Below are 113,157 nucleotides of genomic sequence, written 5' to 3'. Positions count from 1 at the left end.
AACGAGGCGGCGCGCATGCTGGCGCCCGGCGGGCGGCTGATGGTCATCGATCTGGCCCCGCACGGGCTTGAATATCTTCGCGACGAGCATGCCCATGTCCGTCTCGGTTTCTCGCATCAGTCGATGTCCGACTGGCTGCGCAAGGCGGGGCTCGATGTTGAGCAGGCCGTCGATCTTCATCCGGGTCAGCCGGGCGAGAAGGGCCTCACGGTCACGATCTGGCTCGCGCGCGATCCGCGGCGCCTTATGGCATCCGAAAGCGCCGGTACAGTATTGGCCGGGGAGGTTTGATTTATGACTTTGAACACTGGTAGCCGCCGCGATATCGGCATTTCCTTCGAGTTCTTCCCGCCGAAGTCGGAAGAGATGGAAGGACAGCTCTGGAAGGCCGTCAGCGAGCTGCAGGACTGGAACCCGGATTTCGTCTCGGTGACCTATGGCGCAGGCGGCACCACCAAGGCGCCGACGCTGACCGCGGTCACGCGCTTCCTCAACGAGACCCCGCTTGCCACGGCCTCGCATCTCACCTGCGTCGGCGCTACCAAGGAAGAGACGCATCAGGTCATCGACAATTTCCGCAAGGCGGGCGTCAAGCACTTCGTGGCGCTGCGCGGCGATGCGCCCGGCGGCGCCGGTGCGCCCTATCAGCCGCATCCGGGCGGCTATGCCAATGCCTCCGAGCTTGTCGCGGGTCTTCGCGAGATCGGCGATTTCGAGATCTCGGTTTCGGCCTATCCGGAGAAGCATCCCGAGAGCAAGGATGTCGCTGCCGATATCGACATGCTGAAGCGCAAGGCCGATAACGGCGCCAACCGGGCGCTGACGCAGTTCTTCTTCGATAACGACAATTTCGAGCGATACCTCGAGAAGGTGCGGGCGGCGGGCGTGAAGATGCCAATCGTGCCCGGCATCATGCCGATCCTCAACCTGACGCAGCTGAAGCGCTTTGCCGGCGCCTGCGGCACCGTCATCCCGGCTTTCCTCGACGAGCGTTTCGCCGGCCTCGACGACAAGCCGGAAGAGCGCGCCAAGGTGGCGGCCGATGTCGCGGCCGAACAGATCGAGGATCTCGTGCGCCGCGGGCTGCACGAATTCCATCTCTATACGATGAACCGCTCGCCGCTGGTTTCGGCGGTTCTCACCAATCTCGGCTTCCGACGGGGCGAGACCAAGGCCGAGGGCGCGGCCGCCTGATCACGGCACCAGATTTGACGGCAACAAAAAAGCGCATGTCAGGCGGGACATGCGCTTTTTTAGTTTGCTGAACTGTTCACTCAGGAGTCCGGTATTCCAGTCATAGGGTCCGGTTTGCCGCTCAGATGAAGAGCATAGACAAGACGAACGCGAACGCTGCACTGACCAACAGGACATTCAAGGATCGTGTGATACCCATGTCTGCCTCCTTTGCGTTAACGAGGGCATACTATGTCCGAAATGTGTCGGGTGAAAAGCGAATTCCATGTTGCGCCGCAGCAACAGCCAGTGGATAACTGCTGTGCGTATCAATCACGGCATTGAAATCGTTTGGAAAATTCAGACGAAAATTTCTTCACACATTTTAACGGCGCGTTAAAGTCGGCGATCCCGGCGTTAAGGCTTGCGTCCGGATGAAGGCTTTTGCCGAAGCCCCTGAAATCGCGCCATAAAAAGAAAATCGCGCCCGGCCTGATGGACGGACGCGATGGCATTGCTGCGTAACGGTTTGTCTGGGCGACTCAGAGGGCGCCGAGGAGGCCGGGGGTCGCCCAGCCGTCGGCCGGCATGCCCAGGCGCTGCTGTTCCTTCTGGATGGCGACGCGGGTGCCGGATCCCAGGATGCCGTCGATCTCGCCGACGTCATGGCCGAGCGACTGCAGCTTGGTCTGCAGCTGCTTCATCTGGTCGTTGACCAGGCCCTGTTCCGGCGTGCCCTTCTGGTAGGGCTGGGCGCCGGAGAGACGGGTCGCGAAATAGGCGGCCGAGGTCGTGTAGATGAACGACTTGTTCCACTCGAGATAGATCTTGAAGTTCGGATAGGCGATGAAAGCCGGTCCGAGGCGGCCCTGCGGCAGAACGAGGTCGCCTTCGAGCTCGCCGAAATTGGTGTTACCGTCACGTGGCTTGACGCCGAGCGCAAACCAGTCGCCGGCCTTCATGGTGCCGCCGAGGCCGGACTTTTCCCAGGGGAGGTTCTCGGGAACGGTGACTTCCTGCAGCCAGGGCTGGCCGCGCTCGAAGCCGAGATGCTGGATGAACTTCGCGGCCGTCAGGATCGCGTCCGGGCCGCTCTGCTTCAGGCGCACGTGGCCGTCGCCATCGCCGTCCATGCCGTAGGCGATGATGTCGCGCGGCAGCATCTGCACCTGGCCGATTTCGCCGGCCCATGCGCCGGTGTTGGTCGCCGGGTCGAGGTCGCCGTGCTGGACCATCTCGATGAGAGCGATCAGCTGCGGACGGAAGAGCTCGGGGCGGCGGCAATCATGCGAGAGCGTCACGAGGGCGTTGCGAGTGTTGAAATCGCCCTGGACGGCGCCGAAGTCGGTTTCCATCGCCCAGAAGGCGGTGATGACGCCGGCCGGCACGCCGTAATCCTGTTCGGCCTTGGCGAAGACATCGGCATATTGCTTCATCTTCTGGCGGCCGATATCGAGGCGGGCCTGGCTGACGGTGCGTTGGGAGAATTCGAGGAAGGTCTGCTTGAAGACGCCCTGGGCGCGGTCGCGGCTCAGAACCTTGGGGTCGATCACGGCACCGGCGAGCGCCTGGTCGGCGGCTTCGGCGGTGGCGCCAGCAGCGATCGCATCGGCCTTCACGCCTGCCAGGAACTGCGTGAGATCACCGTCGCAGGCGACAGCCGGGGTCTGCGGGGCGGCGGGTGCCGCCGGGGCAGGGGCGGCCTGCTGGGCGAAGACGGTGGTGGCAGACGTGACGGCAAACAGAAGAGCAAGTGCAGAGCGGCTTGCGAGCGAGCGGTGCATGGGTTCGTCCTTATATCCGAAATATGTCCGCCGCTTTCACAGATGAATGTGACGGAAGCAAGAAAGTTCGGTGGACGTTACTAAGAATTTCTATCCTTGGAAACCGCAGCGACCCAATTGTTCCAGTTCTTCTGGTTGCCGGCGAAGACATTGATATCCGTCGGACCCTGGATGCCCGGAATGACGCCCGTCGAGGTATATTGCCAGAAGGCCCAGCGGCGGTCGGCATAGGTTACTTCGGGGTGTTTTGCCGTCGAGCGCACCCAGAAATGGTAATCCTGGAAATAGCCCTGCAGATTGTCGCGGTGGAAATCGACCGAGGTGTAGATGATCGGGCGCTTGCCGTAATAGGCTTCCAGCCGGTCCATGAAACGCTGCATTTCGGCACGCACGGTGGCCGGATCAGGACGGAGCTTGCAGGTCTTCGATTCCGCGTTCCACTCCACGTCGATGACGGGCGGCAGGCGCATCGATTCCTTCGGCACATTCTGGATGAACCAGTCGGCCTGTTCGTCGGCTGACGAGCAGAAATAGTAGAAGTGATAGGGCGCGTGCGGAATGCCGACGGCGCGGGCGCGCTGCCAGTATTCGTTGAACTTGGGATCAACGCGGTCCTTGCCCTCGGTCGCCTTGATGAAGGCGAAGGCGACGCCGGACGACTTCACCGTCTGCCAGTCGATATCGCCCTGCCATTTGGAGATGTCGATACCGTGAATATCATTCTGATGCGGGGTCTTCGGGCCGAAATCCTGCGGATCGGTGTCCTGGAAGCGGGGCTTCTTGATCGAGGCTGTCTCGAGATAGTCGTAGCCCGTGGAGCTGCAACCGGCGAGCATCAAAGCCAGCGGCAAAACGCAAAACAAAAGTCCGCGCATGAATATCCCGTCATGTAACGAATGATCTACTTGCCCCACAGCATGACCTTCGAAGACGAATGCAGCCGAGGAATAATCCTCTTTTCACCATATCAACGTAAAAAATCGGTTAGTTTCAAGCGAATTATGCGCGCCTGGCGGTAATGACAGCGCGCCAGGCATAGCCGCCATAGAGCGTCTCGAAGGCCAATTCCGCGCCATTTTCATGGGCTTGGGCCTCAAGAACCTCACGCAGATTGGCGCGGGGCGTGACGTGGAATTTCGTCAGCCAGCCCTTGAGCAGGGCGCGGAACCAGCCGGGAAGACGCTCCTGCTGACCGAAATCGACGATATGCAGCTGGCCGCCCGGATTGAGCGCGGCAATGGACGCGTCGACGGCGCGCTCCCAATCGGGGATCATCGACAGTGCGTAGGAGATCAGGATGCGGTCGAAACCGGTGGCGCCGAATTCACGCGGCGTGAAGGCGGTGGCGTCGGCGACGCGGAAATCCGGAACCGCAGCCTTGGTGGCGAAGGTCTTGCGGGCGGACATCAGCATCTCCTGGGAGATGTCGAGGCCGTAGAGGCGGGCGTCGGGGAAGTGACGATGGGCGATCGCCAGATTACGGCCGGTGCCGCAGCCGACTTCGAGCAGCGTGCCGGCTTTGGGCACATCGAGGCTGCGGATCGTCTTGTCGCGGCCGAGCAGGTAATATTTGCGCGTCAGATCATAGATGTGACGCTGGTAGCGGTACATGCCGTCCATCAGGCCGGCATGTGCTTCGGATTGGGCATCCGGGAGCGTGCGGATCTCGGTCACGCCTTTTTCCCGTAGATGTGGAAGCCGCCGTAGATCGCCGAGCGGTCGAGAGCCGTCATGTCGCGCGACTTCTCTTCGAAGTAATCCCACTGCTCGCGGATGGCGGGCGAGAGGCGGCCTTCGATGATGCTCTTTTCGGCGGCGGTGCGGAAGATGACGCGGGCGCCGGGGCGGGCGGTGCGGCTGATCTCGGCCCAGAGGCTGTTCAGCTGCTCGTCGGTCATCCAGTCCTGCGCGTCGAGCAGGATATAGCGGTCGCGCGAGGCGGCCGGTTCCTTGGCGAGCAGTTCGGTGAAGTTGGCATGATGCACGGTGACGCGATCGACATTGGCGCGGATCACCTCGTAATGCTCCGGCTTCAGGTAGGTCGGCAGCGGGCCTTCGTCGCCAGCGGCGTAGCGGCGGCCGAAGGCCTGCCAGGCGAAGTAGTTGTCGCGCATCGGGAAGTGGCAGGCGAGCTTTTCGAGGCGGTGCTTCAGCACCGGCGCGATCGAGTTGTCGGCGGCGAGGCTGGCCAGCTCGTCATATTGCTGCGGCGGGATGCCGAGGCCGAAGAGCGAGCTTTTGCGGCCGGTGATCCAGCGCACGACCGGCTTTTCGAACAGCGGGGCGACCTTGTCGTCGAAGAACTGGCGCTGTTCGCGGATCGACTGGGTCTTGGTCATCTGCTTCAGGTCCACACCGTGCAGGCGGGCGAGCAGGTGGGCGGCGCCGATGAAGCGGCCGAGCAGGCCGGTTTCATAGATATTGCGGTCGAAGACCGTGACGCGGCGGCGGCCGAACTTGCGGCCGTTCCAGTAGCTGCGCGTCGCCTCGTCGAGAACCGGTGACAGATGCTGGTCGAAAGCGCGGCTGTTCGATGCTTCGTTCGGCATCGCCAGGAAGCGGACGAGATCGGCGTGACCCGGCAGGTTCTTGAAAGCGGCGAGCTTCAGGCGGTTCAGCGCGATGTGATGCGGGTTCAGATCGACGACGTCGATCGAGGCCGGTGCCTTGGAAAGGTAGGCCAGCATATTGCAGCCGCCGGAGCCGATCGTGACGATGCGATGATGCGGCTGCAGCTCCATGGCCTGCATGTCGAGATCGGGGTCTTCCCAGATCTGCGGATAGACGAGGCCGGAGAAAAGCAAGCCAAAAAGCCGCTCCGAGAAGCCCTCCTTGGAAAATGCCTTGTGGCGGAGAAGAGCATCCTTGAGTTTCCGGTTCTTGCGGAAGCCGGCATCCGGTGCAAATTCGGTCATCTGATTCCATCACCGTTTTTAGCGTTCAGGGCGTTTAACGCGGCGCTGCTACAGTTTGATGACGCGGGCTGTGGGCATCGTTTTCTGCGCCGATAGCGTGGGATGAAATGACGCTTGTGCGTTTCGGCTCTTTTTTGTGATTGCGTTTCCTGCTTCTCTCCACCGGTGGAGGAAGAAACATGCGTGTTGTGCTGCGTATCCTGAAGGCGCTGCTGGCGCTCGTCGTCATCGTGGTGATCGGCGGTGCCATCTGGCTCTATGTCCGGCCGCCGGAGTTGTTGCGGGTCGGCGACGGCTATGCGGCGAAGATCGTCTGCTCGAACGTCTTCATGGCGGGGCGCGATCCCGATGCGGTGCTCTATGGGGACGTGCAGGCACCCGGCAATCCGCTGCTGAGGCTCGTGCGTGTTTCGGTCAACCGGGAGGAGGGGAAGGTCTCGGCGCGCATCCTCGGCCTGTTTGCGCCCGGCCATGCGCTTTATCGCGGCGCTTTCGGCTGCACCAGCGTGCCCGATGGCGACTATCAGGCGGCCGCCAATGCCGCGCCGGAGGAGGATCTTGCCGTGCCGCCGCCGAGCGAGGAACTGTGGCCGGAGGGCGACCGTGTCGCCGCGTCCAACAATCCCAAGCTCGCCCCGCTGCTCGCAGACGCGGCACTCGCCGGGCCAGCGATGCGGGCGATCGTCGTGGTGCATAACGGCAAGATCGTCGCCGAGCGCTATGGAGACGGTTTCGATGCGCGCACGCCGCTGCTCGGATGGTCGATGACCAAGACCGTCAATGCCGCGCTGGTCGGACGGGTGATGCTGGCGGGCAAGCTGAATTTCGACGATGCGCATCTCTTTGACGCCTGGCGCGGCGATGGCCGCTCGGCGATCACGCTGGCCGATCTGCTCGGCATGGAGAGCGGCCTTGCCTTCAACGAGGATTACGGCGCCGTCGCCGATGTGACGCGCATGCTCTATCTCGATCCTGACATGGTGACGCTGCCGGTCAATGCGCCGCTGGTGGACAAGCCCGGCCAGACCTTCCGCTATTCGAGCGGCACCGCCGTCCTTCTCTCGCGCATCTGGATGGACCGGCTCGGCGATCCGCAGCGAGCCTTCGATTATCCGCGCGAGGCGCTGTTCGGGCCGCTCGGCATGCAGAGCGCCGTGCTGGAGGTCGATGCTCGCGGCACCTTCGCCGGAAGCTCCTATCTCTATGCCACCGCGCATGACTGGGCGCGCTTCGGGCAGTTCCTGATCCAGGATGGCGTGTGGAACGGTCAGCGCCTGCTGCCGGAGGGGTTTGTTGCGACGATGCGCACGCCGACGCAGTCGTCAGGCGGAAAATATACGCAGGGGCAGGCATGGCTTGCGGCACCAGGCGGCGATCTGAGCGCTGCTGCGGGGCTGCCGTCCGATACGTTCTGGCTGGAAGGACATGACGGGCAGAGCGTGGCGATCGTGCCGTCGGCCGGCCTCATCGTCGTGCGCCTAGGCCTGACACCGAGCCGGCTCGGCTACAAGCCGCAGGCGCTCGTCAAGCAGATCGTCGGGGCGCTGTCGTCGCCCTGAACGTCCGGTTCACGTTGTGAGGCTCAGTAGTTGCCCTGGGCAACGTCGTCCATGCCCTTGCGCTTGGCATCGTAATAATAGCCGCGCGCATAGAGGCGGACCGCATCGTCTTCCTTGCTGTCGGAGACGAGCCAGGCGCCGCGCAGATATTTTGCGGCATACTTGATGTTGGTCTCGGCATCGAGCAGGCCGGACGGCTCTCCGTCGTAACCCATCGATTTCGCCGTGTTGTACTTGATCTGCATCAGGCCGAAATAGCCGCGCTTGTTATAGGCGCGCGGATTATAGCGGCTTTCGCGATGGACGACGCGGTGAAGCAGGGACGCCGGCATCTCGTAGAGCTTGGCGTATTTCTCGATCAGCTTGTTGACGAAGCCCTTCTCTGCAGTCGGCGCATCGTCGGTATCGTTGTCGCTGAACATCGGCGGTGCCGTCGGCGGATCCATCGGACCGGATTCGTCGAAGGTGAAATCGGACATCGAGCGCGGCGCGCTGGTCTGGACGGCAAGCGCTGCAAGCGCGCCGTTCTGAGGCGTGGTCGCTGCGAAAGCGAGCTGGGTCGCGGGCGATGCCGGCGTGCCCGGACGCGGGGTCGGGACGACGGACTGGATCGCCGTCATCTCCGGCGTCAGCGGAATCTCGGTCGGCATGGCGGCCGAAGCGGTCTGCTGGAAGGCGGCATCGGCCGGTGAAACGGCGGTCGGCAGCACGGCGGTCTCGGCCGAAAGAGCCGGCGTCGTCTGCGGATTGGCGGCAGCAAATGCCATTGGGGTCTGCGGAGCGGAGCCGTCGGCAGCCGGAACGGCCGCCATCATCATCGCATCTTCACCCGGCTTCGGCGTCGGAACGACGGTCTGCACCGCGCTCAATTCGGCTTGGGAGGTGTACTCGACGGTCGAGCATCCGGTCATGATCCCGCAGAGCATCGTCGAAACGACCAGACTGCGTTTCAGGCCGGAAAATCCGTTCGCTACCATTCTGTCACTTTCGTGAATCGCGCCGCCCTGGCAGCGTTTAAAAAGTTACTGAGAAGCTAAGCACTGATTTTTCCCATTAACCTATTCGTATGGGCGTCGCAACCCGCTGAAAATTGCGATTGCTTTCAGGCCGCGATGCGGCGGTAGCCGGCGGTGACGGCGCCGGCCGCGATCAGCAGCGTGCCGCCCGTGCGGTTGACGGCGCGCTGGACGCTTGCCTTGCGGATGAGGCCGCGGGCGGCATGAGCGAGCAGGGCATAGCTCGAGGCGTTAATCGTGGCGAGCACCAGGAAGGTGAACTCCATGATCAGCATCTGTTCGAAGAAGGGGGCTGCCGGGTTCAGGAACTGCGGCACGAAGGCGACGAAGAAGACGATGCTCTTCGGGTTCAGCGCGGTGACGACATAGGCGTGGAGAAAGATCTTGAGCGACTTTTCTTCCGGCAGGTTGTCGTTATCGGCAACAGGGCCGGGGATGATCGGCGCCCGCCAGAGCTTGATTCCGAGCCAGATCAGATAGGCGCCGCCGACCCACTTCAAAACTGTGAACAATGTCGCGGAAGCCGCGAGCAGGGCGCCGAGGCCGAAGAGCGACGCGGTCATGGCGGTGAAATCGCCGAGCGCCACGCCCGATACGGTCGCCAGCGCCGTCTTGCGGCCATGGCCGAGCGCATAGGAGACGACGAGGAGAATCGTCGGTCCCGGAATGGCCAGCATGATGGCGGACGCAGCGGCAAAAGCGAGCCAGGCTTCGAGCGACATGGAATCTCCTCCTATTCCCTAAGAAACAAGCAAAGACACCATATCAACCCTGCGTCAATCATGCGGCGCGGTATTTTTGGCCAATCTGATCCATCAATTCGGCGAACCACTTGGCCGATGTATCGAAGGCCTTGCCGCCCTTGATGCGGGGGAATTCGATGGTGCGCAGCTTGCCGTTCTGATCCTCGTCGTGACCGGTGACGCCGGAGACCTTGTTGAGAGCGCTCTCGACGGCAAGGTCGGTCATGCTCTGGATCAGGCGCAGGTCTTCGGCGTTGGCGGGAGCCGAACGGGCGAAATAGCCGGACTTCTGGACCAGCGAACGCTCGGCATTCAGGAGGCTCGCAAACTGCTTCTGGAACCAGCCGCCGACATTGATCGTGTCGATCTTCACATGGCCGAAGGCGTCGCGCTTGATGGTTTCGCCGGCGGCTTCGCGCTCGGCGACGATGGCGTCCAGGCAGGCGCCTTCCGAGACGAAGACGGTGGCGTGGCCGGTGCGGTCCATGATCTCCTTGAGACGAGCCGCTTCGGCCTGCAGGTCGAAGGCGGTCTCCGGCAGGTAGACGGCATCGATGCTCTTCATGCCTGCGTTCATCAGCATGCCATCGACATATTCATTGTGGCGCGTGCGCTTCAGGTAGGCCTGGGCGGTCGCTGCCGTCAGCCAGCCGCAGTGGCGGCCCATGACTTCGTGGATGACGAGGGTGCGCGGCGCGGCGCTCTGTTCGTTGCTGACATTGTCGAAGAAATGCGCGCCGACTTCGGCTGCCGTCCAGGCGCCGAGCGACTGGCGGATCGGCACGACGTCGTTGTCGACGGTCTTCGGCAGGCCGACCACGGTCAGGTTATAGTTGTTGGCCGCGAGATAGGCGGCGAGATCGGCCGCCGTCGTATTGGTGTCGTCGCCGCCGATCGTGTGCAGGATGGTGACGCCGTCAGCGGCGAGACGCTCGGCTGCGACGCGCAGCGGGTTTTCGCCTTCCTTGACGAGGCCGCGCTTCACGCAGTCGGCGGCGTTCGTCAGCTTGACGCGGCTGTTGCCGATCGGCGAGCCGCCATAGCGGTGCAGTAGCGGCGCCTTTTCGCGCATGTCCCTGGTGATCTTGATGCTGTCGCCGAGCAGGACGCCCTGGTAGCCGGACTTGTAGGCGATCAGTTCGATATCGGGAGCGACGTCGCTATAGCGCTCGATGAGGCCGCCGACGGCTGAAGACAGACAGGGAGCGAGGCCTCCGGCGGTCAGCATTGCGACTTTCTGTTTGGCCATGTTTCCTCCTAGGCGACCTCATTGCCTGCGCGACAGCGCCCGGCTTAGCTAATGCATGCATGCGGCAGGGAAAGAGGCCTGTAAAGTAAAGAATTGACGAAAAATCGGTGCCCATGCCGAAGCCCGGCCGGAAGCGCCGATATAATCGGTTCAGGCGGTCATCGGGCGCGGCCAACAGCTGTGGAAACTGTCTCGCCGCAGACGGAAAATGCGGCGTCCCATCGGCAAACAATTACCGAATTGTGAAAAGTGTTTTCAACCTTACGACTAATCGCTGCCTTGCAAAGGCTACGATTATTTGGTCAAGGTGTTAGCAGATATTGCGATGCGGGAAACTTCGATGTCCTTCTGGGAAAAACTGCTCAACGCCATTGGCAATACCGCGGGCAATGTGCTCTCCGCGGTGGTCGAGGCCGTGCGCACGGTTTTCGAAGGCGATCCCGAGACCCGCCGCAAGGTAGCCTTCTCTGTCGCTGTCATCGCGCTCTCCGCCAAGATGGCGAAGGCAGACGGTATCGTCAGCGAGAAGGAGGTTCAGGCCTTCCGCGACATCTTCGAATTCCCGCAGGATCAGGCGAAGAATGTCGCCCGTCTCTACAATCTGGCGCGCCAGGACGTTGCCGGTTACGAGGCTTATGCCGAGAAGCTGTCGTCGCTCTGCGTGACCTGCGCTGCAAACTGCCCCGTTCTGGAAGACGTTCTCGACGGTCTCTTCCATATCGCCAAGGCCGATGGGCTGATCCATGAGAAGGAAATGAACTTCCTTCGCCATATCGCCGAGATCTTCAAGATGAGCGAGCAGCGCTTCGAACAGATCGCCGCCCGCCACGTTTCGATCGGCCGCGACCCCTACAAGGTTCTCGGCGTCTCCTCCGCAGACGATTTTCCGACGATCCGCCGCCGCTATCTGGCGCTGGTCAGCGAGAACCATCCGGACCGGCTGGTGTCGCGCGGCGTGCCGGAAGAGTTTCATGCGATCGCCAACGAGCGTATGGCTGCCCTCAACGACGCCTATGCGGCGATCGAGAAGGAACGCCGCGCAGCATGACCGCCTTTACGGCAGACTACCGCAAGGCCTCCGTGAAGCCGTCGCCGAACCATGGCGAGCGGGCAGGGGGGCGGAAGCCAGATATCATTCTTCTCCATTATACCGGGATGTCGACGCCTGAATCGGCGCTCGACTGGCTCTGTCGCGAGGAAAGCCAGGTCTCGTCGCACTATTTCGTGCATGAGAATGGCGAGGTCGTACAGATGGTGCCGGAGGCGCGCCGTGCGTGGCATGCGGGCAAGAGCAGCTGGCACGGCCAGGACGACGTCAATTCCGCGTCGATCGGCATCGAAATCGCCAATGCCGGCCATCCGGGCGGGTTGCCCGAATTCCCGAAAGAGCAGATTGCGGCAGTGATCGAACTGTGTCGGGATTGTGGCGAACGTTGGTCGATCCTGCCCGAAAGAGTGCTCGGACATTCCGATGTGGCACCGGTTCGCAAGGTCGATCCGGGCGAGAAATTCCCGTGGGGAGAACTGCATGAAGCGGGGGTCGGGCACTGGGTCGAACCGGCGCCGATCACCGGCGGACGGTTCTTCCAGCGGGGTGACCGCGGGCAGCCGATCAAGGCCTTGCAGTCGATGCTGTCGCTCTATGGTTACGGCACGGAAATCACGGGCGAATTCTCCGACAAGATGGCCGGTGAACTGGAGGCTTTCCAGCGCCATTTCCGCCCGGAGCGGGTGGATGGAATCGCCGACTTCTCGACGATCGATACGCTGCACCGGCTGCTCGGCGCGCTGCCGCGCTATTCGTAAGCTGCGATCCGTTACTTTCACCGGCGAATTTGCAGATTCACACTTGAATTGTGCAGTGCCACATCATTTCCCTATTATCTCCTCATTGCGATGGTCTAACCCGTGCCGCTGAACGGCGTCCGCGGCCTTTGTGAAGTGTAGCGGCCAGACGTCAACTGAAACGATAAGAATTGCTGCGGCATGCAGTCATTCCTTGGCTGCGTGTTACCGTGAGACGGCGAGGCGCGCAGTCCGGCAATTCTTTGGGTCGGAGTGTCAAGACTACATGAGAAATGCGATTATTGGTGCTGCGGCATGCGTTGGCGTGCTGCTGGCAGGGTATAACTGTGCCTTCGCGGGCGAAGCAGATAATAAGACTGACAAGACTGAGACGGTGCAATTCAAGACCGTCGATCGCGACAGCGGCTATGCAATGCCTGACTTTGCGACCAACAAGTATTCGGTTCTCATCGCGAAATACGCAAAGCAGTATGACGTACCGGTGGCACTCGCCTCGGCCGTCGTGCGCGTCGAAAGCAACTTCAATCCGAATGCGCGCGGCAGCGCCGGCGAAATCGGCCTGATGCAGATCAAGCCGGCAACGGCACGGATGATGGGCTACATGGGCAAGAAGAAGGGTCTCTTCGATCCGGAAACCAACATCAAGTACGGCATGAAGTATCTCTCCATGGCGCACGAGCTCGGCGGCGGCGAAACCTGCGGCACGATCCTCAAGTACAATGCCGGCCATGCCGCCAAGCGCATGAACCCGGTCTCCAAGGCCTATTGCGGCAAGGTTCTGGCGCTTCTCTGAGAGCGCCGCTAACCGGCTGATGCGGAATCCTTTTCCGCCCGCACTTCAGAAAATGATTCAACTTTCCGGCCGCAATGTCTGACGTCGCAGAAGCGAGGTGAGACATGGCCGGGTTGAAGACGGGCAGATGCCGGCGGCCATGACGGTTCGCCGCCTTGCCGCCCATCCCGCAGGCGGCTATCCCTATCCCCGGATTTCCGGAATCCTATTCCGGCAGGCAGGGAAGGCAGGCATGGCAGCGGATTTCAAATATATCGTCGTCGGCCGCGGCATGATGGGCGCGGCTGCCGCAAAATATCTCGCCATGCAGACGGATGGCGTCGCCGTCATCGGTCCGGACGAGCCGGCGAATCGCAGGGCCCATCAAGGCGTCTTCGCCAGCCACTATGACGAAGGCCGCATCACCCGCACGGTCGATCCCGACCGGGACTGGGCGCTGCTCGCCAATCGCTCCATCGCGCGCTATGCAGAGATCGCTGCCGAGAGCGGCATCGATTTCTACACCGAGGCAGGCTGCGTCGTCGTTGCTCCCGCCGGTTCCGATTATACCCGCGATACCAAGGACGCGGCGGATTCGCTCAATGTCGAGACGCGTATGCTCGATGGCGATGCCCTGAAGCAGGCCTTTCCCTATTTCGCGCTGCCGCAGGGTTGCGAGGGCGTCTTCCAGCGCGAGGATGCCGGCTATATCAGCCCGCGGCGGCTGGTGAGGGCGCAGTCCGCGATTGCCGGAAAGCGCGGTGCCACTGTCATCCGCGACTATGCGACGGCGATCCGCGACGAGGGCGGGATCGTTGCGGTCGAGACATCGGGCGGCAGGACCGTCACGGCGGAAAAGGTGCTGCTGGCTGCCGGTGGTTTCTCCATCAGCGAGAATCTCTTGGCCGAATCTGTTGATATGTCGGTTTATGGGCGGACGGTGGTGATGTTCGAGGTCAGCGAGGAGCAGGGGGCGGCTTTCGCCGGTATGCCGTCGCTCATTCTCGAAACCCGTGATATCGACATCTACCTGCTGCCGCCGATCCGTTATCCTGACGGAAAACTCTATCTGAAGATCGGTGGAGACCCTGACGATTACCAGCTGAAAACCGATGCCGAGCTCCGGGCCTGGTTTCGGACCGATGGCCGGCCGCGGGCGCGCGATCACCTGATGCTGATCACCCGGCGTCTGGTTCCGGATCTCAAGCCACTCTCGGTCTCGACGGCATCCTGCGTGGTGTCGAAGACTGCCAGCAAGCATCCGATGATCGGCTTCACCGCGTCGCCCGGTATCGCCGTGCTGACCGGTTGCGCCGGCACGTCGGCGAAGAGTTCGGACGAGATCGGGCGGCTGGGCGCCGAGCTGCTCATGACCGGCGAGATTGCGCCGCAGGGCTATGCGACGGATTTCAAACCGGCTTTCCGGTAACCCGCGCCGATATTTGCTGTGGCAATTGCCGGCGGGCTCCGCTAAGGGAGCGCTGCCAGTTGGCCGGGCAGCCGCGCTTTACAATGCCGAAAGGTGGTAGGGTGAGGAAAGTCCGGGCTCCACGGAAACACGGTGCCGGATAACGTCCGGCGAGGGCGACCTCAGGGAAAGTGCCACAGAAAGCAAACCGCCTGCGTCCGCGCAGGTAAGGGTGAAAGGGTGGGGTAAGAGCCCACCGCGTTTGCGGCAACGTAAACGGCACGGTAAACCCCACCGGGAGCAAGACCGAATAGGGATGACGCGGTTGGCGCAAGCCTTCCGGCTGGTTTCCAGGCCAGTCATCCGGGTGGGTTGCGAGAGGCAGCGTGCAAACGCTGTCCCAGAGGAATGGCTGCCACGTTCCGGGTCAAACCGGAGCCATACAGAACCCGGCTTACAGGCCAACTGGCGATTTCATTTTCTTCTATCATCATGCCTTCGGCGCGGTGGCGGCAGCCGCCGCCGTCGCGGCCGGTTTATGCTGAGAAATCAGGCGCTCAGCCTATATTTGCGGTTTCTTACGGACGTTTTCTCGGGTGCCGGAAAATGCCGATCCTAACCCTTTGTTAAACTTAACAGCTTATAAATTTTCGGTACTGCGCTCATCGCGAGAGGGGCGTTTCCCATTGACGCCCATATGGTCCCATGGTATCCCATAAGAGCACTGCACAAGGGCAATCATCTGCCCATCAATCGCAAAGCCAAGGCGCCTTCCATCCCGGAAGCGCCGGGCGGGCCTCGGTCCGTTCGGCTCGCGAAGCTGTGCTCTGTGTTGAGGGTTCCGGCGGCGGTTCTTCGCTTCGGGCTCTTTCGGAAACGGATGTTTCGTGTCATGAGCCGCTTCCTTTCAAGTGCGACCAACAGGATCGATTCCAAGGGCAGGGTTTCCGTGCCTGCGGCCTTTCGTTCCGTGCTGGCGCAGCGCAATATCCAGGAGCTCTATTGCTTCCAGGATTTTGTGTTTCCGGCGATCAGCGTCGGCGGCCCGGATCTTCTCGAAAGGTTCGAGCGGCAGATTGCTGCGGAGGATCCGTTTTCGCCGGTCGCGAACGAGATGTCGCTTCTCATTCATGGGGGCGGGGTCTTCATGAAGCTCGACGCCGAGGGGCGTTTGATGGTCACGGATTTCATTCGGGATTTCACGAGGATCTCGGACGAAGTGACTTTCGTCGGGCGGGCAGATCATTTTCAGCTGTGGCAGCCGCAGGCATTTCAGGCGGCCCAGATGCAGGCACGAGAGGGGCGCATGCTGGTGGGCAAGCGCTCCTGAACAAGCGAGGGCGCGGAATGGTGACGAATCCTGGCGGAGGTTCATCCGAAGCTGGTGGCGGACCGGTTCGTCACATTCCGGTTCTTCTCAACGAAGTGCTCGACGCGCTGCAGCCATCTTCCGGCAAGGTCGTTCTCGACGGCACATTTGGTGCAGGCGGCTATACGTCGGCGATTCTCGCCGCTGGTGCCGATGTCGTCGCGCTCGACCGCGATCCGACGGCCATCGCTGCCGGTCAGGCGCTGGTGGCTGAGCATTCCGGTCATCTCCAGCTCGTCCATTCGCAGTTTTCCAATCTCGCAGATCAAGCGCCTGCCAGCGGGCTCGATGGCGTCGTGCTCGATATCGGCGTGTCATCGATGCAGATAGACGAGGCGGATCGCGGCTTCTCGTTCTCGAAGAACGGTCCGCTCGACATGCGCATGTCGGCTGCCGGTGTCTCGGCTGCCGATGTGGTCAATCGCGCCAAGGTCGCCGAGCTGATCCGCATTTTCCATTTTCTCGGCGAGGAAGATCAGGCGCCGCGCATTGCGCATGCGATCGAGAAGCGCCGCGCCGAAAAGCCGTTCGAGACCACGCGCGATCTCGCCGGGCTGATCGAGCTCACGACACCGCGCAAGATGAAGGACAAGATCCATCCTGCGACCCAGGTGTTTCAGGCGCTGCGCATCTTCGTCAATGACGAGCTCGGCGAGCTGGCTCAGGCGCTGTTTGCCGCCGAGCGTGCGCTGAAGCCGGGCGGCCGTCTCGTCGTCGTCACCTTCCACTCGCTGGAAGACCGGATCGTCAAGAAATTCTTCTCCGACCGCGCCGGCAAGGCCTCGGGCTCGCGTCACCTTCCGGTGGCGCACGAGCGCGCCGCCACGTTCAATGCGGTCGGGAAGTCTATGGTTGCTGCCAGCAAGGCGGAAGCCGAAGCAAATCCACGGGCACGTTCCGCCAAGCTGCGCGCTGGGGAGCGCACATCGGCTCAGGCCGAAGCAGCGGACATGTCCATCTTCGGCCTGCCTAGCCTGGCCAGTCTTGGAAAACTTGGGGGTTGATGTGCTGAGAACGTTCGACTTCGTTTTGATCGGTGTCATGACGGCCGCGGCCGCCGTGACCTATACGATCAAGCATCGCGCCGAGCTGAAGCTCGAGGAGGTTCATCGCCTCGAGGCCGAGATCAAGCTCGAGAAGGACACGATCGAACTGCTGAAGGCCGATTGGGCTCTGCAGTCTCAGCCGAACCGGCTGGAGCGCCTCGTCAATACTTATAATGACGAGCTGAAGCTGCAGCCGACGGATTCGACGGCGCTGGTTCATGCCCGCGAACTGCCGATGCTGAAGTCGCAGGTTCCAGTTCCCGATATTACCGAGGCCAAGGCCGACCAGAAGCCGGGTGCGGCCAGCGTGGCGGCTGCCGCAAAGCCGGCTGCGGGCGCCAAGGTTGCCGCCAAGGTGACGCCGAAGCCTGTGCCGCGGGTCGAAGAGCCCGAGGACGACACGGACCAGATTGCAACCGGATCGGTGGAGTAGCCATGTCGTTTCTCTCTCGCATCATGGTGCTCAAGAGCCAGGCGCATTTCTCGTCCGGCGTCTACAATCGTTTCGGCGGCCCCTCCGGCAGTCTGCCGCTCGAAGGCTCACGCAAGAAGAAGGCCGGTCAGGCAAAGAGCCGCGTCGGCCTGCTGATCATCGGCTTCACGGCGCTTTACGGCGTCATCGGCGGCCGTCTCGTCGAATATGCGATGAAGGATCCCGAGGTCGTTTCCTCGATCCTGCCGCCCGACCGGCTGATGGCCTCGCGCCCTGATATTCTCGACCGCAACGGCGAAGTGCTGGCGACCGACATCCGCACGGTGTCGCTGTTTGCCGAGCCGAACAAGATCGTCGATGCCGACGAGGCGATCGAAAAGCTGGCGACCGTATTGCCGGATCTCGACGTCAAGGGCACCTATCGCAAGCTTTCGGTGAAGAGCTCGCATTTCGCCTGGCTGCGCCGTCAGCTGACGCCGAAGCAGCAGAGCCAGATCCTCGCGCTCGGCATTCCCGGCGTCGGCTTCCGGCCGGAAAAGCGCCGCTTCTACCCGGGTGGTCCGACCGCCTCGCATATCCTCGGCTACGTCAATATCGACAACCGCGGCGTCTCCGGCATGGAGAAATATATCGATGATCAGGGGCTGGCCGATCTCGCCTCCGTCGGCATGACCAGCGGTCAGCCGCTCGAGCCGGTGAAGCTGTCGATCGATATCCGCGTCCAGAACATCGTCCGCGACGTCGTCACCAGCGCCGTGACCAATTACGAAGCCAAGGGCGCCGGTGCCGTCGTGCTCGACATCCATACCGGCGAAGTGCTCGGCATGGCTTCGGCGCCGGATTTCGATCCCAACAATCCGGAAGAGGGCGCCAAGGAAGGCTGGCTGAACCGCATGTCGAACGGCACGTTCGAAATGGGCTCGACCTTCAAGACCTTCTCGACCGCCATGGCGCTCGACAGCGGCAAGGTCAGCATCAACGACAGCTTCGACGCCAGCCGCCCGATCCGCATCGGCGGCTTCACCATCAACGACTTCCACGGCCAGCGACGCTGGCTGACGGTTCCTGAAATCTTCGAATATTCGTCGAACATCGGTACCGCGAAGATGATCGATATCGTCGGTATGGAGATGCAGAAGGATTACCTGACGCGCTTCGGCCTGCTGACGAAGATGAAGACCGAGCTTCCTGAAGTGAAGATGCCGAGCCAGCCGAGGGTCTGGAAGAAGATCAACTCGATCACGATTTCCTTCGGCCACGGTGTTTCCACGACCCCGATGCAGACGGCGGTTGCCGGCGCTGCTCTCGTCAATGGCGGCAAGCTGATCGAGCCGACCTTCCTGCCGCGCACCCGCGAACAGGCGGACGAGACGGCCGAAGTCGTCGTCAAGAAGAGCACCAGCGACAGCATCCGCTATCTGTTCAAGCTGAACGGGCTGAAGGGTTCCGGCCGCAATGCCGACGTGCCGGGATTCAATGTGGGCGGCAAGACCGGGACGGCCGACAAGGTCGTCAACGGCCGCTACGCCCACAACCTCAACTTCAACGCCTTCCTGGCGGCCTTCCCGATCGACAATCCGCGCTATGTGGTACTGACTTTCTGCGACGAGCCGCATAACGGCGAGAAGGGCCAGAACATCGCCGCTTACACGGCTGCGCCGATGGTGAAGAACATTATCCGCCGCGCAGCCCCCATTCTTGGCGTCGAACCGCAATTCGGCGAAGACGGATCGGCCTTGTTGGTGTCTTATTGAGTCTGAATGAATACGGCGCCGATTCGCGTGGGGTGAGCGGCGCCAGAGAGAAAAGACATTGATGAAACTGCGGGACATTGCCGGAAGCGCATTTCCGGAAATCAAGGATCAACTCGACGGACCGGCAGGCGGGCTGGAAATCTCAGGCCTGACAGCCGACAGCCGTAAGGTCGAACGCGGCATGGCTTTCGTCGCCGTTGCCGGGACCAAGGCCGATGGCGCGGGCTTCATCGCCGACGCTGCCAGGAACGGCGCCGCAGTCGCGATCAGCTCGCAGCCGGTCGAAGCCTCCATCCCCGTTCTCGTCGTCAAGGATCCGCGCCGCTTCCTGTCGCTTGCGGCCGCCAATTTCTACGGCAAGCAGCCGGCAACGATGGTTGCGGTAACGGGCACGGCAGGCAAGACCTCGGTCGCCTCCTTCACCCGCCAGATTTATGCTCATGCCGGGCATCCGGCCGCGATGATCGGTACGACCGGCGTCGTTTCGCCGACCCGCAACGATTACGGCTCGCTGACGACGCCCGACCCGGTTTCGCTGCACAAGCTGCTTGCCGAACTCGCCGATGAGGGCGTGACGCATGCGGCGATGGAAGCCTCAAGCCACGGTCTCGACCAGAGCCGTCTCGATGGCGTCAAGCTGGCCGCTGCCGCATTCACCAATCTCGGCCGCGATCACATGGATTACCATCCGACGGTCGAGGACTACATGGCCGCCAAGATGCGGCTCTTCGATACGCTGCTGCCGAAGGGCTCGCCGGCGATCATCTTTGCCGACGACCCATGGTCGCCGCAGGCCATCGAAGCGGCCACCAAGGCCGGTCACGATGTCCGCACAGTCGGCCGCAAGGGCGATTACCTGACATTGAAGCGCGTCGAGCATTTCCGCCACAAGCAGGTGGCCGAAGTGCATGTCGGCGACGAGATCTTCGAGGTCGATATTCCGCTGGCCGGCGATTTCCAGATCGCCAATGCGCTGGTTGCCGCAGGGCTCGCCATGTCGACAGGCGTTCCGGCCAAGGCGGCGATGGCCGCGCTTGAAAAGCTGCAGGGTGCTTCCGGCCGCCTCGAGCTGGTCGGCCACACCCAGGATGGCGCGCTCGCTTACGTCGATTACGCTCACAAGCCGGATGCGCTTGAGAACGTCCTGAATTCCGTCCGCCCTTTCACCACCGGCCGTGTCGTCGTGGTCTTCGGCTGCGGCGGCGACCGCGACAAGGGCAAACGCCCGATCATGGGCGAGATCGCCTGCCGCCTGGCCGACGTGGTTATCGTCACCGACGACAATCCGCGCTCGGAAGATCCGGCGACGATCCGTGCCGAGATCATGGCGGCTGCGACCTGCGCCACCGAAATCGCCGACCGGTCGCTGGCGATCAGCAAGGCCGTCGCAATGCTGAAGTCGGGCGACACGCTGATTGTCGCCGGCAAGGGACATGAGGAAGGGCAGACCATCGGGAGTGTGACGCTGCCTTTCTCGGATCACGCCGAAGTGCGTGAGGCCTTGGAGGAGCTGAAACCTTGAACTGGCTTTGGACCACGGAAGACATGATCACCGCGATGGCGGGACGCCCCTTCGGCACGCTGCCGCAGGGGATTACCGGCATTTCCATCGACAGCCGCTCGATCGGGCCGGGCGAAGCCTTCTTCGCCATCAAGGGCGATCGCGTCGACGGCCACGACTATGCCTCGATGGCGATGGCCAACGGCGCGTCGCTGCTCGTCGTCAGTGAGGCGCGGCTTGCGGGTCTCGGCCGTCTGACCGTGCCGATGATCGTCGTCGATGACGTGCTGGATGCGCTTGGACGCCTGGCGACCGCCTCGCGCCAGCGCTCGCGGGCGCAGATCATTGCGGTGACCGGTTCGGTCGGCAAGACGACCACAAAGGAGATGCTGCGCCATGTGCTTTCGCCGTCGGGCAAGGTGCATGCGTCGGTCGCATCCTTCAACAATCACTGGGGTGTGCCGCTGACCCTGGCGCGCATGCCGCTCGATACGCATTACGGCGTCTTCGAGGTCGGCATGAATCATCCGGGCGAAATCCGTCCGCTGGTGCAGATGATCCGCCCGCATGTCGCAGTCATCACCACGATCGCGCCGGCCCATCTCGGTAACTTCAAGAGCATCAAGGAAATCGCTGCCGCCAAGGCCGAGATCTTCGAAGGCCTGACGCCCGGCGGTCATGTCGTTCTCAACCGCGACAACGATCAGTACAATTTCCTCGACCGGACCGCGCAGGCGCTCGGCATCACCAACATCCATTCCTTCGGCCAGCATGCCAAGGCGGAGTACCGTCTCGCTGAATTCAACGGTTCCGACGAAAGCTCGGCTCTGTGGCTGACGATCGACGGCGATACGCTTGAAGTGGCGATCGGCGCGCCCGGCCGCCATATCGCCGAGAATGCGCTTGCCGCACTCGGCGTCGTGACGCTCGTCGGTGCCGATCTCGACAAGGCGATCGATGCGCTGGCGACGCTGCAGCCCGAGAAGGGCAGGGGCAAACGCCACAAGCTGAGGCTCGGTGCAGGCACCTTGACCGTCATCGACGAGAGCTACAACGCCAACCCGGCCTCTATGCGCGCGGCGATCGCGCTGCTCGCCGCCGCCGTTCCGCAGGGCTACGGCCGCCGCATCGCCGTTCTCGGCGACATGCTGGAGATGGGCGAATTTGCCGAGCGCGTGCATTCCGATCTGGCCGGTCCGCTGCTTGCGGCCGGTATCGAACACGTCTGGCTCGCAGGCAAGGACATGCAGGCTCTGAGGGATTCGCTCCCCGACAGCGTTGCCGTCGAGTACCGCGAGACGACGGAAGAACTCAAAGATTTTATACTGAACTCGGTCGAGCCGGGCGATGTCTTGATGGTCAAATCGTCATTGGGGATTGGTTTCGGCAAGATCGTTGCCGCGCTCCTTGACAAGTTTGCGCCATTTGCGGACACGCAGCGCGAGATTTGACCGGGTAAACAAGGGGCCCTGAATGCTGATTTGGCTAGTCGAACTGTCGGAACATTTTAAATTTCTGAACCTGTTCAGATACATTACCTTCCGCACAGGCGCCTCTCTCTTCACTTCCGCACTGATCGTCTTCCTGTTCGGGCCGATGATCATCCGGTCGCTGCGCATCCGCCAGGGCAAGGGTCAGCCGATCCGCGCCGATGGTCCGCAGACGCATTTCAAGAAGGCCGGTACACCGACAATGGGCGGCCTGATGATCCTGGCCGGTATCGTCGGTTCGTCGCTGCTCTGGGCCGACCTCTCGAACGTCTATGTCGTGGCGACGCTGCTGGTGACGCTCGGCTTCGGTGCGATCGGCTTCTATGACGACTATCTCAAGGTGACGAAGCAGAGCGACAAGGGCTTTTCCGGCAAGGCCCGCCTCGGCATCGAGTTCATCATTGCCGGTATCGCCGTCTATTTCATGATGCGCACGTCGCTGGCCTCGGGTCCTGCGGGCTCGACCTTCGGCTCGTCGGTTGCCTTCCCGTTCTTCAAGGACTTCCTGATCAATCTTGGCATCATGTTCGTGGTCTTCGGCGGCTTCGTCATCGTCGCGGCCGGCAATGCCGTGAACCTGACTGATGGTCTCGACGGTCTGGCGATCGTTCCGGTGATGATCGCCGCGGCCTCCTTCGGCATTATCTCTTACCTCGCCGGTAACGCGGTGTTCGCGGGCTATCTGCAGATCAATTTCGTGCCCGGCACCGGCGAGCTCGCCGTCGTTCTCGGCGCCGTCATCGGCGCCGGTCTCGGCTTCCTCTGGTTCAATGCGCCGCCCGCCGCAATCTTCATGGGTGATACCGGTTCGCTAGCACTCGGCGGCACGATCGGCACGGTTGCTGTCGCCACCAAGCATGAGATCGTCATGGCGATCATCGGCGGCCTGTTCGTGATGGAGACGCTCTCGGTGATCATCCAGGTCGGCTTCTTCAAGATGACCGGCCGCCGCGTCTTCCTGATGGCGCCGATCCATCACCATTTCGAAAAGAAGGGCTGGACGGAAAGCCAGGTGGTCATCCGCTTCTGGATCGTCGCGGTCGGTCTGGCGATGCTCGGCCTCTCCACCCTTAAACTGCGGTGAGCGGGCGATGATTCCGGTCACGACACTTGCTGGTAAGAAGGTCGCGCTTTTCGGGCTCGGCGGTTCCGGCCTTGCCACGGCCCGGGCGCTGGTTGCCGGAGGCGCAGAGGTTACGGCCTGGGACGACAATCCTGATAGCGTCGCCAAGGCGGGCGCCGAAGGCATTGCGACCGCTGACCTTCACGGCATCGATTGGGCGGCGCAGTCGCTCTTCGTGCTGTCTCCGGGTGTGCCGCTGACCCATCCGAAGCCGCATTGGACCGTCGATCTGGCGCGTGCCGCTGGTGTCGATATCGTCGGCGACGTCGAGCTCTTCGTTCGCGAGCGTCGCGCCCATGCGCCGGACAGCCCGTTCATCGCCATCACCGGCACCAACGGCAAGTCGACCACGACGGCGCTGATCGCCCATATCGTGAAATCATCAGGCAGGGATACGCAGCTCGGCGGCAATATTGGCACCGCCGTCCTGACGCTCGATCCGCCGAAGGCGCAGCGCTTCTATGTGGTCGAGTGCTCGTCCTACCAGATCGATCTGGCGCCGACGCTCAATCCGTCTGCGGGCATCCTTCTCAACCTGACGCCCGATCACCTCGATCGTCACGGCACGATGCAGCATTATGCCGACGTCAAGGAACGGCTGGTCGCCGGGAGCGACACGGCGATCGTCGGCGTCGACGACAGCTATTGCGAAATGATCGCCGACCGTGTCGAGCGCGCCGGGACCAAGGTCGTGCGCATCTCGCGCCGCCAGCCGCTGGCCGACGGCATCTATGCCGAGGGCACGCGCCTCATTCATGCCACCGGTGGCGCGGCGCTGCCGCTTGCCGATCTCGATGGCATCCAGACGCTGCGCGGCAGCCATAACGCGCAGAATGCGGCTGCGGCCGTTGCGGCCTGCCTCGCCGTCGGCGTCAGCGCCGATGAGATCAGGGCAGGGCTCGCGTCCTTCCCGGGCCTGAAGCATCGCATGCAGCCGGTCGGCAGGCGCGGCCATGCCGTCTTCGTCAACGATTCGAAGGCGACGAATGCCGATGCGGCAGCACCGGCGCTGTCGAGCTACGACCGGATCTACTGGATCGCCGGCGGCCTACCGAAGGCCGGTGGCATCACGACGCTCGCGCCGTTCTTTCCGCGGATCGCCAAGGCCTACCTGATCGGCGAGGCGGCGGCGGAATTTGCCGCGACGCTCGGCGAAGCGGTGCCCTACGAAATCTCCGGCACGCTGGAGCGCGCTGTGGCGCATGCGGCTGCCGATGCGGAAAAAGATGAAACTGGCCCTGTCGCGGTGATGCTATCCCCGGCTTGCGCAAGCTTCGACCAATATAAGAACTTCGAAGTCAGGGGCGATGCATTTGTCAGCCATGTGGCAGCGCTCGACGGAATCACCATGCTGATCGGTTCGGCAACAGGAGATAAATGACATGGTAAGCCGCGCGGAACGTGGGCCTCTGGCCGATTGGTTTTGGACCATCGACCGCTTTTTCCTGGCGATGTTCGTCTTCCTGATGGGCATCGGCTTCATGTTGTCGTTTGCCGCATCGCCCGCGGTTGCCGAGCGCATCGGGCTCGAGCCCTTCCACTTCGTCAAGCGCCACGCAGCCTTCATGATCCCGTCGCTTATGGTGATGATCGGGCTGTCATTCCTGACGCCGCGACAGGTGCGCCGCACGGCCATCCTGCTTTTGATCGTCGCGCTGGCGATGATGCTTCTGGCGCTGTTCTTCGGCGTCGAGGTCAAGGGCTCCAGGCGCTGGGTAACGCTCGCCGGCATCTCTATCCAGCCGTCGGAATTCATGAAGCCGGCTTTCGTCGTCGTCTGCGCCTGGCTGTTTGCCGAGCATGCGCGCCAGCCGGAGATTCCGGGCAACCTCTTCGCCATCATTCTGTTCGGCATGGTCGCGGCACTTCTCGTCGCCCAGCCTGACCTTGGCCAGACGATCCTGACGACCGCGGTCTGGGGGGGCATGTTCTTCATGGCCGGGATGCCCTGGCTGTGGATCATCGTGCTCGGCGTCGGCGGTGCCGGTGGTCTCGTGTCGGCCTATTACGTCTTCCCGCACGTTGCCGGACGAATAGACAAGTTCATGACCGGTGAGGGCGACACGTTCCAGATCGATACCGCCCGCGAAGCGATCATCCGCGGCGACTGGTTCGGCCAGGGTCCGGGCGAAGGTATCGTCAAGCGTATTATCCCGGACGCGCATACCGACTTCATCTTCTCGGTCGCCGCCGAGGAATTCGGCATCATCTTCTGCATCGCGCTCGTTGCGCTGTTCACGGTCCTTGTTTTGAGGGGCCTGTCGCACGCATATAAGGAGAAGAACGACTTCAACCGGTTTGCCGTCGCCGGCCTCGTGCTGCAGATGGGCATCCAGTCGATCATCAATATCGGCGTCAATCTCGAACTGCTTCCGGCCAAGGGCATGACGCTGCCGCTGATTTCCTACGGCGGCTCGTCCATGGTCGCGATCTGCGTGACCGCCGGTTTCATTCTCGCGCTGACGCGCCATCGCCCGGAAAAACGTGCGCAGGACCGGAGCCTCTTCCGCGTGCCGCACGGAATGCCGGCGGAGTAAGAATATGAGTAAAGGCATCGTCCTTCTTGCCGCCGGGGGAACCGGCGGCCACGTCTTTCCCGCGGAAGCCCTGGCTTACGAGCTGAAGGCCCGCGGTTATTCCGTTCATCTGGTCACCGACAGCCGCGCCGAGCGCTATGCCGGGAAATTCCCGGCCGAGCAGATCCACGTCGTGCCATCGGCAACGATCGGTTCGAAGAACCCGGTCGCCGTCGCCCGCTCGCTCTGGACGCTGTGGAGCGGCATGCGCGCTGCCAAGAAGCTGATCCAGAAGCTGAAGCCCGCCGTCGTCGTCGGTTTCGGCGGCTATCCGACCGTGCCGCCGCTGCTGGCCGCGACACGCCTCGGCGTGCCCGCGATGATCCACGAGCAGAACGCGGTGATGGGCCGCGCCAACAAGGCGCTGGCGGCCCGCGTCCAGGCGATCGCCGGCGGCTTCCTGCCCGAAAATGGCGGCGCCTATCCCGAGAAGACGGTGACGACGGGCAACCCGGTTCGCCCCGCGATCATCGAGGCGGCAAAGGTTCCCTACGCGCCGTCGCATCCGGGCGAGCCCTTCAATCTCGTCGTCTTCGGCGGCAGCCAGGGCGCGCAATATTTCTCCAAGGCAATGCCGACGGCGATCAGCCTGCTCGACGACAACTTGCGTGCGCGGCTGCGGATCACTCAGCAGGTGCGGCCCGAGGATATGGAAATGGTCGGCGGCTGTGTCGCGCAGCTGAAGATGGGCGCCGATATCGCGCCGTTCTTTACCGACATGGCCGAACGCCTCGCGAAAGCGCATCTGGTGATCTGCCGTTCGGGGGCATCGACCGTGTCGGAAATCTCCGTCATCGGCCGCCCGGCCGTACTCGTGCCTTATCCGCATGCTCTGGATCATGACCAGGCGGCGAATGCCGCAGCGCTTGCCGCGACCGGCGGCGCCAAGGTCATCGTCCAGGCCGAACTGTCGTCGGAGAAGATCGCCTCGATCCTGACGCATGCGATGAACGACCCGGAAAAGCTGGCGCGGATGGCGGCGGCGGCAAAGCAGACCGGGAAACCGGACGCTGCGAACTTGCTTGCGGGCATGGTTGAGGCTATTGCCGCCGGACGTACAATTGCAGAGTTCAAGGGGGCACAGTCATGAAACTGCCGAAGGCCATCGGCCTCGTCCATTTCATCGGCATCGGCGGCATCGGCATGAGCGGCATTGCCGAAGTGCTGCATAATCTCGGCCACAAGGTCCAGGGATCCGACCAGTCCGACAGTGCGAACGTTCAGCGCCTGCGCGAAAAGGGCATCGAGGTCTTCGTCGGCCACAAGGCCGAGAACCTCGGCGATGCCGAAGTCGTGGTCGTTTCGACGGCGATCAAGAAGACCAATCCGGAACTGATCGCGGCGCGCGAAAAGCTGCTGCCGGTCGTGCGCCGCGCGGAAATGCTCGCCGAGCTGATGCGCTTCCGCAATGCGATCGCCATCGGCGGTACGCATGGCAAGACGACGACCACCTCGCTGGTCGCGACGCTGCTCGAAGCCGGCGGTCTCGATCCGACCGTCATCAACGGCGGTATCATCAATGCCTACGGCACCAACGCCCGCATGGGCGAGGGCGAGTGGATGGTCGTCGAAGCCGACGAATCCGACGGCACCTTCCTGAAGCTGCCGGCCGACGTTGCCGTCGTTACCAATATCGACCCCGAACATCTCGACCATTACGGCAATTTCGATGCCGTGCGCGCGGCCTTCCGCCAGTTCGTCGAGAACGTGCCGTTCTACGGCTTCGGCGTCATGTGCCTCGATCATCCGGAAGTGCAGGCGCTGGTCAGTCGTATCGAGGACCGCAAGGTCGTCACTTACGGCGAGAACCCGCAGGCCGACGTGCGCTTCATGAATGTCCGCATCGACGGTGCGCGCTCGATCTTCGACGTCGAGATCCGCCGTCGCCGTACCGGCAAGGTGTTCAAGCTCGACAATCTCGTGATGCCGATGCCCGGCCGTCACAATATCGCCAACGCCACGGCGGCGATCGCCGTCGCCAACCGCCTTGGCATTTCCAACGAGGACATCGCCAAGGGGCTGGCCTCGTTCGGTGGCGTCAAGCGGCGCTTCACGCTGACCGGCGAATGGAACGGCGTGCAGGTGTTCGACGATTACGGTCACCATCCGGTCGAGATCAAGGCCGTGCTGCGCGCCGCGCGCGAGGCCTGCAAGGGCCGCGTCATCGCCGTCCACCAGCCGCATCGCTATACGCGCCTGTCGAGCCTGTTCGAGGAGTTCTCGAACTGCTTCAACGATGCCGACAGCATCTTCCTTGCTCCGGTCTATGCCGCGGGTGAAGAGCCGATCGAGGGTGTCGATTCCGAGGCGCTCGTTTCGCGCATCAAGGCGGGCGGCCATCGCGACGCGCGGTTCCTTCCGTCACAAGACGTACTACCTGAGCTGGTTGCAGAGATTGCAAAGCCGGGTGATTTCGTGGTTCTCTTGGGGGCTGGGAGTATCACTTATTGGGCAGCTGCACTGCCGAAGCAATTGGAAGGCCTTTCGGGAAAGTCTGCATGAAACAGGTCAATGGGGAAAAGCTTCTCGAGTCTCTGGGAGAAGGCGTCAAGGATATCCGCGGTCGTATCACGCCGGATGCCCCCATGGATCGCGTCACCTGGTTCCGCGCCGGCGGTCTCGCCGAGCTGATGTTCCAGCCGCATGACGAAGACGATCTGGTCGCCTTCATGAAGCTGCTGCCAGAAGAGGTCCCGCTGACCGTGGTCGGCGTCGGCTCAAACCTTCTGGTGCGCGACGGCGGCATTCCGGGCGTCGTTCTGCGCCTGTCCGCCAAGGGTTTTGGCGGGCTGGAGCTTGCCGGCGAGAACCGCATCCGCGCCGGCGCGATCTGCCCCGACAAGCATGTCGCGGCGATGGCGATGGATAACGGCATCGGCGGTTTCCATTTCTACTACGGCATCCCGGGCAGCATCGGCGGCGCGGCGCGCATGAATGCCGGCGCCAATGGCGGCGAGACGCGCGAGCGTCTGGTCGAGTTGACGGCGATCGACCGCAAGGGCAACAAGCATGTGCTCTCGAATGCGGATATGGGCTATTCCTATCGCCATTCCTCGGCTGCCAAGGACCTGATCTTCACCTCGGTGCTGTTCGAAGGCTATGCCGAGGACCGTGCCAAGATCCGTGCCGACATGGATGCCGTGCGCAACCATCGCGAGACCGTGCAGCCGATCCGCGAGAAGACCGGTGGCTCGACCTTCAAGAACCCCGAGGGTCATTCGGCCTGGAAGCTGATCGACGAAGCGGGTTGCCGCGGTCTCGTCATCGGCGGCGCGCAGATGTCGTCGCTTCACTGCAACTTCATGATCAACATGGGGCAAGCGACCGGTTACGATCTCGAATATCTCGGCGAACAGGTTCGCCGCGAAGTCTTCGAGAATTCCGGCATCAAGCTCGAATGGGAAATCAAGCGTTTCGGCGTGTTCATGCCGGGCCGCGAAGTGCGTCCGTTCCAGGGCGTGACCAGCGAATAAGGCTGGCTTCTACAATCTGAGAGCTTTGCTGAAGGCGGTGTCGAAACGGACGCCGCCTTTGTCGTCTGCGGCTTCGCCGATCGCCACGTCCATCCGGTCGTTGCTGACACGCACCAGCGTGAAGCCGCCCATGAAGGCGGCCTTGGCCTTGAAGACGTCGATGCCGTTGACCTTGTAGGCCATCGGCGTGTCGTGTTCGTGGCCGTGGAAAATGCCGATTACGTTGTAGCCGCTGAGGCTTGCGAGCAGATCCTGACGTTCTGATTCATCCCACCAATGTGGCGTGCCGGTGCCGTCGTCGTCGAAGGTGCTCTTTGCCGGGTCCCAGCGCTCGGTGGAAAAATGATCCCAGCCGTAGTGCTGGAAGATGACGACGGGCCTGCCGTCGGATGCGTAGGTCTTCAGGTCCTGCTTCATCCAGTCGAGGCTGCTTGCGGTGCCCTTGCTGTTATCGCCGCCATAGCGCTGCGCCTGGATCAGGTGAAGGCCTCCCCAGTTCCAGGAGTAATTGTCGGAAGCCTCGTCGTAATTGTCGACGGGGACGGCCGGTTTGAAGAAGACGCTCGGCTTGTGGTTCATCTGCACGTAATCGCGTAGCTCGTCGCGGTACCAGTCGACCTGCGGCGGGCGGCCGTCCTGATCGAGGTCGTGATTGCCGAGGCCGACATAGACGGGGAAATGGACGTGATCGGAGCCGCGGCCCTGCTGGTAGCGGTGCGAGAACTGCAGGAGCTGCGAACCCTCGGCGAATTCCGCCGTCTGGCCGCCGCCATCGTCGGTGACGTCGCCGCAGACGATGATGCCCTGCGGGCGGGCGATCTCCTTGCCGGCGACGCTGAGGCCGCTCGGCTTGCCGGCGATCTCTTCGGGCCATGTCTGATGGTGGATGTTGTTGAGCGCCAGGATGTGGCGCAGCAGGTTGGCGTCGGTCTTGCCTTCCTGCTGGCAATTGGGGCTGAGGCCATCGCCGATGCGGCAGGCATGGACGTCGTTGATGACGAGGAAGGTGACGTTGACATCGGGGACGGCGGCGCGCGACAGGCGCGGCATCGATAGCGCAAAGCCTGCGCCCATACCCTGTGTCAGCAGTGACCGTCTCGTCAGCATGATCTCCCCCTTGTGCTTTTGAAGAGAGAGTAGGGGGCAGATGTTAACAGACAAGAATCGAAAAGGCCGCGGTGTTGCCACCGCGGCCTCTCATCGATTGGGCTTTTGAAGCGTTTAGACTTCTTCGCGGCCCGACAGCAGGATGCAGACCAGCGAGATCACTGCTGCGCCGGAAAGATAGTAGCCGACATAGGAGAGATCGTAATGCGTCGCCAGCCAGCTGGCGATGTTGGGTGCCAGCGAGGCGCCGAAGATGCCACCGAGGTTGAACGTCATCGAGGCGCCGGTATAGCGCACCGAGGTCGGGAAGGGGGCTGCAAGTGCAGCGCCGATCGGACCGTAGGTGAAACCCATCAGCGCGAGGCCGATGATCGAGCACAGGAAGGCGCCCGTCAGGCCTGCGGTCAGCAGCGAGGCATAGAAGAAGCCGAAGATCGCAATGCCGATCGTGACCAGGATCAGGATCAGTCGGCGCGAGTAGCGGTCGGAGAGCAGGCCGGAAAGCGGGATCGTCAGGCCGAAGAACACGACGCCGACGAGCTGGATGACCAGGAACTGCTCACGCGAGTAGCCGAGCTTCGACGTGCCCCAGGACAGTGTGAAGACCGTCATCAGGTAGAACAGAACGAAGGTGGCGACGGCGATGAAAGTGCCGAGAACCAGGCTGCGGAAGTGCTTGGTGAAGACGACGGCGACCGGAACGGCAACGCGCTCGTGCTTCTCGACAGCCTTCTGGAACTCCGGCGTTTCGGCGATCTTCAGGCGGACATAGAGACCGACGGCGACGAGCGCGAGGCTCGCGACGAAGGGAATGCGCCAGCCGAAGGCCAGGAAGTCCTCGTTGGTCATCGTTTCCGTCAGGATCAGGAAGAAGCCGGACGAGAGGATGAAGCCGATCGGCGCGCCGAGCTGCGGGAACATGGCGTACCAGCTGCGCTTGCCGGGAGGGGCGTTTTCAGTGGCGAGCAGGACGGCACCGCCCCATTCACCGCCGAGGCCGAGACCCTGGCCGAAGCGGCACAATGCCAGGAGCAGAGGCGCCACGATGCCGATCGAGTCGTAGCCCGGCAGCATGCCGATCGCCACGGTCGACAGGCCCATGGTCATCAGCGCGGCGACGAGCGTCGCCTTGCGGCCGATACGGTCGCCGAAATGGCCGAAAAGAATGCCGCCAAGCGGGCGCGCGAAGAAGGCGATCGAGAAGGTGGCGAAGGACTGAAGCTGTGCGGACGCCGGATCACTCGTCGGGAAGAAGAGATGCGGGAAGACCAGCACGGCGGCCGTCGCATAGACGTAGAAGTCAAAGAATTCGATGGTGGTGCCGACGAGGCTCGCGATCAGAACACGCGCCGGCGAATTGACTTGCGCACTGTTCGAAGAGGAGGGGGTCGGCGATACGGGTGATATCGCGTCAGACATTGTCATTCCAATCAGGATTGCTGTTTGCCTTGGGAGGCAAGCGGGTCTTAACGCAATTTTAAGTCGGCGCAAACGCCAAAGACGCAAGAAAGCCACAAAATCGCCGGGCTTTTCTTTGGGTTTCCGATTCTCCTCGATTCCATCGCTACGCACGTTCGCTCTGGCGATTGTGACAGCGGTGGCGGACGGTGCCGGCGGCTGCGGAGTTGATTCAAGGCTGAATCTTAAGCCTATGATAAAGCGAGGCTATTTCGGCTGTTTCAGCTTCATGATCCGATTCAAGAATGTTTCATAAATGACGTCCGTTAACAAAAGTAAACGGTTCATTAACCATATTAGTGTTTGATTGCCTTCAAGTCTGAAGGGCTGAGATTCGACTGCGAAAGCCTCGGGCAAGCGTCGAAATTCATGCCGTAAGTTATTTTGGGGGTAAGTATGAGTCGCAAGCATGTCGCTGTCCTGATGGGCGGATTTTCTTCGGAGAGGCCTGTGAGCCTGTCTTCGGGGAAGGCATGCGCTGAGGCTCTCGAGGCTGAAGGCTTCCAGGTCACGACCATCGATGTCGATCGTGATGTTTCCGCCAAGCTTTCCGCCCTTCGTCCCGATGTTGCCTTCAACGCCCTGCATGGGCCGTTCGGCGAAGACGGGACGATCCAGGGCATTCTCGAATATCTCGAAATTCCCTACACGCATTCCGGCGTGCTCGCCTCTGCGCTTGCCATGGACAAGGGCAAGGCCAAGGGTGTTGCGGCGGCGGCCGGCATTCCGGTCGCGCAGTCCGAAGTCATTAATCGCTTCGCCTTTCCGGCTGAGCATCCGATGAAGCCGCCTTATGTCGTCAAGCCGGTGCGTGAAGGTTCGAGCTTTGGCGTGCTGATCGTTCAGGAAGATCAGTCGCATCCGCCGCAGGTCATCAGCTCTCAGGAATGGCGCTATGGCGAAGAGGTTCTGGTCGAGCGCTACGTTCACGGCCGCGAGCTGACGTGTGGCGTGATGGGTGATGTGGCGCTCGGTGTGACCGAGGTGGTGCCGCTTGGCCACAACTTTTATGACTATGATGCGAAGTACGCCGCGGGCGGTTCGAAACATGTCATTCCGGCAAAAATTTCACCGAAAATTTACCAAAAAATACAATCATTGGCACTAAGGGCGCATCAAGCAATTGGTTGCCGTGGCGTTAGCAGATCCGACTTTCGCTACGACGATCGCTTCTCCGAAGATGGCGAAATCATCTGGCTCGAGGTCAATACTCAGCCGGGAATGACTCCAACCTCTCTGGTGCCCGAAATGGCCGGTCATGCCGGTTATTCCTTTGGTGAGTTTCTGCGCTGGATGGTGGAGGACGCTTCTTGTTCTCGGTGACAGTTAAAAGGATAGGGCGCCCGAGCCGCCAGGACGACATCGCCTTCCCGGAAGGTGATAGCCGCATGGTGCTGCCGCGTCCGCTGCGCCGCGTCGTGCGCTTCCTTGTCAGCCTCGGAACCGGGCGCATCTATATCCCTGCGCATGCCGGTACCGTTTCGGCTCTGGCCTTTCTTGCTGCGACCGGCCTCTACGGCATGTCGCTCGGTGGTCACACGGAAGCGGTCGCACAGGCGACGACGACGGCTGCTGGCTTTGCCATCGAAGACGTGAAGGTCTCCGGCAACACGGCGACTTCCGAAATCGAAATCCTCGAGCTTCTCGGCCTCGACGGCACGACGTCGCTCGTCGCTCTCGATGTCGATGCGGCCCGCCAGAAGATCGCCAAGCTTCCCTGGGTCGAAAGCGCTGAGGTTCGCAAGGTCTATCCGAAGACGATCGAGGTGAAGCTCAAGGAGCGTCAGGCCTATGCGATCTGGCAGCACGGCCAGGAGCTCTCGCTGATCGAGCGCAACGGTTCGGTCATCGCGCCGCTCCGCGACAACAAGTTTTCCAACCTTCCGCTTGTCGTTGGCCGCGATGCCGAGACGGCCGCAGCCGCGCTCGAGGGCGAATTCGCCAACTGGCCGGATATCAAGGCCCGCGTGAAGGCTTACGTCTGGGTCTCTAGCCGCCGCTGGGATCTGCATCTCGACAATGGCGTCGTGGTGAAGTTGCCGGCCGACGATGTCGACCAGGCTCTGGCGACACTTTCGAAGCTCGACAAGGAACAGGATCTTCTGGCGCGCGACATCGCAGCCGTCGATCTCCGATTGGCAGACCGGACCGCAATCCAGCTCACCCCCGAGGCGATGGCCCGGCGTCAGGTGGTGCTCGATCAGCGGACCAAGGATTTGAAGAAGGCGGGGCAGAATATATGAGCTTGTTCGGTTCATCCCACTTTGGATTGCCGCGCCTGAAGCCGCTTTCGTCTAAGCGGTCGCACATCGTTTCGGTGCTCGACATCGGATCGACGAAAGTCGTCTGCATGATCGGCCGGCTGACGCCGCGCGAGGAGAGCGAAATCCTCCCGGGCCGCACGCACGACATCGAGATCATCGGTATCGGCCACCAGCGCTCCCGCGGTATCAAGACCGGCGTGATCGCCGACCTCGACGCGCTCGAGAGTGTCATCCGTCTCGCCGTCGATGCGGCCGAGCGCATGGCCGGTCTCACGGTCGAGAGCCTGATCGTCAACCTGACGGCCGGCCGTCTCGGCAGCGACGTCTATACGGCGACGATCGATCTCGGCGGCCAGGAAGTCGAACTCAACGACCTCAAGAAGGTTCTGGCTGCAGCCTGCCAGCAGTCGCTGCGCCAGGACCGCGCCGTGCTTCACTCGCTCGCAACCGGCTTCTCGCTGGACGGCGAGCGCGGCATTCGCGACCCCTTGTCCATGTACGGTGACATGCTCGGTGTCGACATGCATGTCGTCACCGCCGAGCGCGCCGCTCTCAAGAACCTCGAGCTCAGCGTCAACCGCGCGCATCTCTCGGTCGAAGGCATCGTTGCGACGCCTTACGCTTCCGGTCTGGCCGCCCTCGTCGACGACGAAGTCGAACTCGGCTGTGCTGCCATCGACATGGGCGGCGGCACGACGACGATCTCGGTCTTTGCCGAAGGCAAGCTGGTTCACACCGACGCTGTCGGCCTTGGCGGCCATCACGTCACCACCGACCTCGCACGCGGTCTCTCGACCCGCATCGAAGACGCGGAGCGCCTGAAGGTCGTTCACGCCTCGGCGATGGCGAACTCCTCGGACGAGCGTGAACTGATTTCGATCCCGCCGATCGGCGAAGACGAGCGCGATCTGCCGACGCAGGTTCCGCGTGCGCTCGTTTCGCGCATCGTCGGTGCGCGCATCGAAGAGACAATGGAATTGATCCGCGACCGGATCCAGCGTTCGGGCTTCAGCCCGATCGTCGGCAAGCGCGTCGTGCTGACGGGCGGCGCAAGCCAGCTCACCGGCCTTGCAGACGTGGCCCGCAAGATCCTGGCCCGCAACGTTCGTATCGGCCGCCCGATGGGCGTCTCCGGGCTGCCGACGGCAGCCAAGGGACCGGCGTTTTCGACGGCGGTCGGCCTGATGATCTATCCGCAGGTCGCGGACATGGAAACACATGCGTCACAGAGCGGCCTGCTCTTGTCGCTTGGGGGAAATAACAGCCGCATAGCCCGGATGGGCCAGTGGCTGAAGGAAAGCTTCTGAACATCGAGTGAATTGGCCGGCGTGGCGATGCGGCCATAAAGAGAAGGAACGGGTACCATGACTATCAAGCTGCAAAAGCCTGACATCACAGAGCTGAAGCCGCGTATCACCGTGTTCGGTGTTGGCGGTGGCGGCGGCAATGCTGTCAACAACATGATCTCCGCCGGCCTCCAGGGCGTCGACTTCGTCGTTGCCAACACGGATGCGCAGGCTCTGACGATGACGAAGGCGGAGCGGATCATCCAGCTCGGCGCCAACGTCACCGAAGGCCTCGGTGCAGGTTCGCAGCCGGAAGTCGGCCGTGCAGCCGCCGAAGAGTGCATCGATGAGATCATCGACCACCTGAACGGCACGCATATGTGCTTCGTCACCGCCGGCATGGGCGGCGGTACCGGCACCGGTGCTGCTCCTGTCGTCGCCCAGGCCGCCCGCAACAAGGGCATCCTGACCGTCGGCGTCGTCACCAAGCCGTTCCAGTTCGAAGGCGGCCGCCGCATGCGTCTGGCCGAAGCCGGTATCGAAGAGCTGCAGAAGTCGGTCGACACGCTGATCGTCATTCCGAACCAGAACCTCTTCCGTATCGCCAACGACAAGACGACCTTTGCCGACGCCTTCGCGATGGCCGACCAGGTTCTCTACTCGGGCGTTGCCTGCATCACCGACCTGATGGTGAAGGAAGGTCTCATCAACCTCGACTTCGCCGACGTCCGTTCGGTCATGCGCGAAATGGGCCGTGCGATGATGGGCACCGGCGAAGCATCCGGCCAGGGCCGTGCAATGCAGGCTGCTGAAGCCGCTATCGCCAACCCGCTGCTCGACGAAACCTCGATGCGTGGCGCACAGGGCCTGCTGATCTCGATCACCGGTGGCCGCGACCTGACGCTCTTCGAAGTCGACGAAGCTGCAACCCGCATCCGCGAAGAAGTCGATCCGGACGCCAACATCATCCTCGGCGCGACGTTCGACGAATCGCTCGAAGGCATCATCCGCGTATCGGTCGTTGCGACCGGTATCGATCGCGCTGCCGCCGAAGCGTCCACCAAGACCTTCCAGCCGGCCGCAAAGCCGATCATCCGTCCTTCGGCGGCCGTTGCTCCGGCTCCGGCCGCAGTACAGCCTGCTCCGGTCATGCAGGCACCGAAGCCGGTTGATACCGTTGCGCAGACGATCCGCATGGCGGAAGCCCAGATGGAACGCGAACTCGACATCGTCGCTCCGCGCGCTCCGGCCCCGGCTCCTGTCCAGCAGCCGGTCGCCCAGGAAACCTTCCGTCCGCAGAGCCGCATCTTCGCGGCAGCACCGGAAGCTCCGGTTGCCCGTCCTGCACCGACGCAGATGCAGCCTGCTCCGGCTCCGGTCATGAGCCAGCCGGCTCCGCAGCCGGTCATGATGCAGCAGCCTGCACCGGTTGCGCCACAGCCGGTCCGCCAGGAACCTGCCATGCAGCAGCCGACGCGCATGCCGAAGGTCGAAGACTTCCCGCCGGTCGTCCAGGCCGAGATCGATCACCGCTCGCAGCCCGTCGCAGCACAGGCTCACGAAGAGCGCGGCCCGATGGGCCTGCTCAAGCGGATCACGAACTCGCTGAACCGCCGCGAAGAGGAAGTTGCTCCTGAGATGACGTCTGCTCCGGCAGCCGCTTCCCAGCAGCGCCGTCCGCTTTCGCCGGAAGCCAGCCTCTACGCTCCGCGTCGCGGCAACCTCGACGACCAGGGCCGCGCCGTTCCGCAGGCCCGCATGATGCAGGAAGACGACCAGCTCGAAATTCCTGCCTTCCTGCGCCGTCAGTCGAACTAAGCAGACACAGAATCGCCACGCCGAGCGCCCGGGATCACAGTCCCGGGCGCTTCTGTTTCAAGCCCTCGCGCGAGGGTGAAATTAACAAATCATTTCAAGTGCATGGTTTCGTAACAATCCGAAACGAACAGTGATTTGGAATGGAGCCCGGGCGCACGTATGTATGAGGTCAGGGGACCGCGCCTTGACGCCATATGGCGACAATCCGGCGGTGTGGACAAAGAAACTTGGCGGTTTGTTTTGGGCGCTTTGAGCGCTAGGAACCATCAAGGGTAATGAAGGCAGAATTTTATGGTTATTGGCATGCTTGGCTTCCAGACGACGGTTTCTCGCCCGGTGACGCTTTCGGGCACCGGCGTCCATTCCGGCGCGGAAGTCTCCATCACCTTCAATCCGGCTGAAGTTGATACGGGCGTTGTTTTTCAACGCATGCACGAAAACGGCTCGGTGACCGAACTGCGCGCGGTTTCCTCGCAGGTCGGCAATACGGACCTCTGCACGGTTCTCGGTTTCTCTCCGGCGCATTCGGTCGCGACGATTGAACATGTCATGGCCGCCGTCTACGCGCTTGGCCTCGACAATGTGATGATCGAAGTTCACGGCGCCGAAATGCCGATCATGGACGGCAGCTCCGCTCCCTTTATCGAAGCGATCGAGCAGGTCGGCCTCGTCTCTCTCGGCGTCAAGCGCCGCTACATCCGCATCACCAAGCCGGTTCGCATCGAGCATGGCGGTTCGTGGAGCGAATTCCGCCCCTATGACGGCACGCGTTTCGAAGTCGAGATCGATTTCGAATGCCCGCTGATCGGCCGCCAGAAGTGGGAAGGGGACCTGACCGCGCAGACGTTCAAGACCGAACTGTCGCGGGCCCGCACCTTCGGCTTCATGCGCGACGTCGAGCGTCTGTGGGCTTCGGGCCACGCTCTCGGTTCCTCGCTTGAGAATTCTGTCGTCATCTCCGACGACAACACGGTCATCAATGTCGAAGGCCTGCGTTACGCCAAGGATGAGTTCGTACGTCACAAGACGCTCGACGCTGTCGGCGATCTGGCGCTTGCCGGCGCTCCGTTCATCGGCTGCTACCGCTCTTACCGCGGCGGTCACAAGATGAACGCCAATGCGCTCAAGGCGCTACTCAGCGATCCCAGCGCCTACGAAGTCGTCGAGACCTCGGCTGCCCGCCCGCGCGTTGCGGCCCGTGACTTCATTGCAGTGAATGCTCCCGGCTTCGCCCCCTGGTCGGCGTGACCTCCAGAACGAATTCCTAGACCAGGACCGCCTCCCTCGGGAGGCGGTTTTTTTACGCCGGGTTTCCACCGGATAGTGTTTTTGCGGCAGATGCTTAGCGGCAACACACGGAATCAAAGATAAAAAGCCGGATATTCTCTGGGCCGATGCCACAAAAATGCGTTAATGCGTCATCATTGCGTTGCTCTCGCCGCACATTTATGGCTAGAAACGCCAGCGAGGTGTGGCTGCCGCTAAGAGTGGGTAGCGGGAGTCGGGATTTATCTATGAGTTATGCAAGGTCTGAAGGTATGATGAAGACAGCGCGCGCTTTGCTCGCATCGCTCGTGGTGCTGAGCGCAGGCGCCTTGATTTCCGGTTGCCAGTCGGATCCAGATATCGACATCACCAAGCTCGGCCTCGACAACGACCCGCCGGATGTTCTCTACAATCAGGCGCTTGCCAACATGAAGGCAGGCAACATGGCCGAAGCGGCGCGCAAGTTCGACGCCATCGACCGTGAAAACCCGTTCTCCGAATGGGCCCGCAAGGCCCTGGTGATGAGCACCTTCGTCAAGTACCGCCAGGGCAAGATCGACGACGCTCTGGCTTCCGGCAACCGCTACATGGCGCAGTATCCGGCTTCCAAGGACGCCGCTTACGTGCAGTACCTGATCGGTCTGTCCTATTCGAAGCAGATTTCCGACGTCACCCAGGACCAGCGCGCCTCGTCCAAGACGATCGACGCGATGCAGGCCGTCATCGACAAGTATCCGGACTCCGAATATGTCGACGACGCCCAGGCCAAGATCCGCTTTGCCCGCGACCAGCTCGCCGGCAAGGAAATGCAGATCGGCCGCTACTATCTTGAGCGCAAGGAGTATCTTGCCGCTATCTCCCGTTTCCGTATCGTGGTTGAAAAGTACCCGAATACGAATCAGGTCGAGGAAGCGCTCGCCCGTCTGGTCGAAGCCTATTACGCGATGGGTATCGTGGAAGAAGCTCAGACTGCGGCAGCCGTTCTCGGCCACAACTATCCGGATAGCCAGTGGTACGCCGATTCCTTCAAGCTGCTGAAGAATGGCGGCGCGGAGCCGCGGGAGAACAAGAGCTCCTGGATTTCCGAAGCCGGCCGGAAGCTGCTGCTCGGCTCGTGAGGCCTGTAACGCAATGCTGATCCAGCTTTCGATCCGCGATATCGTTCTGATCGAGCGGCTGGATCTCTCGTTCGAATCCGGTCTCTCCGTTCTGACCGGGGAGACGGGTGCAGGAAAATCCATCCTTCTCGACAGTCTGTCGCTCGCCCTTGGCGGGCGCGGTGACGGCGGCCTCGTGCGTCATGGCGAAGACAAGGGGCAGGTGACGGCCGCCTTCGACGTGCCGATGAACCACGGTGCCCGCAAGCTCCTGCGCGAAAACGGCATCGACGACGACGGCGACCTGATCTTCCGCCGCCAGCAATCCGCCGACGGCCGCACCAAGGCCTATGTCAACGACCAGCCGGTGAGCGTGCAGCTGATGCGCCAGGCCGGGCAGATGCTGGTCGAAATCCACGGCCAGCACGACGACCGCGCGCTTGTCGATACCAATGCCCACCGCATCCTGCTCGATGCCTTTGCCGGCATCACCGAGGATGTCGCGCACGTTTCCGATCTCTACAGAACCTGGCGCGACGCCGAGCGGACGCTGAAGAAGCACCGCGAGAAGGTGGAGAATGCCGCTCGCGAGGCCGACTATCTGCGCTCGTCGGTCGAGGAGCTCGAGAAGCTTTCGCCGCGTGACGGCGAAGAGGACGAGCTGGCCGACCGCCGCCAGAAGATGATGAAGGCCGAACGGATCGCCGGCGATATCGCCGAGGCCTCCGAATTCCTCAACGGCAATGCCTCTCCGGTGCCGCATATCGCCTCGCTGGTGCGCCGCCTGGAGCGCAAGAGCCACGAGGCGCCCGGACTGCTCGAAGACACCGTAGCGCTGCTCGACGCGGCGCTGGACCAGCTGTCCAATGCGCAGATGGAAGTCGAGGCTGCGCTGCGCAAGACGGAATATGATCCAAAGGAGCTGGAGCGGGTCGAGGAACGGCTGTTTGCGCTGCGCGCGGCGTCGCGCAAATATTCGGTGCCGGTCACCGAGCTTCCGGCGCTTGCCGTCAGGATGATCGCCGATCTCGCCGATCTCGATGCCGGCGAGGAGAAGCTCGTCAAGCTCGATGCCGAAGTGGGCGTTGCGAAGGCTGCCTATGACGCGGCGGCGCGCTCGCTCTCCGAGAAGCGTCATCATGCCGGTACGGCGCTGTCCGAGGCCGTCATGGCCGAGCTTCCGGCTCTCAAGCTCGAGCGCGCCCGTTTCATGGTGGAAATCACCACGGATGCCGCGGAAGCGGCTGCCGAAGGCATCGATATCGTCGAATTCCATGTGCAGACCAATCCGGGCACGCGCCCGGGCTCGATCATGAAGGTCGCCTCGGGCGGCGAACTCTCGCGCTTCCTGCTGGCCCTGAAAGTAGCACTTGCCGACCGCGGCTCGGCACCGACGCTCGTCTTCGATGAAATCGACACCGGTGTCGGCGGCGCCGTTGCCGATGCGATCGGCCAGAGACTGAAGCGGCTTTCCGACAAGGTCCAGGTTCTCTCCGTCACCCATGCGCCGCAGGTTGCCGCGCGGGCGGCGACGCATCTTTTGATCTCCAAGGGACCGGTCGAGGGCTCCGAGAAGATCGCGACCCGGGTGGCGACGATGGCGCCGCGGGACAGGACCGAAGAGATCGCCCGCATGCTGGCCGGTGCTTCGGTGACCGATGAAGCGCGGGCTGCGGCTGCCAAGCTGTTGTCGGGAAACGGGTAGGGGCTCTGCTGAGAGTGCCGCCCTCGTCCTTCGAGGCTACGCCCTTGCGGGCTTCGCACCTCAGGATGAGGGCTCCCATATTCGCTGAGGCTTGCCGGTCCGCAGAGTTTCAAAACTTATTCCGCAAGGCATGATGTTGGCGATATTTGCGCTGCGATCTCTCCACCCTCATCCTGAGGTGCGAAGCCGCAGGCGCAGCCTCGAAGGACGAGGGTGGCCACAGCCCACCACTTCCCATCCAGCCAATTTGCGCTAAAAAACAACTCCAGATTCTCCGGAGTGATCACGCATGTCCATCGAAGCCGATAGCCTGACGATCGAAGAGGCCGCAGCCGAGCTTGAGCGCCTGGCGAAGGAAATCGCCCATCACGATGCGCTTTATCACGGCAAGGACCAGCCGGAGATTTCGGATGCCGATTATGACGCGCTGAAGCGGCGCAATGATGCGATCGAGGCGCGGTTTCCGGAGCTGATCCGCGAAGACAGCCCGAAGCGGCGGGTGGGCGCTGCGCCATCCGCAACGTTCTCCGCGGTCACCCATGCCCGCCCGATGCTGTCGCTCGATAACACCTTCTCGCAGGAAGACGTCGAGGATTTCGTCGCCAGCGTCTACCGCTTCCTGGGGCGCCTGCCGGACCAGTCGATCGCCTTTACCGCCGAGCCGAAGATCGATGGTCTCTCGATGTCGATCCGCTATGAGAACGGCAAGCTCGTCAGCGCCGCGACGCGCGGCGATGGCACCACGGGCGAGAATGTCACCGCCAATATCCGCACCATCAGGGAAATTCCGCAGACGCTGCCCAAGGGCGTGCCTGATGTCGTCGAGGTGCGCGGCGAAGTCTATATGGCCAAGAGTGACTTCCTGGCGCTGAACAAACAGATGGTGGACGAGGGCAAGCAGACCTACGTCAATCCGCGCAATACGGCGGCCGGGTCGCTGCGCCAGCTCGACGCCAAGGTGACGGCGAGCCGCAAGCTGAAATTCTTTGCCTATGCCTGGGGCGAAATCTCCGAGCCGAACGATCTGCCGAAGACGCAGTTCGACATGGTGCAGACATTCAAGGAATGGGGTTTCCCGGTCAATCCGCTGATGAAGCGGCTGAACTCGGTGGCCGACATTCTCGCCCATTACGACGATATCGGCCTGAAGCGCCCGGATCTCGACTACGATATTGATGGCGTCGTCTACAAGGTCGACAGCCTGGAACTGCAGCAGCGCCTCGGCTTCCGCTCGCGCAGCCCGCGCTGGGCGACGGCCCATAAGTTCCCGGCCGAGCAGGCTTTCACCGTCGTCGAGAATATCGACATCCAGGTCGGCCGCACCGGTGCGCTGACGCCTGTGGCGCGCCTGACGCCCGTCACTGTCGGTGGTGTCGTCGTCACCAATGCGACACTGCATAACGAGGATTATATCAAGGGCATCGGCAATTCCGGCGAGCGCATCCGCGAGGAGGAACACGATATCCGCATCGGCGACACCGTCATCGTGCAGCGGGCGGGGGATGTGATCCCGCAGGTGCTCGATGTCGTCATGGAGAAGCGGCCGGCGGATGCCGCCGCCTACAGGTTCCCGAAGACCTGCCCGGTCTGCGGTTCGCATGCTGTGCGCGAAGTCAACGAGAAGACAGGCAAGGTCGACGCGGTCACCCGCTGCACCGGCGGCTTCATCTGCCGGGCGCAGGCGACAGAGCATCTGAAGCATTTCGTCTCGCGCAATGCCTTCGACATCGAAGGCTTCGGAACGAAGCAGGTGGATTTCTTCTTCGAGAGCGAGGACCCGTCGCTGCAGATCCGCACGGCGCCCGATATCTTCACGCTGGAGAAGCGACAGCAGGCGTCGACGCTGACGAAGCTCGAGAATATCGACGGCTTCGGCAAGGTCAGCGTCGGCAAGCTCTATGCGGCGATCAACGAGCGCCGTTCCATCGCGCTGCACCGCTTCATCTATGCGCTCGGCATCCGCCATGTCGGCGAGACCACGGCAAAGCTGCTGGCGCGCTCCTACGGCACCTACGAAGCCTTCACCGCCGCCATGCAGGAGGCGGCGCCGCTCTCCGGCGAGGCCTGGAACGAGCTGAACGCCATCGAGGGCATCGGCGAGATCGTCGCCCGCGCCATTGTCGAGTTCTACAAGGAGCCGCGCAATGTCGAGGTCATCAACGCGCTGATCGCCGAGGTGACGCCGCAGGAGGCCGAGCAGCCGGTAACCTCGGGGAGCCCCGTCGCCGGCAAGACCGTCGTCTTTACCGGCTCGCTGGAGAAATTCACGCGCGACGAGGCGAAGGCGCGTGCCGAAAGCCTGGGTGCAAAGGTCGCCGGTTCAGTCTCGAAGAAGACCGACATCCTGGTCGCCGGCCCGGGTGCAGGCTCCAAGCTCGACAAGGCTAGGGAGCTCGGCGTCCAGACGATGGACGAGGACGAGTGGCTGGCGTTGATCGGTGGCTAGTTCATCCGACTTGAAATGTTCCCGTATTGGGAATATTGTCTGACGATGCAGGTGATTGCCAAGTCGACATTGCGCGCGTTTTGGGAGTTGCACCCGCAAGCGAGGGTGCCGCTCGGCGTCTGGTATTCAACGGTCAGTAAGGCTGAATGGACCGGACCTGCCGACATCAAGCGGATATTCGGTGCGAATGTCGATTTTGTCGGCGACAATCGCGTCATCTTCGATATCGGCGGCAACAAATACCGCCTTATCGTGCACGTCGCCTATGCTTACCGGCGCGTGCTGATCAAGTTCGTCGGAACCCATTCGGACTACGACAGGATCGACCCGGAGACTGTGTGATGGATATCAAGCCGATCAGGAATGACAGCGACCTCGCCTGGGCGATCGGCGAGGTGACGCCTTATTTCGAGGCGCCGCCGGAGAAGGGGACCGCGGCGGCGGATCGCTTCGATGTGCTTTCCGATCTGATCGAAGCCTATGAGAGCCGGAGTTTTCCAGTTGCCGATCTCGACCCGGTCGCGTTTTTGCTGGCATTCATGGAGATGGCCGGCAGGACGCAGGCCGATCTTGGCGATCTCCTGTCCTCCCGCTCGCGCGCCTCGGAAATTCTCCACCGCAAGCGGGCGCTCACGGTGGACATGATCTTCAAGCTGACTGATGCCTGGGGCGTACCGGCGGAATGCCTGGTGAAGCCGTACAAGCTCGAAGTCGCGTAAACGGGACGATCATCGCGGAAAAGCGGTTCATGCCGGTGGCAAAGGCAACCTTCGCATTTGCCTGATTTGGTTGCCGTGATTAAGCCTGAGTAAGGAAACGCGAATCACGGACCTCTCCTTGAAGACCATTGCCATCGACTTCGAAACGGCCAACGAACAGCGCGGCAGCGCCTGCTCGGTCGGGCTTGCCTGGATCGAGGACGGCAAGGTGACGCGCGTCGAGGAGCGGTTGATCCGCCCTAGGGACATGCGCTTTTCGGGCATGAACATCGCCATCCATGGTATCCGTCCTGAACATGTCGAGGATGCGCCTGAGTTCCCCGAGGTCATGGACGAGTTTCATGACGACTTCAGGGGCGCGACGATGATCGCCCATAACGCCGCCTTCGACTTCAGCGTCTGGCGCGCCTCGCTCGATCTCTACCGGCAGTCCTATCCGGAGCTCACCTATCTCTGCAGCCTGAAGATGGCGCAGCGTATCTGGCCGCAGTTCCTGTCGCACAAGCTGAACATCATCGCCGAGCATCTCGGCCTGCGTTTCGTGCACCATAATGCCGCGGAGGATGCGGTTGTCTGCGCCCAGGCGGCGATCGAGATGGCGAAGGCGGTCAAGGCTGCGGCGGTGCATGCGATCCCGGCCATGATCGGCATGAAGCCGGGGCGGCTGCTTGCCGCCGGTTACGAGCCCTGCACCTGCAAGCGCGCCTGATCGTTAGGCTTTTCTTGTATTGCGCCTGATGCTGCCTATCTAGAAAGCGGTTCAATCAGGAGCTTCCATCCATGTTTCGTAAGATCGTTCTTGCCGCTGCGTCCGTTGCTGCGCTCTCTGCCGGCGGCGCTTCCGCCGAGGTCGTCGGCAAGGTCGGGGTCGACTGGATCGGCAATGACATCATCGTCGATGCCATCCCGGATCCGGCGGTGAAGGGCGTGACCTGCCACGTCACCTATTTCGACCGCAGCCTGATCGACCGGGTGAAGAACGGCAACTGGTTCGAAGATCCTTCCAACAATTCCATCGCCTGCCGCCAGACCGGGCCGATCGAGATCGGCGACATCAACCTGTCGAAGGATGGCGACGAGGTGTTCAAGGCGGGCATGTCGCTGATCTGGAAGAAGCTGGTGGTCACCCGCATCTACGACAAGACCAACGACACGTTGATCTATCTCGCCCACTCGCGCGAGCTGACGGACGGCTCGGCGAAGATGTCGATCTCGACGATCCCGCTCTATGGGCAGAACCCTGTCTGGAAGAACGGGAAGCCTCAGTAACTGGGCTACCCGCGTTCAACGAAAAAGGCCCGGCTTGCGACCGGGCCTTTCCATATCTGCGATGCGCTGCCGATCAGGCTGCTTCGCGCGCCAGTTCGTCGGCGATGACGGTGTCGAGGTTGAGGAAGCAGACCATGGTCTTTTCCAGGGCGACGATGCCACGGCAGAAGGCGCGCTGCTGTTCCGGGATGATTTCCGGGGCCGGCTGCAGGTCTTCGCTCTTGATGGTCATCATGTCGGAAACCTGCTCGACCAGGAGGCCAACCAGCTTGCCGGCGATGTCGGTGACGATGATGGCGGAGCGCTCGGAGGGCTCCGTCATCTTCATGCCGAGGCGGCAGGCCATGTCGATAACCGGGATAACGGCGCCGCGCAGGTTGATCAGACCGAGCACGTAGGGCGGCGTATGCGGCATCGGGGTTACCGGTGCCCAGCCGCGGATTTCGCGGATGGCCATGATGTCGATGCAGAATTCCTGCTCGCCGAGATGGAACGATACGATTTCGAGATGCGATCCGGCCTGTGTGATAATGGCGTTAGTCATCAAAATTCTTCCCAATTGTCTCCGGCCGGAGCGGCCATGGCTCTGGCGGCGGCGCCGCCACTGAATGCGCCCGCGACCTTGCCGATCAAGCTCCGTGCGGGTGAGGGTTTAGGATGCGAGGCGGCGGAAGCTTCTCGCGGCGTTGAACGGGCATTCATGCCCTCGCCGATCTGGAACTGACCGACCAGCCTGATCAGATTGTCGGCGTCCGTCGCAAGCGTATGGCTTGCTGCGTTCGTCTCCTCGACCATGGCGGCGTTCTTTTGCGTCACCTGGTCCATCTGGCTGATGGCCGTATTGATCTCGTGCAGTCCGGTGGATTGTTCGCGCGCAGAGGTTACGATTGATTTAACATGTTCGTCGATGCGCAAAACATCTTCGCCGATCTGGCGAAGCGCTTCGCCGGCAGCCGTGACCAGCTCGCCGCCGGTCTTCACTTCGGCGCCCGATTTGGTGATCAACGCCTTGATATCCTTGGCAGCGCCGGCGGCGCGGCCTGCAAGTTCGCGAACTTCCTGAGCGACGACCGCAAAGCCCTTGCCGGCTTCACCGGCACGTGCAGCCTCGACGCCGGCGTTGAGTGCCAGGAGGTTCGTCTGGAAGGCGATCTCGTCGATGACGTTGATGATCGTACCGATTTCCTGAGAAGCGCCTTCGATTCGCTCCATCGCCGCCATTGCCTGGGTGACGACCAGATCCGACTTCTCGGTATTCTGGCGGGTATGGGCGACCATGTGGCCGACTTCCTCGGCGCGGCTGGTGGCGCTGCGCACGGTTGCGGTGATCTCGTCGAGCGAAGCGGATGTCTGCTCGAGCGAGGCGGCCTGCTGCTCGGTGCGCTTGGCGAGATCGTCGGCGGCCGAGCTCATCTGGCGGCTGTTGGCCTGGATGGAAGTGCTGTTTGCCGTGATGTCGCGCATCGCCTTGCGCAGGTGCTCGGTGGTCTGGTTGAAGTCGTTGCGCAGGCGTTCGAGCTCAGCCTTGAACGGACGGTCGAGCGTGACGGTGACATCGCCGCGGGCGAGACGGTTGAGGCCCTGGCCGAGATCTTCGACGGCCGCGTTCAGCGCTTCGGCATCGGCGAGCTTGAGGGCCTCGCGCTCGCGGCGCTCGGTTTCGCTCTGGCGGCGTTCGCTTTCGGTCTGGTTCTCAAGCTTCTGCTTGTCGATGGCGGCCTGGCGGAAGCTTTCCGCGGCACGGGCCATCTCGCCGATCTCGTCGCCGCGCTCGGTCGCTGGCACCTGGCTCTGCAGGTCGCCCTGCATGATCCTGACCATGCTGGAGCGGACCGCTTCGATGCCGCGGCGGATCGAGCCGCCGTGAATGTACTGGAGGAGCGCCATGGCAACGATCGCGAAGAAGCCGAGGCCGATCTGGATCAACAGGGCGTTCGCGGAGATCTCGTTGGCCTGGTTGACGCGAAGCTCGGCGACTTCGCCGCCGTCCTTCGCCAGCTTGTCGAGCGTTGTGGACAGCTTGTCGCCGCCGCCGTCGATGGCATCGTCGAGCTTGTCGAAAGCCTCGTCCGGGGCGCCGGCTTCAACGGCAGCCTTGAGATCGACGGTGATCGCCTTCTGCAAGGCGGCGACATCGGTGTCGTAGCTGCTCAACAGGGCGCCGGCATTCAATTCGCCGGCGACGATCGCCATGTCCTTCGAGCCGCTCTTGAGCGTCTCGATCGTCTTGGTCATCAGTGCCAGACGCTCGGGGGCGATCGTCTTGTCGCCGCGATCGACGATCGTGTCCATCGCCGCGAGAATGAGCGTCAGGTTGGAGATGCGCATGTCGCTGACGCGATCGACGCTGTCCTGGATATCATTGGCGCGCTGGAGAGCGCGGTCCACACGCGCGTTCTCATACCAGCCGACACCGACCATCGAGCCGAAGCCGATCAAGGCCGCTCCGCCGAGTGTCCAAAGCCTCTGGCTGACGGATAAGGTCTTGCGAATTGTATTAGTGGTCATGAAATGATGTCCCCCGGCTGAAATGAAGCGGATGAAATGCCCTTCTCCCAAGCGTTCATCAGGCGATCTGGCCCAATGCAGACATCATGTCCGTACGGCAGCAAGAGCGCCGGACGCAGTGCGAAATATAAAGTCTTCGGATTAAGTATTCGCTAACGATGTATTTCTTCGAGCGTTCTGGAATGCGCTGCGTAAAGCTTTGTAACATAAGAAAAATGGTGCCATTACCTTGCGTGAGTGGAGGGAATTGATCGTTGCCGGGTGAGGCAATTAATCACGGGTAAGAAAACGGGTTGTTGAATTGCGCGGGGAGGGTTTCGGCTATATTCCGCCAGCGATGGCCGCTTTGCGCCGCTAGGGGTTAGATTGATGAAGAATTTCCGTATCGCCGTCTGGATCGCCGTTCTGCTCGTAGCAGGCGTGCTCGGCTGGCTGACGCTCAATATCACCAAGACCAAGGACCTGCCGCTGGCGGCCGAAGGGCCGTATGGCGTGCCGTTCACGCTGGTGGCGCAGGATGGCAAGCCGATCACCGAGCAGGCGCTGCGCGGCAAGCCAAGCGCGCTGTTCTTCGGCTTCACACATTGCCCTGAAGTCTGCCCGACGACGCTGTTCGAGCTCAATGGCTGGATGGAGAAGGTCGATCCCGCCGGTGACAAGCTGAATGCCTATTTCATCACCGTCGATCCCGAGCGCGATACGCCGGAGATCATGAACCAGTATGTCTCGAACGTCTCGAAGCGCATCACCGGTATCTCTGGCTCGCCGGACAAGATCGCCGATGTCGTCAAGGGCTTCCGCGTCTATGCCAAGAAGGTGCCGGTCGACGAGAACAATCCGAACGGTGACTACACGATGGACCATACGGCATCGGTTTTCCTGCTCGATGGGCAAGGCCGTTTCGCCGGCACCATCGCCTATGGCGAAAATCCCGATACGGCTGTAAAGAAGCTCGAGAACCTGATCACCAAGGGGTGACACATGCCGGGCGGACATCGTGATATCCTGATCGTCGGGGCCGGGGCGACCGGCCTGACTGCAGCGCTCGAACTCATTCGGCGCGGCCACCGCCCAAGGATCATCGACAGCGATGCCGGCCCGGTGCCGCTGGTGGAAAGCCGGGCGCTCGGCATCAATGCCCGGACGATGACGCTTCTTTCCCCCTCGCGGGTCAGCGACGTCATCCAGCAGGTGGCCTTCCGCGTCGATCGTCTGCGGGCGCGCTCGGGCGAGCGCATCCTGTTCGAGATCGATCCGGGCCGGGTTACCGGCAAGTTCCACGCGATGCAGATCCTAGCGCAGGGACATACCGAGCGGCTTTTGATCAGCAAGCTTTCCGACTATGAGGTCGAGCCGGAATGGCAGACCGTGCTGGAGCGCGTCGAGGGCAGCATGGAGAAGCCCATCGTCGTGCTACGCCGTCCGGATGGCACGGCCGAAGAGGTGGCTCCCGATATCCTGATCGGCGCCGATGGTGCCCATTCCGCAGTGAGGAAGGCAGCCGGGCTCGGCTTTCCCGGCCAGGCGCTGGAGGCCAGTTTCTATCTCGCCGACTATCAGTATCCGCAGCCGGTCGATCCGCATTATGTCGAGATCGAGCTCGTCGATCCCGGCATGATCGGCCGCCTGCCGGTGTCCTCGGATACAGTGCGCTACCTCTCGACGCTGCCGGATTTCGAAAAGCGCATCCGCCATCCGATGCCGGGCGGCCAGGCAGTCTGGGTCTCGAATTTCCGCATCCATTTCCGCCATGTCGAGAAGATGTCCGTCGGCAATGTTTTTCTGGCCGGAGATGCGGCGCATATTCACTCGCCGGCCGGTGCGCGCGGCATGAATCTCGGCATCGAGGATGCCTGCTGGCTCGCCTATCTGATATCGGAGGGGCGCGAGCAGGAATATTCGGCGCGGCGCATTCCCGCCGTCAAAACCGTGCTGAAGCAAACCTATGGTTTGACGTCGATGGTGACGATGCGTAATCCGGTAGCGACGAAATTGCGCAACATGCTTGCTCCGCTCGCCGTTCGCATTCCCTTTGTTGCAAACCGCCTGCTGCGCGGTGTTGCCGGTTATGATACGCCGCCTCCGCCCTGGATCGATGGCGCCCAGTAAAGAAAGACGAATTCGTGAGTGAAATCCGCCTGTATGTCTCGACCACCGAGAAGAAGGCCGAGCAGGTGCTCGATCTGCTGACCGAGGTTTTCGGCGAAGAGGACTTCGCCATTGCCACGACCGAGATCGACGAGAAGAAGGATATCTGGGAAGCCTCCGTCTACATGATGCGGGAAGACGAGGACGAGGTGCGCCGGCGCGTCGACGAGGCGCTGACGGCGGCCTATCCCGAGCTCTCGGTCGAGCGCGAGGTCATTCCCGATGTCGACTGGGTGGCGAAGTCGCTCGAAGGGCTGAAGCCGGTGCGGGCAGGGCGCTTCCTTGTGCATGGCTCGCATGACCGCGACAAGGTGCGATCCGGCGATATCGGCATCGAGATCGATGCCGGCCAGGCTTTCGGCACCGGCCATCACGGAACGACGGCCGGCTGCCTCGAGGTGATCGACCGGGTGATGCGCTCGCGCACCGTCAGGAATGCGCTCGATCTCGGCACCGGCAGCGGCGTTCTGGCGATTGCCGTGCGCAAGCTGAAGAACATCCCGGTTCTGGCAACCGACATCGACCCGATCGCCACGCGCGTTGCCGCCGAGAACGTACGCACCAACGGCATATCGTCAGGGATCGTCACCAAGACGGCGCCGGGCTTTCATTCCACCGCCTTTTCCGAATACGGGCCTTTCGACCTGATCATCGCCAACATTCTGGCACGGCCGCTGATCCGCATGGCGCCTAAGCTGACCGACAATCTGGCGGCTGGCGGCACGGTCATCCTGTCGGGCATTCTGGCATCGCAGCGCTGGAAGGTGTTGTCGGCCTATAATGGCCAGAAGCTTCGCCATGTGCGCACCATCTGGCGCAACGGCTGGGTGACGATCCATCTCGATCGTCCGTAAGGGCCAGGGAAAGCAATTCCGGGAAAAAGAAAAGGCGGTGCCAATGGCACCGCCTTTTGACCGTCTAACGGTCGTGCCCACGAGCTAAAGGAGGAGGAGCGCTCGAGTGGGCTCTACAGTTCTGATTGCCGGTCCGTCGAGGGAGGAGGAGAGACGAAGCGGCAAATAGCTCAGAACGCGTAGCTGGGTGCGCCCTTGTGGCGCGTAGCCTTGTGGCTGGTGCCGAGCATCTTGAGGCTATCCTCATTGAGCGGGCGGCGCGAGCCGATGACATGACGGACAGTCTGGCGCTCGCCAGCCTGCACCGGGCTGCTGTAAGCGAAGCGCGACAGAGAGGCAGTCATTTCAAAATTCCTTTTTCGTTTGAGGTTCATCTCGAACCCGTTTGATGCGCTCTATATAATCATCCGAAAAAACTCAGGCAGAGGGTTTGCGTCATGGGAGCCATGCGTGGAATGCATAAAGCGTGCCAGTTTCACATTTGCTGTCACATTTCTGCCAAAATAATGGGCGGCCTGCCTTAAGGAGAGGTGGCGGTGTTTTTCTCCACTTCCCTAGAAATTCCGGTAACATAGCGCCAACCGCTCTCAGGCGGATTCGGCCTTCAGCATTGGGTTTTCAGCATGTTTCAGTCTTTTGAAGTGACGTCCACGCCGCAATTCGGCCGCGATCGGGTCTCGGGTTTGCGTGAAAGTTTCGATGCGCTCGGGATCGACGCCTTTCTGGTGCCGCGTGCCGACGAGTTCAACGGCGAATATGTGCCGAAATGCGCGGAACGGCTGGCCTGGATTTCCGGTTTCACCGGATCTGCCGGCATTGCGCTGATTGCGCGCACGCAGGCGATCGTCTTCGTCGACGGCCGCTACGTGACGCAGCTTGCCGAACAGGTGGACGGATTGGTCTTTACCGGCGGCGATCTCGTCAACGAGCCGCCGCATCTGTGGATCCCGAAGAACGGCAAGGAAGGCATGCGTCTCGGCATCGATCCCTGGCTGCATTCGGGATCGGAAGTCCGCAAGCTGCAGCAGGCGCTCTCCGAGATCGGCGGCAGCCTGGTGTTCCTGCCGCATAATCCACTCGACAGGCTGTGGAGCGACCGTCCGGCCGAGCCGCTCGGCGCCGTGGCGATCCAGAATATCGCCCAGGCCGGCGTGCTGGCGAAGGACAAGATCGCGACGATTGCCGCCGACCTCTCCAGGAAGAAGGTGGCGGCGGTGCTGATCGCCGATCCTTCCTCGATCGCGTGGATCTTCAATATCCGCGGCGCCGACGTGCCGCATACGCCGCATCCGCTGGCGCGCGCCATCATTCATGCCGACAGCAAAGCCGAGCTCTTCCTCGACAAGCGCAAGACCGGCATCGAGCAGGAGGCCTATCTGGCGCAGATCTCGACGCAGCTGCCGCCGTCTTCGCTCGACGAGCGGCTGGCTGCCGTGTCGAAGGATGGCGGCCGGGTGATGATCGATCCCGAGATCGCCTCCTATGCGCTTGCCGAGATCATCCGCAAGGCGGGTGGCGAGGTGGTCGAGGGTGCCGATCCGGCAAAGCTGCCGCGCGCCATCAAGAACGATGTGGAGATCAACGGTTCGGCCGCAGCGCATCTGCAGGACGGTGCGGCGATGGTCGAGTTCCTCTACTGGCTCTCGACGCAGAAGCCCGGCGGTGTCACCGAGATCCAGGCCGCAGAGAAGCTTGAAGCGGTGCGCGCCAGCGTCGGCCAGAGCATGCAGAACCCGCTGAAGGATGTGTCCTTCGATACGATCTCGGGTGCCGGCGAACACGCGGCGATCATGCATTACCGCGTCACCGTCGATACCGACCGGCCGATCCAGGCGGGCGAGCTATTTTTGATCGATTCAGGGGCGCAATATGTCAACGGCACCACCGACATTACCCGCACCGTCGGCATCGGTGCCGTCACCGAGGAGCACAAGCGCTTCTTCACGCTGGTGCTGAAGGGCATGATCCAGATCAGCACGGCGCGCTTCCCCAAGGGCACGCGCGGCTGCGATCTCGATCCGCTGGCGCGTATCGCGCTGTGGCGGGCAGGGGCCGATTTCGGCCATGGCACCGGCCATGGCGTCGGCTCCTATCTCTCAGTGCATGAAGGGCCGCAGCGCATCTCCAAGCTTTCGACGCAGGAGCTGCTGCCCGGCATGATCCTTTCCAACGAGCCGGGCTATTACCGGCCGGGAAGCTTCGGCATCCGCATCGAGAACCTGATCTATGTGCGCGAGGCCGAAGAGGTCGCGGGCGGCGACACGCCGATGCGCAGCTTCGAGACGCTGACCTTCTGCCCGATCGACCGCTCGATCGTCATTCCGGAACTCCTGACGCATGACGAGCTGCACTGGTTCAACGACTATCACGCCCGCACCCGCGAGGCGCTGATGCCGCTGATCCATGACAAGGATGTCCAGGCGTGGCTGGAGAACGCGACGCTGCCGCTGGAATATTGAGGTGCGATATCCCGACAAAAACAAAGGGCGGCCTTGAGCCGCCCTTTTCCGTTACATGCCGATCGTGTGGCGCCAGGCCATGACGATGACCCAGGCGACGGCGAGCATCCACATATGCGAGTAGCGCAGGCCGATGACGAGGGCGGCGGCGAGCGCCAGTTTGGAATCCCAGCCGCCATCGAAGAAGGCGGGGGCGACCAGTGTCGTCAGGACGGCGGCGGGAACGGCATTGAGCGCCGCTTCCATGCGCGGCGGAATGCGCTTCATCGTGGTGATCAGCACGTAGCCGCCGATACGCGTCGCATAGGTGGCGACGGCGGCGGCGATGATGACGAGGACCATGTGGAGATCGAATTGCATGATCAGACCTCGTGCGGCTCGTTGGCCGGTTCCGGCGCGTGGACGGCTGGCAGCGGCAGAAGGGCCGCCAGGATGATGCCGGCAGCGGCGCCGAGGCTGACATGCCAGGGCGAGCCGACGAGGTGATAGGCGATCACCGAGGCAACCGCGCTGACGAGCGCTACCGGCAGGAAGTTGTCGCGGCTGCGGAAGCCGAGCACGATGCCGAGGAAATAGGCGGGCAGCAGGATATCGAGGCCGAGCGTCTTGGGATCGCCGATGAAGCTGCCGAGAACGCCGCCGAGCAGGCTGATCAGCACCCAGGGAATGTAGATGATGATGCCGAAGCCGAGGTACCAGATGAAGGTGACCGGCTTGCCAGCCTCACCGCGCTTGACGGTTTCGGCAAATTGCGGATCGACCAGCAGGAAGAAGGTGAAGAACTTCTGCAGCGCCGTGAAATGGCGGATATGCTTGGCGATCGCTGCCGAATAGAGCACGTGGCGGAAGTTGACGGCGAGGATCGAGGCGACGATCACCCAGGCCGGGACATTGCCGCCGAAGAGCTCGATGCCGACCATCTGGCTGGCGCCGGCATAAACGGTGGCGCTCATGAAGGTAAGCTCGGCCAGCGACATGCCGTGATCGGCGGCAAGCGCTCCGAACAGCGCGCCGAAGGGGGCGGAGGCAAGGGCCACGGCAAAGCCGCCCCGCAAGCCGTCAACGAAATCCGACCGACTCATCGGTATCTTCCTTTTCTCGAATGGGCCTCCTCTATGGCGCAAAGGCTTCCGCCGCAATCGAATTTCCTTGATTGACCGATCGATTTCGCTGAACGGTGGTGGCGTTCACGAGGAGAGGAAGAGCGATGAAAGCGGTGGAATTCTCGAAGGATGAGAAGGCGCAGCTGAGCGCGCGCATCCAGCATTTCTTCGACAGCGAGCTCGATCAGTCCATCGGCATCATCAAGGCCGAGCTGGTCATGGAGTTCTTCGCCAAGGAAATTGGTGCCGCCTATTACAAGAAGGGGCTGCAGGATGCGCATGCGGCCTTTGCCAAGCGCGCGGAGGATGTTGCCGACGACATCTACGGATTGGAACGGGCGGCGACGGACTGAGGCTCAGGCCTCGAGCACCTGTTCGCTGCCGATGATCTCGATGCCGCGGGCGCGCATTTCCGCGATCGCAGCGTCCACACCCTCGGCGGTGATGCCGCGGCTGGCATCTTCGATGAAGCGGACCTTGACGCCCGGGATCATGTCGAGCGCGTCGATCGCCGAGAACTTTACGCAATAATCGGTGGCGAGGCCGCAGACGTCGAGCTCGGTGACGCCCTGGTCTTCGAGGAAATCCGACAGGCCGGTCGAGGCATCGCGGTCGTTGTCGCGGAAGGCCGAGTAGCTGTCGACATGCGGGTTTTCACCCTTCTGCTGGATAAGGTCGATCTCGTCGGCCTTCAGTTCCGGATGCAGCTCGGAATCGACTGTGTGCTGGACGCAATGATCCGGCCACAGCATCTGCGGCTTGCCGGAGAGCTCACCCATTTCGAAAGGTTGTTTTCCAGAATGGGAGGAGGCGAAGCTGCCGTGGCCGGGCGGGTGCCAATCCTGCGAGGCGACGATCAGTTGATATTTTCCACTGTCGATCAGGCGATTCGCCACCGGGACGACCTTGTCGCCATCGGGAACGGGAAGATTGCCACCGGGACAAAAGCCGTTCTGGATATCGACGAGCAGAAGCGCTCTCATCAAAAAGGACTCCCTCGAAGCGTGTCTTGCGCAATCGGGATCGCGATCATCTCAAGCGATTAGTGGGGGTCTCAGGCTTTGCATGCAAGCCCTATTTTTCGGGTATTTCGATTGGCGGTGCGGTACTTTAAGCACGTTCGCCTCATCTGCCTGACATCGCGCGCGTCGCGTGTGCATTTTGCCGTTCTCTGCGTCTTAAGACTGCGGCAGTCCGGTGACGCGGCTGCCACTCATCAATCAACGTCCATCTTCCCCGGCAAGGCTCCCCCGGCGGAGCCCGGCTCGGGTCAGATGGCCTGGATCTCGCCCTGCGTGTCTGCCGTATCGGCAGCAGGGGAGGAACCGTAGGTATTCTGGTAGGCCTGCTGCGACTTCTGGATATCGCTGAGGATATTGGTCAGGAACTGATCGTCGTCATCGCCCGACGCATTGCCTGCGAGGGCCTGCGTATCGCCGGAGAGGATTTCGCTGGTCGTCAGCTGACCGTCGCCATTGGCATCGAGCGAAGCAAGAACGCCCTGCGGGCCGCTTGCGGCGTCGGTGCCGTCACTGCTGTCATCGCTGCTGGTGCCGCTATCGGACTGCTGCTGCATCTGCAGCATCATGTTGAGGATATCGGCGGTGATGCGCTGCACGACGTCGGTGGTGGAACCGCTGTCGTCGTCGGTGCTGGTGGAGGACGCCTTCGCCGTACTCGTGGCGGTCGTCGATGCACCGGTGGAAATGTTTGCCGCAGCAAGCTCGTCGGCGGAGATAATGCCGTCGCCGTTCTTGTCGAGGCTCGAAATCGGGGACTGATACTGGGTGAGGGCGCTGCCCAAGGATGATACACTGGTCACTAGAACCTCCTTTGCGAGTTCATCGTGAAGCCCGGTCTTCATGGCCGGACAGGAGCCGGGCTAAGCCGATTTGCGAGTCGGGTCAAAGCGGCGTTTTGACAGGGGAGAAGTACGATTGACGGATGATGCCGACGCAGTCTAAACTTTGGCGTACCGAAATTATGTCTTTGAAATAGAATGGTATTTTAGAGCGATTTTCGACGAATCTCTTTCGGTTTCCTGTTGGTTTTTGGCATTTTGTGCCGGTCTCGCCGTCCCAGGCGGCCGTTGCCTGCCTCTTGGCACGCCGTCGCCGGCTGCGGCATATTGTCGAGCGCAGCGCGCGCCTTGCGCGGTTACGGGGAATCAATCGCGCTGCCGGGAGGAGACGAATGGCGATCAGCATCGTGCGCCTGGGATCGCCGCGCGGAAAAGACGAGGGCGTGCGGATCGGCACTGTCAGGCGGCCGCCGCGTGGCGTGCCGAAGGAAGAATTCGCCAGCCGCGATTACTACGATGTCTGGCTGCCGATGCTTTCGCCAAGCGCCGAACTCGTTGCCGAGGCGCGTTCGGCCGAAACAGAGAAGGAGTGGCAGGCGTTCAGCCGCGCCTTTCTCAAGGAGATGGCGGTGCCGGATGTGGCGCGGGTGCTGGATATGTTGGCGCTGCTGTCGCAGGGCACGAATTTCGCTGTCGGCTGCTATTGCGAGGACGAGAGCCGCTGCCATCGCAGCCTGCTGCGTCAGCTCTTCGAGGAGCGCGGCGCCCGGATCGTCTGCGTCTCAGCCTGAACAGTGCGCAGCAAAAAGGCGCGAACCCCGGCCCGCGCCTTCTGTTCCCTTGCGTCGAGGGCTCAAGATCCGATGATCTTGTTGCAGGCCATGGCGATGCCCGGATTGCCGATGATGGCAACCAGGAGCGAAAGGCCGATCGTCGACAGCGAGTAGCGTTTCATCTGCTTCCTCCTTATCCAGCCCGCGGGCAGTATGCGGGAGGAGGGGCGGCAGACGAAGTCACGAATGGGTGACATCGGCTCGCATAAGGTCCATCGCGTCGTGAAGCCTTGCCCTGCACCCTGCGTAACCCCTTGCCGAGACGCGCCATTTCTGCCTTTCTTGGGGTGACCGTCATCGGGAGGGAAAGCGGTGGCAGAGCCCGGTCCAGAAGAGAAGATCGACTCGACATTCCGGAACGGCTCGCTGACGGCGGCCGGGATCATCCTCGGCTTTTCCCTGAATTTCATCAGCCGCTGGGTCTCCAACCCCAACGACTGGAGCCGCATCGACATCCTCCCCATGGCCTTCCTCACCGTCGGCATCGCCATCCAGGTCAAGGTCTTTGCCGATCTCTTGGCCCGCGACTCGCTGATCGCCGCCAACTACGACCGCTCGCGCCGGCTGTTCCTGATCGGGCTGGTGATCGTGGCGCTGGGGATGGGGATTGCGCTGCTCAACGATATTCTCGGGCTGGGGTCGATGCAGATGTTGGGGTGACGTTAGACTTCGTCCAGCCAATGCGCAGGATCGCGCTTTCCGTGGACGATGGCGATAATGAGGACGCCGTAGGCGGTGGGCTCGTAGATCGCGATATAGTGGCCCTCAATGAGGAGGCGGGCTGTCTCGCTGAGCTCGGGGCGGGAAGGCCCTATTTCGGGATGCGCCGCGGCGAGTTCGAATTTGTCGAAGAGACGGACAATGAGCTGATCGGCAGCGGCTTCGTTATGCGCGGCGATATGGTGCCATATCTCGCGGAGATCGTTCTGTGCTCTGGGCGTCAGCCTGTAGCTAGCCACGTGCGGAGCGTTCCGCCTTCAGGCTCCTCAAGAACGCTGCGGGGTCGACGTCTTCGCCTTCTCCGCTTTTTTTCCCGTCATGATAGGCTTGCTTGAGCCGGTCCAGTTCGAGGGCGCGGACGTCTTCGCGCTGTTCCCATAACCGCAGTGCGTCGCGGACAACCTCGCTGTTCGACGCATAGCTGCCGCTGTCGACGGCACTTTGCAGTCGCGCGGCCTGTTGAGGTGTCAGCGAGACGGTAAGGGTTCGCATGTTCGTGCTTTTCATGGACGTGACCATAGCACGGCACGCAATATCTAACAAACTTTGTTAGGTGGTGGCCTAAACCCGCTCCACAAACCCATCCAGCACCCGCTTCTGCCCGGCCCGGTCGAAATCGATCGTCAGCTTGTTGCCTTCGATACCGACGATGTTGCCGTTGCCGAACTTCATGTGGAAGACGCGGTCGCCGGTCTTGAATTTCGAGGGTTCGGCGGAGGTGGATTTGGCGACGAGTTCGCCTTCGATGGTGCGGCCGCGCGGGCCGCTTTCGCCGTAACCGATGCGTTCGACGGCGTGGCCGGAGCGGGTGCCCCAGTTGTCGCGCGTGGCGTCGGTCTTGTTCTGCTGGGCGCGCTTCCAGCCGGGCGTCGAATAAGAATTCTGGAAGGGGTCAGCCTTGTCGAAGCGGGACTGGCCGTAGCCTCCGCGGCCATAGCCGCCGTAGCTCTGCTCGGTCTCGGCGACTTCGACATGCGTTTCCGGCAGTTCGTCGAGGAAGCGCGACGGGATCGTCGATTGCCAGAGGCCGTGGATGCGGCGGTTGGAGACGAACCAGATGTGGCAGCGGCGCTTGGCGCGGGTGATGCCGACATAGGCGAGGCGTCGTTCTTCCTCGAGACCGGCGCGGCCGCTTTCGTCAAGCGAGCGCTGATGCGGGAAGAGGCCTTCTTCCCAGCCGGGCAGGAAGACGGTGTCGAATTCGAGGCCCTTGGCCGAATGCAGCGTCATGATCGAGACCGCGTCGAGGTCTTCGTTCTGCTCGGCATCCATGACCAGCGAGACATGCTCCAGGAAGCCGCGCAGCGACTCGAAGCTGTCCATCGAGCGGATCAGTTCCTTGAGGTTGTCGAGGCGACCCGGCGCTTCGGCCGTCTTGTCGTTCTTCCACATGTCGGTGTAGCCCGACTCTTCGAGGATCGTCTCGGCAAGTTCGGTATGCGGGGTATTTTCCAGCAGTCCCTGCCAGCGGCGGAAGGACTGGATGACGTCGAAAAGCGCCTTGCGCGCCTTCGGTTTCAGTTCGTCCGTCTCGATCATGTCGGCGGCGGCGGCCAGCATCGGGATGTCGCGGGCGCGGGCATAGTCGTGGAGCGCGCGCACCGTGGTATCGCCGAGGCCGCGCTTCGGGGTGTTGATGATGCGCTCGAAGGCGAGATCGTCGGCCGGCTGGGCGACGAGGCGGAAATAGGCCATGGCATCGCGGATTTCGAGGCGCTCGTAGAAGCGCGGGCCGCCGATGACGCGGTAGTTGAGGCCGAGTGTCACGAAGCGGTCTTCGAATTCGCGCATCTGGAACGAGGCGCGCACCAGGATCGCCATGTCGTTCAGCTTATGCTTGTCGCGCTGGAGCTGCTCGATCTCTTCGCCGATGGCGCGGGCTTCCTCCTCGGAATCCCAGGAGGCATGAACCTGCACCTTGACGTCGTCAGGGTCGGAGCGGTCGGTGAACAGCGTCTTGCCGAGGCGGCCTTCATTATGGGTAATCAGATGCGCGGCGGCACCGAGAATACGCGCCGTCGAGCGATAGTTGCGCTCCAGCTTGATGACCTTGGCGCCCGGAAAGTCCTTCTCGAAGCGCAGGATGTTGTCGACCTCGGCACCGCGCCAGCCATAGATCGACTGGTCGTCGTCGCCGACGCAGCAGACATTCTGCGGCTCGCCCTTCGGCCGTTGGGCGAGAAGCCGCAGCCACATATACTGGGCGGTGTTGGTGTCCTGATACTCGTCGACGAGGATATAGCGGAAGCGGCCGTGATATTCCTTCAGCAGATCCGGGTTCTTGCGGAAGATCGCGATCGGATGCATCAGCAGGTCGCCGAAATCGCAGGCGTTCAGCGTCGACAGCCGGTTCTGGTAGGCGAAATAGAGCTCGCGTCCCCGGCCATTGGCGAAAGCGCGGGCATCGCCTTCCGGGATGTCGGCAGGGCCGAGGCCCTTGTTTTTCCAGGTGTCGATCATCCCGGCAAACTGCTTGGCCGGCCAACGCTTGTCATCCAGACCCTCGGCCTGGATCAGCTGCTTGATCAGCCGCACGACGTCGTCGGTATCAAGAATGGTGAAATCCGAACGCAGGCCGACGAGCTCGGCATGGCGGCGCAGCAGCTTGACGCCGATCGAGTGGAAGGTGCCGAGCCAGGGCATGCCCTCGACCGCGCCGCCGACGAGAACGGCGATACGTTCCTTCATCTCGCGGGCCGCCTTGTTGGTGAAGGTGACGGCGAGGATCTGCGAGGGGAAGGCGCGGTTGGTATTGAGGATATGGGCGATACGCGTCGTCAGCACGCGGGTCTTGCCGGTGCCGGCGCCTGCGAGAACGAGGACGGGGCCTTCAAGCGTTTCGACGGCGTCGGTCTGTTCCGGGTTGAGGCCGGAGAGATAATCCGGGCGTCTTCCGCCATCGCGCGCTGCCATGGCGCGGGCCGCCAGGCCGCCCGCTGCCGGGGCGCCAGCAGCTGGTTTGCGCGGCGCCTGCGGCTCTTCGTCGAAGAAGGGGATGTCGTCGAAACTATTGCTCATGCCGCGTAATGTAGTGATTCGGTACCGAAAGACCAGAAAAGATGTTCTGGTTCCGTACCCTGGGCTTTTATGGGGTTTTCTCCGGGCGGAAGGCAAGCGCCACCGAGGCCAGCGCCAGCAGCGGCGGAAGCGCGAAACACCAGACGCCCGCGACGATATAAGAGAGTGCGGCCAGCCCGCAGCCGAGTGCGAAGGCGGCAACGGCGAGCGCCATCTTCGAGAGACGGGTTTTCACCGGCTTTTCGGGATCGCCCGTCGCGCCCTGGGCGACATCGGCAAGGTCGATCATGATCTGCGTCGTCGTACCGGTCATTAGTGTGGTCGGCGGAGCGGATGAGAGGTGGATGCGGTGGACGGCGTTCTGGATCGCCATGGCGGTGACCAGGAGCATGCCCGTCGCGACTAGCGGCAGGCCGTCGGGATCGGTGAAGGGGCCGAGGCGGATCGCCAGTACCGCACCTGCCGTCAGGAACAGCAGCTTGAGGATCAGCATGATGCGCAGGCTATGGTCACTGTTGCTCACGCTGCGGCTCATGATGTAGCGCAGCAGGAAAATCGTGAGGCAGAAGACCGGCAGCGCCAGAAGCTTGGCGATGATGCCCGAGGTGCCCGAAGCGAGGGCCGCGCCGAGCGTCACGAAATTGCCGGTGACATGGGCGGTGAAGAGACCGCCGAGCCCCAGGAAACCGGCGGTATCGACATAGCCGCCGGTGAAGCTCAGGAGGAAGGGAAGGGCGGGGCGCATCGGTCCTCCGGATACGGGGGATTGAGAGAAATCTGCGTCTTCTACTGCGCTTTTCTGGCATCGCTAAAGAAGCGGGCCGTAAAATTCTTCAAAAAGCTGCGCTTCTCAAGCAAAAGTGACTTGCATCGCCACTTTCCGGACCTCGTCCAGATTACAATTCTGTAATGACGGATGGATACGCTTGAAGCCGGTTTGTAAAGGGGTGATATTGCCGCAGTCAGGCGGGAATCTTTGCCCCAGTACGCCTCTTTCGACCGACCCTGGTCCAACCTCGAGTCCCTCTGGAGACGTGAATGGCTTTTTGGAAGCAGTTTGTTCTTTCTATAGTTGTTATTGTTGCCGGTTTTGCCGGATGGATATTTTTTGCGCCCGGTGCGGCGGATAGTTTGAAAAATGCCGGGGTTCCCGAGAGCCTCGTTTCCAGGATTGCGCCGTCTGCGAAGACGGCTGATGCGACAGCGCCTGCTGCAGAGGGCGGCAATCGCCGCAATGGCGGCGGACGCGGCGGCAATGGCGCGGTTCTCGTCGTCACGCAGGATGTCGTCCAGGGTGTCGTCAACGACCGGCTGAGCGCTATCGGCACCGGCGACGCCATCCGTTCGGTTGCGGTCACGCCGCAGGCGACCGGCACGATCCGCGAGATCCTCATCAAGTCGGGCGACAAGGTGAAGGCCGGTCAGGTGATCGCCAAGCTCGACAGCGAAGAGCAGGTGATTGCCAAGGGGCAGGCCGAGGTGGCGCTGAAGGCGGCGCTTGAGAAGTCCAACCTCTATCACAACATCAAATCCAGCGTGTCGCGCATGGATGTGTTCGATGCCGAGATTGCCGAGCAGGGCGCACGCCTGCAGCTGCAGGCCGCCGATCTCAATCTGACGCGCCGCGATATCACCGCACCGATCGACGGCATCGTCGGCATCGTCCCGGTCAATATTGGCGACAATGTCACGACCACGACGCCGATCGTCACGCTCGACGACCGCAGCGAGATTCTCGTCGATTTCTGGGTGCCGGAACGCTTTGCCAATACGGTTTCCGTAGGCCAGCCGGTCGAGGCGACGTCGGTTGCCCGCCCCGGCCAGGTGTTTTCGGGTGAGGTGGAAGCGGTCGACAACCGCATCGATTCCGCCAGCCGTACGCTGCGCATCCGCGCCCGTATCGATAACGCCTCGGATGAGCTGCGCGCCGGCATGTCCTTCAATGTCGGCATGAAATTCCCGGGTGACAAATATCCGGCGGTCAATCCGCTCGCAGTACAGTGGGATTCGCAGGGGTCGTTCGTCTGGCAGGCGCTCGACAACAAGTCGCACAAGGTGCGCGTCAGCATCGTGCAGCGCAATCCGGATTACGTTCTCGTCAAGGCCGATATCAAGGATGGCGACGCGATCATCACCCAGGGTCTGCAGCGTATCCGCGAAGGCGGGGCGGTGCGGACGGCCAATGAGGTTGCTTCCAATAATGGAGTGGCGACCCAATGAGCGTGACCGAGATCCACGACCGCGCTTCCGGCAAGCAGAGTTTCACCGCTCTCTTCGTGCGCCGGCCCATTCTGGCGCTGGTCTTCAACACATTGATGGTGGTTGCCGGCCTTGCTGCCTATGTCGGCATCGAGGTGCGCGAACTGCCTGACGTCGATCGCCCTGTCGTCACCGTGCGCACCACCTTCGACGGTGCGTCGCCGCAGACGATCGACCAGGAGCTGACGAAGGTGATCGAAGGCGCGGTTGCCCGCGTCAGCGGCCTGAAGTCCATCTCGTCGCAATCGCAGTTCGGCCAGAGCCGCGTGACGCTGGAATTTTCCGATTCCGTCGATCTTGCTGTTGCCGCAAACGATGTGCGCGATGCGATCGGCCGGATCACGCAGAACCTGCCTGACGATGCCGACGCGCCGCAGATCGTCAAGGCGGACTCGGATTCGCAGGCGATCATGCGTCTCGCCGTCACCTCCAGCAATCTGAACATGGACGACCTGACGCTGCTCGTCGAAAACGAGATCGTCGACCGGTTGGCATCCGTCGATGGCGTTGCCGATGTCGAGGAATATGGCGATCAGGAAAAGGTCTTCCGCGTCGATGTCGATCAGAGCGCGCTGGCAAGCCGCGGGCTGACGATCGGCGACCTGACGCAGGCGCTCAGCAATGCGGCGCTCGATGTGCCCGCCGGTTCGCTGAAGAGTACGACGCAGGATATCGTGGTGCGCGCCACCGCTAACTTGCAGAAGCCCGAGGATTTCCAGAACGTCATCCTGCAGGACCGTGTTCGCCTCGGCGACGTCGCGACCGTGACGCTCGGCCCGCGGGACGGCGAAACGGCGTTGCGTTCCAATGGCAATCCCGGCATCGGTCTCGGCATCATCCGCCAGGCGCAGTCGAACACGCTGAATATCTCGGCCGGTGTGCATGCCGCCGTCGAGCAGCTGTCCAAGACGCTGCCCGAGGGCACCAAGATCGCGATCACCAGCGACGATGCCGTGTTCATCCAGGGCGCGATCCATGAGGTCGAGCTGGCGCTGATCCTCGCCGCCGTGATCGTCACCGCCGTCATCTATCTCTTCCTACGCGACTGGCGGGCGACGCTGATCCCGGCGGTCAGCATGCCGGTGGCGCTGATCGGCACGCTGGCGGCGATCTACATGGTCGGCTTCTCGATCAATATCCTGACGCTGCTCGCCATCGTTCTGGCGACCGGTCTCGTCGTCGACGACGCGATCGTCGTGCTCGAAAATATCGTGCGGCGAAGGGCCGAGGGCATGGGGCCGCGTGCGGCCGCGGTGCTCGGCACCCGCGAAGTGTTCTTCGCCGTCATCGCAACGACGGCGACGCTCGCTGCCGTGTTCATACCGCTCTCTTTCCTGCCCGGTCAGGTCGGCGGTCTGTTCCGTGAATTCGGCTTCGTGCTGGCCTTCTCGGTGGGGCTATCCTCGCTCGTGGCTTTGACGCTTTGTCCGATGCTCGCATCGCGCATGCTGACAAAGCCGATGCGTGAGGATCACGGGGCGCTCGGTCGCTTCGGCAACCTGTTTGCCACCGCCTATAAGTGGGGGCTGCAGCGCTGCCTCAATGCGCCGCTCGTCGTCATCATCGTTTCGCTGCTGTTCGGGGGCGCTGCACTGCTCGCCTTCTCGACGGTCAAGAGCGAGCTGACGCCGAACGAAGACCGCGCCATGGTGATGATGCGCCTGACCTCGCCGCAGGGCTCCAGCCTTGAATATACGCGCGACAAGATGCAGCTCGTCGAGGAGTATCTGCAGCCGCTGGTCGATAGCGGCGACATCCAGAACGTCTTCTCGATTTCGGGACAGGGTGGCCAGGCCAATAGCGGCTTCATGGTGCTGACGCTGGCGCCCTGGGGCGAGCGTGAGCGGACCCAAGCGGAGATCGTCCAGGACATCAACCGGGCGGCGTCGCGTGTTCCGGCGCTGCGCGGCAACGCGATCTCCTCGAACAGCCTGCGCATCCGCGGGGCCGGCAACGGCCTGCAGATGGCGCTGATCGGCAACAATTACGAAGATCTGACGGCCGCGGCGCTGAAGCTGGTTCAGGCGCTTGACGCCACCGGCCAGTTCGATACGCCACGACTGACCAATGAGCCGACGCAGGCCCAGGTTTCGGTGTCGATCGACCGCGAACGGGCTTCCGATCTCGGCATTGATATCACCGGACTTTCGACGGCGATCCAGTCGCTGCTCGAGGGGCGCTCTGTCGTCGATGTCTTCGTCGACGGTGAATCCTACCCTGTGCTGCTGACCTCGACGACCCGGCCGATCGACGATCCGACCGATCTCGAAAACGTCTTCCTGAAAACGGGTGACGGCAAGATCGTGCCGATGTCGGTCATCGCTTCGCTGAAGGAAGGATCGGTTGCGCCGCAGCTGAACCGTGAATCGCAGCTGGCGTCGGTGGCAATCACCGCCGGTCTCAAGGACGGCATGTCGCTCGGCGATGCGGTGCATCAGGTGACGCAGCTTGCCGAACCGCTGCTGCCCTCGGGCGCCCGGCTGCTGCCGCTCGCCGAAGCTGCGACGCTGGAAGAGAATTCCAGCGGCATGGCGCTGACCTTCGGCTTCGCGATCGTCATCATCTTCCTGGTTCTGGCGGCACAGTTCGAAAGCGTGCTGTCGTCGCTGATCATCATGTCGACGGTGCCGCTCGGTCTTGCCTGCGCGGTGTTTGCGCTGATCATCACCGGGTCGAGCCTCAACATCTACAGCCAGATCGGTCTCGTGCTGCTTGTCGGCGTCATGGCGAAGAACGGCATTCTGATCGTCGAGTTCGCAAACCAGCTGCGCGACCACGGCGTCGAGGTGCGCGAAGCCATCGAGCGGGCCTGCGAGCTTCGCCTGCGCCCGGTGATGATGACGATGATCGCGACCATTCTTGGGGGCGTTCCGCTGGTCTTTGCCCATGGCGCCGGTGCCGAAGCCCGCGTGGCGCTCGGCTGGGTGATTGTCGGCGGTCTCGGGTTTGCGACTTTGGTAACGCTGTTCATCACGCCCGTCGCCTACCTGCTGATTGCCCGCTTCGCCAAGCCGCATGCCCATGAAGAGGCCCGGCTGCACGAGGAAATGTCGCATGCGACACGTCCGAAAGTCGTGCCGGATGCGGAGCAGCTGCAGGCTGCCGAATAAGCGTTTTCGCTATATTTTCAGGAGACGCCGCCGGATTTCCGGCGGCGTTTTTTATGGTCAACGAAGAATTGTAAAACAGCGTGAATCACTTCTGAAAGTTAGCCGTTTTTTAAGTATAAACGGCAATGATCGCGCCGTGACCGATCAATGCCTCCAGCGTTTTTGGAGGTGCTTTTCTTCCGCTGATCCCAGCGCCCGAACATGACGTTTCGCGGACCCGGTCATGTCAGTTAGTTGCGTATAGTTGTGTTCGGAGTTCGAGTTCTGTGAGTATCTTTCAACGCACATCGGTTGATGCGGCGCTGCATATTTTGCGCGACACCAACCGTAGTTTGACCACAACGCAAAATCATGTCTCCACCGGTCTTCGTGTCGCCAAGGCGCAGGATAACGGTGCCTATTGGGCGATCGCCACGACCGTTCGCACCGATAACAAGGCGAACGGCGCGATCCAGGATGCACTCGGCATCGCGGCGGCAACGATGGGCGTTGCCTATACGGCCGTTTCCAGCGCCATCGAGATCGTCTCCACCATCAAATCCAAGCTGGTGGCGGCAACCGAAGAGGGCGTCGACAAGACCAAGATCAATGACGAGATTACCCAGCTCAAGTCGCAGCTGCGTTCGGTGTCCGAAGCCGCGAGCTTCAACGGCGACAACTGGGTACAGCTGACCGACGAGGACGATCCGACGAAGCCGAAGGAGATCCCGGCGGCCTTCATTCGCGGCGACGACGGTTCGGTCAAGGTCTCGACGCTCACCTATCACATCGACGTTCCCTCGACCGGTGTCACGACCTCTGCCGACGCGCGCTACATGGTCGATGACCGTGCCGGCGGCACCGGCGAATATGGTGCGCTGACGACCGATCACTATGCGACCGAACTCGGCGCTGCGCAGAACTATGTGATGATCTTCAGCAAGGAAGGCGATACGACCGGCCAGGTCGAGATCGGTCTCGATGCCAATACGTCAGCCGACGATCTCAAGGACATGATCAGCGTCACCGATGCGGCCCTGAAGCAGATGACCACCGTCGGTTCGTCCTTCGGTGCACTGGAAAAGCGCATCGACCTGCAGAACGACTTCGCCAAATCGCTGACGGATTCCTATACATCCGGTATCGGCCGCCTGGTCGATGCGGACATGGAGGAGGAGAGCGGCCGGCTGGCGGCGCTGCAGACGCAGCGGCAGCTCGGCATCCAGTCACTGCAGATCGCCAATGCGAGCTACAACACCATCACACAGCTCTTCCAGAATATCTGATCGCTGTTCTCCAAAACGAATCGCCCGGGCTCTCCCGGGCGTCTTCGCGTTTGCGGATCGCCGCAAAGCTGGTGATATCCGGGCACAGTCTGACGCGCGCCGTGTGCATTTGCCGGATTTTACGGTATCGGATGTGCACGTTTCATCTTGTTGCCGCATTCCTTAATATTTGCTCGGGTCAGCTTCGAACGGAGAGCCTTCTGCCAATGATCAAGAAATTCATAGTCCTGGCGCTTGCCGCCACCTATCTGAGCGCCTGCACGACGACCGATCCCTATACAGGCGAGCAGAAGATGTCGAACACGGCAGGCGGCGCGATGCTTGGCGCCGTTGGCGGCGCGCTCGCAGGTGCTGCTCTCGGCGGACGCGGCCATGGCGCCCGTAACGCGGCCCTGATCGGCGCCGGTATCGGTGCGCTCGCCGGCGGCGCGATCGGCAATTACATGGACCAGCAGGAAGCCGAGCTTCGCCAGCAGCTCGAAGGCACCGGCATTTCCGTTACCCGCAACGGCGACAACATCATCCTCAACATGCCGTCGAACATTACCTTCGACGTCGACCAGGATGCGGTGAAGCCGGGCTTCTATCAGACGCTGAATTCCGTCGCGATCGTGCTGCGCAAGTTCAACCGCACGCTCATCGACGTCAACGGCCATACGGACTCGACCGGCAGCCTGCAGCATAACCAGGATCTGTCGCAGCGCCGCGCCCTGTCGGTTGCCGATTATCTCGGCGGCCAGGGTATCGACCAGCGCCGCGTGTCGGCCGTCGGCTTCGGCCCGTCGCAGCCGATTGCGTCCAACGCGACGGAAGCAGGGCGCTCGCAGAACCGCCGCGTCGAAATTCAGATCGCTCCGGTTACCCAGGGCTGATCCATACTCGCATGGGCATTCGAAGCGGCCGGGCCAATGCCCGGCCGTTTTCGTTCAGGCATGCATCCTGGCGCCCTTGGTGATCTTGTCGACGATCTTCTTGTCGGCGCGCATGGCGATGCCGACGACCTTGGCATCGTCAGGGGCAAATTGCGCGAAGACCTCGCGGTTGGCGGCATCGTGGCCGGTCGCAAACATTTCCTCGATGAAGATCGACGTAGCGATGCCGCGCTCCAGCGAGCGGCGGTGAACGGCGGCGATGGTCGCGTCGTCGGCCGACAGGACGATGATCGGCTGGACGGAGAGAGCGTTGTAGAGATTGCCCGCCTTGTCCTTGTAGGCCTCGCCGATGATATCGGGATTCTGCGCGGCGATGCCGCTCATCAGGAAGGCTGTGACATTCAGCGTCTGCCAGGAGGCAAGATTGTTTCGCAGGACGATCGCAATTTTGGTATCAAACATTCCAGGTTTCTTCGTGAGTGCGAGGTGGCATTGAGCCAGGATGTAAATTCAACCCTATTTCAGGGTCTTGAACGTTTGTGCGCGCCATCGGGCGCGGACGGAATCCTGACTGCGCCTGCCTTTCCGGGTATCGAGCGCATCGAGGCGCAATTCTCCGGCAATGCCTTCGAGCCGCACCGCCACGACACCTACGCGATCGGCGTGACGCTGAAGGGCGTCCAGACTTTCAGCTATCGCGGCGAGAAGCGTTTCAGCATGCCCGGCCAGGTGATCGTGCTGCATCCCGACGAAGAGCACGACGGCGGGGCGGGAACCGAGGACGGGTTGCAATACCGGATGCTCTATATCGAGCCGGCGCTGGTCGCCGAATGTCTGGATGCGGAGAAGATGGGGTTGCCCTTCGTCGGCGAGCCCGTCTTTGGCGATGCGGCGCTTGCCAATGTTCTGCTTGGGGCGCTCAGCGATCTCGATGGCGAGCTCGACGGTCTGTTCGTCGACGATTTCCTGACGGAGGTGGCGGGCGGTCTGGCAAGGCGGGCGAGTGCACCGGTGAAGCCGATCGGCAAGCTTGCCTGGCGGCAGGCGCGCAAGGCGCGTGACTATCTCGAGGCGCATGCGACGCGCGCCGTTCATTCCGAAGAGCTGGAAGTCGTGACCGGTCTCGACCGTTTCACGCTGTCACGGCATTTCCGCGCGGCCTTTGCCACCAGTCCGCACCGCTATCTGCTGATGCGGCGGCTGCAGCAGGCAAGGGCGCTGATCATCGAAGGCGAGAAGCTGCCGGAGATCGCCTTTGCGACCGGCTTTGCCGACCAGAGCCATTTCAACCGGCATTTCAAGAAAGCCTATGGCATGACGCCCGGGCAGTGGGCGGCGCTCAGACGCGGCTCATCGCCAGGCCGCTCTTCCTGGCGATGAAACGGGCCAGCATCGGGCCGGTCAGCAGGATGACCAGGAAGCGCCCGACCTGCATCGCCATGACGAAGGGCATGTCGACATCGCTCGATGCGGCGATGATGGCGACCGAATCGGCGCCGCCGGGGCTGGTTGCCAGATAGGCCGTCAGCGGATCGACGCCGGCAAGCTTGTGGAGCGCAAAGGCCATCAGGCCGCAGATCGACATTAGCGTCAGGATCGAAGCTGCGACGCGCGGCAGGGCGCGGGCGGCGTGCGCCATGATACCCGGCGTGAAGCGCAGGCCGATGCTCCAGCCGATCAGGGCATAACTGATGGCAAGCAGCCAGAGCGGCAGCTCGATCGTCAAAAGACCCAGTCCCTGCAGCGTCGAGCCGATGATCAGCGGCAGGATGATCGTGCCGCCCTGGATGCGCAAGCGCGCGGCGCCATAGGCGCAGAGGCCGGTCAGCGCGATCGTTGCGGCAAAGGCCGGCCAGTCGACCGGCGGGAAGAAGATCAGCGGCGGTGGTTCTGCGCCCTCGGCGCTGGTCCACAGGGTTGAGACGACAGAGGCGGCGACGGCGACGAAGACGACGCGCAGGTATTGCATGAAGGCGACGAGGCGGGCATCGGCGCCGTAGCTCTCGGACATGATGGTCATCGCCGCGGCGGCGCCGGGCGAGGAGCCCCAGACGGCAGTGGTGCCCGGCAGCACCTGCAGTTTGGTCAGCACGTAACCAAGCAGGCCGGCAGCGGCGATGATGGCAAAGATCAGCGACAGGAAGAGCAGGGCATCATCGGCCATGGTCTTGACGATATCGACGGTGATGGCGCGTGCCATCAGGAAGCCAACCAGCGCCTGCCCGAAGAGCAGCGGCCAGCGGGGCACGCGCAGCTGCGTCTTCGATGCCGTCAGCGCCACGACGATCGCGGCGACCATCGGCCCGATCAGCAGCGATGCCGGCAGGCCGAGCATTTCCAGGCCGAGAACCAGGATGACGGAGAGAGCAAGCAGGATTGCCCATCGCGGCAGGCTCGCCTTCGAAGGTAGGAAGCTGGCAAGGGCTTTGAACGGCATCAACGATATCTTCTTTGCCGATCGGCAGGCACCGCGAGAGCGGTCGAAGGATGATTATCGGCGTGACTTCTGGACCGGCGGGGATGCCGGAGGCGCAGTGCGGATATATTTGTCAGCCTGCCGCAGGGTCAACTGCGAAATGTGGCACTGCGCGCCGCCAGGGTCTGGCAGCGCTGCATCCGATCCGGTCACTTATGAACGCATTTCTTGCTGATATTGTTGTTTCGTTTCGCCTTGGTGAACTTCGCGATCATCCCGGCAGGGCAGGTCTTGTCGTCGTAAAGGACCGGCTCACCCGGCGTCATCGTGGCTGCCGTGGGCTTGGTCGTCACCGTCTTGATCTCGGCGCTTGCCGGCGATGTCAGCATCGCGAGAACCGCGCCTGTGGATGACAGGACGGTCATGCCCTTCAATTTCGCATAGGTCTTGGCCTGCATCTCTATGTCCCTCCGTTGCCGGGGAGGAAGACAACATGGCTTTGCGGCCTCTGCCAATTCGCCTTTTCGAGCTAACCGGCAGTTCTCATAGCTTGGCATGAGTAGCCAGGAAATCGAGGAGGGCGCGCACGCGGGCCGGAAGCGGGCCGCCCTGGCCGAGATAGACGGCGTAAAAGTCCTCGATATCGCCGGGATTGAAGTCTTCCATGACGACGGCAAGTCTCCCAGCCGTAATATCTTCCCGTAAGGTGAAGTCGGCGAGCCGGGCCAGCCCAGCGCCGGCAACCGCCAGATGGCGCATGGCTTCACCGTCGCTGACCTGCACCCCCGGTGTGACCGGCACGTTGACCGCTTCGGCGCCGTCCTGAAGCGGCCAGCCCTGGATGGCGCGGGAATAGGAAAAGCCGATGCGGCAGTGGTTTTCGAGATCGGCGATGGATTTCGGCACGCCATGCGTCGCGAGATAGCTGGGAGCGCCGACGATGAGCTTGCGGGCGCCGCCGAGCTTGCGGGCGATCAGACTGGAGCTTTTCAGCGGACCGGCGCGGATCGCCACATCGGCGCGCTCCTCCATGAGGTCGACGATCTTGTCGGTCAGGGTGATGTCGAGGGTGATGCCGGGATGTTCGGCCAGGAACTGCGGCACGAGCGGCGCCAGGATGTGGTTGCCGAAGGAGCCGCTGGTATTGATACGGATCGGCCCGGTCGCCTGTTCGCCGGACGATGCATAGCGCTCGGCCTCTGAAATATCGGCGAGGATCGAGACGCTGCGCTGGTAGAAAGCCGACCCTTCCGGTGTCAGCTGCAGCTTGCGGGTGGAGCGGTTGACGAGGCGGGTGCCGAGCCTTGCCTCAAGGCGGGTAATCAGCTTGCTCACCGCCGAAGGCGTCATCTTGCAGGCCGTTGCGGCCGCCGAAAAGCCGCCGAGCTCGACGGCGCGGACGAAGACTTCCATTTCGCCGGAGCGATTGATGTCCTGCCTGCTCATGATGAATTCAAATCACAAATGAGTTTCTTTGAGGCAATCTATATCAGCGTAATTTGAGTGTCTATCTTCTGGAGACAACAGGAGAAAGACTATGGACTATCGAAATCTCGGCCGGTCAGGCCTGCGTGTGCCCGTTCTGAGCTTCGGCGCCGGGACCTTCGGCGGCTCCGGCCCGCTGTTCGGTGCCTGGGGCAATACCGATGCCGCGGAAGCGCGCCGCCTCGTCGACATCTGCCTGGAGGCCGGCGTCAATCTGTTCGACACGGCGGACGTCTATTCGGCGGGTGCCTCCGAGGAGGTGCTGGGTCAGGCGATCCGCGGCAAGCGCGATCAGGTGCTGATCTCGACCAAGACGGCGCTGCCCGTCGGTGACGGTCCGGCCGATTGGGGCGCCTCGCGCTCGCGGCTGATCCGCTCGGTCGATGCGGCGCTGCGCCGCCTCGGCACCGACTATATCGACCTCCTCCAGCTGCATGCCTTCGATGCCTCGACGCCGGTCGAGGAAGTGCTATCGACGCTCGACGGACTGATTGCAGCGGGCAAGCTACGCTATACCGGCGTCTCGAACTTCGCCGGGTGGGAGCTGATGAAGTCGCTTGCCGCGGCCGATGCGAACGGACATCCGCGCTATGTCGCCCATCAGGTCTACTATTCGCTCGCAGGCCGCGACTACGAGTGGGAGCTGATGCCGCTCGGCGCCGACCAGGGTGTCGGTGCTCTGGTCTGGAGCCCGCTTGCCTGGGGCAGGCTGACCGGCAAAATCCGCCGTGGCCAGCCGTTGCCGGAGGGGAGCCGTCTGCACCAGACGGCGGAGTTCGGGCCGCCCGTCGACGACGAGAAGCTCTATGCGATCGTCGATGTGCTGATGGAGATCGCCGAAGAGACCGGCAAGACAGTGCCGCAGATCGCCATCAACTGGCTCACCAGCCGCCCGACCGTCTCGAGCGTCATCATCGGCGCCCGCAATGAAGCGCAGCTGCGCCAGAACCTCGGCGCAGTCGGCTGGTCGCTGACGCCGGAGCAGATCAAGCGGCTGGATGCGGTGAGCGCCGTGACTGCGCCCTATCCCTATTTCCCCTATCGCCGCCAGGAGGGTTTTGCCCGGCTGAACCCGCCTCTGGTCTGACGATCGTGCGGCGTGCGGCCTTATCCGAAAGGCTGCCCGCAGCTCACCCCAATTGCGCGCAATCTTGACTGGACATGTCATTCCACTTGTCCCATACCAGCCTGCCTGTCGATGGTAGAACGTATTGGAGATCAACGGGATGGCTCTCAAGGATGCGAAGGCTGGATTGCGCAACGAGGCAGGGATTTCTGCCGTTCTGGGCATCCTGAAGCAGAGTTTTGGCGAGCGTTTCCAGACCGGCGAATCCTTCCGCGCCCAGCACGCCCATACGACCACCTATATTCCGGCGCAGCTGCCCGACGGCGTGCTGTTTGCCGAGACGGCCGACGATGTCTCAGCCGCGGTGAAGGTTTGCGCCGAGCACAAGGTTCCCGTCATCGGCTTCGGCACGGGCTCGTCGCTCGAAGGCCAGGTCAATGCGCCCTCCGGCGGCATTTCCATCGATTTCAGCCGGATGAACCGCGTTCTCGAAGTCAATGCCGAGGATCTCGACTGCACTGTCGAGCCCGGCATCACCCGCGAAGAGCTCAACGTTTATCTCCGCGATACCGGCCTGTTCTTCCCGATCGATCCCGGCGCTAACGCCTCGATCGGCGGCATGGCCTCGACGCGCGCTTCCGGCACCAATGCGGTGCGCTACGGCACGATGAAGGACAATGTGCTGTCCGTCACCGCGGTGACCGCCAATGGCGAGGAGATCCGCACCGCGCGGCGCGCCCGCAAGTCCTCGGCCGGATATGACATGACGCGGCTCTTCGTCGGCTCGGAGGGCACGCTCGGCATTCTGACGTCGGTGACGTTGAGGCTGCAGGGGATCCCGCAGAAGATCGGCGGCGGCGTCTGCCCGTTTCCGACCATCAAGGCGGCCTGCGACGCCGTCATCATGACCATCCAGATGGGCATTCCGGTCGCCCGCATCGAGCTTCTCGACGCGTTGCAGATCAAGTGCTGCAATGCCTATTCGAACCTCAGCTACGAGGAGACGCCGACGCTCTTCCTCGAATTCCACGGCACGGACGAGACGGTGGCGCTGCAATCGCAACAGTTTGCAGAGATCGCCGCCGAGTGCGGGGGCGGGGAGTTCGTCTGGACCGTCAATGCCGAGGAGCGCGCGAAGCTCTGGAAAGCTCGCCACAACGCCTATTGGGCCTCACGGGCGCTGGCGCCCGAGCTTGCCGCACTTTCGACGGATGTCTGTGTTCCTATCTCCCGGCTGGCGGATTGCATCACGGAGACGCAGGCGGATATCGAGGCGCACGGCTTGCTGGCGATGATCGTCGGGCATGCGGGCGACGGGAACTTCCATGTCCTGGTGTTGTTCGACGACAAGACCGCGGAAGGTGTTGCCGGCGTCGAGAATTTCGTCTCGCGGCTCAATGCACGTGCGCTGGCAATGGATGGAACATGCACCGGGGAACACGGGATCGGACAAGGCAAGATGTCGTTTCTTCAAGAGGAGCTCGGCGGCACCGTCGATCTGATGCGCCAGGTCAAGCGCTCGCTCGATCCGGACAACATCTTCAACCCGGGCAAGATTTTTCACCTCGGCTGAAAACGGAATAATCTCATGATCTTCGGCCTTGCTACCGGCATGAATAACAGTAGTGTCGGCAACAGAATCCCGAATGGAGAATCCTTGATTTGGTAGGCCGGTTCCTCGTCTTTCTAGGGGGAGTGATCGTCGTAGTGCTCTTTGTGGCGCTACTCGCACCGCTATTCATCGACTGGACGGACTTCCGCAAGAATTTCGAGGATCAGGCAAGCCAGATCATCGGCAAGAAGGTCACTGTGCATGGCACCGTCGATGCGCGGCTGCTGCCGTTTCCGTCGGTGACCATGCATGACGTGCGCGTCGGCCAGGAGCCGGATGGCCAGCCGATCGTTCAGGTCGAGCAGTTCTCCATGGACGCCGAGCTTGCGCCGTTTCTCTCCGGCGAGGCGCTGATTTTCGACATGCGCGTCGTCAATCCGAAGGTGCGGCTGCGGCTCCTGAAGGATGGAACGCTGGACTGGATGCGCGGCAGCCAAGCGGAAATTCCGGCCAAGACCGTCGTGCTCGAAAATGTTCATGTCAGCGGCGGCGATGTGCAGTTCATCGACGACCAGTCCGGCCGCTCGCGCAACATCACAGGCCTGAATGCGGAGATGTCGGCAAAGTCGCTCGCCGGTCCCTGGCGCATCGATGGCGACGCCACGCTCGACGGCGAGCATGGCAGCTTCTCGATCGCCAGCGGCCAGCCGGACGAAAACGGCGTGTTGAAAGTCCGCACCCGTCTCGTTCCCGACCAGCATCCTGTCAGCGTCGATCTCGATGGCGAGCTGAAGCTCGTCGACCGCAAGCCGAACTATCAGGGCACGATGTCGGCAGCGATCGAGAACCGCGGGCAGAGCAAGAATGACAAGACGCTGCCGCCACCGCGCGTCAAGGGCCGTTTCGAGCTGACCAACGAGCGCATCCGCGTTCCCGAATACCGGCTGGAAGTCGGCTCGGCCGATGACCCCTATGTGATCACCGGGGAGGCGACTCTCGATACCGGCAGCGCGCCGGAATTCCTGCTGATCGCCAATGGCCAGCAGATCGACGTCAACCGCATCGGCAATCAGGGCGCGGGCGGCAAGACGGCGCGCGATCCCGGCCTTTCGGCCCGCCAGCGCCTCAACTCGCTGATCAATATCGTGGCGCAGGTGCCGATCCCGCAGGTGCCGGGCAAGGCAAGCGTGCGCCTGCCGGCCATCGTTGCCGGCGATACGACGATCCGCGACGTGCAGCTCGATCTGCAGCCGGCCGGTGACGGCTGGACGATCGACGATGCCGTCGGCACGCTGCCGGGGCGTACGCAGGTGGAAGGCAAGGGGCGGCTCGCGTTGCGCGGCCAGCCGTCATTCAACGGCCAGGTGACCGTCGCCTCCAATCAGCCGAGCGGACTTGCCTCCTGGCTTGCCGGTTCCGTCGATCCGGCGATCCGCCAGCTGCGTCAGGCAGGTTTTTCCGCCGATGTCAGCCTGACGCATCAGAAGCAGAGTTTCGACAATCTGGAGATCGCCGTCGGCCCCGCAACGCTGAAGGGCAGGGTGGAACGGCTGGCGCCCAAGGACCAGACGCCATCGCTGAATGTGGCTTTGAACGGCGACGCGCTGGATCTCGATGCCCTGAGGGCGCTGACCGGCCTCTTCACCGGCCAGGACGCCGGCGACAATGTGCTCGATCACAAGATCACGGCGCAGCTGAAGGCCGACAAGTTCACGGCCTTCGGCGTCGAGGCGTCGAATGTCGAGACGAGCTTCACCATCGCCGATGGCGCGCTTGCCGTCGAAAAGCTGGCGGTGAAGAATTTTGCGGGCGCCGAGCTGACCGCGACCGGCCGCGCCGAGGGCTCGCTGCTCGACTACAAGGGCTCCGGCGAGATCACCTTCAAGTCGGCCGATCCCGGCCCATTCTTCACCATGCTGAAGGAGCATCTGCCGCAGCATCCCGTCATGGACCGGCTGGTACGCAATTCGGCCTGGTACACCAATACGGCTCTGCGCGGCGCTCTCACGCTCGGCGGCGACCAGAATGACGGGCTGACGCTGACGCTCGCCGGTGTTTCCAACGGCAGCCGCGTCAATCTCGATTACCGCATGTCCGATCTTCTGGCGCTGACCGGCAAGGGGACGACCAGCCTCGAGGCGACGCTCGAGAATGCGACGACCTCTGTGCTGTTCGGCCAGGCCGGTCTCGATCCGCTGCCGGTGGAAGCCGATGCCAATGGCAGGCTGTCGCTGAAGGTGCAGGTCAACGGCACCGATCCCGCCGATGCCTCGCTGGCCTTTGCGACCGACCGCACGTCGTTTACCGCCAATGGCAAGGTCGATGTGCGTCCCGATACCTTCATGAACGGCCAAGTCGGCGTGTCCCTGGAGAGCGCCGATCTCGATCCCTACCTGATCATGAACGGCATCGCGCTGCCGCAGCTTGGAACCGGACTGCCGTTCGGCCTGCAGACGACGGCGACGATCGATAGCGGCAAGATCACATTCGCGGACCTGAAGGGCCATGCTGCCGACAACAAGTTCGCCGGTTCGCTGGCGGTCGACAGGGCAGCGAACAAGACCACGGCGAGCGGGGAGCTGGCGCTCGACCGCGCCGATGCGATCTGGCTCGGCGAGGCCGTCTATGGGCCGATGACCGATCCTGCAACCGGCAATCTGACGACACAGGGACTCGGACAGCCGGTCTTCAAGGATATGGACGTCAACCTGAAGCTCTCGGCCCAGCAGTTCTGGCCCGGCTGGTCTGGCGCCGTCAACGATTTCGCCAGCAACATCGCCTATAAGGGCGACGAGCTGCAGCTGAACGATATGCAGGGCACCTGGGATGGCGGCAAGCTTTCCGGCAACCTGCTCTTCACCAATGCCGACGGCACCGGCTTCTTCCAGACCAAGCTTGCGCTCGCCGATGCCGATCTCGGCGGCGTCGTCTGGTCGCGTGACGGGGCGCCGATTGCCAACGGCAAGTTCGGCCTGTCGCTGAGCTCCGAGGCATCCGGCAAGTCGATGACGGAGCTGGCGAGCTCGATGACCGGCTCCGGCGAGATGCGGCTTGGCGAGACCAGCGTGCGTGGCCTCAATCTGGCGATCCTGGCGCCGCTGCTTTCGGCCACCGATCCGATGCAGGACCAGCTGAATGCCGGCAAGGTGCATCCGATCGTCGAGACGCTGCTGAACAACGGCGAAGCGAAGCTGCCGCCGCTCGGCATCCCGTTCAACATCACCGACGGCATGCTGCGGGTTCAGAACGTCACCGTATCCAACGACCTCGCCAAGGTGACCGGCAACGCGCAGATCGACCTGCCGCAGGAGCGCATCAACGCCTCGCTGAATATCGGCTTCAATCCCGGCAACGACGCGCTTTCCGGCGCCGACCCGGCACTCAGGCTCGATTTCTCCGGTCTGCTGGCATCGCCTGGCCGCACCATGGACGTGACCGATATCACCGGCTACCTCTCGCTACGCGCCTTCGAGCGCGAACGCCGCCGCGTCGAGCGCCTGCAGGCCAACGTGCTCGAAAAACAGCGCCTGCGCCGCGAAGTGGCTCTCTACAAGTTCAACGACGCCGAACGCGCCAAGGCGGCGGCGATTGAGGCCGAGCGCAAGGCCGAGGAGGAGCGTCTGCGGGCGCTCGCCAAAGCGGCTGCGAAACAGAAGGCGGAAGCGGAAGTCAGGGCGAAGGCCGAGGCGGATGCGAAGGCTGCTGCCGACGCCAAGGCCGCGGCGGAGGCCGAAGCACAACGGCGTGCGGCTCAGCAGAACAGCAGCCAGGGCCAGGCACCGACAGGCGGCAACGGCCTGAATTTCAACACCATGCCCGGCGCCGGCATTCCGCAATAAGCCGGATATCCGTCTTTCCACAATCGACCAGCGATTTACGTCCTTCGGACAAGTTCGGGATGCGGCGAGCGCATTTATCTAGCGCGAATGCCGCAGCTTCTGATCGAAAGACGGCGTATCGCGGTTTTCAGAAACGCATAAGCTGAAATCGGGTGGTTACCCGAACCTAGCCATCAAGGGGTCATTGCCGGGCGCTCACGGGCGCGGCAATGACCTCGCCAAAGTTACCATCATCCGCTGTTCTTGAGCCAGGCGAGCACATGCAGGCGCAGCGCCGAGGAGAGGTTGCTGTCGGCGGCGCGGCTATCGTCGATCTCTGAAATCAGTGCGGCAAGCGGGATTGTGCGGGCGGTGGCGATCGCCTTCAGTTCGGCCCAGAATTCGTCTTCGAGGGTGAAGCTGGTGCGGTGGCCGTGAAGCGTTGCGGAATGCTTGCGGATCATCGGCGGGACTTGCTGGCTTGATTAAACGGACAGAGCAGTGCGATCGGCAACGGGCCTATTCGTCCTTGTCCTTCTCGATCCGGCCCTGGCTATGGGTCTTCTCCGCCTTGTCGTTCAGCGCCTTGGTCAACTGCTTCTCGGCTTTGGTGCGGCCGAAGCTGATGCGGTTCTGCTCGGCCTCTTTGTCCTTTTCCGAACGGGCCTGCTTCTTCCTGAACTGGCGGAGATTGACGATTTCGGCGCTCATGGCATGCCCCGATCTGAAATGAATTCGGCCGGCCAAAATGCACTTTGGCTGGAATGAAAAAGGGAAGCCTTGGCTTCCCTTCCGGTTACTGCTTCTTGCGGAAGGCGTCGAGCGAGACGACCGATCCGGGCTTCTTTTCCTCGCCGCCTTCGGCGGGCTTGGCCGCCGGCGTTTCCTCGCTCTTTTCGGGAGCGACCGGGTAGGCGGTGATTTCGGCTTCGGTCAGCTCCTCGCCATCGGCGAGCGGCACGTCGAATTCCAGCTCGAAATTCACCGAGGGATCATAGAAGCCGCGGATGGCATTGAAGGGGATGACGAGCTTTTCGGGAACGTCGGAGAAGGAAAGGCCGATCTCGAACAGCGATTCGGTGATCTTCAGATCCCAGAACTGGTGCTGGATGACGATGGTCATCTGCTCGGGATATTTGCTCTTCAGGTGCTGCGAAATGCGCACGCCGGGAGCGCCGGTCAGGAAGGTGATGAAAAAGTGGTGGTCGCCGGGAAGGCGGCCCGTCGCTCCGACTTCGGACAAGACCTTGCGGATGACGCCACGCAGCGCGTCCTGTGCCAGAATGTCGTAGCGGATGTGGTCCTGCCCCATGCTTTTCCTGTCTTTCGTTGGTTCGGAAGTCTTTTCGCTCGCTTATATGCCATGTCCGGCCGCGCTGCGGAAGCCTTGCCCCGAGTCATGCTTGACGGAAGCATACATGATTTCAATGGCAGGGAGAAGGTGAAGGCTTCTGTTGCCAGGTGCCTTCGGACCCCGCCTCAAGGGGCTAACCTAGAGGACTTGGAGCGGAATTCCCGCACCGCCATTAGGCAGCGAGAGCGTATTCCTTAGCGTTGTTGTCGTTTGCAACTACACTTGTGACCCGATAACGGCGGTATCATGCCGAGCGAAAAGTCGATCTTTACACCCTTGTCGATCCTATTTCGCCCCCATCAACAGCAGCCGTACATCCGGCTGTTCTTGGTGGAGGCGCCGGGTACCGCCCCCGGGTCCAATAGGCTTATTACACCGCCCATTTATCGCCATAGCCGGCCCGAAGACCGGCAAGGCTGATATAGTGTTTTCCTGACGGCATGGGAAGAGGCTCGTCACAAAAGCGTCGTTGATATCGGCGGATTTTGCTTGGAAAAGCGATGCCGCGTGGTTGGTTTCGGGGCAGGGACGGCTTAAATATAAGGCGAAAACGGAGTCGGCGGCGGCCATGAAGCAATATCTCGATCTTCTGACCCATGTGATGGACAAGGGCACCGACCGTGGCGACCGGACGGGAACCGGCACGCGCTCGGTCTTCGGCCATCAGATGCGCTTCGACCTGAACGACGGTTTCCCGGTTCTGACGACCAAGAAGCTGCATCTGCGCTCGATCATCCACGAGTTGCTCTGGTTCCTGAAGGGCGAGACCAATATCGGCTACCTCAAGGACAACGGCGTGTCGATCTGGGACGAATGGGCCGACGAGAACGGCGATCTCGGCCCGGTCTACGGCGCGCAGTGGCGCTCCTGGCCGGCGCCTGATGGCGGGCATATCGACCAGATCGCCAATCTGGTGAACGGCATCATCAAGAACCCGAATTCGCGCCGCCACATCGTCTCGGCCTGGAACCCGGCCGAAGTCGACAACATGGCGCTGCCGCCCTGCCATTGCCTGTTTCAGTTCTACGTCGCCGACGGCAAGCTCTCCTGCCAGCTCTACCAGCGCTCCGCCGACATCTTCCTCGGCGTGCCCTTCAACATCGCGTCCTACGCGCTGCTGACGATGATGGTGGCGCAGGTGACCGGCCTGAAATACGGCGATTTCGTCCACACGCTCGGCGATGCGCATCTCTACCACAATCACTTCGAGCAGGCGAAACTGCAGCTGACGCGCGATCCGAAGCCGCTGCCACGCATGCTGATCAAGCGCGACGTCAAGGATATCTTCGATTTCAAATTCGAGGATTTCGAGCTCGCCGGCTACGAGGCCGATGCCAGCATCAAGGCGCCGATCGCTGTTTGAGGAGTAATGCGTTGACGCATATCGATGTCAGTATCGTCGCCGGGCGGCGACCCGATCTGCTGCGAACGACGATGGCCAGCTTCGGCGAGCTAGTGTTTTCCAATTTCAACGTTGGAAGAGTGTCGATCAATATCGATCCGATCTTTGGATCGGATGAGGATGCGCGCGACTGCGCCGATATCGTCCGTCGTCTCTTCCCTGAAGCGGTTGTCTTCACTCCCGAACGCCCGAGTTTCTGCGCCGCCGTCAAGCGGCTATGGCAGGCGACGGAAGCGGATTTCGTCTTGCATCTGGAAGACGATTGGATCTCGCTTGGGCGGATAGGCGATGAGGCCTTGAGCGCCTTTGCAGACAGGGCCGTTCAGCAGGTATCGCTTCATCATGCCGATCAGAACTGGGACATAAAGGCGAAGGGGCATTTCCATAAAAGGAATAACTATCTCAAGTTCGCCGGGATCAAGATTCCGAAGTTCACGTCGTTCCCCAAGTTCACGACGTCGCCTTCTTTCCTGAGAGGGGACTTTGCGCGGACTTGCGCCGGATTGCTGATCGAAGAGTTCGATCCGGAAAAGCAATTCTACTCGGCGGTCAATCCGGCGCTTGAGCGGACGGTCGCCAATTTCAAGAATTACATCTATTCGCCGGATGCCCGGCCGGTCATTCGCGATATAGGGCGCGAGTGGCGCGACCAGCGGGCGATTTCAAAGACGGTCAGCAAGGGAAAATCGGTTTGGTCCGACCTTGGCGACCAGACCTCTCGATAGGGTGCCGCAATCGCTATAGAAATGCGAAATTGCTATCTCGGGCAGACATCTGCGAAACAGGCAAAGGCCAGGAGATGTTGATCTTGGGATCGAGCGGATTGACCCCGCCCTCGGCATCGGGCGCATAGGGTTTGTCGTGAAGGTAGATCAATTCGCAGTCCTCGCTCAAAGTCTGAAAACCATGGGCGAAGCCTGCGGGGATCAACAGGGAGCGGGCATTGTCCTGCGAAAGGATTTCACCGTGCCATTTGAGATAGGTCGGAGATCCGGGGCGCAGATCGACGGCGACGTCGAAGATGGCGCCCTTCAGGCAGGACACGAATTTGGTCTCATCATGAGGAGCGCGCTGGAAATGCATACCGCGGATGACACCTTTTTCCCTCGTCATCGTGTGATTCATCTGTGCGATGCTGCCGGTACCAAACCCGGATATTTCTTCGACGCAGAAAAAGCGGGAAAAGAAGCCGCGGTCATCGCCGAGACGCTGGCGTTCGACAAGCGTGACGTCGGGGAGAGGGGTCGGCGTGAAGGTGAAACGTGGCATGGCAGTTCTCGTGAAATTCACACGCCTCGGAGATGCCCCAGGCGGGACGGAAAGGCAAGCGGTCTTGAGCTCTTGACCTGACGGCGCAATTGGATGCAGGTGTCGATAATCTTCCGTGAGAAATGAAAATGAAGCAGCGCATATTATACACCAAACCTTCCATCACTGAGCGGGAAGTGTCCTACGCTACCGACGCGGCAGCCAATGGCTGGGGCGAACGATGCTACGAATATATCGACAAGTTTGAAGCCGCTTTTGCGGCTCATCTTGGTGTTAAGCATGCGATCGCGACGTCAAGCTGCACCGGCGCGCTGCATATGGGACTTGCTGCCCTAGATATCGGTCCCGGCGACGAAGTCATCATGGCAGACACAAACTGGATTGCCTCGGCCGCACCGATTGTACACCTCGGCGCAACGCCTGTTTTCGTCGATGTCTTGCCCGACAGCTGGTGCCTCGACCCGGCCAAGGTCGAAGCGGCTATCACGCCCAGAACGAAAGCTATCCTGGCGGTTCACATCTATGGCAACCTTTGTGATATGGATGCATTGCTAGACATTGGCGCGCGGCATGGATTGCCGGTGATCGAGGATGCTGCCGAGGCCATCGGTTCGGTGTGGCGTGGAAACCGTGCGGGGGCCATGGGCGCATTCGGCGCATTCTCCTTTCATGGCACGAAGACCATCACCACTGGTGAAGGGGGGATGTTCGTGACCAATGACTCCGCGCTTTATGCGCGAGTTCTCACGCTTTCGAACCACGGTCGCGCAAGAGGACAGACCAAACAATTCTGGCCGGACGAGATTGGCTTCAAATACAAGATCTCAAACCTTCAGGCAGCGGTCGGCCTTGCGCAGGTTGAGAGGATCGGTGAACTCATCGATCGAAAGCGCGAAATCTTCTATGCCTATAGGGATGGCCTAAGCGGGCTTAACTCGATTTCGATGAACCCGGAGCCGGCAGGCAGCCAGAACGGCTTCTGGATGCCGACGGTGGTCTTTGCCAAGGAAACCGGCATCACGCGAGAGCGGCTGCAAGAGGTCTTCGCTGCCGAGAATATCGATGCGCGTGTATTCTTCTGGCCGTTGAGTTCGTTGCCGTCGTTTGAGAGCGTTGAGAGCAATGCTGTCGCTTATGATCTTCCCGGCAGGGCGATCAATCTGCCAAGTTATCATGATATGAACGCTCGGGACATAGAACGTGTTATTTCGGTAATTGAAGCAGCCGGACATTGATGTTTTAACTAGATGGCTAGGCTAATAGCCATCTAGTTTGTGCCGAGGTGAACACTATTACTTCGTAATGCAAGCATACACTACGTTGCAATCCTCTGGATGCTCTTTGCCAAGTTCATACGATGCGCGGCAAAACTCCTCTTTCCAATTTTTTTGTGGACCGCCAACGCGCCCCCAACCAAAGCCGCCATCTTCCCACAGACCGTTTTTTAGGAACCAATCGATCTGTGGTGTGGAAAGCATTTTGTAAAACACTCCACCGGTCTTTTCTATCTTGAGTCCGGCCGCTGTAATGTCATCGGTGAATGTTTTCATCGAGTACGAGCGGCGGTGCCCTGCGATATTGATGTCAAATGGAGACAACTCTTCGCAAGAGGTAAGCGTTCCCATTAAAACTGCCAATCGGCGATTGATTGCGCGCGCATTTGGAACGTGGACAATCAACACTCCTTCTGCCGAAAGAAGCGATGCCGCCTTTTGGAGAACGTCAATGGGATCTGCAACGTGCTCGAGCACATTGATCATAGTAATTGTATCAAACCGCTCTTCGGTTGAGAAATCCTCGATAAGGCATTCATGCAATTCAGCATCAGGGAGATTCCTCTTGGCAAGCGCCAAATGCTTGCTTGAGGCATCAAGTCCTACAACACGCTTAAATCGCGGCGCCATAAGCGCCGTCACCAATCCGTCGCCGCAAGGCATATCTAACAGGCTCTCGCCACGTGCATGCTCGAGGCATGCCAAGCCCTGATACATCCCTAGAACTGCGTTATAGTCGGCAAACATCTGCGAACGGGCCCAGGAAAAGCCTTCCTGGAGCTCCTTCTCTGTTTGTTCACTCATCGATTTTTCCTTTCCCAAAGCCATCGATTGTTTTGATAAGTCCCTCGCGAAGGCTTGTTCTTGCGGTCCAATTGATGGCCTGCTTTGCCTTTGCCGCATTCATCGAGACCGAATTTGGCTTGGCAGACGTCGCCGAATACGCCAAATTGCTCTGACTCTCAGTCAATTCACATACCAGTTCAGCAATAACGCGGGTTGAGGTAAGGGTTCCGGTTCCGATATTTAACGGCCCCACGTAGCTTGAAGCTACCGCGCATGAAATGGCTTCCGCAAAGTCGTCAACGAAAAGTAGATCCAACCTCGGCTCTTCACTGCCATAGCGATGGGTGAGGATTGGTTGGTTCGCAATAGCCTTTCCGATAAAGTTATTTAAAAACTTAGGCTTCGGAAGATGTGGTCCGTAAATCGGCGGCGACCGGACTACGCAACATCTTAACGAGGTCATTTTCTCGCAATTGGCAATCATGGTCTCAGCAACGTATTTGGCTTCGCCAAGCGGCCCACGTGCAAAAAGTGGCGTAGTTTCGTCTGCTTCTAGGGTGCCTGAGTAACCAGAATAAACCTCTGCACTGGAGGGATAAAGCAGCGAGATATTGCGCTGCACGCAGACATCAAGAACGTTTCTCAACATGGTAAGTGATCTGCCGAACCCCAAATTGGATGCAGAGACTCGCGGATTCGCTAGATGGACAAGGTGCGTGACCTGATTTTCCTCAATGTAAAGCTCAAGCAGTGTTGTGCCCTTTTCAAGGTCAAGTTGGCGGCGGGTAGGTGACAGAACCTTGAAATATCTTTCGAGGGATTTGCGCACCGTTGATCCTGTTGTGCCACTTTCCCCAGTTACAAGGACAGTTCTGAGAGGCGCTTCGATATTGGTTGTGTTCGGCGACGAAATTGCGGCACGCACCGCACTCAGAACTGTTGCCTTTATTTCTCCTTCCCCAGTGGCCTCAACAACGAGACGTACGGCAGAGATGAATGGAATCCCCTGGAATTTCGATATAATTCCTGCGGCGATCGCGTTACTTCGTGACATGCCATAGTCGCATGCCACAACTGTTCGTTGACCCCGTCTCAACGAGGCTAAACCCTGCTCTATCCGCTTGCTTACCTCGATCAGGTCATTACCTTCTTTGTCGAGAAGGTTTCGAACATCAACGACCAAAACGTCATCGCGACCGAACACTTCATCGGCTGGGGCGGTACCAAGTTCAGGGGTGATCCAACGGATACTCAAGTTATGCCCCAGTCTTCAGCTGAGTGTCACTCACGAACCGCTCCGTGAGGCTGCGGAGATACCAGCCATATCGTATGGGAGGAAGCTTTGGATATTCGCCATCACGCGTAAAGCGAATGAAAACATCGAGCTCGTTGAAACCTGCCATCGCGCGAAGGTAGGTCGACGCAGAAAAGCGAGGATTGATCTCGAATGGAACAAATACGTCGCCGCGCATCCGCCCTTGAACATTTATTGGCCCCCGACTGCCTATCGCGAGCGCAATAGCTTCTGCCTGCTGTCTTACGAGCGCGTATTCACCAATATGGCCCTGGGAATAGCCGCTGGAGATCAGGCCGCCTCGACCGCGATACGATACCGAAAGCTTAGCATCCAGTGTGCGCCTTAACCCAATGGATCCTGCAACCTGACCGTTGGGCAGAGAAAGAACACCAACTGTGAACTCACCGCTACCAGCGTCAATATATTCCTGCGCAAGGGGAACTGTGCCTGAGCGCCGGATGAATTGTGCATAAGTTAAGGCCTCATCAGCGTTAGTCGCGAAGAAAACGGACGCACTTCCGCCGCTTCCAGTCGCAGGCTTTATCACGCATGGCAGCCCGACCAATTCAAGCGCTCCAGGCAGATCAGCTATCGCTGTTCTAGGCGTTGCGACTCCGGCTTCAGATAGGTATTCCGAGGCGCGTATCTTGTTCGAAAATACCCCGATAATCTCGGGCGAATTGCCTATCAAACGAACGCCAGCCTCCAACAATTGTTCATTGGCTGCGCCAAGCAATGTCATAGGCTGCTCGCCACCCGGCACGACGAACTCGGCATTGTTCTGCCGGCAAACCCTGATGATTTCCTCTATATAGTTGTCTCTATCAATCAGGAATGTGCTGTCGAAATTCTCATCATAAAGTCCAAATGCAGTTGGGGAAACATCCGCGCCGATCACCTTATAGCCGCGAGACAGCCGCAAGCATTTTGCGAGTTCTGTACCCAGAGATGCGCCGCCAATTCCCGCGATGACGACATTGCAGATTTGTGATCCGGTCGACATTTCAATGCTCCTGTTCAGGCGTTGCATCTACTTTGTAGCTACACTTGAAGTCAATCTTTGGACGTGGGGAACGCTGCCCATATCCCCGCTGATTTATCCAAGTCGCAGTAGCGACAAGAGCCGTTCCTTAACTGCTCGTCTCTTTGTCTTTGACAAAGGAGCAACCCGAAGTTCAATGTGCTTCCACATCGTCCGATCCATTGCGCGTCGCTCCGCCGGCGTCCAATCCCGCTCGTCCAACAGTCGGCGCGCTAGGTCGGTGTAACGTGCACGCGCTTGAAGCTTTTTCGAAGGAGAGAGCAGATAAGCTTGTTGTCTCTTTATGCGTTGAATGAAATGGCCGCCTTGAGAAAATGCAACCTTTTCATCAAGTATCGGCGGCAACAACATCACATGGTCAGCCGCCCAATCGAATGAATAACTAGATATCAAAAAATCGGCCATTTGCCCCGCCGTCGCCCAGTCCCAAAGGCCATAAAACCAGCTGGGATGACACCCGATTAGGACATCATGAATCCTGTCTACTCTCTCGCTAGCCGTGTTTGATGGCAATCCAAAGACTTTCTCCGAAGAATCCGAATGACGGAGAATGCTGGAGACTGCCAGAACGGCCGAAGGATTTGCTTCCAACGCCTGCACAAGACCTGCGAGATGTGTAGCCTCTGCCAAATCATCATCCGCACGCCACATGAAGTATTGGCTTTCTAATTGGCTGCGGGCGCGAAGAAAATTATCTAAGACAGGGACAGTTTTGTCGTATCGATGATGTCGGAACCGACGATCTGCCGTCGCGAACTCTTCGCAAATTTCACTAGTGCCATCCGTCGAACCATTGTCAGAAATGAAAGCTTCGAAGTCTTCAAAGGTCTGCTGCTGCAAGCTTTCAAGGCATTCCCGGATAAACTCCGCGCCGTTGTACGTCGGTATCCCAATACCAACCTTGGCCATGTCAGCATCCCTCTCTTGCAATCAGACATAAAATGTCACATTGAACGCGCATCTATGCCGATCGCGCGCACGTGTGGAAGGTGATAAGGCCGGCATCGCAATTGTCAATCGCGTCATGCCTTTCCAGGTACGCGCGCCTGGGGTAGCAGACCATGAAAATCGTCATTCTCGCCGGCGGGTACGGCACCCGCATTTCCGAAGAGAGCCATTTGCGGCCGAAGCCGATGATTGAGATCGGGGGGCGGCCGATCCTTTGGCATATCATGAAGACCTATAGCCATTATGGCTTCAACGACTTCGTGATCTGCCTTGGCTATCGCGGCTATATGATCAAGGAATATTTCGCCAATTATATCCTGCATTCGGCGGATGTGACCTTTGATATGGAGCGCGGTGAGACGACCTATCATTCGACCAAGGCCGAGCCCTGGCGCGTTACACTGGTCGAGACCGGCGAGGGGTCGATGACCGGGGGGCGTGTGAAGCGCGTCGCCAATTATCTCGGTGACACGTTCTGCCTGACCTATGGTGATGGTGTTGCCAATATCGATATTCAGGCGCTGACCGATTTTCATCATCGCCACGGCAAGGAAGCGACTGTTACCAGCGTCGTGCCGCCCGGCCGCTATGGCGCGTTGCTGACGGATGCGGGGCAGGTTCGCAGTTTCATGGAAAAGCCTGCAGGCGATAATGCGCGCATCAACGGCGGCTTCTTTGTGCTCAACCGCTCGGTTCTCGATCGCATCGCCGGCGACGATACGTCTTTCGAGGGTGCGCCGCTCGAAGGTCTTGCGCGTGATGGCCAGCTGATGGCCTTCAACCATGACGGTTTCTGGCGGCCGATGGATACGCTGCGTGACAAGAATCAGCTCGAGGAGCTCTGGCAGAGCGGCCATGCGCCATGGAAGGTCTGGTGATGGGCCGTCTGCCGGATAGCCGTTTCTGGCGCGGCAAGCGGGTGCTCGTCACCGGGCATACCGGCTTCAAGGGCACGTGGGCGCGGGTGTGGCTTTCGCGGCTTGGCGCAGACGTCTTCGGATATGCGCTGGCGCCGTCGACTTTGCCTTCTCTGCATGCGCTCGTTGGCAGCGCCGGACTGAGTGGCGAGACGATTGCCGATCTGCGCGACACCGACAGCCTCACGGCTGCGGTCGCGCGCAGCAGACCCGATATCATTTTGCACATGGCCGCCCAGCCGCTGGTACGCCGCAGCTATGCGGAACCTGTCGAGACGTTTGACGTCAATGTGATGGGCACGGTGCGGCTTCTCGAGGCGGCCCGCACAGTCGACGAGGTTAAGGCAATCCTCGTCGTAACCACCGACAAGGTCTACAGCAACGACGAGAGCGGCCGGCATTTTGTCGAAAGCGATCGCCTGGGCGGACATGATCCGTATTCCGGTTCGAAGGCCGCGGCTGAGATTGTCACCGCCACCTATCGCGATTCATTTTACCGGTCGCGGGGCGTCAGGCTTGCCACGGCACGCGGTGGCAATGTTCTGGGCGGCGGGGATTATTCCGAAGACCGGCTGGTGCCGGATATCGTGCGCGCCGCTTTGGCCGGCGAGGTCCTCGATATCCGCAGTCCGCTTGCCACGCGTCCGTGGCAGCATGTTCTCGATTGCCTGAATGGCTATTTCCTGTTCTGCGAGGACTTGTTTGCTGGCAAACAGGTGCCCGATTCGCTCAATTTCGGGCCATCGCCTGAGGAGGCGCAGATTGCTGTCGGACGCCTTGCCTCCGATGTTCAGGCGGCGATGGGTGTCGCGGGAACCTGGAACGATAGCTCTGCCAGCGACAAGCCCCGGGAGATGCAGACGCTCGGGCTGGACCCGACGAAAGCACGGGAATATCTTTCGTGGCAGGCAAAGCTCAGCCAGCCCGAGGCAATCGAATGGACCGCGCGCTGGTACGACCGCTGGCGTGGCGGCGGCGAGCCGCTGTCGCTTGTCACAGATCAGATCGATACTTTTATGAAAGGCGCGTAACAGCATGGTTCATGCCTGCCGCTTCTGCTCAACGCCGTTGACCAATGCTGTTGCCGATCTTGGCGCCACGCCATGGTCGAATTCCTTCCTGCCCAATGAGGCGGCGATCGAGACCGAGCGTTCGTTTCCGCTGAAGGTCATGGTCTGCTCCGAGTGCTTTCTTGTGCAGACCACCGAGACCGTGCCGCCGGGCGAGATCTTCAATGCTGAGTATGCCTATTTCTCGTCGTTTTCGACGAGCTGGCTGGATCATGCAAAGCGTTACACGCAGTTGATGACGGAGCGCTTCGGCCTCGGCGATCAGTCGACCGTGATCGAAGTTGCATCCAATGACGGCTATTTGCTGCAGTATTTTGCGGCAGCGGGTGTCAAGGTGCTGGGCGTCGAGCCGGCTGCCAATGCGGCCGAAGTTGCCGAGGGGCGAGGCGTGCGGACGAAGGTGGCGTTCTTCGGAAGCGATACGGCGAAGGCGATCGTCGAGAGTGGCATTCGTGCAGACCTGACGGCGGCCAACAACGTGCTGGCCCATGTGCCGGATATCGCCGATTTCGTCCGCGGTTTTCAGATCGTTCTCAAGCCGGAGGGCGTTGCAACCTTCGAATTCCCCCATCTTCTGCGGATGATCGAGGGCCTGCAGTTCGATACGATCTATCACGAGCACTATTCCTACATCTCCCTGCTCGCTGCCGAGAGGATTTTTGAGGCCTGCGGCCTGAAGGTCTTCGATGTCGAGGAGCTTTCGACGCATGGCGGTTCGCTGCGAGTCTATGCTCAGCGCAATGATGGAGTGCGCGCGCCGACCGAGCGCCTTCTTGCCATGCGTGAGGAGGAGGAGCGGTTTGGCCTGAAGGACATGCGGACTTACCGCGAGTTCGGCACCAAGATCGCGGCGGTATGCGACGCATTTCGCGATTTTCTGCGCCAGGCGCGAGACGAGGGCAAGGTCGTTGCGGCCTATGGCGCCGCTGCGAAGGGCAACACCTTCCTGAATGTCTGTGGTGTCACGCGTGATGATATCAGCTTTGTCGTCGATCGAAGCACCGTGAAGCAGGGCAAGCTTTTGCCCGGCAGCCACATTCCTGTCTATGCGCCGAGCGAGCTGGAGCGCGCAAAGCCCGACTACGTGGTGATCCTGCCGTGGAATCTGACGGCGGAGATCGTCGAATCCTGCAAGTATATTGCGGATTGGGGCGGGCGTTTCGTCACCGCTATTCCGACGTTGCGGATACTCTAATGAGCCAGGCGAGGCCATTGCGCCTCGCCGATCGCTGTTTGACCTCTTCGCAATTTCAGCAAAGCGCTGGACCGGGAGACGATTGAAAACGTCTTTATCCGGCAATGTCTGAAAATGTACCAAGTTTCATCAGTAAGATCTTAATAGCTCTCGGTTATTTTCTCCCGCGCAGGTAATGCTCCCGGGACCGCAATGGACGATACTGACCTTCTTCCCCCAGATGTACTGTCGTCGATGCTGATGCGCATGTTCGAATTTGCGCCGATCGCCATGGCGATCACCACCAGCGACACGAAGACGTCGAGCTATGCGAAGGTCAATGACGCCTATCTGAAGCTGACCGGTCTGAAATGGGAAGATATCAGCGGCAAGAAACTGACCTCCGATGGAGCCGCGATCGACAATCCGGCGCGGGATCGCCGGCACCGGATGCTGGCTGAGGACGGTGCTTATGTGCTTGAAGAGGTCGATATCCGCCATGCCGACGGGACGATCATTCCGACGCTGATTTCGGCGCAGCGCACCATCGTCGGCGGTGTTTCCTTCGACGTCGAAGTGATCATGGATGTTTCGGCGCGCGTGCGCCATCAGCGTGAGATCGAGCTGGCGCTGCGTGCTTCGGCACGCACGGACGCGCTCTCCGGCCTGCCGAACCGGGCCTGTTTCGACGAGACGCTGGCGGAGCAGATCGAGGCGGCGCGGGCGGCGGAAAAGTCGATGGCGCTGGCATTCATCGATCTCAACGGTTTCAAGGCGGTCAACGACCGGCTGGGGCACGGTGCCGGTGACGAGGTGATCCGCACGCTTGCCAGCCGTTTCCGCGAGAGTTTTCGCGCAAATGATTTCATCGCCCGGATCGGCGGTGATGAATTCGTGGTGCTGATCGAGGTGGATCCGGTGCTGATCCACGATGTCAGGAATACGGTGACGGACGCTGCCGAGCGCATCTTCAAGCCGATCGCCATCGACGGGGCGATCACGGAGGTGGGTGCTGCTGTCGGCGTGGCGCTGCTCGAGCCGTCGGATACGGCGGCGTCCTTCGTCAAGCGCGCCGACAATTACATGTATCTCGCCAAGCAGACCGGCGAGCGCGTTGCCGTCATCTGGCTCGGCAATCCGGACGCGCAGCAGACGTCTGCGGGTCGCGCTGTTGGCTAGCTTTCCACGTGTTTCTCCATCAATCTGATATTCTGCCTTGAACACGAGCAGGCTGTGCGGTAACCACAGTTATTCAGGCTGTGCAACTATAGATTGCGTTGAAATGAACAGTAAGAAAGCTAAAGTTAAGATGCCGTCGGCGACGTCGATTGTTGCCCGCAGTTATCCCGATAATATAATTGGTATCGAGAATAGGCTGCCATGGCATCTGAAGACAGATCTGCAACTGTTCAAAAGGCGAACGTCTGGACATGCGATCATAATGGGTCGCAAAACTTTTGAATCACTCGGAAGCCGGCCGCTTCCCAATCGCACTAATATTGTCTTGTCTCGATCAGAGGTGAAGTCGGACTCTAGGCTTGTCCAGTGGGCCAAGGATCCGGAGACCGCGTTGCTGCTCGCCGATGTAAGTTCAATATTTTCAGGAAATCTGCAGTTCTTTGTTATCGGTGGGGAGCAGATTTATCAGATTTTCGAAAAGTACATTAATCAGGTGTATTTGACCGAGGTGTTTTGCGGAAACATCAACGGTGACGCGAAATTCGAGACTGATTTTGAGAAGGATGCTGTGGGCTCAAAATCTGAATGGAAGCGAGGGTTTGAGGACGAGTATCCAAAAACAGATTTCGACGATTTTCCTTTCAGAATTACCCGCTTTGAGCGCCGGAAACCTCATCACAGATACAAATCTAAGGAAGAATTTATGGGCCGGCAGCCAGAATTCGATAAATACTTTGAGTTGTATGAAAAGAAGGTCGCAGCAGATAGTGCTGGAGCTCAATACGGCTTTTTCAGCGACGAGGAAGAGCGCTAGGTCCAGCGGGTTATGGGCCGGTAACGAATTATTTCTCAAGAAACAACGTTGAGCCGCTCATGTCGCGTTGAAAGCAGGGTCGGCGATACCTATAACGGTCACAATCGCTTACCGTCTGCCGCCCCCGCGGGCATTATGCGATCGGGAGTTCAACGAACAAAGAGGTTTTGATGCCCTGGAGCAATCAGAATGGCGGCGGCGGCCCATGGGGCGGCGGCGGTAACAATAACAATCAGGGACCATGGGGGCAGGGCCCGAACCGTCCGAAAGGCGGCGGCGGGGGCAAGGGCGGTCCGCCCGATCTCGAAGACATCATTCGCCGTGGTCAGGACCAGCTGGGACGCATGGTGCCCGGCGGCTTCAATGGCGGCGTGGCGCTGATCATCGTCGCGGTTCTCGCAGCCTTCTGGCTCTTCCAGTGCATCTACATCGTCCAGCCGGACGAGCGTGGTGTGGAACTGCGCTTCGGCCAGCCGAAGCAGGAAGTCTCGATGCCGGGCCTGCATTTCCATTTCTGGCCGCTTGAGACGGTCGAAACGGTCAAGGTCACGGTGCAGCAGCAGAATATCGGCGCAACGTCGTCGTCGTCCTCGAGCGGCCTGATGCTCTCGGGCGACCGCAGCGTCATCAACGTCCAGTTCGCGGTGTTCTTCACCGTCAGTGATCCGAAGGCCTATCTCTTCAACGTCGAGAACCCGGCGGAAACGCTGCAGCAGGTTTCCGACAGCGCCATGCGCGAGATCGTCGGCCGCCGTCCGGCACAGGACGCGTTCCGCAGCAATCGTCAGCCGATCGAAACGGACGTTCTCAATATCGTTCAGGGGACGATGGACCGCTACAAGGCGGGTATCACCGTCACCGGCGTGACGATCCAGAACGTGGCTCCGCCCCGCGAAGTCTCCGATGCCTTCGAAGAAGTGCAGCGTGCAGGCCGCGACCGCGACAGCACGATCGAAGAGGCAAACCGCTATACCAACCAGCGGCTCGGCCAGGCGCGAGGCGAGGCGGCTCAGATCCGCGAAGACGCCGCAGCCTACAAGGACCGTGTCGTCAAGGAAGCGGAAGGTGAGGCACAGCGCTTCGCATCAATCAACGACGAATATGCAAAGGCTCCTGACGTGACGCGCAAGCGGCTGTTCCTGGAAACGATGGAACAGGTGCTGAAGAATTCGAAGAAGGTCATCATCGACGAGAAGCAGGGGGTCGTACCCTATCTGCCGCTCAACGAGATCGGCAAACCGGCACAGCAGGGAGGTTGAGCCATGACATCCAATAAGCTTCCCGCCGTGCTGATCGCACTCGCGGTCGTCCTCTTCGTCGTCTATTCGTCGGTCTTCGTGGTCAATGCCCGCGAACAGGCGATCGTCGTCCGCTTCGGTCAGATCCAGTCGGTCAAGACCGAGCCGGGCCTGTATTTCAAGCTGCCTTTCGCCTTCATGGATGCGGATCGCGTGCAGTATGTCGAGAAGCAGGCGCTTCGCCTCGATCTCGATAACATCCGCGTACAGGTTCAGGACGGCCAGACTTTCGATGTCGACGCCTTCGTGATCTACAACATCGCCGATGTCCGCCGCTTCCGCGAAACGGTGTCGGGCGACCGCGAGGCTGCCGAGGCACGTCTTCGCGCCCAGCTCGATTCGTCGCTGCGCCGCGTCTACGGTCTGCGTGACTACAATGCCGCTCTTTCCGAAGAGCGCGTTGCGATGATGCTCGAGATCCGCGACGATCTCAGGATCGATGCCGAGAACCTCGGCCTCAACATCGACGACGTCCGTATCCGCCGCACCGACCTCTCGCCAGAGGTCGCGCCGAACACCTATAACGCGATGCGTTCGGAACGTCTGGCGGAAGCCGAGCGGATCCGCGCTTCGGGTAATGAAGAAGGCCAGCGCCGCCGCGCCGTCGCCGACCGCCAGGTCGTCGAGATCACCGCGGAAGCGCAGCGTGATTCCGAAATCCTGCGCGGTCAGGGCGATGCCGACCGGAACCGGATCTTCGCCGAGTCGTTCGGCAAGGACCCGTCGTTCTTCGAGTTCTACCGCTCGATGTCGGCCTATTCCTCGTCGCTCTCGTCGCAGGATACGACGCTCGTGCTGTCGCCGAACTCGGAGTTCTTCCGCTACTTCGACAGCGCCACCGGTGCGCCGTCGGTACCGCCGGCAGCTCCGGCGCCGGCTGCACCCGCCGCACCGGCAAACTGACAATAGAGGACTGCAGGATTTCCTGACGGTGCCTGCATTCTTTCTCATGATCGAGGGGCTGGTCTATGCACCGGCCCCTCGTTTTTTGTGCAGAGGGCAGGGCTTTTGCCGTCGGTTGCGGAGCAACAGATTCGCGCTTTCGGACTGGCCGCTGTCGGTCCCGGGGGTGCCTTTGTCCGGCTTCTCACAGGCTGAGTTGAGATTGCGCGGGATTTCGCGAAAAGGTGATTTCACGCTCCATCATTCCGCCCTATGTTGGTGGTCAGACTGCCGCTTTGACCTGATATGAGGAAGCTTGATGGCCCCCACGACACGCCCGACCTTCAGACGATCGCTCGCTCTCCTGGCCGGCGCAGCCCTTCTTGCCAATATCGGTCTTGCCGGCACCGCAGCCGCTCAGGGAACGCCGCCGACAAACGGCCCGGCTTCCGTCGCCGATCTCGCTGAAGGCCTTCTCGATGCAGTCGTGAACATCTCGACATCGCAGAACGTCAAGGACGACGAAGGCGCCGGTCCGGCGCCGCGCGCGCCCGACGGATCGCCCTTCCAGGAATTCTTCAACGACTTTTTCAACAAGCAGCAGGGCGGCAAGGGCGGCGGCAACCACAATGTCAGCTCGCTCGGTTCGGGCTTCGTTATCGACCCCGCAGGCTATATCGTTACCAACAACCACGTCATCGAAGGTGCCGACGATATCGAGGTCAATTTCGCCAACGGCTCGAAGCTGAAGGCAAAGCTGATCGGCACCGATACCAAGACCGACCTTTCGGTTCTCAAGGTCGAACCGAAGACGCCGCTGAAGGCGGTGAAGTTCGGCGATTCCAGCGGCATGCGCATCGGCGACTGGGTGATGGCGATCGGCAATCCGTTCGGCTTCGGCGGCTCGGTGACCGTCGGCATCATTTCCGGCCGCGGCCGCAACATCAATGCCGGTCCCTATGACAACTTCATCCAGACGGATGCGGCGATCAACAAGGGCAATTCTGGCGGCCCTCTCTTCAACATGAAGGGCGAGGTCATCGGTATCAACACGGCGATCATTTCGCCGAGCGGCGGTTCGATCGGTATCGGCTTCTCGGTGCCGTCGGAACTCGCTTCGGGTGTCGTGGCGCAGCTTCGCGAATATGGCGAGACGCGCCGCGGCTGGCTCGGCGTTCGCATCCAGCCGGTGACCGACGATGTCGCCGACAGCCTCGGCCTCGATTCGGCCAAGGGCGCTCTGGTTGCCGGTGTCATCAAGGGCGGCCCCGTCGACAACGGCTCGATCAAGGCCGGCGACGTCATCCTGAAATTCGACGGCAAGGCCGTCAACGAGATGCGCGATCTGCCGCGCGTCGTCGCCGAAAGCCCCGTCGGCAAGGAAGTCGACGTCGTGGTGCTGCGCGACGGCAAGGAGCAGACCGTCAAGGTGACGCTCGGCCGTCTCGAAGACAGCGACCAGGCTGCGGCAAACAGCGATGACGGTTCGCAGAATGGCGGCGTCATCAATCCGGATCCCGGCGAGAACGACGACATGGACGAGCCCGACAGCGATCAGGCTCAGCCGTCACCCGACAACAAGGGCACGGAAAACAAGACGCCCGAGAACAAGGGAACTGAAAACAAGGGTCCCGAGAACAAAAGCCAGGGCCAGACAGACCAGCAGGGTCAGGTCGCGCCTGATGCGGCGGCGCCGAAGAACATTCTCGGCCTGTCGTTGTCGCTGCTCAACCCGGATATCCGCAAGACCTTCAACATCGCCGAAAGCGTCGACGGCGTCGTCGTGACGGAAGTGACGCCCGGCTCGGCTGCGGCCGAAAAGGGCCTGAAGCCCGGCGACGTGATCGTCGAGGTGGCGCAGGAATTCATGAAGTCGCCGGATGCGGTTGCCGCCAAGGTTCAGTCGCTGAAGCAGGAAGGCCGCCGCAACGCCCAGATGATGATCGCCGCCGCCAATGGCGACCTGCGCTTCATCGCAGTGCCTATGGAATAGGGCTAGCGGCGCTCCGGCGCGCTGATCGCATAGAGGACGTGGCGGATGAAGTCCGGGGTCGTGGCCGGGACCTTCGGGTGGTCGAAGTCGCGATCTTCATGATGCGTCATGCCGATGCGTTCCATGACCGCGCGTGAGCGGCGGTTCTGGGGGACGGTGAAGGCGACGATTTCCTTGAGCCCGTGGTTGTCGAAGCCGTGCTGCAGCAGCGCGGTTGCGGCTTCGCTGACATAGCCCGCACCCCAATGGCGTTTGGCGAGCCGCCAGCCGATCTCGACGGTGCCGTCGGGGATTGCCGGTTCGTGCGAGGTTCGCATGATGCCGCAGAAGCCGAGCGTGTCGCCGGTCTCCGTGTGTTCCAGGGCGTAGAAGCCGAGGCCGGTGTCGGCGACCAGCTTGCGGAGGTAATCGAAGAGCTCGTCCGATTCCTGGCGGTTGCGCCGCCGCGGGAAGAATTCCATGACATCGGGGTCGTAATTGATCTCGTGAAAGAGATCGCGGTCCTCCTCACGCCAGTTGCGGATGATGAGCCTGCTGGTCGTGAGGATCGTCTCGGTCATGGCGTCACGAAATCCGTTTTGCGGTAACCCTGGATGTAGAGAAGCGCGGTCAGGTCGCCGTGGTTGATGCGCATCTTCGCTTCGGCGGCGACGGCCGGCTTGGCGTGGAGCGCGACGCCGGATCCTGCGAGATGCAGCATTCCGAGGTCATTGGCGCCGTCGCCGACGGCGATGGCGTCCTCAGGGGTGATGCCGAGCTTTTCCGAGATGTCGATCAGCGCGTCGACCTTGGCCTGCTTGCCGAGGATTGGCTCGGCGACGAAGCCGGACAGGGTGCCGTTCTCGTCGAGCAGCAGGTTGGCGCGGTTTTCGTCGAAGCCGAGCGTGGCGCCGATGCGGCTCGTAAACACTGTAAAACCGCCGGAGACGAGGGCGGTGTAATAGCCCTTCGCCTTCATCGTGGCGATCAGTTCCGGGCCGCCAGGCGTCAGTGTGATGCGCTTGGCGATGACCTCGTCGACGACGGAAATGGGCAGGCCCTTCAGCAGTGCGACGCGCTCGCGCAGCGCCGGTTCGAAGGCGATCTCGCCGTTCATGGCGCGGGCGGTGATCGTTGCCACCTTGTCCTTGAGGCCGACTTCGGCGGCGAGTTCGTCGATGCATTCCTGGCCGATCATCGTCGAATCCATGTCGGCGATCAGCAGCTTCTTGCGGCGCGTCTCGGCGTTCTGAACCACGACATCGACCGGCTGGCCCGAGAGGACCGAAAGAATTGCAGCTTCGGCTTCCGCGGCATCCGTGCCGTCGCGAAGGGCGATATCGCAGGCGATGCCATCCGCCAGCCAGTAGAGTCCGGAAGCTTTAACGCTGTCATGCGCCTTCTCGGCAAGCGCCGGAGACAGAACGGGGTTTGACGGATTGGCAACAAGCGTGGCAACGAGAGCCATATGGAAAACCTTCTGAGCACAACAGGTGCGATCCTGATAACCGGGCCGACCGCAAGCGGCAAGTCCGCGCTGGCCGTGAAACTGGCAAAGCAGCATGGCGGCGCGGTGATCAATGCCGACAGCATGCAGGTCTACGACACGCTGCGGGTGCTGACGGCGCGACCCGATGACGCCGACATGGAAGGCGTGCCGCATCATCTTTATGGGCACGTGCCTGCCGGTACCGCCTATTCGACCGGTGCCTGGATTCGGGATGTCGTCGAGCTCCTGCCGCGTTTGCGGAACAAGGGGCGACTGCCTGTTTTCGTCGGTGGCACCGGGCTCTATTTCAAGGCGCTGACAGGCGGGCTTTCCGACATGCCGGTGATACCCGATGAAATCCGCGCAGGATTGCGCCAGCGGCTGATCGACGAGGGGCCGTCGCAGCTCTATGCGGCGCTGCAGGAGCGGGATCCGGCGGTTGCGGAAAGCCTGAACCCTGAAGATGGGCAGCGCATCGTCCGCGCGCTGGAAGTCCTGGAAGCGACGGGCCGTTCGATCGCCGCCTTTCAACAGCAGACCGGACCGGTGATCGTAGATCCCGATAGCGCCCGGAAGATCGTCGTGCTGCCTGATCGCGCGGTGCTGCACCAGCGGATCAACGGCCGTTTCGAGGCGATGCTGGAGCAGGGCGCGGAGGATGAGGTTCGGGCGCTGCTTGCCCTTAATCTACCAGCCGAGATGCCCGCCATGAAGGCGATCGGCGTTTCGCAGATTGCAGCGATGTTTCGCGGCGAGCTGACGAGGGACGAGGTGATCGACAGGGGTTCGGCGGCGACACGCCAGTACGCCAAGCGGCAGATGACGTGGTTTCGCAATCAGATGGACGACAGTTGGGAGCGTATGGCGCCCTGACGCATACACTCCGCGGCAAGCTTGGCGCGGGGATGCAGTTGTAGAGGCTCTCCAGGGACAATCTGGAGAAACTCCATGAACAACTTTCTGGCCAAGACGCTTGCTTCCATTAATGCAATCATCGCCGTCATCATCCTGGCATTCTCGACATTTTCAGCCGGAGCGGCCGCTTCGGCCCAGGGCGGGTCCGGGATGTTCGTGGTTGGCGCGGTGATCGGCGCCATCGGCGGTATCGTGCTGGCATCGCTGATCTGCGGCACGATCGCCTTTCTCACCCTGATCGAGCGCCATCTCAGCGTGATCGCTGCGGCGGCGAAATCGAAGAGCGTCTAAGCCTCAATCCTTGTTGTAAAGGCTGCTCAGCGGCTTCCTGAGGATGCTTTCGCGCAGGGAAGAGGTGCCGGGTTCGCGGCGCTGGACTGTCGGTGCCGGTTCCTGATTGCCGAAGGAGCGGGGCTGGCCGGCTTCCTCGCGGCGCATTTCACGGCGTAACGCCTCGAGGCGGCTGTCGATCGATCCGGCGGCTGCCGGCTGCGGATCCTGCGGCGCGTAGCTGCGCGGCAGCATGTCCGGGCGGTAGGGCTCGTTCAGCGACATCGACGGCGTGGCTGCGGCCGGCAGCGGATAGGGCTGGCCTTCCGGCGGCTCCTCGTCGTCGAACAGCATGTCGCTCTGGACCGAGGCGTTGTAGCTGTTCTGGAAATTCGAAATGTCCGGGCCGGCGGCGCCGCTGACGGCGCGCATGCGGGTGACGATCTTGCGCAGATCGACGGTATCGGGATCTTCCTCGGACTGCTTTGCCGTTGCGCCGTGGGCTTTCGGCAGCAGGTTCTGCGCAACGCGCGAGAATCGCATGCGCATGGGAACGCTGATCGCCTCACCGAAGGCGATCGCTTCGCCGTTGCCGATCGAGGAGATGAAGCTGGTCGTCGAGATCGACGAATTCGGGATCGCCGATCGGATGATTTCCTGGTCGCGGTCGTTGGACAGGCGCATCGCAAACAGCGTAGAGCACTGCGACAGGATCGTCTGGTCGAGTTCGCCAGGACGCTGGGTGATGATGCCGAGCGAGACGCCGTATTTGCGGCCTTCCTTGGCGATGCGGGCGATCGCCTGGCGGGTCGGTACGAATCCGAGCGTCGGGTCGGCCGGAATGTAGCGGTGTGCTTCTTCGCAGACGACCAGCATATGGATCGCGCCTTCGCTCCAGAGGCCGATTTCGAAGGCCATGCGGCAGAGCACGGACGCGACCGAATTGACGACTTCCGACGGGATTCCCGAGAGCTGGAAGGTGCAGATCGGGCGGCCTTCGCCCGGGATGCGGAAGATCTGCGCCACGGTCTCGACAATCGTGTCGGAGATCGTGTTGTTGGAGAACATGAAATGGTAGCGCGGGTCGTTGATGGCGGCGATGATGCGCATCTTCAGCGACCGCAGGAACGGCTTTTCGGCGCGGCCTTCGAGGCGGCCGATGCGCTCGTCGATCAGTGCCAGGAGATCGGCCATGCGATAGGGCACTGGCGTATCGGCGGTGATCGAGCTTTTCTCCGTCGTGCGGCGCACCAGCGAGCTGTCGCTGCCGCGGAAGGCGCGCTTGGCCTCCGGCATGATGTCGCGCAGCATGTCGAGCTCTTCGGGCACCGGCGGGCGGCCGCGGAAGACCACTTCGGCGAATTCTTCAAGCCGCATCAGCCAGAAGGGCAGGTCGAGCGTGTCGGTGTCGATGACGACGGAATGCTTGGGGAAGGCCGCGGCGAATTCGTTATGCGGATCGAGGATCAGCACGCGCAGCTTCGGATCGGCCTCGATCGCCTTGTGCAGCAGTAGCGACACCGCCGTCGACTTGCCGACGCCGGTGGAGCCGACGATCGCGAAATGCTTCGACAGCATCGAGGGCACGTGAATGGCCGCGTCGATGCTTTCGTCCTGGGTGAGGTTGCCGATGACGGCGGTCGCGCCGGCACCGGCATCATAGATGCGCATCAGGTCGGCAGAGCGGATCCGGTGGGCGATGGCGCCGAGATAGGGATAGCGCGAGATACCGGTCGAGAATTCCTCGCGGCCGTCTTCATCGACGCGGACTTCGCCGAGGAGCTCGGCCTCGATGCTGAAGCCGTTGTCTTCACCTTCGCCCCACATGTGGGAGCCGGTGTTCATCTGATAGACGAGGGCGACGACGCGGTTGCGCCCGACGCTGATCGAAATCAGCCGTCCGACGGACCAGAGTTCGGTGAGATCGGTGCCGCCGCCTTCGGCGATTGCGGCGATGGTCGTGCGGGAACCGCTGCATGCGACGACACGGCCCAGAAAGCGGTTACCCCGCGCCTGGCTATCGCGGCGGTCATGCTCGCCGGCTTTCCCTGACGTCTGCAAGTCGTTGTTGAGCAACGGCCTACTCCCTGCGTTAGCGATCCAAGATATGACTTATCTTTTAATAAATGGTTCCGGCCCTTAATTCTGGAGGGTAAGAACCTGTAGATGGCGCCGCCGGACGCGTCGTTTTTTTATTTCGGCAAGCGTTGACGCTGCGAAATTTTCTGTCTATCACTTGCGCCCATGAAAATCGCAGCAGCTCTTATTGTGGTGGGAAAGCGCATGGGCAGGATGGTGTAACCATCCGGCGATAGCCACCCATGCGCTAGATGACAGGCTCCCTCAGGGGCCTTTTTTTATGCCTGAAATTCAGGCTTGCCGACCACAAAACTTAAATCCCAGCAGTCAGAACGGAACAGAGAAATGACGGGCACGGACAATCAGACGGCAGATAGCAATCGGATGACGGGAGCGGAGATCGTACTCCGGGCGCTGAAGGACAACGGCGTCGAGCATATCTTCGGATATCCGGGTGGTGCCGTGCTTCCGATCTATGACGAGATCTTCCAGCAGGACGAGATCAAGCACATTCTCGTCCGCCACGAGCAGGGCGCCGGCCACGCGGCCGAAGGCTATGCCCGCTCCACCGGCAAGGTCGGCGTCATGCTGGTCACCTCCGGTCCGGGCGCGACCAATGCCGTCACGCCGCTGCAGGACGCGCTGATGGATTCTGTCCCGCTCGTCTGCCTCAGCGGTCAGGTTCCGACCTCGCTGATCGGCTCCGACGCCTTCCAGGAGGCCGATACCGTCGGCATCACCCGCCCGTGCACCAAGCACAACTGGCTGGTCAAGGACGTCAACCAGCTGGCGGCGATCATCCATGAAGCCTTCCGCATCGCGCAGTCCGGCCGTCCGGGTCCGGTTCTGGTCGATATTCCGAAGGACATCCAGTTCGCGACCGGCACCTACACGCCGCCGTCCGCCCATGTCATCCAGAAGAGCTACCAGCCGAAGGTCCAGGGCGATCTGAGCCAGATCCAGGCGGCGATCGAGCTGATGGCGACGGCGCGCCGTCCGATCATCTATAGCGGCGGCGGCGTCATCAATTCAGGCCCGGAAGCGTCCAAGCTGTTGCGCGAGCTGGTTGAGCTCACCGATTTCCCGATCACCTCGACGCTGATGGGTCTCGGCGCCTATCCGGCGTCCGGCAAGAACTGGCTGAAGATGCTCGGCATGCACGGCTCGTACGAAGCCAACATGGCGATGCATGATTGCGACGTCATGGTCTGCATCGGTGCCCGTTTCGACGACCGCATCACCGGCCGCATCAACGCCTTCTCGCCGAACTCGAAGAAGATCCATATCGACATCGATCCGTCGTCGATCAACAAGAACGTCCGCGCCGACATTCCGATCCGCGGCGACGTCGGCAATATCCTTGAGGATATGGTTCGCCTGTGGCGGGCTCTGCCGAACAAGCCGGCGAAGACCCAGACGGCGGATTGGTGGGCCGATATCGCCCGCTGGCGCGCCCGCAACTCCTTCGCCTACACGAAGAACAACGACGTCATCATGCCGCAATATGCGCTGGAGCGTCTCTATGAACTGACCAAGGATCGCGACACCTACATCACGACCGAAGTCGGTCAGCACCAGATGTGGGCCGCGCAGTTCTACGGCTTCGAGAAGCCGAACCGCTGGATGACCTCGGGTGGCTTGGGCACCATGGGCTACGGCCTGCCGGCAGCGCTCGGCGTCCAGATCGCCCACCCGGAAAGCCTGGTTATCGACATTGCTGGCGATGCCTCGATCCAGATGTGCATCCAGGAAATGTCGGCCGCGATCCAGTATGACGCGCCGATCAAGATCTTCATCATGAACAACCAGTACATGGGCATGGTGCGCCAGTGGCAGCAGCTGCTGCACGGCAACCGCCTGTCGAACTCCTATACCGAAGCGATGCCTGATTTCGTCAAGCTCGCCGAGGCCTATGGCGCCGTCGGCCTGCGTTGCGAAAAGCCCGAGGATCTCGATGCGACCATCCAGGAGATGATCGACGTCAAGAAGCCGGTCATCTTCGATTGCCGCGTTGCCAATCTCGCCAACTGCTTCCCGATGATCCCGTCGGGCAAGGCACATAACGAGATGCTGCTGCCCGACGAAGCGACCGACGAAGCCGTCGCCAACGCCATCGACGCCAAGGGCCGTCAGCTCGTCTGATCGAAGTAGAGGAAGAACAAGACCATGAACGCACACCTTCAACCCACCGGTTCCGCCTACTTCATCTCCCCCGAAACGGCTGCCGCCGAGAGCCATACGCTCTCGGTGCTGGTCGATAACGAACCGGGCGTTCTCGCCCGCGTCATCGGCCTGTTCTCCGGCCGCGGCTACAACATCGAAAGCCTGACCGTTTCCGAAACCGAGCATCAGGCGCATCTGTCGCGCATCACCGTCGTCACCCGCGGCACGCCGCAGGTTCTCGAGCAGATCAAGGCGCAGCTGGAGCGCATCGTTCCGGTTCACCGCGTCGTCGACCTGACGGTGCGTGCCCGCGAGCTCGGCCAGGACCGGCCGATCGAGCGTGAAGTCGCGCTGATCAAGGTAGTCGGCGAGGGCGATGCCCGCGCCGAGACGCTGCGCCTTGCCGATGCCTTCCACGCCAAGGTCGTCGACGCCACCGTCGATCACTTCATCCTGGAGATTACCGGCAAGTCCTCGAAGATCGACCAATTCGTCTCGGTCATGAAGCCGCTCGGCCTCATCGAAGTCTGCCGCACCGGCATCGCAGCGATGAACCGCGGCGCGCAGGGCATGTAAGCCCGACGCCGATTGCCGAATTCAGAGAGCGCCCGGGTTCGAAGCCCGGGCGTTTTCATTTTGCGTCACAGCATCTCCAGCGAGGACTTTCGCGCGGGTGGCGGGAAGGCGGCGTCGAGGGCGGACCAGTCCTCGTCGCTCAAATCGAGCGAGACGCTTTCGCGGTTTTCGCTCGTGCGCGCGGCAGACGAGGTCTTCGGGATGGGGATGACACCGTCGCGTTCGAGCAGGAAGGCGAGCGCCACCTGTGCCGGGGTCGCCTGATTGGCCTTGGCGATGCGGATCAGTTCGGGCTTGTGCAGGATGCGGCCCTGTTCGATCGGCGAATAGGCCATGACCGGCACGCCGTATTTCTGGCACCAGGGCAGCAGGTCGTATTCGATGCCGCGGCGGGCGAGATTGTAAAGCACCTGATTGGCTGCGCATTTGCGCCCGCCGGGCACGGAAAACAGCTCCTCCATATCGGCGGTGTCGAAATTCGAGACGCCCCATGCGCCGATCTTGCCGGCGTCCTCCAGGTCTTCGAACGCCTCGACCGTCTCTTCCAGCGGGTGCTCGCCGCGCCAGTGGAGGAGATAGAGGTCGATGCGATCGATGCCGAGGCGCGAGAGGCTGCGGTTGCAGGCCTCGATCGTGCCGGTGCGGCTGGCATTGTGGGGATAGACCTTGCTGGTGATGAACACCTTGTCGCGCTGGCCCTTGATGGCGCGGCCGACGATGCGCTCGGCGCCGCCTTCGCCGTACATTTCGGCCGTGTCGATCAGCGTCATGCCGAGATCGATGCCGGCCTTCAGGCTCGATATCTCGCGTTCGGATTCGGTGCCCCGTTCGCCCATGTTCCAGGTGCCCTGACCGAGCGCGGGCACTTCGATGCCGTTGGGGAAGGTGATGGTCGGGATCGGGTCTTCCTGCATGGCTTTGCCTTTCCGGGTTGTGATGACGGAGATTGCGCAGATACTCCATCTTTCAAGCAATTGTGTCACGGTGACAATCATCTGCTGGCGAAGGAAAAATAGGACAGTTAGGCTGACCTAATAAGCGGATCGCGGCAACAAGCGGTCGCTCTGGGAGAAGACGATGCCTTTGGACACTTTCGCAGCCCTGGTGCTGTTTGCCTTCACGACGTCGATCACGCCGGGGCCGAACAACATGATGCTGTTCACCTCGGGCGTGAATTTCGGCTTCCGCCGGACGATCCCGCATATGCTGGGAATCGGCGCGGGCTTCCTGTCGCTGCTGCTCGGCGTCGGCCTCGGGCTCGGCGCGCTGCTGCATACCGTGCCGCTGCTCTATACCGTGCTGAAATTTGCCGGTGGCGCCTATCTGCTGTGGATCGCCTGGAAGATCGGTTCGTCGCGGTCGCTAAGCGAGGGCAAGACGAGTGCGGCGCCGATGTCCTTCCTGTCGGCGGCGGCCTTCCAGTGGATCAATCCGAAGGCCTGGGTGATGGCGGTGACGGCCATGGCGACCTATACCAATCCGGACGTCTATTTCATCAGCGTGCTGATCGTCGGCTTTGCCTTTGCGCTGGTCAATGTGCCGAGCGTTTCGACCTGGGCGGGGTTCGGCTCGGCGCTGCGCGACTGGCTTTCCGATCCCAAGAGGCTCAAGTGGTTCAACATCACCATGGCGCTGCTGCTCGTGCTCAGTCTGTGGCCGATGCTGAAGTGATTTTCGTGGCTTGGCGCGGAAGCGGCAAGCGCCTAAACAGGATTGCAAAGCGCGGAGGGGACAGTCATGCACGATCACGACGACGATCACCATCATCATGGTCACCATCACCATCACGATCATGATCACGACCACGATCACGACAACCGCTATACCGACATGCAGGCGCGTGTCAGGGCGCTGGAGACGGTTCTGACGCAGAAGGGGCTGATCGATCCCGCTGCGATCGACGCCATCGTCGAGACCTACGAGACGAAGATCGGGCCGCGCAACGGCGCGCGGGTCGTCGCCAAAGCCTGGAGCGATCCTGCCTTTGCCGAATGGCTGAAGCAGGATGCGACGGCGGCGATCGCCAGCCTCGGCTATACCGGCCGCCAGGGCGAGCATATGCGCGCCGTCTTCAACACGTCAGATACCCACAATCTCGTCGTCTGCACGCTGTGCTCCTGCTATCCGTGGTCGGTGCTCGGTCTGCCGCCGGTCTGGTACAAGGCGCCGGCCTATCGCTCGCGCGCAGTCATCGATCCGCGCGGCGTGCTTGCCGAATTCGGCGTGACGCTGCCGGAAGAGAAGAAGATCCGCGTGTGGGATTCGACGGCAGAGCTTCGCTATCTCGTCATTCCCGAGCGTCCTCAAGGGACCGATGGCCTCGATGAAGAGGCGCTTGCCGATCTCGTCAGCCGCGATGCGATGATCGGCACCGGCATTGCCGCAGCACGCGGAGCAGCCGCATGAACGGCCCTCACGATCTCGGCGGGCAGATGGGGTTCGGGCCGGTGGCGCCGGAGCCGAACGAGCCATACTTCCATGCCGAATGGGAAAAGCGGGCGCTTGGCGTCGTGCTGTCCTGCGGTGCCTTCGGCGCCTGGACGATCGATGAAAGCCGCCACGCCCGCGAGAGCATTCCGCCGGCGCAATATCTGTCGGCGAGCTACTACGAGATCTGGACGCGGGCACTCGAGGTGCTTCTGGAGCGCCACGGCTTTGCGACGCAGGCGGAGATCGCCGATGGCCACAAGCGCGATGACGGTGCGGCGCCGAAGCGGGTGCTGAAGGCCGATATGGTGGCCGGCGTGCTGGCCAAGGGTGCTCCGTGTGATCGGCCTGTTCAGACGGCTGCGCGCTTTGCCGTCGGGCAGGCCGTGCGGACGCGAAACTTCAACCCGGAAACCCATACGCGACTGCCGCGCTATGCACGCGCCAAGACCGGCGTCGTCGAGGCCGTCCAGGGCTCCTTCGTGTTTCCCGACGATCACGCCCATGGAAAGGGCGAGAACCCGGAATGGGTCTATACGGTCGTCTTCGATGGTGGCGAGATATGGGGCGAGGGCGCCGATCCGTCGCTGACGGTGTCGATCGATGCCTGGGAGAGCTATCTTGAGCCAGTGTGATCAGGTGTCACCGCTGCGGGACTCGCCGCAACTGCCGAAATCGGCCGAGGGCGATCCGGTGTTTCCGGAGCCCTGGGCAGCGGAGGCCTTCGCGATCACCGTGCATCTGCATGAGCGCGGATTGTTTGCCTGGAGCGAGTGGGCGGAGACGCTGTCCGCCGAGCTGCACAAGCCCGGCCGCGCCGTCGATGGTGCCGACTATTTCGATTGCTGGGTTGCTGCGCTGTCGCAGATCGTTGCGAGCAAGGGCGTGACCGATGCCGCGACGATCCTGTCGCTGCAGGAAAGCTGGCAGCGCGCCGCCGAGGCGACGCCGCACGGCTCACCGATCGAGCTCGCCAACGATCCCCAGTGCTAGGACGGGAACTGCCGGTAGCACTCCTCGGCGATCTGGCGCAGCAGGTCGCGGGAGATTTCGCCGGTGACGGCATAGCCGAGCTCGCCGTCGATCCAATAGAAGGTCTCCAGATTGTCGGCGGAGGCGAAGCGGAAGCTTGTGGTGCGATTGCCGGCATTGCGGCCGACCAGCACCGTCAGGCGCTCGCCGCCCTGGTCCTCATACATGAACATCGCCCCCGGCTTGCCATCGACCGGCAGCAGGCGGCCGCCGACGAGGTGGAAGCCGAGTGCCTGCAGATCGGGCACCTTCAGGTTCTGGATCGCCAGCCGCTTGCCGAGCCAGGTGGCGAGATGGGCTTCCTCGTTGGCAAAGACCTCGACGGGGTGGCGGACCTCGCTTGCATAGACGAGGAAGGCGTTCTGGGCCTGCTGCGGCAGGGTCTCGGACGCCGTGAGCTGCAGCTCCGGCTTTTCGAACAGGGCAGGGCCGTAATGGCCGCTCAGCGCACCGGCGGCGAAGATCGCGGCGATGGAGGCGGCGATTGCGGCGCGGCGGGGCCATGACGGCCGGGCGCCACGAGGCGTAACGAGCAGCGCGTCGTCGGGGCGGGCTGCGGCATAGGGGCCGAACATCTTCTGGATTGCGGCGCTCTGCGATTGCCATTCGGCAACGGCGGCGGCCTCATCGGGATTGTCCTTCAGCCATGCCTCGATGCGGGCGCGTTCGACTTCCGCCAACTGGCCGTCGGCATAGGCATGCAGGTCCGCTTCGGTCACGGTCGGGTTGGTCTCGCTCATTTCGGTCTCCGAAGCGTAATCACATTATCGGCCTTCATTCTTTCGGCAACGCGCTGGCGGGCGCGCGACAGGCGCGACATCACCGTGCCGATGGGGATATCGAGGGCGGTGGCAACCTCGCTATAGGTGTAGCCCTCGATGACGACCAGCATCAGCACCGCGCGGTTTTCCTCCGAAAGGCTGTTCAGCGCATCTTCCAGGCGGGCGCGCTCCAGCGGATCGGACGGCGTCTCGGGCGAAGCGATGTTTTCAGCCGTATCGAGATCGACGGTCATGCTGCGCGGGCCGGGACGGCGGGCATTGCGGTAGAGATTGGTCATGATCGTCAGCGCCCAGCCGCGCAGGTTCAGGCCGCGCCATTGCGAGCGGCGGGCGAGTACCTTTTCGACACAGTCCTGCAGCAGATCCTCGCCTTCGGCATCCGAGCGGGTCAGGCTTCGCGAATAGCGCCGGAGCGAGGGAAGGAGGGCCAGGATCTGGCCCTCGAATGTTTCGGGTGCGGGTGTTTTCACGCGCGGGTACTCAGGGCTTGGCAAGGTCCCAGTTGCCGCCGACGCCATCGCCGGTGATATCGCCCTTCTTCTTGTCCTTGACCCAGAAGTAGAGCGGCATGCCGTCCTTGGCCCACTGTTTCGTCCCGTCCTTGCGATCGATGACCGAATATGCCCCATCCGCCTTGGCATCGCCAGCGGCAGCGAGCGGCGGCCAGTTCTTGGCGCAATCGCCATTGCAGTTGGACGTGTCCTTGGCGTCCTTCTTGAAGGTGTAGAGCGTCATGCCGTTTTCGCCGGCGAGCACCTTGCCCTTGGCGGATTCGACGGTCTGGACGGGGGCAGCTGCGAAGGCGGCGGTGGCAGCGGCTGCGGCAACGGCAAATGCGGTTGCGAAGGTTACGATCTTCATGTGGGTCTCTCCTCACGTTCGGCAGGCTTTCTTGCTTTGCCGGACATGAGACACGCGGGGCAGCGATTTTATTCCGCCCTGTCACGCATTTCTTTCGAGGGCGTCCCAGAGCGTGGTTTTTTTGAAGCGCCAGTTCTCTGGCGGGGCGGAGTATGCATCGGGCGCAGCGATCACTGCTGCGAGCAGTTCCTCGGCATCGCGGCGCTTCTGATCGATGGCGTTGGTGGCGATCAATCGCCTCAGTTCTTCTGCACGCGCAGCTTCGATTTGCGCTGCCGCGAGAATGGATTTCCAGGTTCGCTGTTTGAAGAAGATTGCTCTGGCGCTGTGACCGAGGATCCGCTGTTCCTCATGGCTGATCAACCCGCGCGCCAGCATGTCACCAAGTGTGGACACGACATTGACGAGCGGTTCGCTGAGCGAGCGGTAGCCGAGTTCGCCCGGGGCATGCAGCTGGGCGACGGCGCTGTCGTCTTCGAGTTGGCCACTCGCATACATCTCATAGATACGGCCGATGCCGGTCATGCCATAGGCGGCGCATTCGGCGGCGCGGAGCGCGCCCATGCTCGCGGCGCCGAAGACGCGGACGCCCTGCGACAGGGCAAAGAGGATTTCCTTGTGCCAGATGGGGGCGGCATATTCGAAGTAACCGTCGACGATGCCGATGACGGTCGCGCCATCCCTTACGGCACGGAAGACGTCGCCCTGCGATGCCGGAGGACGGACATCGATCCTGCCGTCTGCAAGCTTGCCGGCATCCGGAAGCGTCGGGCCGACGAAGACGGTCTTCATAGGAACTCCATCGATCGCGAGATGGCGCGCGGGCCAAAGCGGTGCTTGCGATTGCCCTCGGGATTTTCGAGAGCGGGGACGAAGACTTTCGAGACGGCGATCGGCAGGCCGGGCTCGTGGAGCTCGATGGCGATGGCGGGACCGAAGCCGGTGGCGCTGAGCTTTTCGAGAGTCAAGGCGATAAGCGCGGCAGCGCCGAACGGCAGGTCATTGTTTGCGATCCCCACGTCCCGAACGTGGGCGGCGAACAATGTTCGCGTCGCTTCCGGCAGCGGCCGTGCAAAGACCTCGGGCAGGATGTCGTCGCGGGCGCCACTGATGAAGGTCAGGCGCGACTGGGCGGCTTCGGTGATGGCCCGGATGACGGCGCGGACGGGATTGGGGTGGCAGCCGCATCCGTGAGTGACGTCGACGAAGCGGACATGTCTTGCCTCGGTGACATTGCCGGGGCCGAGCAGGCCCGCGATGCAGGGGATGCCGATATCGCTGGTGACGTCGAAGAGGCGGAGCGAAAGACCGGCAGCGGCGATGCGCGCGCAAAGGCTGTCGATCGCCGGATCGCCGAAGGTTTCAGCTGCCACCGCTTCGACCTGGCTCGCTGGCGTCATCTGCCACAGGGCGTAGGCGTCGCGTTCGATCCGTTCGAGAAGCGCATGGAGTCTCGCTTCCTCGACAGTATTGCCGGATGCGAGGCCGTCTGAGGATTGCCAGAAGCGGCAGTCGTGCTGTGTGCGGTCGAGCGGGATCGCGTCCCTGGGGACGTAGATGGTGGCGTTGTCCTCGAGGCTTCTGCCGGCGACCCACTCCAGCTGTTCATCGGCTTCGATGTCGCCGTGGCCACCTGCTATCAGTTCGTTGAGCGGATGCCAGCGGGCGCCCGATGCGGAGAGTTCGGTGCCGGTCGCGGGCCTGCTGATCAGATGCGGGTCACCTGCGATCGCGCGCTCCAGCGCCTCCATGGCGGCGGAGACCTTTGCGTCCGTATCGGTGAGACCCTTGCCCTGGTTGATGACGATCGAGCGGGCGTTGGGAACGATAGCGTTCCAGACGGGGATGCCGATGCAATCGAGGCCGGTGACGCGGGCGAGGCGGGTGATGCCGTAGCGCGGCAGAAGGGGAGCGATGCGGGCGAGCGTTTCCTCCGGCGCGCAGGCGCGGTCCGAATAGATGCCGGAATTCTGACGCTCTGTCTCCGTCACATCCCTTCCTTCTGATATCAGGGGCCGTTGACCAGCTTCAGGATCAATGTCTGGACATTGCCGCCGTCGCCCATCTCTACCTTGTCGAAATCGCGGCCTTGCTGGCGCTGGTGGCCGGAGAGCTCGCCGAGCCGCTGCTGCAGGGTGACGCGGATCTTCTTGCACTGCGGATCGTCGGCTGCCGTCAGGCCGAAGCTGAAGGCCTCGATCTCTCTGACCATTTCCTTGATCGTCTCGCCATGCCAGTGCTCGTGCGTTTCGACGCCTGCGAGGAAGCTCTGCCAGCTGGCCTTGACGGCGGGCGGAAGATCACCCGATGGCTTCGGCAGCGTGTAGATGATGATCAGCTTCGGGCGCGCGACGGTGATCTTGCAGGCATTATCCGGCTGAACCACGTATTTGCGCGTCCAGGTCAGCTTGAAAGTGGTGTGGGCGATGACCCGGCCATTGCCGGCAGCGGGGCCGCGCTCGCCGATCGACTGGTAGAGCTCGGCACCTGTCCGGCCCGATATCGCATAGGTCTTGATCTGCTCGACGGGCTGCCAGTCCGCATGGGCGGCGGCGGGCATCACGAGCGATGCCGTGATCAGAGCAAGGACTGCAATATTCTTCACGCGATTCCCCTTCGATGCGAGCTCTGCGAGACTAAGGGCGAGGGCGGTACCTTTCAATCTCGGCCTTGCGCAACTGAGGGGCGTTTTCGCCTTGCGTCCGGCTCGCGAATCCTGCCAAGTCGCTCATCATGCAATTTGCTCCGCAACAGGATGAAGCCCTGAAGGCCGTTTCGAAATGGCTGAAGGAGGGCAGGTCACCGCTCTTCCGTCTTTTCGGCTATGCCGGAACGGGCAAGACGACGCTTGCGCGCCATTTTGCCGAGAATGTCGATGGCGACGTGCTGTTTGCGGCCTTCACCGGCAAGGCTGCGCAAGTGCTGCGCTCGCGGGGCGCTTCGAACGCGAAGACCATCCATTCGCTGATCTAC

At 61.7% G+C, this 113,157-nt stretch carries 108 protein-coding genes and 2 other RNA genes (2 of these 110 cut by a window edge); 67 read left to right on the top strand and 43 right to left on the bottom strand.

The window, feature by feature from the left end; genetic code table 11:
• Both ACQZ5H_RS08320 and metF read left to right on the top strand, forming a co-directional pair.
• Positions 1-291, top strand: the final stretch of a protein-coding gene (locus ACQZ5H_RS08320; RefSeq protein WP_130277978.1) for an ArsR/SmtB family transcription factor. Its footprint begins 726 nt before the window's first position; only the last 291 of its 1,017 coding nucleotides appear in the window; the start codon falls outside the window, past its left edge; the stop codon is at positions 289-291.
• A gap of 3 nt (positions 292-294) precedes the next feature.
• Positions 295-1,194 carry a methylenetetrahydrofolate reductase [NAD(P)H] gene (gene metF / locus ACQZ5H_RS08315; protein WP_148195148.1) on the top strand — a complete coding sequence of 300 codons (900 nt, stop codon included), beginning with the start codon at positions 295-297 and terminating at the stop codon, positions 1,192-1,194.
• Between the two features lie 521 nt (positions 1,195-1,715).
• Here metF and ACQZ5H_RS08310 read toward each other — a convergent pair.
• The 4 genes from ACQZ5H_RS08310 to ACQZ5H_RS08295 all read right to left on the bottom strand — a co-directional run bounded on the left by ACQZ5H_RS08310 (position 1,716) and on the right by ACQZ5H_RS08295 (position 5,872).
• Positions 1,716-2,957 carry a lytic murein transglycosylase gene (locus tag ACQZ5H_RS08310; RefSeq protein WP_449097299.1) on the bottom strand — a complete coding sequence of 414 codons (1,242 nt, stop codon included), beginning with the start codon at positions 2,955-2,957 and terminating at the stop codon, positions 1,716-1,718.
• An 80-nt stretch (positions 2,958-3,037) separates the two neighbouring features.
• On the bottom strand, positions 3,038-3,832 hold the full coding sequence (locus ACQZ5H_RS08305) for a glycoside hydrolase family 25 protein (RefSeq protein WP_449097298.1): 795 nt from the start codon (positions 3,830-3,832) through the stop codon (positions 3,038-3,040).
• A 124-nt stretch (positions 3,833-3,956) separates the two neighbouring features.
• A complete protein-coding gene (locus tag ACQZ5H_RS08300; RefSeq protein WP_449097327.1) occupies positions 3,957-4,577 on the bottom strand; it encodes a class I SAM-dependent methyltransferase in 621 nt (206 codons plus the stop codon).
• Positions 4,578-4,627: 50 nt separating this feature from the next.
• The gene (locus tag ACQZ5H_RS08295) at positions 4,628-5,872 is read right to left on the bottom strand and encodes a DUF3419 family protein (protein ID WP_449097297.1); all 1,245 of its coding nucleotides are present in this window, start codon (positions 5,870-5,872) and stop codon (positions 4,628-4,630) included.
• Positions 5,873-6,051: 179 nt separating this feature from the next.
• Between ACQZ5H_RS08295 and ACQZ5H_RS08290 the strand changes: the two genes are divergently transcribed.
• A complete protein-coding gene (locus tag ACQZ5H_RS08290) occupies positions 6,052-7,431 on the top strand; it encodes a serine hydrolase domain-containing protein (protein WP_449097296.1) in 1,380 nt (459 codons plus the stop codon).
• A 23-nt stretch (positions 7,432-7,454) separates the two neighbouring features.
• Here ACQZ5H_RS08290 and ACQZ5H_RS08285 read toward each other — a convergent pair whose 3' ends face one another.
• The 3 genes from ACQZ5H_RS08285 to ACQZ5H_RS08275 all read right to left on the bottom strand — a co-directional run bounded on the left by ACQZ5H_RS08285 (position 7,455) and on the right by ACQZ5H_RS08275 (position 10,439).
• Positions 7,455-8,408: a lytic transglycosylase domain-containing protein gene (locus tag ACQZ5H_RS08285; protein ID WP_112715506.1), complete on the bottom strand. Its 954-nt coding sequence runs from the start codon at positions 8,406-8,408 to the stop codon at positions 7,455-7,457.
• A 125-nt stretch (positions 8,409-8,533) separates the two neighbouring features.
• The gene (locus ACQZ5H_RS08280; RefSeq protein ID WP_449097295.1) at positions 8,534-9,169 is read right to left on the bottom strand and encodes a LysE family translocator; all 636 of its coding nucleotides are present in this window, start codon (positions 9,167-9,169) and stop codon (positions 8,534-8,536) included.
• 58 nt (positions 9,170-9,227) lie between these two features.
• A complete protein-coding gene (locus tag ACQZ5H_RS08275) occupies positions 9,228-10,439 on the bottom strand; it encodes a pyrophosphate--fructose-6-phosphate 1-phosphotransferase (protein WP_449097294.1) in 1,212 nt (403 codons plus the stop codon).
• Between the two features lie 340 nt (positions 10,440-10,779).
• Here ACQZ5H_RS08275 and ACQZ5H_RS08270 point away from each other — a divergent pair, with 340 nt between their 5' ends.
• From ACQZ5H_RS08270 to murB, 17 genes are all read left to right on the top strand, one after another.
• On the top strand, positions 10,780-11,487 hold the full coding sequence (locus tag ACQZ5H_RS08270; protein WP_112715502.1) for a J domain-containing protein: 708 nt from the start codon (positions 10,780-10,782) through the stop codon (positions 11,485-11,487).
• Complete coding sequence (locus tag ACQZ5H_RS08265; protein ID WP_449097293.1) at positions 11,484-12,245, top strand: N-acetylmuramoyl-L-alanine amidase; 762 nt, start codon at positions 11,484-11,486, stop codon at positions 12,243-12,245. Before ACQZ5H_RS08270 ends, ACQZ5H_RS08265 begins: the two co-directional genes overlap by 4 nt.
• Positions 12,246-12,510: 265 nt before the next feature.
• Positions 12,511-13,038, top strand: a complete 528-nt coding sequence (locus ACQZ5H_RS08260; protein ID WP_449097292.1) for a lytic transglycosylase domain-containing protein — start codon at positions 12,511-12,513, stop codon at positions 13,036-13,038.
• Positions 13,039-13,270: 232 nt separating this feature from the next.
• Positions 13,271-14,446, top strand: a complete 1,176-nt coding sequence (locus ACQZ5H_RS08255; protein WP_449097326.1) for an NAD(P)/FAD-dependent oxidoreductase — start codon at positions 13,271-13,273, stop codon at positions 14,444-14,446.
• A gap of 55 nt (positions 14,447-14,501) precedes the next feature.
• An RNA gene (gene rnpB, locus ACQZ5H_RS08250) (RNase P RNA component class A) lies at positions 14,502-14,898 on the top strand.
• A gap of 419 nt (positions 14,899-15,317) precedes the next feature.
• Positions 15,318-15,755, top strand: a complete 438-nt coding sequence (gene mraZ, locus ACQZ5H_RS08245) for a division/cell wall cluster transcriptional repressor MraZ (RefSeq protein WP_449097325.1) — start codon at positions 15,318-15,320, stop codon at positions 15,753-15,755.
• A gap of 17 nt (positions 15,756-15,772) precedes the next feature.
• Positions 15,773-16,798 (top strand): 16S rRNA (cytosine(1402)-N(4))-methyltransferase RsmH, encoded by a 1,026-nt coding sequence (gene rsmH, locus ACQZ5H_RS08240; RefSeq protein ID WP_449097291.1) that lies wholly within the window; start codon positions 15,773-15,775, stop codon positions 16,796-16,798.
• Between the two features lies 1 nt (position 16,799).
• Entirely contained in the window at positions 16,800-17,273 is a 474-nt protein-coding gene (ftsL, locus tag ACQZ5H_RS08235; RefSeq protein ID WP_449097290.1) for a cell division protein FtsL, read from the top strand.
• A gap of 2 nt (positions 17,274-17,275) precedes the next feature.
• Complete coding sequence (locus ACQZ5H_RS08230; RefSeq protein WP_449097289.1) at positions 17,276-19,027, top strand: peptidoglycan D,D-transpeptidase FtsI family protein; 1,752 nt, start codon at positions 17,276-17,278, stop codon at positions 19,025-19,027.
• 61 nt (positions 19,028-19,088) lie between these two features.
• Positions 19,089-20,549: a UDP-N-acetylmuramoyl-L-alanyl-D-glutamate--2,6-diaminopimelate ligase gene (locus tag ACQZ5H_RS08225; RefSeq protein ID WP_449097288.1), complete on the top strand. Its 1,461-nt coding sequence runs from the start codon at positions 19,089-19,091 to the stop codon at positions 20,547-20,549.
• Positions 20,546-21,979 carry a UDP-N-acetylmuramoylalanyl-D-glutamyl-2,6-diaminopimelate--D-alanyl-D-alanine ligase gene (locus ACQZ5H_RS08220; protein WP_449097287.1) on the top strand — a complete coding sequence of 478 codons (1,434 nt, stop codon included), beginning with the start codon at positions 20,546-20,548 and terminating at the stop codon, positions 21,977-21,979. The genes ACQZ5H_RS08225 and ACQZ5H_RS08220 overlap by 4 nt, the downstream gene beginning before the upstream one ends.
• A gap of 22 nt (positions 21,980-22,001) precedes the next feature.
• Complete coding sequence (mraY, locus tag ACQZ5H_RS08215) at positions 22,002-23,102, top strand: phospho-N-acetylmuramoyl-pentapeptide-transferase (RefSeq protein ID WP_112715484.1); 1,101 nt, start codon at positions 22,002-22,004, stop codon at positions 23,100-23,102.
• A 7-nt stretch (positions 23,103-23,109) separates the two neighbouring features.
• Positions 23,110-24,522 (top strand): UDP-N-acetylmuramoyl-L-alanine--D-glutamate ligase, encoded by a 1,413-nt coding sequence (gene murD / locus ACQZ5H_RS08210; RefSeq protein WP_449097286.1) that lies wholly within the window; start codon positions 23,110-23,112, stop codon positions 24,520-24,522.
• A gap of 1 nt (position 24,523) precedes the next feature.
• Entirely contained in the window at positions 24,524-25,678 is a 1,155-nt protein-coding gene (ftsW, locus tag ACQZ5H_RS08205; RefSeq protein WP_112715480.1) for a putative lipid II flippase FtsW, read from the top strand.
• Positions 25,679-25,682: 4 nt separating this feature from the next.
• Entirely contained in the window at positions 25,683-26,807 is a 1,125-nt protein-coding gene (gene murG, locus ACQZ5H_RS08200; protein WP_449097285.1) for an undecaprenyldiphospho-muramoylpentapeptide beta-N-acetylglucosaminyltransferase, read from the top strand.
• Positions 26,804-28,219, top strand: a complete 1,416-nt coding sequence (gene murC / locus ACQZ5H_RS08195; protein WP_112715476.1) for a UDP-N-acetylmuramate--L-alanine ligase — start codon at positions 26,804-26,806, stop codon at positions 28,217-28,219. Before murG ends, murC begins: the two co-directional genes overlap by 4 nt.
• Positions 28,216-29,190 carry a UDP-N-acetylmuramate dehydrogenase gene (gene murB, locus ACQZ5H_RS08190; protein WP_130277993.1) on the top strand — a complete coding sequence of 325 codons (975 nt, stop codon included), beginning with the start codon at positions 28,216-28,218 and terminating at the stop codon, positions 29,188-29,190. The genes murC and murB overlap by 4 nt, the downstream gene beginning before the upstream one ends.
• A gap of 9 nt (positions 29,191-29,199) precedes the next feature.
• Here murB and ACQZ5H_RS08185 read toward each other — a convergent pair whose 3' ends face one another.
• Together ACQZ5H_RS08185 and ACQZ5H_RS08180 are read right to left on the bottom strand one after the other, a co-directional pair.
• Positions 29,200-30,297, bottom strand: coding sequence for a metallophosphoesterase (locus ACQZ5H_RS08185; RefSeq protein ID WP_130277994.1), 1,098 nt, complete (start codon positions 30,295-30,297; stop codon positions 29,200-29,202).
• Between the two features lie 114 nt (positions 30,298-30,411).
• Entirely contained in the window at positions 30,412-31,722 is a 1,311-nt protein-coding gene (locus ACQZ5H_RS08180; RefSeq protein ID WP_413709777.1) for an MFS transporter, read from the bottom strand.
• A 429-nt stretch (positions 31,723-32,151) separates the two neighbouring features.
• Between ACQZ5H_RS08180 and ACQZ5H_RS08175 the strand changes: the two genes are divergently transcribed.
• The 12 genes from ACQZ5H_RS08175 (at position 32,152) to ACQZ5H_RS08120 (ending at position 45,625) form a co-directional block, all read left to right on the top strand.
• Complete coding sequence (locus tag ACQZ5H_RS08175) at positions 32,152-33,078, top strand: D-alanine--D-alanine ligase (protein WP_199629180.1); 927 nt, start codon at positions 32,152-32,154, stop codon at positions 33,076-33,078.
• A complete protein-coding gene (locus tag ACQZ5H_RS08170) occupies positions 33,066-33,998 on the top strand; it encodes a cell division protein FtsQ/DivIB (RefSeq protein ID WP_112715466.1) in 933 nt (310 codons plus the stop codon). Before ACQZ5H_RS08175 ends, ACQZ5H_RS08170 begins: the two co-directional genes overlap by 13 nt.
• Positions 33,995-35,326, top strand: a complete 1,332-nt coding sequence (gene ftsA / locus ACQZ5H_RS08165; RefSeq protein WP_449097284.1) for a cell division protein FtsA — start codon at positions 33,995-33,997, stop codon at positions 35,324-35,326. The genes ACQZ5H_RS08170 and ftsA overlap by 4 nt, the downstream gene beginning before the upstream one ends.
• Before the next feature lie 57 nt (positions 35,327-35,383).
• Positions 35,384-37,123: a cell division protein FtsZ gene (gene ftsZ / locus ACQZ5H_RS08160; protein ID WP_449097283.1), complete on the top strand. Its 1,740-nt coding sequence runs from the start codon at positions 35,384-35,386 to the stop codon at positions 37,121-37,123.
• Positions 37,124-37,414: 291 nt separating this feature from the next.
• Complete coding sequence (gene lpxC, locus ACQZ5H_RS08155; protein WP_112715460.1) at positions 37,415-38,371, top strand: UDP-3-O-acyl-N-acetylglucosamine deacetylase; 957 nt, start codon at positions 37,415-37,417, stop codon at positions 38,369-38,371.
• 266 nt (positions 38,372-38,637) lie between these two features.
• The gene (locus ACQZ5H_RS08150) at positions 38,638-39,507 is read left to right on the top strand and encodes an outer membrane protein assembly factor BamD (RefSeq protein WP_199629177.1); all 870 of its coding nucleotides are present in this window, start codon (positions 38,638-38,640) and stop codon (positions 39,505-39,507) included.
• A gap of 13 nt (positions 39,508-39,520) precedes the next feature.
• A complete protein-coding gene (gene recN, locus ACQZ5H_RS08145) occupies positions 39,521-41,191 on the top strand; it encodes a DNA repair protein RecN (protein WP_199629176.1) in 1,671 nt (556 codons plus the stop codon).
• Between the two features lie 289 nt (positions 41,192-41,480).
• Positions 41,481-43,637 carry an NAD-dependent DNA ligase LigA gene (gene ligA, locus ACQZ5H_RS08140; protein WP_449097282.1) on the top strand — a complete coding sequence of 719 codons (2,157 nt, stop codon included), beginning with the start codon at positions 41,481-41,483 and terminating at the stop codon, positions 43,635-43,637.
• A 45-nt stretch (positions 43,638-43,682) separates the two neighbouring features.
• Positions 43,683-43,979 (top strand): type II toxin-antitoxin system HigB family toxin, encoded by a 297-nt coding sequence (locus ACQZ5H_RS08135; RefSeq protein ID WP_449097281.1) that lies wholly within the window; start codon positions 43,683-43,685, stop codon positions 43,977-43,979.
• The gene (locus ACQZ5H_RS08130; RefSeq protein ID WP_449097280.1) at positions 43,979-44,356 is read left to right on the top strand and encodes a helix-turn-helix domain-containing protein; all 378 of its coding nucleotides are present in this window, start codon (positions 43,979-43,981) and stop codon (positions 44,354-44,356) included. Before ACQZ5H_RS08135 ends, ACQZ5H_RS08130 begins: the two co-directional genes overlap by 1 nt.
• 118 nt (positions 44,357-44,474) lie before the next feature.
• Positions 44,475-45,065 (top strand): 3'-5' exonuclease, encoded by a 591-nt coding sequence (locus tag ACQZ5H_RS08125; protein WP_449097279.1) that lies wholly within the window; start codon positions 44,475-44,477, stop codon positions 45,063-45,065.
• 71 nt (positions 45,066-45,136) lie between these two features.
• Complete coding sequence (locus tag ACQZ5H_RS08120; RefSeq protein ID WP_130278001.1) at positions 45,137-45,625, top strand: CreA family protein; 489 nt, start codon at positions 45,137-45,139, stop codon at positions 45,623-45,625.
• A gap of 73 nt (positions 45,626-45,698) precedes the next feature.
• On the opposite strand, the gene ACQZ5H_RS08115 is transcribed toward ACQZ5H_RS08120, so the two are convergent.
• Both ACQZ5H_RS08115 and ACQZ5H_RS08110 read right to left on the bottom strand, forming a co-directional pair.
• Positions 45,699-46,169, bottom strand: coding sequence for a chemotaxis protein CheW (locus tag ACQZ5H_RS08115; RefSeq protein WP_112387003.1), 471 nt, complete (start codon positions 46,167-46,169; stop codon positions 45,699-45,701).
• Positions 46,169-48,133: a methyl-accepting chemotaxis protein gene (locus ACQZ5H_RS08110; RefSeq protein WP_449097278.1), complete on the bottom strand. Its 1,965-nt coding sequence runs from the start codon at positions 48,131-48,133 to the stop codon at positions 46,169-46,171. The genes ACQZ5H_RS08115 and ACQZ5H_RS08110 overlap by 1 nt, the downstream gene beginning before the upstream one ends.
• Positions 48,134-48,502: 369 nt before the next feature.
• On the opposite strand from ACQZ5H_RS08110, the gene ACQZ5H_RS08105 reads away from it, so the two are divergent.
• The 3 genes from ACQZ5H_RS08105 to ACQZ5H_RS08095 are packed head-to-tail and all read left to right on the top strand — an operon-like array spanning position 48,503 to position 51,135.
• On the top strand, positions 48,503-49,111 hold the full coding sequence (locus tag ACQZ5H_RS08105) for an SCO family protein (protein WP_199629171.1): 609 nt from the start codon (positions 48,503-48,505) through the stop codon (positions 49,109-49,111).
• A 3-nt stretch (positions 49,112-49,114) separates the two neighbouring features.
• Entirely contained in the window at positions 49,115-50,242 is a 1,128-nt protein-coding gene (locus ACQZ5H_RS08100) for an FAD-dependent oxidoreductase (RefSeq protein WP_449097277.1), read from the top strand.
• Between the two features lie 14 nt (positions 50,243-50,256).
• Complete coding sequence (locus ACQZ5H_RS08095) at positions 50,257-51,135, top strand: 50S ribosomal protein L11 methyltransferase (RefSeq protein ID WP_130278005.1); 879 nt, start codon at positions 50,257-50,259, stop codon at positions 51,133-51,135.
• Positions 51,136-51,305: 170 nt separating this feature from the next.
• On the opposite strand, the gene ACQZ5H_RS08090 is transcribed toward ACQZ5H_RS08095, so the two are convergent.
• Positions 51,306-51,479, bottom strand: coding sequence for a hypothetical protein (locus tag ACQZ5H_RS08090; RefSeq protein WP_165402589.1), 174 nt, complete (start codon positions 51,477-51,479; stop codon positions 51,306-51,308).
• A gap of 279 nt (positions 51,480-51,758) precedes the next feature.
• Between ACQZ5H_RS08090 and ACQZ5H_RS08085 the strand changes: the two genes are divergently transcribed.
• Positions 51,759-53,594, top strand: coding sequence for an aminopeptidase P family protein (locus tag ACQZ5H_RS08085; RefSeq protein WP_449097276.1), 1,836 nt, complete (start codon positions 51,759-51,761; stop codon positions 53,592-53,594).
• Between the two features lie 51 nt (positions 53,595-53,645).
• Here ACQZ5H_RS08085 and ACQZ5H_RS08080 read toward each other — a convergent pair whose 3' ends face one another.
• Both ACQZ5H_RS08080 and ACQZ5H_RS08075 read right to left on the bottom strand, forming a co-directional pair.
• Positions 53,646-53,954 (bottom strand): AzlD family protein, encoded by a 309-nt coding sequence (locus ACQZ5H_RS08080; RefSeq protein WP_112715432.1) that lies wholly within the window; start codon positions 53,952-53,954, stop codon positions 53,646-53,648.
• 2 nt (positions 53,955-53,956) lie between these two features.
• Positions 53,957-54,676 (bottom strand): AzlC family ABC transporter permease, encoded by a 720-nt coding sequence (locus tag ACQZ5H_RS08075; RefSeq protein WP_112715430.1) that lies wholly within the window; start codon positions 54,674-54,676, stop codon positions 53,957-53,959.
• Between the two features lie 125 nt (positions 54,677-54,801).
• On the opposite strand from ACQZ5H_RS08075, the gene ACQZ5H_RS08070 reads away from it, so the two are divergent.
• Positions 54,802-55,050 (top strand): DUF2164 domain-containing protein, encoded by a 249-nt coding sequence (locus ACQZ5H_RS08070; protein WP_449097275.1) that lies wholly within the window; start codon positions 54,802-54,804, stop codon positions 55,048-55,050.
• 3 nt (positions 55,051-55,053) lie between these two features.
• Here ACQZ5H_RS08070 and pncA read toward each other — a convergent pair whose 3' ends face one another.
• Both pncA and ACQZ5H_RS08060 read right to left on the bottom strand, forming a co-directional pair.
• Positions 55,054-55,680, bottom strand: a complete 627-nt coding sequence (gene pncA, locus ACQZ5H_RS08065; protein WP_199629167.1) for a bifunctional nicotinamidase/pyrazinamidase — start codon at positions 55,678-55,680, stop codon at positions 55,054-55,056.
• A 287-nt stretch (positions 55,681-55,967) separates the two neighbouring features.
• Entirely contained in the window at positions 55,968-56,519 is a 552-nt protein-coding gene (locus ACQZ5H_RS08060) for a hypothetical protein (RefSeq protein WP_112715743.1), read from the bottom strand.
• Between the two features lie 371 nt (positions 56,520-56,890).
• Here ACQZ5H_RS08060 and ACQZ5H_RS08055 point away from each other — a divergent pair, with 371 nt between their 5' ends.
• Complete coding sequence (locus ACQZ5H_RS08055) at positions 56,891-57,289, top strand: DUF488 domain-containing protein (protein WP_449097274.1); 399 nt, start codon at positions 56,891-56,893, stop codon at positions 57,287-57,289.
• Positions 57,290-57,643: 354 nt separating this feature from the next.
• Positions 57,644-57,991 (top strand): hypothetical protein, encoded by a 348-nt coding sequence (locus ACQZ5H_RS08050; protein ID WP_130278011.1) that lies wholly within the window; start codon positions 57,644-57,646, stop codon positions 57,989-57,991.
• Between the two features lie 2 nt (positions 57,992-57,993).
• On the opposite strand, the gene ACQZ5H_RS08045 is transcribed toward ACQZ5H_RS08050, so the two are convergent.
• From ACQZ5H_RS08045 to ACQZ5H_RS08030, 4 genes are all read right to left on the bottom strand, one after another.
• Positions 57,994-58,290 carry a type II toxin-antitoxin system RelE/ParE family toxin gene (locus ACQZ5H_RS08045; RefSeq protein WP_449097273.1) on the bottom strand — a complete coding sequence of 99 codons (297 nt, stop codon included), beginning with the start codon at positions 58,288-58,290 and terminating at the stop codon, positions 57,994-57,996.
• Entirely contained in the window at positions 58,283-58,543 is a 261-nt protein-coding gene (locus tag ACQZ5H_RS08040; protein ID WP_449097324.1) for a type II toxin-antitoxin system ParD family antitoxin, read from the bottom strand. The genes ACQZ5H_RS08045 and ACQZ5H_RS08040 overlap by 8 nt, the downstream gene beginning before the upstream one ends.
• A 69-nt stretch (positions 58,544-58,612) precedes the next feature.
• On the bottom strand, positions 58,613-61,069 hold the full coding sequence (locus tag ACQZ5H_RS08035; RefSeq protein WP_449097272.1) for an ATP-dependent helicase: 2,457 nt from the start codon (positions 61,067-61,069) through the stop codon (positions 58,613-58,615).
• 67 nt (positions 61,070-61,136) lie between these two features.
• On the bottom strand, positions 61,137-61,814 hold the full coding sequence (locus ACQZ5H_RS08030) for a YoaK family protein (RefSeq protein ID WP_449097271.1): 678 nt from the start codon (positions 61,812-61,814) through the stop codon (positions 61,137-61,139).
• A 293-nt stretch (positions 61,815-62,107) separates the two neighbouring features.
• On the opposite strand from ACQZ5H_RS08030, the gene ACQZ5H_RS08025 reads away from it, so the two are divergent.
• The 4 genes from ACQZ5H_RS08025 to ACQZ5H_RS08010 all read left to right on the top strand — a co-directional run bounded on the left by ACQZ5H_RS08025 (position 62,108) and on the right by ACQZ5H_RS08010 (position 68,575).
• Positions 62,108-63,289, top strand: a complete 1,182-nt coding sequence (locus tag ACQZ5H_RS08025) for an efflux RND transporter periplasmic adaptor subunit (protein ID WP_449097270.1) — start codon at positions 62,108-62,110, stop codon at positions 63,287-63,289.
• On the top strand, positions 63,286-66,438 hold the full coding sequence (locus tag ACQZ5H_RS08020; protein WP_449097269.1) for an efflux RND transporter permease subunit: 3,153 nt from the start codon (positions 63,286-63,288) through the stop codon (positions 66,436-66,438). The genes ACQZ5H_RS08025 and ACQZ5H_RS08020 overlap by 4 nt, the downstream gene beginning before the upstream one ends.
• Before the next feature lie 266 nt (positions 66,439-66,704).
• Positions 66,705-67,703, top strand: a complete 999-nt coding sequence (locus tag ACQZ5H_RS08015; protein WP_130278017.1) for a flagellin N-terminal helical domain-containing protein — start codon at positions 66,705-66,707, stop codon at positions 67,701-67,703.
• A gap of 206 nt (positions 67,704-67,909) precedes the next feature.
• Positions 67,910-68,575 (top strand): OmpA family protein, encoded by a 666-nt coding sequence (locus tag ACQZ5H_RS08010; RefSeq protein ID WP_112715407.1) that lies wholly within the window; start codon positions 67,910-67,912, stop codon positions 68,573-68,575.
• Positions 68,576-68,629: 54 nt separating this feature from the next.
• On the opposite strand, the gene ACQZ5H_RS08005 is transcribed toward ACQZ5H_RS08010, so the two are convergent.
• A complete protein-coding gene (locus tag ACQZ5H_RS08005; RefSeq protein WP_449097268.1) occupies positions 68,630-69,037 on the bottom strand; it encodes a DUF2000 family protein in 408 nt (135 codons plus the stop codon).
• Between the two features lie 30 nt (positions 69,038-69,067).
• On the opposite strand from ACQZ5H_RS08005, the gene ACQZ5H_RS08000 reads away from it, so the two are divergent.
• Positions 69,068-69,955, top strand: a complete 888-nt coding sequence (locus ACQZ5H_RS08000) for an AraC family transcriptional regulator (RefSeq protein ID WP_413709759.1) — start codon at positions 69,068-69,070, stop codon at positions 69,953-69,955.
• Here ACQZ5H_RS08000 and ACQZ5H_RS07995 read toward each other — a convergent pair.
• From ACQZ5H_RS07995 to ACQZ5H_RS07985, 3 genes are all read right to left on the bottom strand, one after another.
• Positions 69,915-71,012, bottom strand: coding sequence for an AbrB family transcriptional regulator (locus tag ACQZ5H_RS07995; RefSeq protein WP_203428560.1), 1,098 nt, complete (start codon positions 71,010-71,012; stop codon positions 69,915-69,917). The two genes, ACQZ5H_RS08000 and ACQZ5H_RS07995, sit on opposite strands and share 41 nt — an antisense overlap.
• Positions 71,013-71,200: 188 nt before the next feature.
• Positions 71,201-71,449, bottom strand: a complete 249-nt coding sequence (locus ACQZ5H_RS07990; RefSeq protein WP_449097267.1) for a DUF6719 family protein — start codon at positions 71,447-71,449, stop codon at positions 71,201-71,203.
• An 85-nt stretch (positions 71,450-71,534) separates the two neighbouring features.
• Positions 71,535-72,437 carry a LysR family transcriptional regulator gene (locus ACQZ5H_RS07985; RefSeq protein ID WP_413709756.1) on the bottom strand — a complete coding sequence of 301 codons (903 nt, stop codon included), beginning with the start codon at positions 72,435-72,437 and terminating at the stop codon, positions 71,535-71,537.
• Positions 72,438-72,528: 91 nt separating this feature from the next.
• Here ACQZ5H_RS07985 and ACQZ5H_RS07980 point away from each other — a divergent pair, with 91 nt between their 5' ends.
• The 3 genes from ACQZ5H_RS07980 to ACQZ5H_RS07970 all read left to right on the top strand — a co-directional run bounded on the left by ACQZ5H_RS07980 (position 72,529) and on the right by ACQZ5H_RS07970 (position 78,933).
• A complete protein-coding gene (locus tag ACQZ5H_RS07980; protein WP_449097266.1) occupies positions 72,529-73,563 on the top strand; it encodes an aldo/keto reductase in 1,035 nt (344 codons plus the stop codon).
• A 139-nt stretch (positions 73,564-73,702) separates the two neighbouring features.
• The gene (locus tag ACQZ5H_RS07975) at positions 73,703-75,115 is read left to right on the top strand and encodes an FAD-binding oxidoreductase (RefSeq protein ID WP_449097265.1); all 1,413 of its coding nucleotides are present in this window, start codon (positions 73,703-73,705) and stop codon (positions 75,113-75,115) included.
• Between the two features lie 89 nt (positions 75,116-75,204).
• Positions 75,205-78,933, top strand: a complete 3,729-nt coding sequence (locus ACQZ5H_RS07970) for an AsmA family protein (RefSeq protein ID WP_449097264.1) — start codon at positions 75,205-75,207, stop codon at positions 78,931-78,933.
• Between the two features lie 230 nt (positions 78,934-79,163).
• On the opposite strand, the gene ACQZ5H_RS07965 is transcribed toward ACQZ5H_RS07970, so the two are convergent.
• The 4 genes from ACQZ5H_RS07965 to ssrA all read right to left on the bottom strand — a co-directional run bounded on the left by ACQZ5H_RS07965 (position 79,164) and on the right by ssrA (position 80,717).
• Positions 79,164-79,376 (bottom strand): ribbon-helix-helix domain-containing protein, encoded by a 213-nt coding sequence (locus ACQZ5H_RS07965; protein WP_130278024.1) that lies wholly within the window; start codon positions 79,374-79,376, stop codon positions 79,164-79,166.
• Between the two features lie 55 nt (positions 79,377-79,431).
• Entirely contained in the window at positions 79,432-79,623 is a 192-nt protein-coding gene (locus ACQZ5H_RS07960) for a DUF4169 family protein (RefSeq protein ID WP_112715389.1), read from the bottom strand.
• Positions 79,624-79,708: 85 nt separating this feature from the next.
• Complete coding sequence (locus tag ACQZ5H_RS07955; RefSeq protein ID WP_112715387.1) at positions 79,709-80,224, bottom strand: SspB family protein; 516 nt, start codon at positions 80,222-80,224, stop codon at positions 79,709-79,711.
• Positions 80,225-80,352: 128 nt separating this feature from the next.
• Positions 80,353-80,717, bottom strand: a transfer-messenger RNA (tmRNA) gene (gene ssrA / locus ACQZ5H_RS07950).
• A 117-nt stretch (positions 80,718-80,834) separates the two neighbouring features.
• Here ssrA and ACQZ5H_RS07945 point away from each other — a divergent pair.
• Positions 80,835-81,629 (top strand): thymidylate synthase, encoded by a 795-nt coding sequence (locus ACQZ5H_RS07945; protein ID WP_449097263.1) that lies wholly within the window; start codon positions 80,835-80,837, stop codon positions 81,627-81,629.
• Positions 81,630-81,640: 11 nt separating this feature from the next.
• On the top strand, positions 81,641-82,393 hold the full coding sequence (locus tag ACQZ5H_RS07940; RefSeq protein ID WP_449097262.1) for a hypothetical protein: 753 nt from the start codon (positions 81,641-81,643) through the stop codon (positions 82,391-82,393).
• A 13-nt stretch (positions 82,394-82,406) separates the two neighbouring features.
• On the opposite strand, the gene rfbC is transcribed toward ACQZ5H_RS07940, so the two are convergent.
• Complete coding sequence (rfbC, locus tag ACQZ5H_RS07935; protein WP_449097261.1) at positions 82,407-82,937, bottom strand: dTDP-4-dehydrorhamnose 3,5-epimerase; 531 nt, start codon at positions 82,935-82,937, stop codon at positions 82,407-82,409.
• Between the two features lie 128 nt (positions 82,938-83,065).
• On the opposite strand from rfbC, the gene ACQZ5H_RS07930 reads away from it, so the two are divergent.
• Complete coding sequence (locus ACQZ5H_RS07930; RefSeq protein ID WP_449097260.1) at positions 83,066-84,172, top strand: DegT/DnrJ/EryC1/StrS family aminotransferase; 1,107 nt, start codon at positions 83,066-83,068, stop codon at positions 84,170-84,172.
• Between the two features lie 57 nt (positions 84,173-84,229).
• Here ACQZ5H_RS07930 and ACQZ5H_RS07925 read toward each other — a convergent pair whose 3' ends face one another.
• The 4 genes from ACQZ5H_RS07925 to ACQZ5H_RS07910 all read right to left on the bottom strand — a co-directional run bounded on the left by ACQZ5H_RS07925 (position 84,230) and on the right by ACQZ5H_RS07910 (position 88,245).
• Positions 84,230-85,015, bottom strand: coding sequence for a class I SAM-dependent methyltransferase (locus ACQZ5H_RS07925; protein WP_449097259.1), 786 nt, complete (start codon positions 85,013-85,015; stop codon positions 84,230-84,232).
• The gene (locus ACQZ5H_RS07920) at positions 85,008-86,252 is read right to left on the bottom strand and encodes an NAD-dependent epimerase/dehydratase family protein (RefSeq protein WP_449097258.1); all 1,245 of its coding nucleotides are present in this window, start codon (positions 86,250-86,252) and stop codon (positions 85,008-85,010) included. Before ACQZ5H_RS07920 ends, ACQZ5H_RS07925 begins: the two co-directional genes overlap by 8 nt.
• Position 86,253: 1 nt before the next feature.
• Positions 86,254-87,297 (bottom strand): ATP-grasp domain-containing protein, encoded by a 1,044-nt coding sequence (locus ACQZ5H_RS07915; RefSeq protein ID WP_449097257.1) that lies wholly within the window; start codon positions 87,295-87,297, stop codon positions 86,254-86,256.
• 93 nt (positions 87,298-87,390) lie between these two features.
• Positions 87,391-88,245: a glycosyltransferase family 2 protein gene (locus ACQZ5H_RS07910; RefSeq protein ID WP_449097256.1), complete on the bottom strand. Its 855-nt coding sequence runs from the start codon at positions 88,243-88,245 to the stop codon at positions 87,391-87,393.
• A gap of 152 nt (positions 88,246-88,397) precedes the next feature.
• On the opposite strand from ACQZ5H_RS07910, the gene rfbF reads away from it, so the two are divergent.
• The 8 genes from rfbF (at position 88,398) to ACQZ5H_RS07870 (ending at position 97,611) form a co-directional block, all read left to right on the top strand.
• Positions 88,398-89,162: a glucose-1-phosphate cytidylyltransferase gene (gene rfbF / locus ACQZ5H_RS07905; RefSeq protein WP_449097255.1), complete on the top strand. Its 765-nt coding sequence runs from the start codon at positions 88,398-88,400 to the stop codon at positions 89,160-89,162.
• Complete coding sequence (gene rfbG, locus ACQZ5H_RS07900; protein WP_449097323.1) at positions 89,162-90,232, top strand: CDP-glucose 4,6-dehydratase; 1,071 nt, start codon at positions 89,162-89,164, stop codon at positions 90,230-90,232. The genes rfbF and rfbG overlap by 1 nt, the downstream gene beginning before the upstream one ends.
• Positions 90,233-90,236: 4 nt before the next feature.
• Positions 90,237-91,466, top strand: a complete 1,230-nt coding sequence (locus ACQZ5H_RS07895; RefSeq protein WP_449097254.1) for a methyltransferase domain-containing protein — start codon at positions 90,237-90,239, stop codon at positions 91,464-91,466.
• Between the two features lie 192 nt (positions 91,467-91,658).
• Positions 91,659-92,624 carry a GGDEF domain-containing protein gene (locus ACQZ5H_RS07890; protein WP_449097253.1) on the top strand — a complete coding sequence of 322 codons (966 nt, stop codon included), beginning with the start codon at positions 91,659-91,661 and terminating at the stop codon, positions 92,622-92,624.
• A 103-nt stretch (positions 92,625-92,727) separates the two neighbouring features.
• Positions 92,728-93,438 (top strand): dihydrofolate reductase, encoded by a 711-nt coding sequence (locus tag ACQZ5H_RS07885; protein ID WP_449097252.1) that lies wholly within the window; start codon positions 92,728-92,730, stop codon positions 93,436-93,438.
• 170 nt (positions 93,439-93,608) lie between these two features.
• The gene (gene hflK / locus ACQZ5H_RS07880) at positions 93,609-94,697 is read left to right on the top strand and encodes an FtsH protease activity modulator HflK (RefSeq protein WP_449097251.1); all 1,089 of its coding nucleotides are present in this window, start codon (positions 93,609-93,611) and stop codon (positions 94,695-94,697) included.
• Between the two features lie 3 nt (positions 94,698-94,700).
• Positions 94,701-95,639 (top strand): protease modulator HflC, encoded by a 939-nt coding sequence (gene hflC / locus ACQZ5H_RS07875; RefSeq protein WP_449097250.1) that lies wholly within the window; start codon positions 94,701-94,703, stop codon positions 95,637-95,639.
• Between the two features lie 298 nt (positions 95,640-95,937).
• Positions 95,938-97,611 (top strand): DegQ family serine endoprotease, encoded by a 1,674-nt coding sequence (locus ACQZ5H_RS07870; RefSeq protein WP_449097249.1) that lies wholly within the window; start codon positions 95,938-95,940, stop codon positions 97,609-97,611.
• A gap of 2 nt (positions 97,612-97,613) precedes the next feature.
• Here ACQZ5H_RS07870 and ACQZ5H_RS07865 read toward each other — a convergent pair whose 3' ends face one another.
• Both ACQZ5H_RS07865 and serB read right to left on the bottom strand, forming a co-directional pair.
• Positions 97,614-98,171, bottom strand: a complete 558-nt coding sequence (locus ACQZ5H_RS07865; protein ID WP_449097248.1) for a GNAT family N-acetyltransferase — start codon at positions 98,169-98,171, stop codon at positions 97,614-97,616.
• Positions 98,168-99,058: a phosphoserine phosphatase SerB gene (gene serB, locus ACQZ5H_RS07860; RefSeq protein ID WP_449097247.1), complete on the bottom strand. Its 891-nt coding sequence runs from the start codon at positions 99,056-99,058 to the stop codon at positions 98,168-98,170. Before serB ends, ACQZ5H_RS07865 begins: the two co-directional genes overlap by 4 nt.
• Here serB and miaA point away from each other — a divergent pair, their 5' ends adjacent.
• Together miaA and ACQZ5H_RS07850 are read left to right on the top strand one after the other, a co-directional pair.
• Positions 99,059-99,952 (top strand): tRNA (adenosine(37)-N6)-dimethylallyltransferase MiaA, encoded by an 894-nt coding sequence (gene miaA, locus ACQZ5H_RS07855; protein ID WP_449097246.1) that lies wholly within the window; start codon positions 99,059-99,061, stop codon positions 99,950-99,952.
• Positions 99,953-100,027: 75 nt separating this feature from the next.
• Complete coding sequence (locus ACQZ5H_RS07850; RefSeq protein WP_449097245.1) at positions 100,028-100,285, top strand: hypothetical protein; 258 nt, start codon at positions 100,028-100,030, stop codon at positions 100,283-100,285.
• A gap of 3 nt (positions 100,286-100,288) precedes the next feature.
• Here the strand turns inward: ACQZ5H_RS07850 and ACQZ5H_RS07845 are convergent, their stop codons facing one another.
• On the bottom strand, positions 100,289-102,340 hold the full coding sequence (locus ACQZ5H_RS07845) for a helicase HerA domain-containing protein (protein ID WP_449097244.1): 2,052 nt from the start codon (positions 102,338-102,340) through the stop codon (positions 100,289-100,291).
• Positions 102,341-102,688: 348 nt separating this feature from the next.
• Here ACQZ5H_RS07845 and ACQZ5H_RS07840 point away from each other — a divergent pair, with 348 nt between their 5' ends.
• Positions 102,689-104,485: an acetolactate synthase 3 large subunit gene (locus tag ACQZ5H_RS07840; protein WP_112715347.1), complete on the top strand. Its 1,797-nt coding sequence runs from the start codon at positions 102,689-102,691 to the stop codon at positions 104,483-104,485.
• A gap of 24 nt (positions 104,486-104,509) precedes the next feature.
• The gene (ilvN, locus tag ACQZ5H_RS07835) at positions 104,510-105,082 is read left to right on the top strand and encodes an acetolactate synthase small subunit (RefSeq protein WP_112715345.1); all 573 of its coding nucleotides are present in this window, start codon (positions 104,510-104,512) and stop codon (positions 105,080-105,082) included.
• Positions 105,083-105,147: 65 nt separating this feature from the next.
• Here the strand turns inward: ilvN and ACQZ5H_RS07830 are convergent, their stop codons facing one another.
• A complete protein-coding gene (locus ACQZ5H_RS07830) occupies positions 105,148-105,996 on the bottom strand; it encodes an aldo/keto reductase (protein WP_130278044.1) in 849 nt (282 codons plus the stop codon).
• 163 nt (positions 105,997-106,159) lie between these two features.
• On the opposite strand from ACQZ5H_RS07830, the gene ACQZ5H_RS07825 reads away from it, so the two are divergent.
• The 4 genes from ACQZ5H_RS07825 to ACQZ5H_RS07810 all read left to right on the top strand — a co-directional run bounded on the left by ACQZ5H_RS07825 (position 106,160) and on the right by ACQZ5H_RS07810 (position 108,502).
• Positions 106,160-106,753: a LysE family translocator gene (locus tag ACQZ5H_RS07825; protein WP_203428579.1), complete on the top strand. Its 594-nt coding sequence runs from the start codon at positions 106,160-106,162 to the stop codon at positions 106,751-106,753.
• A gap of 66 nt (positions 106,754-106,819) precedes the next feature.
• Positions 106,820-107,488, top strand: a complete 669-nt coding sequence (gene nthA / locus ACQZ5H_RS07820) for a nitrile hydratase subunit alpha (protein WP_449097243.1) — start codon at positions 106,820-106,822, stop codon at positions 107,486-107,488.
• Positions 107,485-108,144 carry a nitrile hydratase subunit beta gene (nthB, locus tag ACQZ5H_RS07815; RefSeq protein WP_449097242.1) on the top strand — a complete coding sequence of 220 codons (660 nt, stop codon included), beginning with the start codon at positions 107,485-107,487 and terminating at the stop codon, positions 108,142-108,144. Before nthA ends, nthB begins: the two co-directional genes overlap by 4 nt.
• On the top strand, positions 108,131-108,502 hold the full coding sequence (locus tag ACQZ5H_RS07810) for a nitrile hydratase accessory protein (protein ID WP_449097241.1): 372 nt from the start codon (positions 108,131-108,133) through the stop codon (positions 108,500-108,502). Before nthB ends, ACQZ5H_RS07810 begins: the two co-directional genes overlap by 14 nt.
• Here the strand turns inward: ACQZ5H_RS07810 and ACQZ5H_RS07805 are convergent.
• The 6 genes from ACQZ5H_RS07805 to ACQZ5H_RS07780 all read right to left on the bottom strand — a co-directional run bounded on the left by ACQZ5H_RS07805 (position 108,499) and on the right by ACQZ5H_RS07780 (position 112,744).
• Positions 108,499-109,281, bottom strand: coding sequence for an anti-sigma factor family protein (locus tag ACQZ5H_RS07805; RefSeq protein WP_449097240.1), 783 nt, complete (start codon positions 109,279-109,281; stop codon positions 108,499-108,501). The genes ACQZ5H_RS07810 and ACQZ5H_RS07805 overlap by 4 nt on opposite strands.
• Positions 109,278-109,793, bottom strand: a complete 516-nt coding sequence (locus tag ACQZ5H_RS07800; protein ID WP_449097239.1) for an RNA polymerase sigma factor — start codon at positions 109,791-109,793, stop codon at positions 109,278-109,280. Before ACQZ5H_RS07800 ends, ACQZ5H_RS07805 begins: the two co-directional genes overlap by 4 nt.
• A gap of 10 nt (positions 109,794-109,803) precedes the next feature.
• Positions 109,804-110,184, bottom strand: a complete 381-nt coding sequence (locus ACQZ5H_RS07795; RefSeq protein ID WP_112715329.1) for a COG4315 family predicted lipoprotein — start codon at positions 110,182-110,184, stop codon at positions 109,804-109,806.
• Between the two features lie 81 nt (positions 110,185-110,265).
• Positions 110,266-110,976 carry a TfuA-like protein gene (locus ACQZ5H_RS07790; protein WP_449097238.1) on the bottom strand — a complete coding sequence of 237 codons (711 nt, stop codon included), beginning with the start codon at positions 110,974-110,976 and terminating at the stop codon, positions 110,266-110,268.
• Positions 110,973-112,175, bottom strand: a complete 1,203-nt coding sequence (locus tag ACQZ5H_RS07785; protein WP_449097237.1) for a YcaO-like family protein — start codon at positions 112,173-112,175, stop codon at positions 110,973-110,975. Before ACQZ5H_RS07785 ends, ACQZ5H_RS07790 begins: the two co-directional genes overlap by 4 nt.
• 17 nt (positions 112,176-112,192) lie before the next feature.
• Positions 112,193-112,744 (bottom strand): DUF922 domain-containing Zn-dependent protease, encoded by a 552-nt coding sequence (locus ACQZ5H_RS07780; RefSeq protein WP_449097322.1) that lies wholly within the window; start codon positions 112,742-112,744, stop codon positions 112,193-112,195.
• A 173-nt stretch (positions 112,745-112,917) separates the two neighbouring features.
• On the opposite strand from ACQZ5H_RS07780, the gene ACQZ5H_RS07775 reads away from it, so the two are divergent.
• Positions 112,918-113,157: the 5' end (the start) of an ATP-dependent DNA helicase gene (locus ACQZ5H_RS07775; RefSeq protein WP_130278053.1), read on the top strand. It continues 888 nt past the right edge of the window; only the first 240 of its 1,128 coding nucleotides appear in the window; the start codon lies at positions 112,918-112,920; its stop codon lies beyond the right edge, outside the window.

The organism is Rhizobium sp. 21-4511-3d, assembly GCF_053522545.1.
This window is presented reverse-complemented; position numbering and strand designations above follow the sequence as displayed.

Coding starts and splice junctions, on each gene's coding strand:
- ACQZ5H_RS08070 (WP_449097275.1), top strand. CDS start 54,802: ATGAAAGCGGTGGAATTCTCGAAGGATGAGAAGGCGCAGCTGAGCGCG.
- murC (WP_112715476.1), top strand. CDS start 26,804: ATGAAACTGCCGAAGGCCATCGGCCTCGTCCATTTCATCGGCATCGGC.
- lpxC (WP_112715460.1), top strand. CDS start 37,415: ATGGTTATTGGCATGCTTGGCTTCCAGACGACGGTTTCTCGCCCGGTG.
- nthB (WP_449097242.1), top strand. CDS start 107,485: ATGAACGGCCCTCACGATCTCGGCGGGCAGATGGGGTTCGGGCCGGTG.
- ilvN (WP_112715345.1), top strand. CDS start 104,510: ATGAACGCACACCTTCAACCCACCGGTTCCGCCTACTTCATCTCCCCC.
- recN (WP_199629176.1), top strand. CDS start 39,521: ATGCTGATCCAGCTTTCGATCCGCGATATCGTTCTGATCGAGCGGCTG.
- ACQZ5H_RS08230 (WP_449097289.1), top strand. CDS start 17,276: ATGTCGTTTCTCTCTCGCATCATGGTGCTCAAGAGCCAGGCGCATTTC.
- ACQZ5H_RS07930 (WP_449097260.1), top strand. CDS start 83,066: ATGAAGCAGCGCATATTATACACCAAACCTTCCATCACTGAGCGGGAA.
- ftsA (WP_449097284.1), top strand. CDS start 33,995: ATGAGCTTGTTCGGTTCATCCCACTTTGGATTGCCGCGCCTGAAGCCG.
- ACQZ5H_RS08110 (WP_449097278.1), bottom strand. CDS start 48,133: ATGACCACTAATACAATTCGCAAGACCTTATCCGTCAGCCAGAGGCTT.
- rfbC (WP_449097261.1), bottom strand. CDS start 82,937: ATGCCACGTTTCACCTTCACGCCGACCCCTCTCCCCGACGTCACGCTT.
- ACQZ5H_RS07945 (WP_449097263.1), top strand. CDS start 80,835: ATGAAGCAATATCTCGATCTTCTGACCCATGTGATGGACAAGGGCACC.
- ACQZ5H_RS07960 (WP_112715389.1), bottom strand. CDS start 79,623: ATGAGCGCCGAAATCGTCAATCTCCGCCAGTTCAGGAAGAAGCAGGCC.
- mraY (WP_112715484.1), top strand. CDS start 22,002: ATGCTGATTTGGCTAGTCGAACTGTCGGAACATTTTAAATTTCTGAAC.
- ACQZ5H_RS08075 (WP_112715430.1), bottom strand. CDS start 54,676: ATGAGTCGGTCGGATTTCGTTGACGGCTTGCGGGGCGGCTTTGCCGTG.
- hflC (WP_449097250.1), top strand. CDS start 94,701: ATGACATCCAATAAGCTTCCCGCCGTGCTGATCGCACTCGCGGTCGTC.
- ACQZ5H_RS07985 (WP_413709756.1), bottom strand. CDS start 72,437: ATGAGCAGGCAGGACATCAATCGCTCCGGCGAAATGGAAGTCTTCGTC.
- ACQZ5H_RS08265 (WP_449097293.1), top strand. CDS start 11,484: ATGACCGCCTTTACGGCAGACTACCGCAAGGCCTCCGTGAAGCCGTCG.
- ACQZ5H_RS07830 (WP_130278044.1), bottom strand. CDS start 105,996: ATGCAGGAAGACCCGATCCCGACCATCACCTTCCCCAACGGCATCGAA.
- ACQZ5H_RS07955 (WP_112715387.1), bottom strand. CDS start 80,224: ATGGGGCAGGACCACATCCGCTACGACATTCTGGCACAGGACGCGCTG.
- ACQZ5H_RS07925 (WP_449097259.1), bottom strand. CDS start 85,015: ATGAGTGAACAAACAGAGAAGGAGCTCCAGGAAGGCTTTTCCTGGGCC.
- ACQZ5H_RS08295 (WP_449097297.1), bottom strand. CDS start 5,872: ATGACCGAATTTGCACCGGATGCCGGCTTCCGCAAGAACCGGAAACTC.
- metF (WP_148195148.1), top strand. CDS start 295: ATGACTTTGAACACTGGTAGCCGCCGCGATATCGGCATTTCCTTCGAG.
- ACQZ5H_RS07780 (WP_449097322.1), bottom strand. CDS start 112,744: ATGCCCGCCGCCGCCCATGCGGACTGGCAGCCCGTCGAGCAGATCAAG.
- ACQZ5H_RS07895 (WP_449097254.1), top strand. CDS start 90,237: ATGGTTCATGCCTGCCGCTTCTGCTCAACGCCGTTGACCAATGCTGTT.
- ACQZ5H_RS07795 (WP_112715329.1), bottom strand. CDS start 110,184: ATGAAGATCGTAACCTTCGCAACCGCATTTGCCGTTGCCGCAGCCGCT.
- ACQZ5H_RS08115 (WP_112387003.1), bottom strand. CDS start 46,169: ATGACTAACGCCATTATCACACAGGCCGGATCGCATCTCGAAATCGTA.
- rsmH (WP_449097291.1), top strand. CDS start 15,773: ATGGTGACGAATCCTGGCGGAGGTTCATCCGAAGCTGGTGGCGGACCG.
- ACQZ5H_RS08100 (WP_449097277.1), top strand. CDS start 49,115: ATGCCGGGCGGACATCGTGATATCCTGATCGTCGGGGCCGGGGCGACC.
- ACQZ5H_RS08120 (WP_130278001.1), top strand. CDS start 45,137: ATGTTTCGTAAGATCGTTCTTGCCGCTGCGTCCGTTGCTGCGCTCTCT.
- ACQZ5H_RS08105 (WP_199629171.1), top strand. CDS start 48,503: ATGAAGAATTTCCGTATCGCCGTCTGGATCGCCGTTCTGCTCGTAGCA.
- ACQZ5H_RS08175 (WP_199629180.1), top strand. CDS start 32,152: ATGAGTCGCAAGCATGTCGCTGTCCTGATGGGCGGATTTTCTTCGGAG.
- ACQZ5H_RS08305 (WP_449097298.1), bottom strand. CDS start 3,832: ATGCGCGGACTTTTGTTTTGCGTTTTGCCGCTGGCTTTGATGCTCGCC.
- ACQZ5H_RS08270 (WP_112715502.1), top strand. CDS start 10,780: ATGTCCTTCTGGGAAAAACTGCTCAACGCCATTGGCAATACCGCGGGC.
- ACQZ5H_RS08225 (WP_449097288.1), top strand. CDS start 19,089: ATGAAACTGCGGGACATTGCCGGAAGCGCATTTCCGGAAATCAAGGAT.
- miaA (WP_449097246.1), top strand. CDS start 99,059: ATGGAAAACCTTCTGAGCACAACAGGTGCGATCCTGATAACCGGGCCG.
- ACQZ5H_RS07975 (WP_449097265.1), top strand. CDS start 73,703: ATGGCTCTCAAGGATGCGAAGGCTGGATTGCGCAACGAGGCAGGGATT.
- ACQZ5H_RS08010 (WP_112715407.1), top strand. CDS start 67,910: ATGATCAAGAAATTCATAGTCCTGGCGCTTGCCGCCACCTATCTGAGC.
- ACQZ5H_RS07790 (WP_449097238.1), bottom strand. CDS start 110,976: ATGAAGACCGTCTTCGTCGGCCCGACGCTTCCGGATGCCGGCAAGCTT.
- ACQZ5H_RS07965 (WP_130278024.1), bottom strand. CDS start 79,376: ATGATCCGCAAGCATTCCGCAACGCTTCACGGCCACCGCACCAGCTTC.
- ACQZ5H_RS08040 (WP_449097324.1), bottom strand. CDS start 58,543: ATGCGAACCCTTACCGTCTCGCTGACACCTCAACAGGCCGCGCGACTG.
- rfbG (WP_449097323.1), top strand. CDS start 89,162: ATGGGCCGTCTGCCGGATAGCCGTTTCTGGCGCGGCAAGCGGGTGCTC.
- ACQZ5H_RS08300 (WP_449097327.1), bottom strand. CDS start 4,577: ATGGACGGCATGTACCGCTACCAGCGTCACATCTATGATCTGACGCGC.
- ligA (WP_449097282.1), top strand. CDS start 41,481: ATGTCCATCGAAGCCGATAGCCTGACGATCGAAGAGGCCGCAGCCGAG.
- ACQZ5H_RS08130 (WP_449097280.1), top strand. CDS start 43,979: ATGGATATCAAGCCGATCAGGAATGACAGCGACCTCGCCTGGGCGATC.
- ftsW (WP_112715480.1), top strand. CDS start 24,524: ATGGTAAGCCGCGCGGAACGTGGGCCTCTGGCCGATTGGTTTTGGACC.
- ACQZ5H_RS08025 (WP_449097270.1), top strand. CDS start 62,108: ATGGCTTTTTGGAAGCAGTTTGTTCTTTCTATAGTTGTTATTGTTGCC.
- ACQZ5H_RS07825 (WP_203428579.1), top strand. CDS start 106,160: ATGCCTTTGGACACTTTCGCAGCCCTGGTGCTGTTTGCCTTCACGACG.
- nthA (WP_449097243.1), top strand. CDS start 106,820: ATGCACGATCACGACGACGATCACCATCATCATGGTCACCATCACCAT.
- pncA (WP_199629167.1), bottom strand. CDS start 55,680: ATGAGAGCGCTTCTGCTCGTCGATATCCAGAACGGCTTTTGTCCCGGT.
- ACQZ5H_RS07885 (WP_449097252.1), top strand. CDS start 92,728: ATGAACAGTAAGAAAGCTAAAGTTAAGATGCCGTCGGCGACGTCGATT.
- ACQZ5H_RS08185 (WP_130277994.1), bottom strand. CDS start 30,297: ATGCTGACGAGACGGTCACTGCTGACACAGGGTATGGGCGCAGGCTTT.
- ACQZ5H_RS07805 (WP_449097240.1), bottom strand. CDS start 109,281: ATGAGCGAGACCAACCCGACCGTGACCGAAGCGGACCTGCATGCCTAT.
- hflK (WP_449097251.1), top strand. CDS start 93,609: ATGCCCTGGAGCAATCAGAATGGCGGCGGCGGCCCATGGGGCGGCGGC.
- ACQZ5H_RS08260 (WP_449097292.1), top strand. CDS start 12,511: ATGAGAAATGCGATTATTGGTGCTGCGGCATGCGTTGGCGTGCTGCTG.
- ftsZ (WP_449097283.1), top strand. CDS start 35,384: ATGACTATCAAGCTGCAAAAGCCTGACATCACAGAGCTGAAGCCGCGT.
- ACQZ5H_RS08285 (WP_112715506.1), bottom strand. CDS start 8,408: ATGGTAGCGAACGGATTTTCCGGCCTGAAACGCAGTCTGGTCGTTTCG.
- ACQZ5H_RS08150 (WP_199629177.1), top strand. CDS start 38,638: ATGAGTTATGCAAGGTCTGAAGGTATGATGAAGACAGCGCGCGCTTTG.
- ACQZ5H_RS07995 (WP_203428560.1), bottom strand. CDS start 71,012: ATGCCGTTCAAAGCCCTTGCCAGCTTCCTACCTTCGAAGGCGAGCCTG.
- murB (WP_130277993.1), top strand. CDS start 28,216: ATGAAACAGGTCAATGGGGAAAAGCTTCTCGAGTCTCTGGGAGAAGGC.
- ACQZ5H_RS08090 (WP_165402589.1), bottom strand. CDS start 51,479: ATGACTGCCTCTCTGTCGCGCTTCGCTTACAGCAGCCCGGTGCAGGCT.
- ACQZ5H_RS07870 (WP_449097249.1), top strand. CDS start 95,938: ATGGCCCCCACGACACGCCCGACCTTCAGACGATCGCTCGCTCTCCTG.
- serB (WP_449097247.1), bottom strand. CDS start 99,058: ATGGCTCTCGTTGCCACGCTTGTTGCCAATCCGTCAAACCCCGTTCTG.
- murD (WP_449097286.1), top strand. CDS start 23,110: ATGATTCCGGTCACGACACTTGCTGGTAAGAAGGTCGCGCTTTTCGGG.
- ACQZ5H_RS08035 (WP_449097272.1), bottom strand. CDS start 61,069: ATGAGCAATAGTTTCGACGACATCCCCTTCTTCGACGAAGAGCCGCAG.
- ACQZ5H_RS08255 (WP_449097326.1), top strand. CDS start 13,271: ATGGCAGCGGATTTCAAATATATCGTCGTCGGCCGCGGCATGATGGGC.
- ACQZ5H_RS08085 (WP_449097276.1), top strand. CDS start 51,759: ATGTTTCAGTCTTTTGAAGTGACGTCCACGCCGCAATTCGGCCGCGAT.
- ACQZ5H_RS07990 (WP_449097267.1), bottom strand. CDS start 71,449: ATGCAGGCCAAGACCTATGCGAAATTGAAGGGCATGACCGTCCTGTCA.
- ACQZ5H_RS08180 (WP_413709777.1), bottom strand. CDS start 31,722: ATGACAATGTCTGACGCGATATCACCCGTATCGCCGACCCCCTCCTCT.
- ACQZ5H_RS08020 (WP_449097269.1), top strand. CDS start 63,286: ATGAGCGTGACCGAGATCCACGACCGCGCTTCCGGCAAGCAGAGTTTC.
- ACQZ5H_RS08080 (WP_112715432.1), bottom strand. CDS start 53,954: ATGCAATTCGATCTCCACATGGTCCTCGTCATCATCGCCGCCGCCGTC.
- ACQZ5H_RS07865 (WP_449097248.1), bottom strand. CDS start 98,171: ATGACCGAGACGATCCTCACGACCAGCAGGCTCATCATCCGCAACTGG.
- rfbF (WP_449097255.1), top strand. CDS start 88,398: ATGAAAATCGTCATTCTCGCCGGCGGGTACGGCACCCGCATTTCCGAA.
- ACQZ5H_RS08030 (WP_449097271.1), bottom strand. CDS start 61,814: ATGCGCCCCGCCCTTCCCTTCCTCCTGAGCTTCACCGGCGGCTATGTC.
- ACQZ5H_RS07890 (WP_449097253.1), top strand. CDS start 91,659: ATGGACGATACTGACCTTCTTCCCCCAGATGTACTGTCGTCGATGCTG.
- ACQZ5H_RS07915 (WP_449097257.1), bottom strand. CDS start 87,297: ATGTCGACCGGATCACAAATCTGCAATGTCGTCATCGCGGGAATTGGC.
- ACQZ5H_RS08275 (WP_449097294.1), bottom strand. CDS start 10,439: ATGGCCAAACAGAAAGTCGCAATGCTGACCGCCGGAGGCCTCGCTCCC.
- ACQZ5H_RS08005 (WP_449097268.1), bottom strand. CDS start 69,037: ATGTTTGATACCAAAATTGCGATCGTCCTGCGAAACAATCTTGCCTCC.
- ACQZ5H_RS08310 (WP_449097299.1), bottom strand. CDS start 2,957: ATGCACCGCTCGCTCGCAAGCCGCTCTGCACTTGCTCTTCTGTTTGCC.
- ACQZ5H_RS07850 (WP_449097245.1), top strand. CDS start 100,028: ATGAACAACTTTCTGGCCAAGACGCTTGCTTCCATTAATGCAATCATC.
- ACQZ5H_RS07980 (WP_449097266.1), top strand. CDS start 72,529: ATGGACTATCGAAATCTCGGCCGGTCAGGCCTGCGTGTGCCCGTTCTG.
- ACQZ5H_RS08135 (WP_449097281.1), top strand. CDS start 43,683: ATGCAGGTGATTGCCAAGTCGACATTGCGCGCGTTTTGGGAGTTGCAC.
- mraZ (WP_449097325.1), top strand. CDS start 15,318: ATGAGCCGCTTCCTTTCAAGTGCGACCAACAGGATCGATTCCAAGGGC.
- ACQZ5H_RS08280 (WP_449097295.1), bottom strand. CDS start 9,169: ATGTCGCTCGAAGCCTGGCTCGCTTTTGCCGCTGCGTCCGCCATCATG.
- ACQZ5H_RS07840 (WP_112715347.1), top strand. CDS start 102,689: ATGACGGGCACGGACAATCAGACGGCAGATAGCAATCGGATGACGGGA.
- ACQZ5H_RS08290 (WP_449097296.1), top strand. CDS start 6,052: ATGCGTGTTGTGCTGCGTATCCTGAAGGCGCTGCTGGCGCTCGTCGTC.
- murG (WP_449097285.1), top strand. CDS start 25,683: ATGAGTAAAGGCATCGTCCTTCTTGCCGCCGGGGGAACCGGCGGCCAC.
- ACQZ5H_RS08055 (WP_449097274.1), top strand. CDS start 56,891: ATGGCGATCAGCATCGTGCGCCTGGGATCGCCGCGCGGAAAAGACGAG.
- ACQZ5H_RS07910 (WP_449097256.1), bottom strand. CDS start 88,245: ATGGCCAAGGTTGGTATTGGGATACCGACGTACAACGGCGCGGAGTTT.